General features: G+C 73.6%; 101 protein-coding genes, 5 tRNA genes and 3 pseudogenes (2 of these 109 only partly in view). 57 read left to right on the top strand and 52 right to left on the bottom strand.

Features of this window, described 5'->3' with window-relative positions:
- The 3 genes from M8C17_RS12165 to dxs form a co-directional block, all read left to right on the top strand.
- Nucleotides 1–15: the 3' portion of a class I SAM-dependent RNA methyltransferase gene (locus tag M8C17_RS12165; protein WP_252416778.1), read on the top strand. It extends 1215 nt beyond the left edge of the window; the window shows 15 of its 1230 coding nt (coding positions 1216–1230); its start codon lies beyond the left edge, outside the window; its stop codon occupies nt 13–15.
- Nucleotides 12–1220, top strand: coding sequence for an anhydro-N-acetylmuramic acid kinase (locus M8C17_RS12160; protein ID WP_252416539.1), 1209 nt, complete (start codon nt 12–14; stop codon nt 1218–1220). Before M8C17_RS12165 ends, M8C17_RS12160 begins: the two co-directional genes overlap by 4 nt.
- A gap of 130 nt (nt 1221–1350) precedes the next feature.
- Complete coding sequence (gene dxs / locus M8C17_RS12155) at nt 1351–3297, top strand: 1-deoxy-D-xylulose-5-phosphate synthase (protein ID WP_252416538.1); 1947 nt, start codon at nt 1351–1353, stop codon at nt 3295–3297.
- A gap of 67 nt (nt 3298–3364) precedes the next feature.
- Here the strand turns inward: dxs and M8C17_RS12150 are convergent, their stop codons facing one another.
- Entirely contained in the window at nt 3365–4558 is a 1194-nt protein-coding gene (locus M8C17_RS12150) for a hypothetical protein (protein WP_374558163.1), read from the bottom strand.
- Between the two features lie 156 nt (nt 4559–4714).
- Between M8C17_RS12150 and M8C17_RS12145 the strand changes: the two genes are divergently transcribed.
- The gene (locus M8C17_RS12145) at nt 4715–6697 is read left to right on the top strand and encodes a hypothetical protein (protein WP_374558161.1); all 1983 of its coding nucleotides are present in this window, start codon (nt 4715–4717) and stop codon (nt 6695–6697) included.
- On the top strand, nt 6697–8487 hold the full coding sequence (locus tag M8C17_RS12140) for a hypothetical protein (RefSeq protein WP_252416536.1): 1791 nt from the start codon (nt 6697–6699) through the stop codon (nt 8485–8487). The genes M8C17_RS12145 and M8C17_RS12140 overlap by 1 nt, the downstream gene beginning before the upstream one ends.
- Before the next feature lie 12 nt (nt 8488–8499).
- Here M8C17_RS12140 and M8C17_RS12135 read toward each other — a convergent pair whose 3' ends face one another.
- The gene (locus M8C17_RS12135; RefSeq protein ID WP_252416535.1) at nt 8500–10359 is read right to left on the bottom strand and encodes a hypothetical protein; all 1860 of its coding nucleotides are present in this window, start codon (nt 10357–10359) and stop codon (nt 8500–8502) included.
- Nucleotides 10360–10510: 151 nt separating this feature from the next.
- On the opposite strand from M8C17_RS12135, the gene M8C17_RS12130 reads away from it, so the two are divergent.
- Both M8C17_RS12130 and M8C17_RS12125 read left to right on the top strand, forming a co-directional pair.
- Nucleotides 10511–11785, top strand: a complete 1275-nt coding sequence (locus tag M8C17_RS12130; protein ID WP_252416534.1) for a PQQ-binding-like beta-propeller repeat protein — start codon at nt 10511–10513, stop codon at nt 11783–11785.
- Nucleotides 11782–13065 carry a PQQ-binding-like beta-propeller repeat protein gene (locus M8C17_RS12125; protein WP_252416533.1) on the top strand — a complete coding sequence of 428 codons (1284 nt, stop codon included), beginning with the start codon at nt 11782–11784 and terminating at the stop codon, nt 13063–13065. Before M8C17_RS12130 ends, M8C17_RS12125 begins: the two co-directional genes overlap by 4 nt.
- On the opposite strand, the gene M8C17_RS12120 is transcribed toward M8C17_RS12125, so the two are convergent.
- Complete coding sequence (locus M8C17_RS12120; RefSeq protein ID WP_252416532.1) at nt 13066–14232, bottom strand: peptidase C39 family protein; 1167 nt, start codon at nt 14230–14232, stop codon at nt 13066–13068.
- 141 nt (nt 14233–14373) lie between these two features.
- Here M8C17_RS12120 and M8C17_RS12115 point away from each other — a divergent pair, with 141 nt between their 5' ends.
- The 3 genes from M8C17_RS12115 to M8C17_RS12105 all read left to right on the top strand — a co-directional run bounded on the left by M8C17_RS12115 (nt 14374) and on the right by M8C17_RS12105 (nt 16904).
- Nucleotides 14374–15042: a response regulator transcription factor gene (locus M8C17_RS12115; RefSeq protein ID WP_112586810.1), complete on the top strand. Its 669-nt coding sequence runs from the start codon at nt 14374–14376 to the stop codon at nt 15040–15042.
- Complete coding sequence (locus M8C17_RS12110) at nt 15039–16223, top strand: cell wall metabolism sensor histidine kinase WalK (RefSeq protein WP_252416531.1); 1185 nt, start codon at nt 15039–15041, stop codon at nt 16221–16223. Before M8C17_RS12115 ends, M8C17_RS12110 begins: the two co-directional genes overlap by 4 nt.
- 246 nt (nt 16224–16469) lie before the next feature.
- Complete coding sequence (locus M8C17_RS12105; protein ID WP_252416530.1) at nt 16470–16904, top strand: VOC family protein; 435 nt, start codon at nt 16470–16472, stop codon at nt 16902–16904.
- 123 nt (nt 16905–17027) lie between these two features.
- Here M8C17_RS12105 and M8C17_RS12100 read toward each other — a convergent pair whose 3' ends face one another.
- The 4 genes from M8C17_RS12100 to M8C17_RS12085 all read right to left on the bottom strand — a co-directional run bounded on the left by M8C17_RS12100 (nt 17028) and on the right by M8C17_RS12085 (nt 22797).
- The gene (locus M8C17_RS12100; RefSeq protein ID WP_252416529.1) at nt 17028–17798 is read right to left on the bottom strand and encodes a hypothetical protein; all 771 of its coding nucleotides are present in this window, start codon (nt 17796–17798) and stop codon (nt 17028–17030) included.
- Between the two features lie 236 nt (nt 17799–18034).
- A complete protein-coding gene (locus tag M8C17_RS12095; RefSeq protein WP_252416528.1) occupies nt 18035–20104 on the bottom strand; it encodes a 3-hydroxyacyl-CoA dehydrogenase NAD-binding domain-containing protein in 2070 nt (689 codons plus the stop codon).
- Nucleotides 20101–21297 carry an acetyl-CoA C-acyltransferase gene (locus M8C17_RS12090; protein ID WP_252416527.1) on the bottom strand — a complete coding sequence of 399 codons (1197 nt, stop codon included), beginning with the start codon at nt 21295–21297 and terminating at the stop codon, nt 20101–20103. Before M8C17_RS12090 ends, M8C17_RS12095 begins: the two co-directional genes overlap by 4 nt.
- 168 nt (nt 21298–21465) lie before the next feature.
- The gene (locus M8C17_RS12085; protein WP_252416526.1) at nt 21466–22797 is read right to left on the bottom strand and encodes a ribonuclease D; all 1332 of its coding nucleotides are present in this window, start codon (nt 22795–22797) and stop codon (nt 21466–21468) included.
- Between the two features lie 207 nt (nt 22798–23004).
- Between M8C17_RS12085 and M8C17_RS12080 the strand changes: the two genes are divergently transcribed.
- Together M8C17_RS12080 and M8C17_RS12075 are read left to right on the top strand one after the other, a co-directional pair.
- Nucleotides 23005–24297: a S1C family serine protease gene (locus M8C17_RS12080; RefSeq protein WP_252416525.1), complete on the top strand. Its 1293-nt coding sequence runs from the start codon at nt 23005–23007 to the stop codon at nt 24295–24297.
- Between the two features lie 155 nt (nt 24298–24452).
- A complete protein-coding gene (locus M8C17_RS12075; RefSeq protein ID WP_252416524.1) occupies nt 24453–25331 on the top strand; it encodes a hypothetical protein in 879 nt (292 codons plus the stop codon).
- 94 nt (nt 25332–25425) lie between these two features.
- Here the strand turns inward: M8C17_RS12075 and M8C17_RS12070 are convergent, their stop codons facing one another.
- The gene (locus M8C17_RS12070) at nt 25426–25998 is read right to left on the bottom strand and encodes a DUF3000 domain-containing protein (protein WP_252416523.1); all 573 of its coding nucleotides are present in this window, start codon (nt 25996–25998) and stop codon (nt 25426–25428) included.
- Between the two features lie 217 nt (nt 25999–26215).
- On the opposite strand from M8C17_RS12070, the gene hemE reads away from it, so the two are divergent.
- From hemE to hemQ, 3 genes are read left to right on the top strand one after another with little or no spacing between them, the layout of a single operon-like run.
- Nucleotides 26216–27313: a uroporphyrinogen decarboxylase gene (gene hemE, locus M8C17_RS12065; protein WP_252416522.1), complete on the top strand. Its 1098-nt coding sequence runs from the start codon at nt 26216–26218 to the stop codon at nt 27311–27313.
- Between the two features lie 6 nt (nt 27314–27319).
- A complete protein-coding gene (hemG, locus tag M8C17_RS12060; RefSeq protein WP_252416521.1) occupies nt 27320–28729 on the top strand; it encodes a protoporphyrinogen oxidase in 1410 nt (469 codons plus the stop codon).
- Nucleotides 28726–29427, top strand: a complete 702-nt coding sequence (hemQ, locus tag M8C17_RS12055; protein WP_252416520.1) for a hydrogen peroxide-dependent heme synthase — start codon at nt 28726–28728, stop codon at nt 29425–29427. Before hemG ends, hemQ begins: the two co-directional genes overlap by 4 nt.
- A gap of 104 nt (nt 29428–29531) precedes the next feature.
- On the opposite strand, the gene M8C17_RS12050 is transcribed toward hemQ, so the two are convergent.
- From M8C17_RS12050 to M8C17_RS12030, 5 genes are all read right to left on the bottom strand, one after another.
- Complete coding sequence (locus M8C17_RS12050; protein WP_252416519.1) at nt 29532–30020, bottom strand: GNAT family N-acetyltransferase; 489 nt, start codon at nt 30018–30020, stop codon at nt 29532–29534.
- A gap of 91 nt (nt 30021–30111) precedes the next feature.
- Nucleotides 30112–31209 (bottom strand): lytic polysaccharide monooxygenase, encoded by a 1098-nt coding sequence (locus tag M8C17_RS12045; RefSeq protein WP_252416518.1) that lies wholly within the window; start codon nt 31207–31209, stop codon nt 30112–30114.
- 117 nt (nt 31210–31326) lie between these two features.
- The gene (locus tag M8C17_RS12040; RefSeq protein ID WP_252416517.1) at nt 31327–31782 is read right to left on the bottom strand and encodes a GNAT family N-acetyltransferase; all 456 of its coding nucleotides are present in this window, start codon (nt 31780–31782) and stop codon (nt 31327–31329) included.
- 67 nt (nt 31783–31849) lie between these two features.
- Nucleotides 31850–32788 carry a DMT family transporter gene (locus tag M8C17_RS12035; RefSeq protein ID WP_252416516.1) on the bottom strand — a complete coding sequence of 313 codons (939 nt, stop codon included), beginning with the start codon at nt 32786–32788 and terminating at the stop codon, nt 31850–31852.
- A gap of 179 nt (nt 32789–32967) precedes the next feature.
- Nucleotides 32968–33228 carry a Prokaryotic metallothionein gene (locus M8C17_RS12030; RefSeq protein ID WP_252416515.1) on the bottom strand — a complete coding sequence of 87 codons (261 nt, stop codon included), beginning with the start codon at nt 33226–33228 and terminating at the stop codon, nt 32968–32970.
- Nucleotides 33229–33384: 156 nt separating this feature from the next.
- Between M8C17_RS12030 and M8C17_RS12025 the strand changes: the two genes are divergently transcribed.
- The 3 genes from M8C17_RS12025 to M8C17_RS12015 all read left to right on the top strand — a co-directional run bounded on the left by M8C17_RS12025 (nt 33385) and on the right by M8C17_RS12015 (nt 35174).
- Nucleotides 33385–33660, top strand: coding sequence for an isoamylase early set domain-containing protein (locus tag M8C17_RS12025; protein WP_252416514.1), 276 nt, complete (start codon nt 33385–33387; stop codon nt 33658–33660).
- Between the two features lie 117 nt (nt 33661–33777).
- Complete coding sequence (locus M8C17_RS12020) at nt 33778–34521, top strand: lytic polysaccharide monooxygenase (RefSeq protein WP_252416513.1); 744 nt, start codon at nt 33778–33780, stop codon at nt 34519–34521.
- 62 nt (nt 34522–34583) lie between these two features.
- Nucleotides 34584–35174: a DUF305 domain-containing protein gene (locus M8C17_RS12015; protein WP_252416512.1), complete on the top strand. Its 591-nt coding sequence runs from the start codon at nt 34584–34586 to the stop codon at nt 35172–35174.
- Between the two features lie 48 nt (nt 35175–35222).
- Here the strand turns inward: M8C17_RS12015 and msrB are convergent, their stop codons facing one another.
- Nucleotides 35223–35627, bottom strand: coding sequence for a peptide-methionine (R)-S-oxide reductase MsrB (msrB, locus tag M8C17_RS12010; RefSeq protein WP_252416511.1), 405 nt, complete (start codon nt 35625–35627; stop codon nt 35223–35225).
- Nucleotides 35628–35674: 47 nt separating this feature from the next.
- Here msrB and ligD point away from each other — a divergent pair, with 47 nt between their 5' ends.
- From ligD to M8C17_RS11995, 3 genes are all read left to right on the top strand, one after another.
- Complete coding sequence (gene ligD, locus M8C17_RS12005) at nt 35675–36712, top strand: non-homologous end-joining DNA ligase (RefSeq protein WP_252416510.1); 1038 nt, start codon at nt 35675–35677, stop codon at nt 36710–36712.
- Between the two features lie 87 nt (nt 36713–36799).
- Nucleotides 36800–37366 (top strand): RNA polymerase sigma factor, encoded by a 567-nt coding sequence (locus M8C17_RS12000; protein WP_252416509.1) that lies wholly within the window; start codon nt 36800–36802, stop codon nt 37364–37366.
- A complete protein-coding gene (locus tag M8C17_RS11995; protein WP_252416508.1) occupies nt 37363–38451 on the top strand; it encodes a hypothetical protein in 1089 nt (362 codons plus the stop codon). Before M8C17_RS12000 ends, M8C17_RS11995 begins: the two co-directional genes overlap by 4 nt.
- Before the next feature lie 95 nt (nt 38452–38546).
- Here the strand turns inward: M8C17_RS11995 and M8C17_RS11990 are convergent.
- Nucleotides 38547–39796 (bottom strand): annotated as a pseudogene (locus M8C17_RS11990) (DUF222 domain-containing protein).
- A gap of 116 nt (nt 39797–39912) precedes the next feature.
- Between M8C17_RS11990 and M8C17_RS11985 the strand changes: the two are divergent.
- Genes M8C17_RS11985 through M8C17_RS11975 form a run of 3 tightly spaced genes read left to right on the top strand, consistent with a single transcriptional unit; the run spans nt 39913 to nt 40768 of the window.
- Nucleotides 39913–40392 (top strand): DUF2975 domain-containing protein, encoded by a 480-nt coding sequence (locus M8C17_RS11985; RefSeq protein WP_252416507.1) that lies wholly within the window; start codon nt 39913–39915, stop codon nt 40390–40392.
- On the top strand, nt 40392–40607 hold the full coding sequence (locus M8C17_RS11980) for a helix-turn-helix transcriptional regulator (protein WP_030336216.1): 216 nt from the start codon (nt 40392–40394) through the stop codon (nt 40605–40607). The genes M8C17_RS11985 and M8C17_RS11980 overlap by 1 nt, the downstream gene beginning before the upstream one ends.
- Nucleotides 40604–40768 (top strand): hypothetical protein, encoded by a 165-nt coding sequence (locus M8C17_RS11975; protein ID WP_252416506.1) that lies wholly within the window; start codon nt 40604–40606, stop codon nt 40766–40768. The genes M8C17_RS11980 and M8C17_RS11975 overlap by 4 nt, the downstream gene beginning before the upstream one ends.
- A 21-nt stretch (nt 40769–40789) precedes the next feature.
- Here M8C17_RS11975 and M8C17_RS11970 read toward each other — a convergent pair whose 3' ends face one another.
- Nucleotides 40790–41257 carry a MarR family winged helix-turn-helix transcriptional regulator gene (locus M8C17_RS11970; protein WP_252416505.1) on the bottom strand — a complete coding sequence of 156 codons (468 nt, stop codon included), beginning with the start codon at nt 41255–41257 and terminating at the stop codon, nt 40790–40792.
- A gap of 217 nt (nt 41258–41474) precedes the next feature.
- Here M8C17_RS11970 and M8C17_RS11965 point away from each other — a divergent pair, with 217 nt between their 5' ends.
- The 5 genes from M8C17_RS11965 to M8C17_RS11945 all read left to right on the top strand — a co-directional run bounded on the left by M8C17_RS11965 (nt 41475) and on the right by M8C17_RS11945 (nt 50133).
- Nucleotides 41475–42320 (top strand): SDR family oxidoreductase, encoded by an 846-nt coding sequence (locus M8C17_RS11965; protein WP_252416504.1) that lies wholly within the window; start codon nt 41475–41477, stop codon nt 42318–42320.
- A gap of 126 nt (nt 42321–42446) precedes the next feature.
- Nucleotides 42447–45632 (top strand): ABC transporter permease, encoded by a 3186-nt coding sequence (locus M8C17_RS11960; protein ID WP_252416503.1) that lies wholly within the window; start codon nt 42447–42449, stop codon nt 45630–45632.
- A 49-nt stretch (nt 45633–45681) separates the two neighbouring features.
- A complete protein-coding gene (locus tag M8C17_RS11955) occupies nt 45682–48384 on the top strand; it encodes an FtsX-like permease family protein (RefSeq protein ID WP_252416502.1) in 2703 nt (900 codons plus the stop codon).
- A 1-nt stretch (nt 48385) separates the two neighbouring features.
- The gene (locus M8C17_RS11950; protein ID WP_252416501.1) at nt 48386–49381 is read left to right on the top strand and encodes an ABC transporter ATP-binding protein; all 996 of its coding nucleotides are present in this window, start codon (nt 48386–48388) and stop codon (nt 49379–49381) included.
- Nucleotides 49378–50133 carry an ABC transporter ATP-binding protein gene (locus M8C17_RS11945; protein ID WP_252416500.1) on the top strand — a complete coding sequence of 252 codons (756 nt, stop codon included), beginning with the start codon at nt 49378–49380 and terminating at the stop codon, nt 50131–50133. Before M8C17_RS11950 ends, M8C17_RS11945 begins: the two co-directional genes overlap by 4 nt.
- 13 nt (nt 50134–50146) lie before the next feature.
- Here M8C17_RS11945 and M8C17_RS11940 read toward each other — a convergent pair whose 3' ends face one another.
- The gene (locus M8C17_RS11940) at nt 50147–50599 is read right to left on the bottom strand and encodes a GNAT family N-acetyltransferase (protein WP_252416499.1); all 453 of its coding nucleotides are present in this window, start codon (nt 50597–50599) and stop codon (nt 50147–50149) included.
- 74 nt (nt 50600–50673) lie between these two features.
- Between M8C17_RS11940 and M8C17_RS11935 the strand changes: the two genes are divergently transcribed.
- The gene (locus tag M8C17_RS11935) at nt 50674–51186 is read left to right on the top strand and encodes an ion channel (protein WP_252416498.1); all 513 of its coding nucleotides are present in this window, start codon (nt 50674–50676) and stop codon (nt 51184–51186) included.
- On the opposite strand, the gene M8C17_RS11930 is transcribed toward M8C17_RS11935, so the two are convergent.
- Nucleotides 51113–52684 (bottom strand): alpha/beta hydrolase, encoded by a 1572-nt coding sequence (locus M8C17_RS11930; RefSeq protein ID WP_252416776.1) that lies wholly within the window; start codon nt 52682–52684, stop codon nt 51113–51115. The genes M8C17_RS11935 and M8C17_RS11930 overlap by 74 nt on opposite strands.
- A 57-nt stretch (nt 52685–52741) precedes the next feature.
- Nucleotides 52742–53857: an ATP-dependent DNA ligase gene (locus M8C17_RS11925; protein WP_252416497.1), complete on the bottom strand. Its 1116-nt coding sequence runs from the start codon at nt 53855–53857 to the stop codon at nt 52742–52744.
- Nucleotides 53858–53992: 135 nt separating this feature from the next.
- Between M8C17_RS11925 and M8C17_RS11920 the strand changes: the two genes are divergently transcribed.
- Both M8C17_RS11920 and M8C17_RS11915 read left to right on the top strand, forming a co-directional pair.
- A complete protein-coding gene (locus tag M8C17_RS11920; protein WP_252416496.1) occupies nt 53993–54205 on the top strand; it encodes a hypothetical protein in 213 nt (70 codons plus the stop codon).
- A gap of 113 nt (nt 54206–54318) precedes the next feature.
- The gene (locus M8C17_RS11915; protein ID WP_252416495.1) at nt 54319–54741 is read left to right on the top strand and encodes an SRPBCC family protein; all 423 of its coding nucleotides are present in this window, start codon (nt 54319–54321) and stop codon (nt 54739–54741) included.
- Here the strand turns inward: M8C17_RS11915 and M8C17_RS11910 are convergent.
- Entirely contained in the window at nt 54716–55210 is a 495-nt protein-coding gene (locus tag M8C17_RS11910; protein WP_252416494.1) for a GNAT family N-acetyltransferase, read from the bottom strand. The genes M8C17_RS11915 and M8C17_RS11910 overlap by 26 nt on opposite strands.
- 90 nt (nt 55211–55300) lie before the next feature.
- On the opposite strand from M8C17_RS11910, the gene M8C17_RS11905 reads away from it, so the two are divergent.
- Nucleotides 55301–55804, top strand: a complete 504-nt coding sequence (locus tag M8C17_RS11905) for a DUF1990 family protein (protein ID WP_252416493.1) — start codon at nt 55301–55303, stop codon at nt 55802–55804.
- 37 nt (nt 55805–55841) lie between these two features.
- Here the strand turns inward: M8C17_RS11905 and M8C17_RS11900 are convergent, their stop codons facing one another.
- The 10 genes from M8C17_RS11900 to M8C17_RS11855 all read right to left on the bottom strand — a co-directional run bounded on the left by M8C17_RS11900 (nt 55842) and on the right by M8C17_RS11855 (nt 67513).
- Nucleotides 55842–56762, bottom strand: coding sequence for a DNA-3-methyladenine glycosylase (locus M8C17_RS11900; RefSeq protein ID WP_252416775.1), 921 nt, complete (start codon nt 56760–56762; stop codon nt 55842–55844).
- Between the two features lie 173 nt (nt 56763–56935).
- Nucleotides 56936–57586 carry a hypothetical protein gene (locus tag M8C17_RS11895; RefSeq protein ID WP_252416492.1) on the bottom strand — a complete coding sequence of 217 codons (651 nt, stop codon included), beginning with the start codon at nt 57584–57586 and terminating at the stop codon, nt 56936–56938.
- 205 nt (nt 57587–57791) lie between these two features.
- The gene (locus tag M8C17_RS11890; RefSeq protein WP_252416491.1) at nt 57792–58574 is read right to left on the bottom strand and encodes an anti-sigma factor; all 783 of its coding nucleotides are present in this window, start codon (nt 58572–58574) and stop codon (nt 57792–57794) included.
- Nucleotides 58571–59263 carry a sigma-70 family RNA polymerase sigma factor gene (locus tag M8C17_RS11885; protein ID WP_252416490.1) on the bottom strand — a complete coding sequence of 231 codons (693 nt, stop codon included), beginning with the start codon at nt 59261–59263 and terminating at the stop codon, nt 58571–58573. The genes M8C17_RS11890 and M8C17_RS11885 overlap by 4 nt, the downstream gene beginning before the upstream one ends.
- 126 nt (nt 59264–59389) lie before the next feature.
- A complete protein-coding gene (locus M8C17_RS11880) occupies nt 59390–60247 on the bottom strand; it encodes a spermidine synthase (protein ID WP_252416489.1) in 858 nt (285 codons plus the stop codon).
- Between the two features lie 18 nt (nt 60248–60265).
- Nucleotides 60266–61225, bottom strand: coding sequence for a hypothetical protein (locus tag M8C17_RS11875; protein WP_252416488.1), 960 nt, complete (start codon nt 61223–61225; stop codon nt 60266–60268).
- Nucleotides 61222–63696, bottom strand: a complete 2475-nt coding sequence (locus tag M8C17_RS11870; RefSeq protein ID WP_252416487.1) for an AAA family ATPase — start codon at nt 63694–63696, stop codon at nt 61222–61224. The genes M8C17_RS11875 and M8C17_RS11870 overlap by 4 nt, the downstream gene beginning before the upstream one ends.
- Nucleotides 63696–64844, bottom strand: a complete 1149-nt coding sequence (locus M8C17_RS11865; RefSeq protein WP_252416486.1) for an exonuclease SbcCD subunit D — start codon at nt 64842–64844, stop codon at nt 63696–63698. The genes M8C17_RS11870 and M8C17_RS11865 overlap by 1 nt, the downstream gene beginning before the upstream one ends.
- Before the next feature lie 15 nt (nt 64845–64859).
- Nucleotides 64860–66611 (bottom strand): ATP-binding protein, encoded by a 1752-nt coding sequence (locus M8C17_RS11860; RefSeq protein WP_252416485.1) that lies wholly within the window; start codon nt 66609–66611, stop codon nt 64860–64862.
- Between the two features lie 155 nt (nt 66612–66766).
- Nucleotides 66767–67513 (bottom strand): pyrimidine reductase family protein, encoded by a 747-nt coding sequence (locus M8C17_RS11855; protein WP_252416484.1) that lies wholly within the window; start codon nt 67511–67513, stop codon nt 66767–66769.
- 151 nt (nt 67514–67664) lie between these two features.
- On the opposite strand from M8C17_RS11855, the gene M8C17_RS11850 reads away from it, so the two are divergent.
- The 6 genes from M8C17_RS11850 to M8C17_RS11825 all read left to right on the top strand — a co-directional run bounded on the left by M8C17_RS11850 (nt 67665) and on the right by M8C17_RS11825 (nt 74254).
- Complete coding sequence (locus tag M8C17_RS11850; RefSeq protein WP_252416483.1) at nt 67665–68219, top strand: plasmid pRiA4b ORF-3 family protein; 555 nt, start codon at nt 67665–67667, stop codon at nt 68217–68219.
- Nucleotides 68220–68471: 252 nt separating this feature from the next.
- On the top strand, nt 68472–69761 hold the full coding sequence (locus tag M8C17_RS11845) for an ABC transporter substrate-binding protein (protein ID WP_252416482.1): 1290 nt from the start codon (nt 68472–68474) through the stop codon (nt 69759–69761).
- Between the two features lie 109 nt (nt 69762–69870).
- Nucleotides 69871–70842: a carbohydrate ABC transporter permease gene (locus M8C17_RS11840; RefSeq protein ID WP_252416481.1), complete on the top strand. Its 972-nt coding sequence runs from the start codon at nt 69871–69873 to the stop codon at nt 70840–70842.
- Nucleotides 70843–70852: 10 nt separating this feature from the next.
- The gene (locus tag M8C17_RS11835) at nt 70853–71695 is read left to right on the top strand and encodes a carbohydrate ABC transporter permease (protein ID WP_252416480.1); all 843 of its coding nucleotides are present in this window, start codon (nt 70853–70855) and stop codon (nt 71693–71695) included.
- Nucleotides 71692–73125 (top strand): GH1 family beta-glucosidase, encoded by a 1434-nt coding sequence (locus M8C17_RS11830; RefSeq protein ID WP_252416479.1) that lies wholly within the window; start codon nt 71692–71694, stop codon nt 73123–73125. Before M8C17_RS11835 ends, M8C17_RS11830 begins: the two co-directional genes overlap by 4 nt.
- 82 nt (nt 73126–73207) lie before the next feature.
- The gene (locus M8C17_RS11825) at nt 73208–74254 is read left to right on the top strand and encodes a LacI family DNA-binding transcriptional regulator (protein ID WP_252416478.1); all 1047 of its coding nucleotides are present in this window, start codon (nt 73208–73210) and stop codon (nt 74252–74254) included.
- A gap of 129 nt (nt 74255–74383) precedes the next feature.
- On the opposite strand, the gene M8C17_RS11820 is transcribed toward M8C17_RS11825, so the two are convergent.
- Nucleotides 74384–75604 carry an acyl-CoA dehydrogenase family protein gene (locus tag M8C17_RS11820; protein WP_252416477.1) on the bottom strand — a complete coding sequence of 407 codons (1221 nt, stop codon included), beginning with the start codon at nt 75602–75604 and terminating at the stop codon, nt 74384–74386.
- Nucleotides 75604–76683 carry a phosphotransferase family protein gene (locus M8C17_RS11815; RefSeq protein ID WP_252416476.1) on the bottom strand — a complete coding sequence of 360 codons (1080 nt, stop codon included), beginning with the start codon at nt 76681–76683 and terminating at the stop codon, nt 75604–75606. Before M8C17_RS11815 ends, M8C17_RS11820 begins: the two co-directional genes overlap by 1 nt.
- A gap of 149 nt (nt 76684–76832) precedes the next feature.
- On the opposite strand from M8C17_RS11815, the gene M8C17_RS11810 reads away from it, so the two are divergent.
- Together M8C17_RS11810 and M8C17_RS11805 are read left to right on the top strand one after the other, a co-directional pair.
- Nucleotides 76833–77537: an amino acid-binding protein gene (locus M8C17_RS11810; protein WP_252416475.1), complete on the top strand. Its 705-nt coding sequence runs from the start codon at nt 76833–76835 to the stop codon at nt 77535–77537.
- 91 nt (nt 77538–77628) lie between these two features.
- Nucleotides 77629–78687 (top strand): GNAT family N-acetyltransferase, encoded by a 1059-nt coding sequence (locus M8C17_RS11805; RefSeq protein WP_252416474.1) that lies wholly within the window; start codon nt 77629–77631, stop codon nt 78685–78687.
- Between the two features lie 60 nt (nt 78688–78747).
- Here M8C17_RS11805 and M8C17_RS11800 read toward each other — a convergent pair whose 3' ends face one another.
- Nucleotides 78748–80313 carry an aldehyde dehydrogenase family protein gene (locus tag M8C17_RS11800; protein WP_252416473.1) on the bottom strand — a complete coding sequence of 522 codons (1566 nt, stop codon included), beginning with the start codon at nt 80311–80313 and terminating at the stop codon, nt 78748–78750.
- A gap of 278 nt (nt 80314–80591) precedes the next feature.
- Nucleotides 80592–81386 (bottom strand): LPXTG cell wall anchor domain-containing protein, encoded by a 795-nt coding sequence (locus tag M8C17_RS11795; protein WP_252416472.1) that lies wholly within the window; start codon nt 81384–81386, stop codon nt 80592–80594.
- A 286-nt stretch (nt 81387–81672) separates the two neighbouring features.
- Here M8C17_RS11795 and M8C17_RS11790 point away from each other — a divergent pair, with 286 nt between their 5' ends.
- Together M8C17_RS11790 and M8C17_RS11785 are read left to right on the top strand one after the other, a co-directional pair.
- Nucleotides 81673–84561 carry a glycoside hydrolase family 9 protein gene (locus M8C17_RS11790; protein WP_252416471.1) on the top strand — a complete coding sequence of 963 codons (2889 nt, stop codon included), beginning with the start codon at nt 81673–81675 and terminating at the stop codon, nt 84559–84561.
- A gap of 110 nt (nt 84562–84671) precedes the next feature.
- On the top strand, nt 84672–85199 hold the full coding sequence (locus tag M8C17_RS11785) for a DUF488 family protein (protein ID WP_252416470.1): 528 nt from the start codon (nt 84672–84674) through the stop codon (nt 85197–85199).
- A 37-nt stretch (nt 85200–85236) separates the two neighbouring features.
- Here M8C17_RS11785 and M8C17_RS11780 read toward each other — a convergent pair whose 3' ends face one another.
- The 3 genes from M8C17_RS11780 to bioB are packed head-to-tail and all read right to left on the bottom strand — an operon-like array spanning nt 85237 to nt 86943.
- Nucleotides 85237–85743 (bottom strand): GNAT family N-acetyltransferase, encoded by a 507-nt coding sequence (locus tag M8C17_RS11780; RefSeq protein WP_252416469.1) that lies wholly within the window; start codon nt 85741–85743, stop codon nt 85237–85239.
- Between the two features lie 4 nt (nt 85744–85747).
- Nucleotides 85748–85942, bottom strand: a complete 195-nt coding sequence (locus M8C17_RS11775) for a hypothetical protein (RefSeq protein WP_252416468.1) — start codon at nt 85940–85942, stop codon at nt 85748–85750.
- A 5-nt stretch (nt 85943–85947) separates the two neighbouring features.
- Nucleotides 85948–86943 (bottom strand): biotin synthase BioB, encoded by a 996-nt coding sequence (gene bioB / locus M8C17_RS11770; RefSeq protein WP_252416467.1) that lies wholly within the window; start codon nt 86941–86943, stop codon nt 85948–85950.
- A 186-nt stretch (nt 86944–87129) separates the two neighbouring features.
- Here bioB and M8C17_RS11765 point away from each other — a divergent pair, with 186 nt between their 5' ends.
- Genes M8C17_RS11765 through M8C17_RS11750 form a run of 4 tightly spaced genes read left to right on the top strand, consistent with a single transcriptional unit; the run spans nt 87130 to nt 91327 of the window.
- Nucleotides 87130–88266 (top strand): 8-amino-7-oxononanoate synthase, encoded by a 1137-nt coding sequence (locus M8C17_RS11765; RefSeq protein WP_252416774.1) that lies wholly within the window; start codon nt 87130–87132, stop codon nt 88264–88266.
- The gene (bioD, locus tag M8C17_RS11760) at nt 88254–89000 is read left to right on the top strand and encodes a dethiobiotin synthase (protein WP_252416466.1); all 747 of its coding nucleotides are present in this window, start codon (nt 88254–88256) and stop codon (nt 88998–89000) included. The genes M8C17_RS11765 and bioD overlap by 13 nt, the downstream gene beginning before the upstream one ends.
- 54 nt (nt 89001–89054) lie before the next feature.
- The gene (locus M8C17_RS11755) at nt 89055–90653 is read left to right on the top strand and encodes a sensor histidine kinase (protein WP_252416465.1); all 1599 of its coding nucleotides are present in this window, start codon (nt 89055–89057) and stop codon (nt 90651–90653) included.
- A 56-nt stretch (nt 90654–90709) separates the two neighbouring features.
- On the top strand, nt 90710–91327 hold the full coding sequence (locus tag M8C17_RS11750) for a response regulator (RefSeq protein WP_252416773.1): 618 nt from the start codon (nt 90710–90712) through the stop codon (nt 91325–91327).
- A 29-nt stretch (nt 91328–91356) separates the two neighbouring features.
- On the opposite strand, the gene M8C17_RS11745 is transcribed toward M8C17_RS11750, so the two are convergent.
- The 4 genes from M8C17_RS11745 to M8C17_RS11730 form a co-directional block, all read right to left on the bottom strand.
- Nucleotides 91357–92175, bottom strand: coding sequence for an ABC transporter permease (locus M8C17_RS11745; protein ID WP_252416464.1), 819 nt, complete (start codon nt 92173–92175; stop codon nt 91357–91359).
- The gene (locus tag M8C17_RS11740; RefSeq protein ID WP_252416463.1) at nt 92172–93104 is read right to left on the bottom strand and encodes an ABC transporter ATP-binding protein; all 933 of its coding nucleotides are present in this window, start codon (nt 93102–93104) and stop codon (nt 92172–92174) included. The genes M8C17_RS11745 and M8C17_RS11740 overlap by 4 nt, the downstream gene beginning before the upstream one ends.
- Before the next feature lie 100 nt (nt 93105–93204).
- Entirely contained in the window at nt 93205–94368 is a 1164-nt protein-coding gene (locus M8C17_RS11735; RefSeq protein WP_374558127.1) for a cytochrome P450, read from the bottom strand.
- A 9-nt stretch (nt 94369–94377) separates the two neighbouring features.
- Nucleotides 94378–95046 (bottom strand): methyltransferase, encoded by a 669-nt coding sequence (locus M8C17_RS11730; RefSeq protein WP_252416462.1) that lies wholly within the window; start codon nt 95044–95046, stop codon nt 94378–94380.
- A gap of 180 nt (nt 95047–95226) precedes the next feature.
- Between M8C17_RS11730 and M8C17_RS11725 the strand changes: the two genes are divergently transcribed.
- On the top strand, nt 95227–96069 hold the full coding sequence (locus M8C17_RS11725) for a hypothetical protein (RefSeq protein ID WP_252416771.1): 843 nt from the start codon (nt 95227–95229) through the stop codon (nt 96067–96069).
- Nucleotides 96070–96131: 62 nt separating this feature from the next.
- Here the strand turns inward: M8C17_RS11725 and M8C17_RS11720 are convergent, their stop codons facing one another.
- The 3 genes from M8C17_RS11720 to M8C17_RS11710 all read right to left on the bottom strand — a co-directional run bounded on the left by M8C17_RS11720 (nt 96132) and on the right by M8C17_RS11710 (nt 100529).
- Complete coding sequence (locus M8C17_RS11720; RefSeq protein ID WP_252416461.1) at nt 96132–99062, bottom strand: M36 family metallopeptidase; 2931 nt, start codon at nt 99060–99062, stop codon at nt 96132–96134.
- 241 nt (nt 99063–99303) lie between these two features.
- Nucleotides 99304–99885 carry a TIGR03086 family metal-binding protein gene (locus M8C17_RS11715; protein ID WP_252416460.1) on the bottom strand — a complete coding sequence of 194 codons (582 nt, stop codon included), beginning with the start codon at nt 99883–99885 and terminating at the stop codon, nt 99304–99306.
- A 41-nt stretch (nt 99886–99926) separates the two neighbouring features.
- Complete coding sequence (locus M8C17_RS11710; protein ID WP_252416459.1) at nt 99927–100529, bottom strand: TetR/AcrR family transcriptional regulator; 603 nt, start codon at nt 100527–100529, stop codon at nt 99927–99929.
- A 401-nt stretch (nt 100530–100930) separates the two neighbouring features.
- Between M8C17_RS11710 and M8C17_RS11705 the strand changes: the two genes are divergently transcribed.
- The 3 genes from M8C17_RS11705 to M8C17_RS11695 all read left to right on the top strand — a co-directional run bounded on the left by M8C17_RS11705 (nt 100931) and on the right by M8C17_RS11695 (nt 101196).
- Nucleotides 100931–101003: transfer RNA gene (locus tag M8C17_RS11705), tRNA-Gly, on the top strand.
- A gap of 34 nt (nt 101004–101037) precedes the next feature.
- Nucleotides 101038–101108, top strand: a tRNA-Cys gene (locus M8C17_RS11700).
- 13 nt (nt 101109–101121) lie between these two features.
- Nucleotides 101122–101196: transfer RNA gene (locus M8C17_RS11695), tRNA-Val, on the top strand.
- An 87-nt stretch (nt 101197–101283) separates the two neighbouring features.
- Here the strand turns inward: M8C17_RS11695 and M8C17_RS11690 are convergent.
- Nucleotides 101284–102018: a GNAT family N-acetyltransferase gene (locus M8C17_RS11690; RefSeq protein WP_252416458.1), complete on the bottom strand. Its 735-nt coding sequence runs from the start codon at nt 102016–102018 to the stop codon at nt 101284–101286.
- A gap of 47 nt (nt 102019–102065) precedes the next feature.
- On the bottom strand, nt 102066–103046 hold the full coding sequence (locus M8C17_RS11685; protein WP_252416457.1) for a DUF5937 family protein: 981 nt from the start codon (nt 103044–103046) through the stop codon (nt 102066–102068).
- 70 nt (nt 103047–103116) lie between these two features.
- On the opposite strand from M8C17_RS11685, the gene M8C17_RS11680 reads away from it, so the two are divergent.
- A complete protein-coding gene (locus M8C17_RS11680; protein ID WP_252416456.1) occupies nt 103117–103932 on the top strand; it encodes an isocitrate lyase/phosphoenolpyruvate mutase family protein in 816 nt (271 codons plus the stop codon).
- A gap of 84 nt (nt 103933–104016) precedes the next feature.
- Here the strand turns inward: M8C17_RS11680 and M8C17_RS11675 are convergent, their stop codons facing one another.
- Entirely contained in the window at nt 104017–104286 is a 270-nt protein-coding gene (locus M8C17_RS11675; RefSeq protein WP_252416455.1) for a DUF6458 family protein, read from the bottom strand.
- A gap of 149 nt (nt 104287–104435) precedes the next feature.
- On the opposite strand from M8C17_RS11675, the gene M8C17_RS11670 reads away from it, so the two are divergent.
- From M8C17_RS11670 to M8C17_RS11655, 4 genes and pseudogenes are all read left to right on the top strand, one after another.
- A tRNA-Gly gene (locus tag M8C17_RS11670) sits at nt 104436–104508 on the top strand.
- 46 nt (nt 104509–104554) lie between these two features.
- Nucleotides 104555–104629: transfer RNA gene (locus tag M8C17_RS11665), tRNA-Val, on the top strand.
- A 129-nt stretch (nt 104630–104758) separates the two neighbouring features.
- Nucleotides 104759–105415 carry a TOPRIM nucleotidyl transferase/hydrolase domain-containing protein gene (locus tag M8C17_RS11660; RefSeq protein ID WP_252416454.1) on the top strand — a complete coding sequence of 219 codons (657 nt, stop codon included), beginning with the start codon at nt 104759–104761 and terminating at the stop codon, nt 105413–105415.
- A 79-nt stretch (nt 105416–105494) separates the two neighbouring features.
- A pseudogene (locus M8C17_RS11655) lies at nt 105495–106466 on the top strand (NAD-dependent epimerase/dehydratase family protein); the annotation flags it as partial.
- Here M8C17_RS11655 and M8C17_RS11650 read toward each other — a convergent pair.
- Nucleotides 106458–106766: pseudogene (locus M8C17_RS11650) on the bottom strand (nitroreductase); the annotation flags it as partial. The pseudogenes M8C17_RS11655 and M8C17_RS11650 sit on opposite strands and share 9 nt — an antisense overlap.
- 221 nt (nt 106767–106987) lie before the next feature.
- On the opposite strand from M8C17_RS11650, the gene M8C17_RS11645 reads away from it, so the two are divergent.
- Nucleotides 106988–107626 carry a response regulator transcription factor gene (locus M8C17_RS11645; RefSeq protein WP_252416453.1) on the top strand — a complete coding sequence of 213 codons (639 nt, stop codon included), beginning with the start codon at nt 106988–106990 and terminating at the stop codon, nt 107624–107626.
- Between the two features lie 9 nt (nt 107627–107635).
- On the opposite strand, the gene M8C17_RS11640 is transcribed toward M8C17_RS11645, so the two are convergent.
- The 4 genes from M8C17_RS11640 to M8C17_RS11625 all read right to left on the bottom strand — a co-directional run.
- A complete protein-coding gene (locus M8C17_RS11640; RefSeq protein ID WP_374558267.1) occupies nt 107636–109312 on the bottom strand; it encodes a GAF domain-containing protein in 1677 nt (558 codons plus the stop codon).
- A 95-nt stretch (nt 109313–109407) separates the two neighbouring features.
- The gene (locus M8C17_RS11635; RefSeq protein WP_374558121.1) at nt 109408–110484 is read right to left on the bottom strand and encodes a nitroreductase; all 1077 of its coding nucleotides are present in this window, start codon (nt 110482–110484) and stop codon (nt 109408–109410) included.
- Between the two features lie 57 nt (nt 110485–110541).
- On the bottom strand, nt 110542–111387 hold the full coding sequence (locus tag M8C17_RS11630; protein WP_252416452.1) for a universal stress protein: 846 nt from the start codon (nt 111385–111387) through the stop codon (nt 110542–110544).
- 10 nt (nt 111388–111397) lie between these two features.
- Nucleotides 111398–113780, bottom strand: partial view of a phosphoketolase gene (locus M8C17_RS11625; protein ID WP_252416451.1) — the 3' portion only. The gene runs 11 nt beyond the window's last position; 2383 of the gene's 2394 nt are visible here — the last part of the coding sequence; the start codon falls outside the window, past its right edge — the gene reads right to left on this strand; the stop codon is at nt 111398–111400.

Raw genomic sequence — 113780 nt, 5'->3', positions numbered from 1 at the left:
CTCCCGCCGGCATGAGCGACCCGACGCGGGGGCCCGGCCACCTCGACCCGATGACGGTCGTCGGGCTGATGTCGGGCACGTCGTACGACGGGGTCGACGTGGTGGCGGCGGAGTTCACCGCCGAGGGGGACACCCTGTGGCTGCGTCCGCTGGGGCACCGCGGCCTGGACTACGACGAGCGGCTGCGCGCCGAGATCGCCGCGCTGCTGCCACCGGCGGCCACCACCATCGAAGCGGTCTGCCGGCTCGACAACCGCCTCGGCGAGGTCTTCGCCGACGCGGCGGCGGTCGGCCTGGAACTCGCCGGTGGGCGGGCCGACGTGGTGGTCTCGCCCGGGCAGACGGTCTTCCACTGGGTCGCCGACGGGGTGGCCCGGGGCACCCTGCAACTGGGCGCGGTCGCCCGGGTTGCCGCCCGGGTCGGCGTACCGGTGCTCAGCGACCTGCGCTCGGCGGACATCGCCGCCGGCGGGCAGGGCGCGCCGCTGGTGCCGGCCTTCGACGCGTTGCTGCTGGAACAGGCCGACGGCGCCGCCGCGCCGCGCGCGGCGCTGAACCTCGGCGGCATCGCCAACCTCACCGTGGTCGCGCCCGGGGCGCCGGTGCTCGGGTACGACGTGGGCCCGGCCAACGCCCTGCTCGACGCGGCGGCCCGGCGCTTCCTGGACCTGCCGTGTGACCTCGACGGTGCCCGGGCGGCGGCCGGCCGGGTGCACCCGGGCCTGCTCGCCGAGCTGCTGGCCGAGCCCTACTACGCGGCGTCGCCGCCGAAGTCCACCGGCAAGGAGTTGTTCCACGCCGGCTACCTGGACCGGCGGCTGGCCGCGCTCGGTGAGCCGGTGCCGGTGGACGACCTGTTGGCCACGCTGACCGAGCTGACGGCGCGGGTGGTGGCCGCCGAGTGCGACCGGCACCACGTCACCGAGGTGGTCGCCGCGGGCGGCGGTGTGCGGAACCCCACCCTGCTGGGCCGGCTCGCCGCGCTGGGCGCCGGCCGGTGGCGGCTGCGCGGCACCGACGAGCTGGGTGTGCCCGCTCAGGCCAAGGAGGCGTACGCCTTCGCGTTGCTCGGCTGGCTGTCCTGGCACGGGCTGCCCGGGTCGATCCCGTCGGTGACCGGCGCCACCCGGGGCGCGCTGCTCGGCTCCTGGACGCCGGCGGGTCCGGCGTACCCCGGCAGGCCGGCCCACCCGCCGCGCCGGCTGCGGATCCGGCCCTGAGCAGGCGCTCGGCCGGGTCGCCCGGAGACGGGCCGACCGGGGTCTGAGCGGGCGCTCAGCGGGCGGGCGCGGGTGCGCCTGGTTCGGTGCCGGGCTGCGGAGTACCGGAGGGCCGATAGACTCTGCGGTCATGAGCGTTGAAGAGGACACGGCCAACCACGGCCGGCTGCTGGGGACGGTCCGCGGTCCGCAGGACGTCAAGCGGATGTCCGGCGAGGAACTGGACGTCCTCGCCGCCGAGATCCGGGACTTCCTGATCGCCAAGGTCTCCCGCACCGGCGGGCACGTCGGGCCCAACCTCGGTGTGGTCGAGCTGACGCTGGCCATGCACCGCGTCTTCGACTCCCCCCGCGACCGGCTCCTGTTCGACACGGGCCACCAGGCGTACGTGCACAAGATCGTCACCGGGCGCCAGGCCGGCTTCGACAAGCTCCGCCAGCGCGGTGGCCTCTCCGGTTACCCCAGCCAGGCCGAGAGCGAGCACGACCTCATCGAGAACTCGCACGCCTCCACCGCGCTCTCCTACGCCGACGGCCTGGCCAAGGCGTACGCCCTGCGGGGCGAGGCGCGCAGCGTCGTGGCCGTGGTCGGCGACGGCGCGCTCACCGGCGGCATGTGCTGGGAGGCGCTGAACAACATCGCCACCGCCGGCAACCCCCTCGTCATCGTGGTCAACGACAACGGCCGCTCGTACGCCCCGACCATCGGCGGGCTGGCCGACCACCTCTCGTCGCTGCGGCTCAACCCGGGCTACGAGAAGGTCCTCGACACGGTCAAGGACGCCCTCGGCTCCACGCCGCTGGTCGGCCGACCGATGTACGAGGTGCTGCACGCGGTCAAGAAGGGCATCAAGGACGCGGTCGCCCCGCAGGCCATGTTCGAGGACCTCGGCATCAAGTACGTCGGCCCGGTCGACGGGCACGACGTGGCGGCGGTCGAGTCGGCGTTGCGGGCGGCCAAGAACTTCGGCGGCCCGGTGATCGTGCACGCGGTCACCCGCAAGGGCTACGGCTACCGCCCGGCCGAGGAGGACGAGGCGGACTGCCTGCACGGCCCCGGCAGCGCCTTCGACGTGGAGACCGGAGCCCTGCTGGCCGCACCCTCGGTGAAGTGGACCCACGTCTTCGCCGACGAGCTGCTGGCCGTCGCCGACGAGCGCCCGGACGTGGTCGGCATCACCGCCGCCATGGCCGAGCCGACCGGCATCGCCAAGCTGGCCCGCAAGTACCCCGAGCGGGTGTACGACGTCGGCATCGCCGAGCAGCACGCCGCCACCTCGGCGGCCGGGCTGGCGCTGGGCGGGCTGCACCCGGTGGTCGCCGTCTACGCCACCTTCCTCAACCGTGCCTTCGACCAGGTCCTGCTGGACGTGGCGATGCACAAGCTGCCGGTGACCTTCGTGCTGGACCGGGCCGGCATCACCGGCCCGGACGGCCCCAGCCACTACGGCATCTGGGACATGTCGGTCTTCGGGGTGGTGCCCGGGCTGCGGATCGCCGCTCCCCGCGACGCCGCCACGCTGCGGGAGGAGCTGCGCGAGGCGCTGGCCGTCGACGACGGCCCGACCGTGGTGCGGTTCCCGACCGGCGCGGTCGCCGCCGACCTGCCGGCGCTGCGCCGCGTCGGCCCGGTCGACGTGCTGGCCGAGTCGGCCCGTACCGACGTGCTGCTGGTCGCCGTCGGCTCCTTCGGCCAGCTGGGCATGGAGGTGGCCGCCCGGGTCGCCGAGCAGGGTTACGGCGTCACCGTGGTCGACCCGCGGTGGGTCCGCCCGATCCCGGCGGAGCTGGTCGAGCTGGCCGCCGGCCACCGGCTCGTGGTCAGCGTCGAGGACGGCGTCCGGGTCGGTGGCGTGGGCGACGCGCTGGGCCAGGCGATGCGCGACGCCGACGTCCGGGTGCCACTCAAGGACCTGGGCGTGCCGGCCGACTGGCACCCGCACGGCACCCGCGCGCAGATCCTCGCCGACCTGGGCCTGACCGCCCAGGACGTGGCCCGCAACGTCACCGGCTGGATCTCCGGCCTGGACGCCACCCCGGACCGCCTGACCCCCACCAGAACCCCGGCCCAGAACTAGAACGCCACGCACCGCACACGGCGGGCGGCTCCCTCGGGAGCCGCCCGCCGTCGTGTCGGGGGAGAGGTCAGCGGGGGGTCACCGAGCGGTAGTGGGTCTTGTCGGTGGCGGCGAGGCTGAAGGTCTGGGTGCGGGATGGTTCGGGGACGACCACCAGGCCGGGGCGTTCGACCAGCAGCGGGGTGCCCGGCGGGACGGAGAGTGAGCTGTCCCGGGTGGCCCGCCAGCTGAGCACCACCAGCGGCTGGCCGGGCACCGGAAGCTGGTACGTCTGCAACGGGGTGGCCCGGTCGGCCGGCGAGACCACCGGCGCGCTCCCGTCCGCCGGGCGGTAGATCACCGCGGTCATCGTGCCGGCGTCGGTGTCCCAGCTGAGCTGCTGCAACTCGGCTGCCTCGCCCCCGCCGAGGGCGACCTCGCCGAGCGAGCGGACCGTGAGCTTCGCCATCGGCCAGGACGTCGGCACCGAGCGCGGCGCGTCCCGGTCGCCGATCCGGCGCGGAATGCTGCCGAACGGACCGCGCTCGCCGGCCAGCACGCAGGTGTCCAGGCCGGTGAGTGCCCGCCGGCCGGTGCCGGAGTCGTCGCGTACCAGCGGATAGCGCGGATCGGTGGTGCCCGTGCCCAGGTCGAGCAGCCGGTCGGCGGCCCGGCCCCGGGGCAGCGACTCGGTGGCCCGCAGGGTCGCGGTCACCGGAACGGCCGTGCAGGCCGGCACGGCGACCGGCGCACTGAGGCCGTCGGCGACGGTCAGCGCCCGGCCCTGCGGCCCGAGCAGCGTCTGCACCCGGGCGGAGACCAGGTAACGCCGGCCGCCGGCGGTGTGCACCGGCAGCACGTCGGAGTAGACCAGGTAGCCCGGGTCGGTGTACTCGGTGGCGCGGGTGACCGCGTACCGGTCGCCGTCGCGGGTGAGTTGCAGCAGCCAGGAGGCGCTCTCACCGGGCACGTCGGCGGCGACCAGGGCGACCGGGGCACCGTCGATCCGGCCGGAGAAGAGGATGCCGGACGAGGGTAGGTGCGCCCGGTCGTCGACCGGTGACCGCCAGTCGCGCACCGCGTCGGTCACCGCCGCCGTCGCCGTGGTGTCGGCGGCCAGGTCACCCCGGGGCGGCCACACCGCGAGCGACCCGTCCAGGCTGTCGTAGCCGACCCGCAGGTCCCGTGGCTTGCGGTCGGCGACCGGACCGCACGCGGTGCCGGCCAGCAGCGCACTGAGCAGGACGGCGAGACCTCTGCCGTACCGGCGGCCTGGCATCACCTGATCCGCACCCCGATCGCTTCGCAGTCGCTGTCGGAAAGCGCCATAGTACGAGATGTCCGACGCGACGCCTCCGGTGGCCGCCGGTCCATCCACCACAATGGACGCCACCGGGGCTTTAGTGCCTTTTCGACGCTCGGGTAGACTCCGCCGACTGTGACGCCTGCCGAGTCCCGCGCCCTGTCCGCGCCGCACCGGGAGGCGGCGGCCGGCCCCGACGAGACAGTGAGCCAGCACACTCCGGCCGGCGCGCCGGCCAGGGCTTCCGTCGCCACTGTCGAGCCCGCGCTCGCCGGCCCGGCCACGCCCACCGCCGTACCGACCGCTGCGCCGACCATCACGCCGGACGAGACCGGGGCGGACGACGGAGCGGAGGCACCGGCCGGAACGCGGCGGCGGTTGTGGACCCGGCGGCGGCAGGACCTCGCCGTGGGTGCGCTGTTCCTGCTCGCCGCGGTCTGGGTGACCAGCCGGATCTGGCTGGACCCGGCCGGTCGGGCGGCGTCGCTCTACACCGGCGACCCGGCCCAGGTGCAGTTCTTCCTGGCCCACTCGGTACGCGTGGTGCTGCACGGCGAGTACCCGTTCTACACCGAACAGTTCAACTACCCCGACGGCGTCAACCTGATGGCCAACACGGCCGTTCTGGCGCTGGGCATCCCGATGGTGCCGGTGACCCTGCTCTTCGGGCCGGCGGTGTCCTTCGTGGTGCTGGTGACGCTCGGCCTCGCCGGCACGGCGATGGCCTGGTACGTCATGCTCTCCCGGCACCTGGTGCGCACCCCGCTCGCGGCGGCCGCCGGCGCGTGGTTCTGCGGGTTCTCCCCGGCGATGCTCTCGCACGCCAGCTGGCACCCGAACATCATCAGCCAGTTCCTGCTGCCGTTCATCGTCTGGCGGGTGCTGGTCCTGACCCGGTCCCGGCGGCCGGTGCGCGACGGGGCGCTGCTGGCGCTGCTGGTCACCGCACAGGCGTTCATCAACGAGGAGATCCTGCTCTTCACGGCGATGGCCTGCGGGGTCTTCCTGCTCGCGGTGCTCGCCCAGGAGCCGGCCCGCTGGTGGGCGGCGTGGCGACCGCTGGCCGCCGGCCTGGCGACCTGTTCGCTGCTGGCCGGGGCGCTGCTGGCGTACCCGCTGTACGTGCAGTTCGCCGGGCCGATGGCGTACCACGGGCTCAGCGACGCCGTGCAGGACTACGGCAACGACATCGCCGCCTTCTTCGCCCCCGGCTCGCCCACCCTCGGCGGCAACCAGCGGGCCAACATCAACCTGGCGCCGAACTACTCGGAGGAGAACGCCTTCTTCGGCTGGAGCCTGTCGCTGCTCGCCGTCGGCGTCGTGGTGTGGCTGCGGCGGAATCTGGTCGTCCGGGCACTCGCGGCGACGGGCGTGTTCTTCGCCGTTCTGTCTCTCGGCGAGCGGGTCTCCTGGTGGGACCGGGAGTTGGTCGCCGGGCCGTGGCAGTGGCTGGTCCACCTGCCGTTGCTGGACGCGGTGGTGCCGACCCGGTTCGGTCTCATCACGAGCGCGGTGATCGGTCTGCTGCTCGCGCTGGCCGTCGAGCGGGCCTGGGCGCTGCGCCCGGCCGACCGGCGTACCGTGCGGAAGCTGGTCGTCGCCGGTCTGGCGTTCGCACTGCTGCCGATCGCGCCGATGCCGCTGCGGATGGTCTCCCGGCCGCCGGTGCCGAAGTTCATCACCGCCGACCGCTGGCGGGCGTACGTCGCCCCGGACCAGACGCTGGTGCCGATCCCGGTGCCGAGCATGGGAAACACGCACGGCATGCGCTGGGCGGCGGCAACGAATCTCGACTTCAAGATCCCCGGCGGTTACTTCCTCGCCCCCCGCAACGGCAACACGGGTGACCCGGGCCGGTTCGGCGGCCGACCCAGCGGAGTGGGTCAGATGCTGGAGGAGGTGGCGACCACCGGCCGTACGCCCGAGTTGGACGACCGGCAGCGCCGCCGCTTCATGGACGAGTTGCGGCACTGGCGTGCGGCGATCCTGGTGCTGCCGGTCCGGCAGCAGAACGCCGAGCCGCTGCGGCGTACCGTCGAGGAGCTGGTTGGTCCGGGCCGCCAGGAGCTGGACGTCTGGGTGTGGGACGTCCGGACACTGACGGACCGCTCGGTCTGATGACCACCGGGACGGCGTCCCCGGAGACGACGGTCCCGGCGACACCACACCGGCCCCGGCCGGCGTGGCTGCCGGACGCGCTGGTGGTGACCGGCTACCTGGCTCTGGCCGTGCTGCTGACCAGCGGGCAGTGGAGCAACCCCCGGCGGCTCTTCCACCAGGCCGGCGACCAGGTCCTCTTCGAGTGGATGCTGGCCCACGCGGCCAACGCCGTGGTCCAGGGGGAGAACCCGCTCTACAGCACCGCCCTGAACGCGCCGGACGGGGTCAACCTGATGGCGAACACCTCGGTGCTCGGCCTGGGTGTCCCGCTGGCCCCGGTCACCCTGCTCGTCGGCTCGCAGGCGGCGTTCTGCGTGGCGGTCGTCTGCTGCCTCGCCGGCACCGCCACGGCCTGGTACGCGCTGCTGCGCCGCCGCCTGGTCACCGCCCGGTCGGCGGCGGCGGTCGGCGGCCTGATCTGCGGCTTCGCCCCCGGCATGATCGCCCAGGCGGGCGCCCACCTGCACATGGCCGCCCAGTTCCTGGTGCCGGCGATCCTCGCCCTGGTGTTCCGCCCCGGGCCGGGCTCCGGCGCAGTGTGGCGGCCCGGCGTCGGCCTCGGGCTGCTGCTCGCCTGGCAGGTCTTCATCGGCGAGGAGGTGCTGGTCTTCCTGGCACTCGCCGCCGGGGTGTTCGCGCTGGGCTACGCGCTCGCCGACCGGGTGGCCGCCCGGAGGCTCGCACCGGCCCTGCTGGGCCGGCTCGCCGTGGCTGCCGTGGTGGCGGCGGTGCCGCTGGCGTACCCGCTGTGGTTCCAGTTCCACGGCCCGCAGCACTACTCCGGGATGGCCTTCGCGGCGCACGGCTTCCAGTTGGACGCGGCGTCGTTCACCGCGTCGGCCCGGCAGACCGTGCTCGGCGACGACTGGCTGCCGGGGCTGCTCTCGCCGAACCCGACGGAGGAGAACTCGTTCTTCGGCCCCGGGCTGCTGGTGCTCGCCGTGGTGATCGTGATCTGGCTGTGGCGGCGACCGCTGGTCCGCGCGCTGGCCGGGTGCGGCCTCCTCTTCGCCCTGCTCTCGCTCGGCACCGAGCTGCGGGTGGACGGCACGGCCACCGGTGTCCCAGGGCCGTACCGGCTGGTCGCCGGACTGCCGCTGCTCGACCTCGCGGTGCCGGCCCGGTTCGCGCTGGTCTGCGTGCCGGTGCTGGGCGTGCTGGTGGCGCTCTCCCTGGACCGGGTCCGGGCGGCGCGCCGGCCGTCGGTCGCGCCGGGACTGCCGGTGCGGCTGCTCTGGAGCGGCGCGGTGGCCGCCGCGTTGCTGCCCCTGGTGCCCACGCCGATCCGGGCGGTGCCCGTCGCGCCGGTGCCGGGATTCGTCGCCGACGGCGGGTGGCGTCCGCAGGTGCCGCCCGGTCGGACCATCGTGGCGGTACCCCCGGTCACCGGCGCCGGGTTCAGCCCGGTGATGCTCTGGTCCGCCCGGACCGGGCTGGCGTTCCGCGCGCCGGGCGGGTACTTCATCGGCCCGAGCGGCCCGGACGACCCGACGGCCCGCTGGGGGGCGCCGGACCGGCCCACCGCGGTGCTGCTGCGCCGGGTGGCCGAGACCGGTGCGGTGCCGGTGCTCACCGACGCCGACCGGAGTCAGGCCGTGGAGGATCTGCGGCACTGGCGGGCCGCGCTGGTGGTGCTCGGCCGGCTGCCGCACGGCGACCCGGTCCGCCGGACCGTCGACGATCTGCTCGGCCCGGGTCGACCGGTCGACGGCGGATGGGTGTGGGACGTCCGGGACCGGGTCGGCTGACCAGCGGCTCGACTACCCCACCAGCGCGCGGACGTCCCAGACCCAGACGTCGTCGACGCGTTGCGGCGGGCCGATCAGGGCGGTGACCAGGTCGCGCAGCACCGCCTCACGCGGGTGCGCCCCGAGCACCACCACCGACGCCCGCCAGAACCGCAGGTCCTCGACGGCCTGACGGCGGTTCTCGTCGGTGAGCGCCGGCACCGCGCCGGTGTCCATCGTGGAGTAGATGAGGCTGCTCGTCGGCCGGTTCGGCGCGCCGAAGACGCCCTCGCCCACCTCGTTGGGGCCGATGAAGTAGCCGCCGGGGATGGGGAACTCCTGCCCGGTCAGCGCGCTCCAGCGCAGCGTCGGCAGACCGTGCACGTTGCTGGGGATCGGCACCGGCACCAGGGTCCGGCCCGCCGGCACGTACGGCCGCCAGCCGCCGGCGGTGATGAAGTGCGGCGGCGGGTCCATCGGCTGGGCCGGCAGCGGCCGGGGGAAGAGCGGCAGCACGGCGAGGGTGACCGCCGCGTACCCGACCGGGCGCAGCCACCGTCGGCGCGACGCGACCGGCGCGGGTGCGGCCGGCGTGCCGGACGCCTCGGGCTCGCCCGCGCGCGGTGCCGGCACCCGCGGTCGGTCGGCCGGCGGGCGTCCCTGGCGGGACGCCGCGTCCCAGGTCAACGCGAGCAGTACGCCCACCGCGGCGGCGACCACCAGGGTCAACCGGGTCGGCATCATCATCTCGACCAGCGGCAGGTCGTCCGGCACGTACGACCACGGGCCGCGCACAGTGGTCTCGACGCCGTTGAAGCGCACCACCGGCCCGATGGCGGCCACGGTGAAGACCGCGATCAGCACCGCGACGATCCGGGCGGCCAGCGACCGGCGGACGAGCAGCACCAGGGCCACCACCGAGAGCAGCACCAGCGGCCAACCGAACCAGGTGTTCTGCTCGGTCAGCCCGATCGTCTTCTCCACGGCCGGGTCGCCGGCCCAGGTGTCCCGGGCGAAGGTCACGAAGGCGACCAGATCCTCACCCCAGTTGTGGAAGACGCCGCCCTGCAGACCGCGGTACGACTGCGGGCCGTTGAACTGGAACCAGATCGGGTACGCCGCGAGCACCAGCGCCAGCCCGCCGCCCACGCCGAGCGCGGCGAGGAACGGGCCGGCCGCGGCCCGCGCCGCCGCCGGACGCTGCACGACGTACGCCAGCACGACGACCAGGCAGGCCAGCGCGGTGAGCAGCAGCATCTCCTCGTTGATGAAGATCTGGTACGCCACCAGCACGCCGAGCACCAGGCCGTTGCGCCGCCACCGCCCCGGCTCACCCAGTCGCAGCACCCGCACCACGATCAGCGGTAGCAGGAAGTTGGACACGAAGTTGGGCTGGCCGTTGGCGTGGTGGATGATGCCCGGCGCGAAACCGAGGAAGGCGCCGCCGACGAAGGCCGCCGCCCGGGAGCGCACCAGGTGCCGGGAGAGCATCCAGTACGCGGTGCCGGCGGTGGCCGCCAACGCCCCGCCCAGGTAGAGCGCGTACATCACCTGTGGGCCGAGCAGCATGGTCAGCGGGGCCAGCGGCAGGGTCACCCCGAGCAGCGAGGTGTTGGCCATCATGTTCACCCCGTCGGGGGCGTTCTGGCGGGCCGTGAAGAGCGGGTTCTCCAGGTGGCGCACGGAGTACGCGCCGTGCGCGAACAGCCACTCGAACCAGCTGTGGTCGGTGGGCAGATGGGAGGAGACCCGGCCGGTCACGTCACCCCAGTAGTTGAGGCAGACGAACACGCCCAGCAGCACATAGGCTCCGAGGGCCAACAGATCGGCGCGGGCGGGTCGGCGTCGAGGCCGCCGTGTCGGCTCGACCTCGGCCGGGTCGGCGTCGGTCACGGGATTCAGCGAAGGGTCTACCACCGGCACGGCCACGACGCGCCATCGTACAGGCGACCATGCGTCGCATTTGCCGGGCCGGTGCACCCGCGGTCGGTTTGCCGGACGCGACCCGCCGGCGAGCCCGTACGCGGTGACGGAAGGACGGTCGGTGTCGATCATCGAGTTGGGCGAGGTCCGGGACGAGCCGACCCCGGCGCCGCCGGTCCGCCGACCCCGCGCCGCCGGTCGTCCGCTGCGCAGCGGGGCGGTGCTGCTGCTGGCCCTGGTCGCGCTGGCCGGCGCGGCACCGGCGACGGGGCGGACGGTGAGCCCGGTGCCGGCCGCGCGGGCGGCGGCGGCGTACCTCAGCGCGGACGGCGTCTTCGTGGTCGACCCGCCGACATCCGGCGGGGACCGGTTTCTGACCGCGTACGCCCAGCCGACGCCGGGCGGGGATGTGCGACGCCGGTGGCAGGCGCCGCTGGCCCGCAGCGGTGACTACCTCAACGTCCGGGTCGAGCGAGGGCTGGTGCTGGCCCTGGGGGCCAGCGCCGAGAACGGCGTGTTCCAGACCACCGCCTTCGACGCCGGGACGGGCCAGCGCCGCTGGCAGCATCCGGGGCGTTCCCAACCGACGGCCGACGGCGGCCTGCTGCTGGTCGACGACACGACGGACGGGCCGGGCGTGCTGAGCCGGGTCGAGCCGGACACCGGGCGCCGGCTGTGGTCGGTGCCGATTCCGCCGCCCGGGAACCCCGCCTACCACCTGGACAACGGGCAGGTCGACCAGATCGTGCTCGTGCAGCCGACCGGCGAGGTGCAGGTGCACGACGCCGCCACCGGTCGTGAGCTGCGCAGCATCGACACGCTGACCGGTGACCGGTCGGCGTTCCAGCGGGTGCAGGTCGTCGACGACCTGCTGCTGCTCGTCCCACCCGGCAGCACCCGGCTGGTCGGCCACCGCCTGGCCGGGCTCGATCCGCTGTGGACGGTCGACGTGCCGCTGGTGTCGTACGTGGTCGGGTGCGCGGGCCTGCTCTGCGCCCTGCAGCAGACCGGCGGCCTTCAGGTTCTCGATCCGGCCACCGGCGCGGTGCGCTGGTCGGACCCGGGCCGGGACACGCTGGCCGACATCCGGCACGGCCGGCTGCTGGTGGCCGGGCCCGACCAGCGGTACGCGGCGCGGGACGCGGCGACCGGGCAGGCGCGGGCCGAGCTGGGCCAGTGGAACCTGGTGCCGACGCTCCGACGCGACGACCCGCTGGTCGGGGTGCGTCCCGTGGACGACGGGCGGCTGGTCGTCGCCGAACTGGACCTGGTGGCCGGTCGATCGCGGATCATCGACGTGCTCCCGGACGTCGTCGGCAACTGCCAGGCGTCCCTGCCGATGCTGCTCTGCCAGCGCCTCGACGGTTCGACCGCGCTGTGGCGGTTGCGGCCGTGACCGGCCCGGTCATCGACCTCGGCGAGCTGCGGCACACCCCGGATCCCGACCCGCTGCCCCGCCCACCCCGAGCCAACGGCCGGATGCCCCGGTGCGCTCTGGTCCTGCTGCTGGTGCTGGCCACCCTCGCCTCCGCCGGGCTGCCGCCCCGGCGGGACGTGGTGACGCTGCCGGCGCAGCTCGCCGCCGAGACGCTGCTCGACGGCGACCTGTTCGTGGTCCTCGACCCGAGCCCCGCTCGGCCGACCCAGCGGCGGCTGACCGTCTTCCGGCTGCCCGGTGGCGGGCCGGTCTGGCAGACCCGGGTACCGGTGGAGGGCCGGTCCTGGGGGATCACGTCGGCGGCCGGGACGCTGCTGGTCACGGTCTACGAGAGCACCATGCCCGGTCAGGGCACCGTGTCCGTGGCGTTCGACCGGGAGACCGGGGCGTACCGGTGGCAGCAGCCGGGCAGCCCCGCCGAGCTGGCCGACGGCAACCTGTTGCTGGAGTCGTCCAGCGGCGGAAACGACCCGATCGCCCTGCGCGCGGTCGATCCGTGCTGTGGCACCGTGCGCTGGCAGTCTTCCGTCACCGCCGACGTGCACCTGCGGCACACCGGACGCGGGGCGGACCGCGTGGTGCTCTTCCGGGTGAACGGCCCGGTCGAGGTACGCGACGCGATCACCGGCACGGTGTTGGCCCGTGCCGACGTACGCCCACCCGGCGGTTGGCCCGGGGCCGTGCAGGTGGTGAACGACCTGCTGCTGACCACCGCAGGCACCCCGGCCACGATCACCGCGTACGGGCTGGACCGGCTGGACCGGCGGTGGAGCGTCCCTGCCGACCAGGCCGAGTTCGCGTCGGACTGCGGCCCCCTCCTGTGTCTGCACGTCCGTGGCGTCGGGCTGCGGGCGGTCGACCCCGCCACCGGGCAGGAGAGGTGGCGCGGCGACGGCTGGGCGTCGGTCTTTCCCTACGGGGGGCGGCTGATGGCCAGCGCGGCGACCAGCTCCGGCCCAGCCCTCGAACAGCTCGTCGTACTCGATCCGTTGACCGGTCGGGAGCTGGCCGAGCTGGGCCGGTGGGAGCTGGCCCAGTCCGGCTTCGGCAGCCCGCTGGTCGGCGTGCGCCGAAACCCGGAGGGTGGGCTGCTCGTCGCGCGGTTGGACGCCCGCTCCGGGGAGGCGCGCATGCTGGACGTGCTGCCGGACGTCGCCGGGAACTGCCAGGCGAGCGTGGGCCTGCTGCTCTGCCAGCGTGTGGACGGCTCGTACCGGCTGTTCCGGATGCCCGACTGATCACCAGTTGGGCTGAGCGGGCGGCGGGGGCAGCGGCACCGACGCGGGCCGCAGCACGTACGCCACGCCGCCGCTACCGCGTTGCCAGGCCGCCTCGAACCGCTGCCGGGGCACGGCCCGACGCACCGAGTCGTCGTCCGGCGCGTACGGGTCGTTGAGCACCGGGTCGCCGTCGGCGGTGAAGCCGACCAGCACCATCAGGTGTCCCCTGGTGTCGTAGGGCAGACCCGGCACCTCGCCGGCCCGGAAGGCTGCGGACACGATCAGCGGGATGCCGGCGGCGATGAACGCCTCCGCCTCGGCCAGCGACCGCAGCCGGGTGACGAACGCGTCCACCCCGTGCAGGCCGGCGTAGGCGGTGTTGAACGGCCAGTTGCCGGCCCCGGCGTACGCGTGGTCGTAGCAGTGCCGGGCGGCGTGCACCACCACCGGTCGCGGGCCGGGTGGCTCCACCCAGGCGTAGCGCTCCGGCGTCGGCCCGGCACCCCAGTAGGCGAGCACCATCGAGGTGCAGGTGGGGCTGCACCAGGAGTCGCCGCCGCCACCCCACTGCGGGTACTGGCCGGCGTGCAGCCGCTGGGAGTAGCGGGGCACGTCCAGCACCCTCCCTCGGGCGGCGGCCGGGTCCGCGCCGTACCCCGGCTCGTCGGCCAAGCCGGTCGGGGTGGGGCCGGTGGCGACCGCCCCGATGCTGCGCAGCACCGGGCCGGTCGGGCTGTCGGCCGGCCGGCACAAAGTCACCCGCGCCTGCCAACCGGTAACCGTCGCTCCGCCCACGATCAGGGTGTCGGTGTCGACCCGGGCGTCGCCGTCACGCTGCCCGGGCACCGAGGTGCGTTGCACCGCGCGGTCGTCGGCCGCCCAGCGGGCCAGCAGGTACCAGCCGGTGCTGGGCCCGTCGTCGTGCCAGCCGCGCAGCTCGACCTCGATCCAGCAGCCGTCGGGGGCGTCGGCGGTCCAGGACGGCACCACCTCGGCGACTGCGAAGCCGACCCGTACCGGCGGTGACGTCCACGTGCCCCGCGACACCGGCTGGTCGGCGTCGCGCAGGCCCAACCCCCGCTCGGCGGCGTGCAGGCCGTCGGCGGTGCCGGCAGTCGTGTCGGCCGGCAGGTGGAAGCCCCGGTAGGCGATGTCCCGCCGGGTGGGTGGTGCCGCGATCGTCATGCCAGGTCCGTTCGTCGCTTGCGTCCGGCGAAGCATCGCGTACGCCGAAAAGGTCCGCAACGTCGCCCGGCGCGGGCGGCGAGGGACGATGGTTTGCCGGCCGGCACTAGGTTGTCGGTGGTCAGCAGCGAGGAGGCCGGGATGCGGGTACTGGTGGTGGAGGACGAGCGCAACCTCGCCGACGCGATCGCGCGCGGGTTGCGCAAGCGGGGGATGGCCGTCGACGTGGCCTACGACGGCGACGCCGGCCACGAGGCGGCGTTCGTCACCCGGTACGACGTGGTCGTGCTGGACCGCGACCTGCCCGGCGTGCACGGTGACCAGATCTGCGCCGACCTGGCCGCCTCCGGTGCGCTGACCCGGGTGCTGATGCTGACGGCCAGCGGCACGGTGGCCGACCGGGTGGAGGGGTTGCAGCTCGGCGCGGACGACTACCTGCCCAAGCCGTTCGCCTTCGACGAGCTGGTCGCCCGGGTGCAGGCGCTGGGCCGGCGGGCCACCCCGGCCGCGCCCCCCGTGCTCGAACTGGCCGACCTGGTGCTCGACCCGGCACGACGGGTCGCCACCCGCGCCGGCGTGCCGGTCGACCTCACCAACAAGGAGTTCGGGGTGCTCTGCGAGCTGCTCAAGGCGCGCGGCGCGGTGGTCTCCAGCGAGGAGCTGCTGGAACGGGTCTGGGACGCCAACACCGACCCGTTCACCACGATCGTCCGGGTCACGGTGATGACGCTGCGCAAGAAGCTCGGCGACCCACCGCTGATCGAGACGGTGGTCGGCGCCGGCTACCGCACCGCCGAGGTGGGGGCATGACGGGGCGGGCGCGGTTGCGGCCCACCCTGCGGTTGCGGCTGACCCTGCTCAACGGCGTGCTGCTGGTCGGCGCGGGAGCGATCCTGGTGCTGCTGGCCTGGCTGCTCGTCCGCGACGCGCTGCGGCCCACCGACGAGCTGCTGCCCGGCACCACGGTGGTGCTGGCCGACGGCCGCACGCTGGACGCCGGCCAGTGGCAGCGTCAACTCCTCGACGCCGCCTCCGGTGAGCTGCTGGCCAAGGGGCTGGTCGCGCTGCTGGCGATCAGCGTGGTCGGGGTGGCCGGCGCGTACGCGGTGGCCGGCCGTGCACTGCGTCCACTGCACCAGGTCACGGCGACCGCGCAGCGGCTCGGCGAGGCGACCCTGGATCAGCGGATCGGCTACTCGGGCGCCGACGACGAGGTGGCCGAGCTGGCCAAGACCTTCGACGCCATGCTGGACCGGATCGCGTCCGCGTTCGAGGCGCAGAAACGCTTCGTGGCCAACGCCTCGCACGAGCTGCGTACCCCGCTGGCCGTGATGCGGACCGAGATCGACGTCACGCTCAGCGACGACGACGCGGACGCCGGTGAGTACCGCCGGATGGCGACCGTGGTCCGGGACGCCTCGGAGCGGGCCAACGGTCTGGTGGACGCGCTGCTGGTGCTGGCCCGCAGCGAGGCGCAGGCCGGGCGCCGGTTGGGGCGGCGCACCGAGTGTGACCTCGCGGCGGGCACCGCCAACGCGCTGTCGGCGATGCGCCGGGAGGTCGAGCGGATCGGTCTGCGGGTGCAGACGTCGCTGGAGTCCGCGCCGGTGGTCGGCGACCCGGGCCTGCTCGACCGGCTGGCCGGCAACCTCATCGAGAACGCGGTCCGCTACAACCACCTGCACGGCCGGCTCTGGGTGCGTACCGGCACCGACGGCGAGCGCTCCTGGCTGGTGGTGGGCAACACCGGTTTCGAGGTGGACCAGGCCGACGTGCCGGGGCTGTTCGAGCCGTTCCGGCGCGGCGGCCGGGAACGGACCGGGGCCCGCGGTTCCGGCCTGGGGTTGTCCATCGTCCGCGCGGTCTGCGACGCGCACGGTGGCACGGTACGGGTGATCGCGCAGCCCGGCGGTGGCCTGGAGGTGACCGTCACGCTCCCGTCGGCGGATGCCCCGCCCGTCGCCGGCCCGGTGTCGGCCGTCGGCGGCTGACCCGGCCTCGACGGGGTTGCGGGCGGTCCGCACCCGATGGAAAGATCACCGGGTCAGCTCGATCGAAGGGGGGTGCGTCGATGTCCACCAGCACTGGCTCCGCGCCCCGGGTCCCTCTCGGCTGACTCCCTGAGGCGGAGCATCCCATCCAGCACGGAGGGGACAGCCGCGTATCCACGGAACGAGCGCCGCGTGGCACGCAGGCGCCGGGAAGCGTGTCCCCACCACCACTGTGGAGGAACAACCGTGAGTTCGACGATTCACAACATCAGCATCGACTGTCACGACACGTACGCACTGGCCGGTTTCTGGTCGCAGGTCTTCGACTGCCCCCGGCAGCCCGACGACTTCCCCGGCGACCCCGAGGCGATGCTCCTGCCGCCGGGTGGCCCCGAGGTGCTCTTCCTCGCCGTGCCGGAGGACAAGGCGGTGAAGAACCGGCTGCACCTGGACATCCAACCCACCGACCGGACCCGGGGCGAGGAGGTCGAGCGGCTGCTCGGCATCGGCGCGGTGCACGTCGCCGATCATGTCGGCCCGACCGGCGGGGGTTGGGTGGTGCTCGCCGACCCGGAGGGCAACGAGTTCTGCGTGCTCGGTAGCCCAGCCGAGCGGGCGGCGGCAGCGGCGGCGCGGGCCGCGTCGGCGAACGTCGCGGGGGCGGGTGACGTGCCGGCCTAGGTGGCCGGCGGTACGGCCGCTTGACGGCCAGGATCCGCGCACCTTCAGGGACGTTGTCGCCTCAGACTTTGACAGAGGCAGCAGTTTCCCCGAAGGTGCGCGGATCTTGCGCTTCCGTTCGGCTCAGGAGCGCTGCTCGACCTGGCCCCGGATGGTGGCGAACTCGACCTCTGCCTCCGCGCCGGTCTTGAAGAAGACCACCACGAGACCCACGCTGCCCCGGTCGGCCCAGACGCAGACGCCCAGCGGCACCCCGTCGGTCTTGCCGTCGCCGCAGCGCGCGTCACCACCGAGCGGCCCGGGCTCGACCGGCGCCATGGTGGTCACGCCGAGTTCGGCGGAGAGCCCGGTGACGGCGGTGTCCAGCTCCTTCTTCGGGTCCGCCATCAGGCCGGACGTGCCGGCGATCATGACGAGGTCCTGCTTCGCCGGGTCGCCGTAGAAGGCGCCGACGGCGCTGGTCTCGTTCTGCACCGTCGCCTTCATCTCGGCGACCATGTCGTCGGAGAGCTTCTGCAGCTCCGGGTCCTCGATCTTCGGCCGGCCGGCGAGGGTGGCCGGCGCGACCACCCGGGTCGTGGTGGCGTCGACGACATCGCCGACCTCGTCCTTGACGGCGAACCAGGTGATCGCCGCACCGCCGAGGCAGAGCACCAGCACCACGGACAGCACGATCAGCACGATCTTGCCGACCTTCGACTTCTTCGCCGGCGGCGGGCCACCGGCCAGGCTCGGGCCGCCGTACGGCTGACCCGGCTGTGCGGGCGGGAAGCCCTGCTGCTGGGGGAAGCCCTGCTGCTGCGGCGGCGGCCAGCCACCGGGCTGCTGCGGCTGCTGCGGCGGGGGAGGGGAATCGTGCGGCGGGCCGTAGGGGTTGGCCGGCGGCTGGGACATCAGTCAGCTCCAAGATGGGATTGCAAAGCGGGTGATCTTAACCCGGCGGCAGGTCGGCCCGCTGCCCGTCCACACGTGCCCTGCGCTGGCTCTTTGCGATCCCACGCGGGGTCGCGCGCATCCTCGCGCGGGCCGTGCGCGCGTGCCCGTGCGATCCGCTGCCGGAGAAACGACCGCGGTGGCCGGCCCGTCCACGAAGGACGGTCCGACCACCGCGACGATGGTGCTGCGATCGGTCAGGCGGGCAGGCTCGCCGCCCCGCGCGGCAGGAACCGGCGGCCGGTGACCCGCTCGGACGTGCCGGTCCGGTCCAGGTACGGGGTGACCCCACCCAGGTGGAACGGCCAACCGGCGCCCAGGATCATGCACAGGTCGATGTCCTGTGCCTCGGCGACCACGCCCTCGTCCAGCATCAGCCGGATCTCCTGCGCGAGCGCGTCGAGCGCGTTCTGCCGGACCTGCTCCTCGGTGAGCGGCTGGTCGCCGACCACGAGCAGCTTCGCGACCTCGTCGTTGATCTGGTCGTCGACCACGATCGGCTGGCCCGAGTCGGCGATCCGCTTGAGGTTCTCGCTGACTCCGAACCGGTCCGGGTACGCCGCGTGCAGCGTGCCGCCCACGTGGTACGCCACGGCCGGCCCGACCAGCTGGAGCAGGGCGAGCGGGCGCATCGGCAGGCCCAGCGGGTCCAACGCGCTGTTCGCCACGTCCAGCGGGGTGCCCGCGTCGACGGCCGCGAAGACGGTGCCCAGGAAGCGGGTGAGCAGCCGGTTCACCACGAACGCCGGGGCGTCCTTGACCAGCACGGAGGACTTCTTCAACTGCTTGCCCACCGCGAACGCGGTGGCGAGGGTGACATCGTCGGTCCGTTCGCCGCGGACGATCTCCAGCAGCGGCAGCACGGCCACCGGGTTGAAGAAGTGGAAGCCGACGACCCGCTCCGGGTGCTCCAGATCCGCGGCCATCTCGGTGATCGAGAGCGAGCTGGTGTTGGTGGCGAGCACCGCCTCCGGGGAGACGATCTTCTCCAGCTCGGCCCACACCTGCTTCTTGACGCCCAGGTCCTCGAAGACCGCCTCGATGACGAAGTCGGCGTCCGCGAAGGCGCTCTTGTCGACCGTGCCGCTGACCAGGCCGTACAGCTTGGCGGCGGTGTTCTTGTCCATCCGGCCCCTGGTGACGGCCTTCTCGATCTGGGTGTGCACGTAGCCGACGCCCTTGTCCACGCGGGACTGGTCGAGGTCGGTCATCACGACCGGCACCTGGAGTCGACGGGCGAACAGCAGCGCCAGCTGGCTGGCCATCAGGCCGGCGCCGACGATGCCGACCTTGGTGATCGTGCGGGCCAGGCCCTTGTCCGGTGCGCCGGCCGGGCGCTTGGCCCGCCGCTGCACCAGGTCGAACGCGTACAGGCCGCTGCGCAGCTCCTCGGAGAAGACCAGGTCCGCGAGGGCCTCGTCCTCGGCGGCGGTGCCGGCCGCGAAGTCGGCGTCCTTCGCCGTCTCCAGCAGGTCCAGCGCCTTGTACGCGGCCGGGACCGCGCCGTGCAGCCGCTGGTTCAGCGTCTCCCGGGCGAAGTACAGCACGCCCGCCCACATGTCCTTGTCGACCTCGGGCCGGGTCACGGTGACCTGGCCCCGCACCACGCCGGCGGCCCACTCCAGGGACCGCTCCAGGAAGTCGGCCGGCTCCAGCAGGACGTCGGCGATGCCCAGCTCGGCGGCCTGCTTCGGCTTGAGCATCTTGTTCTGCATCAGCGGGTTCTGGATGATCACCTGGGTGGCGGCGGGGATGCCGATCAGGTTCGGCAGCAGCTGCGTGCCGCCCCAGCCGGGGACCAGACCGAGGGAGACCTCGGGCAGGGCGAGCGCCGCCGCGCCACCGGAGAGCGTCCGGTAGTGGCAGTGCAGTGCCAGCTCCAGGCCACCGCCCATCGCCGCGCCGTTCACGAACGCGAACGTGGGCACGGTGCTGTCCTTCAACCGGGCGAAGACACGGTGGCCGAGCCGGCCGATCTCCAGCGCCTGCGCGCGGTCGGCGAGCTGCGGCAGGCCGACGATGTCCGCGCCCACGCAGAAGATGTACGGCTTGCCGGTGACCGCGATGAACGCCGGGTCGGCGGCCAGGGCGGCGGTGATCGCCTCGTCCAGGCTGGTCAGGCCGGCCGGCCCGAAGGTGTTCGGCTTGGTGTGGTCGAAGCCGTTGTCCAGCGTGATCAGGGCGGCGGGCCGGTCCAGCCCCGGTACGTTCACCTGACGCAGCAGCGCCCTGGTGACGACCTCGTTCGGTGCGGCGAGCGCGCTCACTTGTTGCCCTCCGTCCAGTGCGGGTTCTCCCAGATCACGGTGCCGCCCATGCCGATGCCGATGCACATCGCGGTGAGGCCGTAGCGGACCTCGGGGTGCTCGGCGAACTGGCGGGCCAGCTGGGTCATCAGCCGCACGCCGGAGGAGGCCAGCGGGTGACCGATGGCGATGGCGCCGCCCCACGGGTTGACCCGCGGGTCGTCGTCGGCGATGCCGAAGTGGTCGAGGAAGGCGAGCACCTGCACGGCGAACGCCTCGTTCAGCTCGAAGAGGCCGATGTCGTCGATGCTGAGCCCGCCGATGCGCAGCGCCTTCTCCGTCGACGGGATCGGGCCGACGCCCATCACCTCCGGCTCCACACCCACGAAACCGAACGACACCAGCCGCATGGCGACCGGCAGGCCCAGCTCGCGAGCGACGTCCTCGGAGGCGAGCAGGCTCGCGGTGGCACCGTCGTTGAGGCCCGCCGCGTTGCCCGCGGTGACCTTGCCGTGCGGGCGGAACGGGGTCTTCAGGGTGCCGAGCTTCTCCAGCGAGGTGTCCCGGGGGGCCTCGTCGACGGTGGCCAGACCCCAGCCACCCTCCGCGTCACGGATGGACATCGACACCAGGTCGTCCTGGAGCTTGCCGTTGGCGTACGCCTTGGCGGTCTTCTGCTGCGAGGCGAGCGCGAACGCGTCGGTGCGGGCCTTGGTGATGTGCGGGACCAGGTCGTGCAGGTTCTCCGCGGTGGCGCCCATGACCAGCGCGGACGGGTCGACCAGCTTCTCCGCGACGATGCGCGGGTTGGGGTCGACGCCCTCTCCCATGGGGTGGCGGCCCATGTGCTCGACGCCGCCGGCGATGGCAATGTCGTACGCGCCCATGGCGATGCCGCTGGCCACGGTTGTCACCGCGGTCATCGCGCCGGCACACATCCGGTCGATGGCGAACCCGGGAACGGTCTTGGGCAGACCCGCCAGCAGGGCGGCGGTGCGCCCGATGGTGAGGCCCTGGTCGCCGATCTGGGTGGTGGCCGCGATGGCGACCTCCTCGACCCGCTCCGGCGGGAGCTGCGGGTTGCGGCGCAGCAGTTCACGGATGCAGCGGATCACCAGGTCGTCGGCGCGGGTGTTGGCGTACATGCCACCCGCCTTGCCGAACGGGGTACGGACGCCGTCGACGAAGACGACATCCCGAACTTCACGGGGCACTTGAGCCTCCTATTCGACCATCATTCGGCGTTCGCGCCGGCAGGCGGCACTCCGGACCGGATGAGGGTCGCCGACACGGGCACGTTCCCCCGAATGCTACTCGCCAGTAACCAAACCCGTACCCACCCCTCGTTGTGGCCCACCCCACACCTCACCCGGTGGAGGAGATCAGGAAAGGGACGGCGGTTCCGGGCTCAGGGCCGGAGTCAGGTGGGGGGTGAGGAGAGCGATCTGCCATTCGCGGGCGTTGAAGCCGCGCAGGGTCTCCGCCACCGTGGCCTCGGTCAGCTCCTCCGGTGGCGTCCACGCCAGCCGACGGACCGAATCCGGGGTGATCAGGTTCTCCGGAGGCAGGTTGTGCTCGGCGGCGATCCTGATCACGACCTCCCGGCAACGGGCCAGCCGACCGGCGGCCACCGGGTCCCGCTCGGCCCACCGGTGCGGCGGGGGCGGACCCTCCACCGCCGGGGTGACCGGCAACGCGTCGTCCGGCAGTTGCCGGGCGTCGTCCAGCGCGGCGAGCCAGGTGCGAGCCAGCCGGCGTACCGACCGACCGCCGAAACCGGGCAGCGTCAGCAGCGTCTTCTCGTCCTTCGGGTCCAGCTCGGCGGCGGCGATGATCGCCGAGTCCGGCAGCACCCGACCGGGCGCCGCGTCCCGCCGGGCGGCGATCTGGTCCCGGGCGTACCACATCGAACGGACCCGGGCCTGCGCCCGCGCCCCGCGCACCCGGTGGATGCCCGAGGTGCGTCGCCAGGGCTCCGCGCGGACCCGGGGCGGGCGTGCGCCGGTGCGGACCAGCGCGGCGAACTCCTCCGCGGCCCACTCCGACTTGCCCTGTCGGGCCAGCTCGGCGTCGAGCGCGTCGCGAAGGTCGGTGAGCAGCTCCACGTCGAGGGCCGCGTAGGTCAGCCACGACTCCGGCAGAGGACGGCTCGACCAGTCGGCCGCCGAGTGGTGCTTCTCCAGGGTGTAACCGAGTAGCTGCTCGGTCAGTGCGGCCAGGCCGACCCGCTCGAACCCGGCCAGCCGAGCGGCCAGTTCCGTGTCGAACAGTCGGCGCGGACGCAGCCCCACCTCGGCCAGGCAGGGCAGATCCTGACTGGCCGCGTGGAGCACCCACTCGGCCTCGCCGATCACCGCGTCCAGCGCGCTGAGGTCGGGCAGCGGCAGCGGGTCGATCAGCGCCGTGCCCGCACCGGCCCGGCGCAGCTGCACCAGGTACGCGCGTTGGCTGTACCGGTATCCGGAGGCGCGCTCGGCATCCAGGGCGACCGGGCCGGTGCCGGCGGCGAAACGGGCCACGACCTCGGCGAGCTCGGCCGGGGCGGCCACCGGATCGGGGGTGCCGTCACGCGGTGCGATCAGCGGAACGGGCCCACCGTCGGTCGGGTCAGTCCCCTGGCTCGCCGGCTGCGGCTGGGCCGACGGCGGGTGCTGGGGTGCGTTTCCCGGGAGTTCTTCGGTGGGCCGACGGCGCAGGGGTGGTTCGTCGGTCACCTGCCAACCCTAGTGCGCGCGGTGATCCGGTGGGTGCAGCCGGTCCGGTGCGTGTCGGTCAGGTGTCCGCAAGGTGTCCTTTCGGATGCCGGACATCGGGGGAGACAAAGCCCGTTCGCGCAGGTACGGTCCATCGAGCCGCCGGCCCGGATCGCGTGAACACGGGCCGATGGCGGCACGGGGAGACCACGGAAAGGCAACGCGATCATGACGGCTGGCTTCGGTTCGGGGGACGGGCGAGCGGCGGGCGCCGAGCCTGACGGTGCGGGCGGGAGTCCGCCCGGGGCCGAACGGCCGGGACCGTTGCCACCGCGCATCGAGCCGCACCCCGGTGCCGGTTCGGTCTTTCCCGCCACCCCGCCCGGCGGCACCGATCCGTCCCCGACCGTTCCGACTCCCCGCACCGGCTGGTCCGCACCACCCAACACCGGGCAGTGGGGCGCCCCACCGGCTCCCCACGGCACTGTGCCGGCAGGCTCGTACGGCGGACCCGGCCCGGGTGCCGCCCCGACCTACGGCGCCGGCGCACCACCGGCGTCCACCGGCACCGGTGGATACGCACCGGCCGCCGGGTCGGGTTTCCCGCCCGCCGCCGGGCCGAGCTTCCCGGGAGGCGGGTACCCACCCGCCAGTGCCCCGCCGTTCCCGACCACGGGTCACCCGGGCGGTCCCGCGCAGCCAGGCTGGCCGGGTGCCGCCCCGCTGCCGGCCGCCCCGCCCCGCCGTCGTCGCTGGCCGGTCGTGCTCGCCACGCTGGCCGTCGTGGTGCTGGCCGCGGTGGCCGGGTTGCAGGCGTACCAGCTCGACCGGCTCGGCGACCGGCTCGCCGACACCGATCGGCGCCTGGCGCAGGCCCAGGACGGCGACGGCATCCGCCTCGACGGCCTGGAGCAGCGGACGGAGGCGCTGGAGAAGCAGGCCGGTGCCGCGTTCAACCCGGAGGCGGTGGCCAGCGCGGTGCTGCCCAGCGTGTTCCGGGTCCGCGCCGGCGAGTTCACCGGCACCGCGTTCGCGGTCGGCAAGCCCGCCGCCGGTGGCGGAACGAACCTGTTCACGAACTTCCACGTCGTGGAGGCCGTCTGGGACGGTGGCGGACGCCAGGTCTTCCTGGAGCGCACCGACCAGCGCTTCCCAGCCACCATCGTCAAGGTCGACAAGACCAACGATGTGGCGCAGTTGCGCACCACCGGCAAGTTCACCGGCCTGATCACCGCGTCCGCCGTGGTGAAGTCCGGCCAGCAGATCGTCGTCGTCGGCGCTCCGCTCGGCCTGGAGGACAGCGTCACCACCGGTGTGGTGAGCGCGCTGCGCGACGCTCAGGGCAACTCCGGCCCGGCCATCCAGTTCGACGCCCCGATCAACCCGGGCAACTCCGGCGGACCGGTGGTCAACGGCAGCAAGCAGGTGGTCGGCATCGCCACCGCCAAGGCTCGCGACGCCGAGGGCATCGGGCTGGCCGTACCGATCAAGGTCGCCTGCGACGGTTTCAAGATCTGCTGAACCGGTGGCACGGCGACGTCGCCGTGCCACTCCCACCACCCGCGGCCCTCGCCGGCCGTCTCCCATCGGCCCAGGTCCCCGGACCGGGGCGAATTCCGCCGCACCCGGTCCGTCGCGCCCACCGGCACGGGACCAGCTCACCTGGAGGAACAACCATGTCCCAGCCACCCACCGGGCCGGAGGGTCTCCCGCCGGCCACCCCGGAGCAGTTCCCGTCCGCCGCCGACCAGACCGTGGCGCACCCGACGGTGCCGTACCCGACAGCGCAGTACCCGGCCGCCGACCGGACCGCGCAGTACCCGGCCGGTCCGCCCGCGCCGGCACCGCAGCAGTACGCGCCGGCCCAGCCCACGCCGCAGCAGTACGCCCCCGGCCAGGCAGCGCCGCAGTACGGCGCCGCCCAGCCCGTGCCGCCCCAGTACGGCACGCCGCAGGCCCCGGCCGGCTACCCGGCGAGCGCCCCGCCGTACGCCGGACAGGTCTCCGCCCCGCCGGTCTCCGGCCCCGGCTACGGCCAGCCGATGTCCGCTCCGCCGGTCTCCGGTCCGGCGTACGGCCAGCCGATGTCCGCCCCGCCGGGGATGGCGCCGCCGTTCGGCCCGCCCCCGGCACCGGGCAGTGGCCGTGGCCGCGCGGTGCTGGTGCTGGCCCTGGTGGCCGCGCTGCTCTTCGTCGTGAGCGGGGTGATGACCGGCCTGTACGTGACCAAGAACGGCGAGCTGAACCGTACGGAGAAGCGGCTCACCGGTCAGGTCAGCGAGCGTGACGGCACGATCGCGGCCAACACCACGGAGATCGCGAAGCTCAAGACCGACCTGCAGACCATGCAGGACAAGCTCGACAACACCGAGCAGGACCTGACCGGGACGCGCAACGACCGTGACGAGCAGGCCCGGCAGAAGAAGGTCATCGCCAGCTGCCTGGACAAGTTGACCACCGCGCTCGGCGCGGCGGCGGCCGGCAACAAGGGTGCCTACGACTCGGCGATGAAGGGCCTGGACAAGGTCTGCGACGAGGCGGACAACTACCTCTGACAGCGGCCGTGATCATGGGGTTGTGGCGCCGGGCTCTCCGCGCACCGCAACCCCATGATCGACTCGACGGTCGCGTGGGTCGCGGGTCCGCGGCTCAGGCCGCGCCGGCGGGCCGGCGATCCGACAGGGCGGTCACCCCGGGTGGCGGTAGCCCCGCCGTGGAGGCGAGCAGCGCGCACCAGCCGAGCAGGTGCGGGGCCAGGTCGTCGTCGACCGGGGTCCAGGAGGCGCGGATCTCGATGTCACCGGCGGTCGGCGGGCCGGCCAGGTCACCGAACCGGGTCGACATGGTCTGGGTGACCGTCCCCCCGATCGCCCGGTGGCCGGCGTCGTGGGCGTCCAGCGCGTCGGTCAGCCAGGTCCAGCCCACGCCGGGCAGCAGCGGGTCGGCCGCCAGGTCGACCTCCAGCTCGGCGGTCACGTAGGTGACCAGCCGCAGAGTGCCCTGCCACGCCTCGTGTCCGACCGGGTCGTGCAGCAGGATCAGCCGACCCGTGGCCACCTCGTCGCCGTCGCGCAGCACGGTCGCGGAGAGCGCGAACGCGTACGGGGCCAGCCGCTGGGGAGCGCCGACCTCCTCCAGCGTGATCTCCGGTCGGGGCGCCGCCGCGCGCAGCCCGGCGACCGCGCGGGCGAAGGTCTCCGGGAGCGCGATCGGGGGGGCCATGCCGGCAGCCTATGCCGCCGCCCGCCCACCCGCTTCGACGGCGCGCCGACGCCCGGTTTCCGTACCAGGGCTCGGCTGTGCGGTACGCGCCGTCGCGGACGGGCAGCTCGTGGCACCGGCCGTCGACGGCGGCCGGTGCTCCACCGGCGGCGTTAGGAAGGTCCCTTCCTTTCACCCCCGGCGGGGAGAGGGCGGAGGTCGTGGCACGATTGCGGCGATGACCACGGACACCACGGGCACTGCCGCCCGAGACGGAGAACAGCGCCCCGGCGGACCGGCCGACTCGCCCTTCATCCGGGCCTGCCGGCGCCGGCCCGGCCCGCACACCCCGGTCTGGTTCATGCGCCAGGCCGGCCGCTCGCTACCGGAGTACCGGGAGATCCGGGCGAGCGTGCCGATGCTGGAGTCCTGCCGCCGCCCGGAGCTGGTCACCGAGATCACGCTCCAGCCGGTACGCCGGCACGGGGTAGACGCCGCCATCCTTTTCAGCGACATCGTGGTGCCGGTGGCCGCGGCCGGGGTCGACCTGGACATCGTGCCGGGCACCGGCCCGGTGGTCGCCGAGCCGATCCGCACCGCCGCCGACGTGGAGCGGATCCGCCCGATCACCCGCGACGACGTCTCGTACGTGGACGAGGCCGTCCGGCAGTTGGTGGTCGAGCTGGGCGACACCCCGCTGATCGGCTTCGCCGGAGCACCGTTCACCCTGGCCAGCTACCTGGTCGAGGGGGGTCCGTCGCGGACCCACGCGAAGACCAAGGCGCTGATGTACGGCGATCCGGAGCTGTGGCACGCGCTCTCCGGCCGGCTGGCCGAGGTGACGCTGGCCTTCCTCCGGGTGCAGATCGAGGCCGGGGTCTCCGCCGTGCAGCTCTTCGACTCGTGGGCGGGCGCCCTCTCCGAGGCCGACTACCGGCGCTACGTGCTGCCGCACTCGACGGCCGTGCTCAGCGGGCTGGCCGACGCCGGGGTGCCGCGGATCCACTTCGGGGTGGGCACCGCCGAGCTGCTCGGCGCGATGGGCGAGGCCGGCGCCGACGTCGTCGGCGTCGACTGGCGGACCCCGCTGGACGTGGCCACCGGCCGGATCGGCCCGGACAAGGCGGTGCAGGGCAACCTGGACCCGTGCGTGCTGCTCGCGCCGTGGCCGGTGGTGGAGGCCGAGGTGCGCCGGATCCTGGACCAGGGCAGGGCCGCACCCGGGCACGTGTTCAACCTCGGCCACGGGGTGCTGCCGGAGACCGACCCGGACGTGCTGACGCGGGTGGTGGCCTTGGTGCACGAGCTTTCCAGCCGCCGGGCCGACCAGGGCTGACACGCGATGCGGCAGCCCTGGCGGGTGGCGGTGGTCGGCGGCGGGATCGCCGGGTTGGCCGCCGCGGCCCGGTTGCGCGAGGGCGCACCGGCCGGCACCGAGATCACGGTGTACGAACAGTCCGGCGCGCTGGGCGGCAAGCTGCGTACCGGGGAGCTGGCCGGCCAGCCGGTGGAGTTCGGCGCCGAGTCGTTCCTGATGCGCGACCCGACCGGTGCGGAGTCGGCGGCGGTGGCGCTGATCCGCCGGCTCGGAATGGCCGAGCAGATCGTGCACCCCACGGTCGGGCAGGCCGCGCTGGTCGTCGACGGGGGGCTGCGGCCCGTTCCGGGCGGCACGCTGGTGGGCGTACCCGGGGATCTGGAGCGGGTGACCACGGTCGCCCGCCCGGCGGCGGGCGCCGACACCGACGGCGGCCGGCCGCTGGTCGCGCCCGACGCGGACGTGTCGGTGGGCGCGCTGGTCCGGTCCCGCTTCGGCGACGAGGTGGTCGACCGCCTGGTCGATCCGATGCTGGGCGGCGTGTACGCGGGCCGCGCCGACGATCTCTCGCTGGTCACCACCATGCCGGCGCTGGCCCGCGCGGCCCGGGTGGAGCACACCCTGGTCGGCGCGGTCCGGGCGGCGCAGGCCGCCGCGCCGCGTGCCCCCGGCGCCCCGGTCTTCGGCACCCTGGCCGGCGGGCTGAGCAGCCTCGTCGAGGCGGCGGCGACGGCCAGCGGCGCGACGGTACGGCGCGACGCCGCCGTTCGCGAACTGACCCCGACCGACACGGGCTGGCGGCTCACGGTCGGCCCGACCCGGGACCCGGAGCTGGTCGAGGTGGACGCGGTGGTGCTGGCGGTGCCGGCCCGGCCGGCGGCCCGCCTGCTCGCCGGCCCGGCTCCGGCGGTCGCCGCGGGCGTCGGCGAGCTGGACTACGCGAGCGTCGCGCTGGTCACCCTGGCCTTGCCGCAGCCTCGGCTGCCCGAGCTGTCCGGCTTCCTGGTGCCGAGCACCGAGGGTCTGCTGATCAAGGCGGCGACCTTCTTCACCACGAAGTGGGGGCACCTGCGCCGGCCGGACGGGCTCGCGCTGGTGCGCGCCTCGGTGGGCCGGTACGGCGAGGAGGCGCAGCTCCAGCGCCCCGACGCGGACCTGGCGGCCACCGTGCACCGGGAACTCTCGGCGGTGCTCGGCACCCCGCTGCCCACTCCGGTCGACGGGCACGTGCAGCGGTGGGGCGGGGCGCTGCCCCAGTACACCCCGGGGCACGCCGACCGGGTCGCCGCCGCGCGGACGGCGTTGCGGGCCGCGTACCCCACCCTGGTCCTCGCCGGCGCCGGCTACGACGGCGTCGGTATTCCGGTCTGCGTCCGCTCCGGCGAGACGGCGGCCGACGAGATCATCACAGCACTGGGAGGATCGGCGAGATGACCGAGCAGACCAACGCGGCCCGGTTGCGGGAGCTGAACGACAGCATCCGCTACACCATGTGGTCGGTGTTCCGGGCCAGCGCACCGCTGCCGTCGCTGCGGGACAACGTCACCGGTGAGGTCGAGTCCCTCTTCGAGGAGCTGGCCGGCAAGGACGTGGTGATCCGGGGCGTGTACGACGTCTCCGGGCTGCGCGCCGACGCGGACGTGATGATCTGGTGGCACTCCGCCTCCAGCGACGCGCTCCAGGACGCGTACCTGCGGTTCCGCCGCACCACCCTCGGCCGGGCGATGACCCCGGTCTGGTCGCAGATGGCGCTGCACCGGCCGGCGGAGTTCAACAAGAGCCACATCCCGGCATTCCTGGCCGGTGAGGAGGCCCGCCCCTACATCTGCGTCTACCCGTTCGTCCGCTCCTACGAGTGGTACCTGCTGCCCGACGCGGAGCGGCGCGAGATGCTGGCCGAGCACGGGAAGATGGCGCGCGGCTACCCGGACGTGCGGGCCAACACGGTGGCCTCGTTCGCGCTGGGCGACTACGAGTGGATGCTCGCCTTCGAGGCCGACGAGCTGCACCGCATCGTCGACCTGATGCGTGACCTGCGCGCCTCCGGCGCCCGCCGGCACGTCCGCGAGGAGGTGCCCTTCTACACGGGCCGCCGCCGCTCGGTGGCCGAGATCGTCAACTGCCTGGTCTGACCCGGGTCACCGGTTCCTGCGCGATCTTGCACTTCCTGCCCCGACAAAAGGGGCGAAAGCCGTGATGGTGCGGCAGGAAGTGCAAGATCGCGGAACGGGGTGGGTCAGAGCTGGCGGGTCATCACCTGTGCGTGTCCGGCCCCGCTGGGCAGCAGGTCGCCGAGTTCGTTGGTCGGAATGAAGCCGCTACGTCGGTAGAGCGTGGTCGCCGCCGTGTTGTGGGGAGCGACGTTCAGGCGAACCTGGTGCGCTCCCGACTCCTTCGCCCACTGGGCCACCGCGTCCACCAGGCGGTGCCCGACACCGTGGCCGCGCGCCTCGGGGCGCACCCACATCGAGATCAGCTCCATGACGAGCGGGTCTGGTGTGGGTACGCCGCTGGCCATCCCGACCGGCCGTCCGTCCAGGACGGTCACGAGGTTGTGGGAGCCGGGGATGCTCAGCCGGTTGCGCCAGCGCTCCTCACGGTCGCCGTCACCCTGCCAGTCGGCCAGCCGGGCGCCGAACGCGTCCGGCGCCTCGGTGAGGGCGGCCAACCGCAGCTCGCGCCAGGTCGGCCATTCGTCAGGGGTGAGCACCCGTGTCTCGATCATGCGGGGATCGTGCCGGGGGCCGACGTCCCGCACCACCGGATTTCCCGCCGGCCGGCGCCGCACCCTGGCCCGGGTGCGGCGCCGGACAGGGTCAACTGGTCGTGCAGGAGAGCGATGGGACGGGGTTGCTGCCGTTCCACGAGCCGAGGAAACCGAACGTGGTGCTCGCTCCGGCCGCCAGGGCGCCGTTGTGAGCGACGTTGCGTGCGGTGACCAGTGTGCCGTTGGTGCTGACGGTGGCGTTCCACGCGGAGCTGACCTGCTGGCCGTTGCCGTAGTTCCAGCTCACCGACCAGCCTCGGGTGGGCGAGCCGCCGGCGGTCACCCGGACCTCGGCCTGGAAGCCGCCGGCCCACTGGCCGGTGACCGCGTACGTCGCCGTGCAGGCCCCGGCCGGTGGCGGGGTGGTCGGAGGCGGCGTGGTGGGCGGGGGAGTCGTGGGCGGCGGGGTGGTCGGCGGGGGCGTCGTCGGCGGCGGCGTGCCGGACCCACCGGAGAAGTCGACGTCACTGCACAGGTAGTACGACTGGTCCAGGTGGCTGGCCTGCCAGATGGTGTAGACGATGTGCCGGCCGGTGCGGCCCGACGCGTTGACCGGGATCTCGATGGAGACGCCACCGGTCTCCTGCTTCCACTGCGACGCCGGGGTGTTGCCGATCTGGCCGGACAACACCAGATCGTCCCAGCCGAGCTGCTCGGTCAGCGGGTTGAAGCCCTGCCGGGTCACGTACACCCGGATGTAGTCGGCGCCGTGGCTGGCCTGGTCGAAGAAGCGGACCCGGAAGTTGCTCGACACCGGGCTGGTCTTCCAGGCCCCGACAGTGTCCAGGGCGTTGTAGCGGCCGCTCTGCGTACGCCCGCCGCTGCACAGTTGGCCGTCGGGGATGGCGCCCTGATGGTTGCCGGCCACGCCCTCGCGGAACAGGCCGTTCCAGTTCCACATGGCGTTGGGGTCGGCCTGCCAGGCCTGCCAGCACATCGGGTCCTCGGTCGCCATCCGGGGATTCTGGAAGTCGCTGCCCCAGCGTTGCCAGCAGCCGTAGTTGCGCGAGGCCGGGTCGACGACCGAGCCGTGCGCCGAGGCGGGGCGGACGAGTGCGCTGGTCAGCGCGGTGGTCAGCAGGAGCGCGGCGGTCGCCGCGATGGCGAGCGACCAGAGCACGCGTGGTGATCTTACGAGAGTGGACATGGTGCCCCCGGGGGGTGAGGTCGGACGACGACACCCGGACTGCCGGGAGATGCCCGCTCCCGTGCCTACTCGCAGGCTCCCACGACGGCGCTACCCGGCACGATGCCAGGCGGATCGTCAGGCGTCAATGGGTTCCCGCCGCATGGGGGTGTGCGGGATGCCGTCCTCGACGTACTCGGGGCCGCTGACCGAGAAGCCGTGCCGGGTGTAGAGGCCGACCAGGTGCGACTGGGCCTCCAGCACGCACGGCCGGTTGCCCACCACCTCCAGCGCGGCGGTCATCAGCCGGCCGGCGTGTCCACCGCCGCGCGCCGCCGGGGCGACCACCACCCGGCCGATCCGGGCGGTGCCGTCCGGGTCGGCCAGGATCCGCAGGTACGCCAGCGGCGCGCCGCCGTCGGACAGCCAGAGGTGGCGGGTGCCCGGTTCCACGTCCCGCCCGTCGAGTTCCGGGTACGGGCAGTTCTGCTCCACCACGAACACGTCGATGCGCAGCTTGAGCAGGTCGTGGAAGGTGCGGGCGTTCAGGTCGGCGAACGAGGCGGTACGGACCTCGGTGGTCTGCTGGGGCACGCACCGATGGTAGGCCGTGCGACCGGGCGGGTCTCCGTGCGTCCCGCCCGGCCGGTCACGGTCACGGTCAGTCGGGCCGGGAGGGGGCGAGGTAGGTGGCGGCCACGGCGGTGAGCAGCAGCGCGCCACCGACGATCACCGGCAGTGGCAGCGGCTCGTGCAGAAGCGCCACGGCCAGCGCCGCCGCGGTCAGCGGTTCGAGCAGGGTCACCACGGCGGCGACGCTGCCCGAGGTGGTGCGCAGCCCGGCGTAGAACAGCGCGTACGCCAGTGCCGTGGTGACCACGCCGAGGTGCAGCAGCAGCGCCACGGTGTCGACGCGCACCGGTACGGCGACTCCGGCGACCAGCGCGAACGGTGCCAGCGTCAGCGCACCGACCACGGTGGAGATGGTGGTCAGCGTCATCGGTGTGACGCGCTGCGAGACCTGCCGGCTGATCAGGGTGGTCACCGCGTAGCCGAGGCCCGACCCGGCTGCCGCGAGCAGCCCGAGCAGCGGCGCGGGCGCCGTACCGGTGGGCTCGGCCGTGGCCCCGGTGATCAGGGCGAGGCCGGCGACGGCGGCGACCAGTGTGGCGAGCCGCAGCGGGCCGGGGAGCCGGCGGGCGCGCACCGACTCCCAGGTGGCGGCGAGCACCGGGGCCAGGCCCAGGCTGACCACGGTGGCCACGCCGACCCCGGCCAGTGCCACGGCGGCGAAGTAGAGCGCCTGGTACAGGCCGAGGCCGATCCCGGTGAGCAGCAGGGGAAGCGGCGCCGAGCGCAGGGCGGCCCGGATGGCGCCGAGCCGGCTGGCGGTGCACGCCAGCAGGACGAGGGCGGCGATCGCGAGGCGGTGGAAGCCGATGCTCACCGGGCTGAGCCCGGTGCTCTCGCGCAGCAGTTGCACCGCCACGCCGGTGGTGCCCCACAGCACTCCGGTGACGGTGATCTGGATCAGGCCGGTACGGGCCTGGGCGACGGCCGGCGCGGCAGCGGCCGGCGGCACGGTACGGGAGGTGGACACGGATGCGCTCCGAAGGGTGAGCCGTTGACGGGGACGACGTCGACGGAGCGCGTACGGCGAGGTGGCCGAGCCGGTCAGTCACCGGTCGGCGGGAGGCGCGGCGCTCCGTTCAGGAGCGCGGCGGGGGCAGGACGCCCAGGAACGGCCGCATGGGGACGACCGTACCGCAGAGGGCCGGGTCAGACGGGGCGTGCCCCGACGGCGTCCCGGATCTCGGCGCCCTCGGCGCCCTCGACGGAGCGGGCGCAGTGCCCGCAGCAGAAGAACCGGCCGTTGACCTCGACGCCGTGCCCGACGATCTTGATCTGGCAGTGTTCGCAGATCGGTGCCATCCGGTGGATCGCGCACTCGAACGAGTCGAAGGTGTGCACGTCGCCGCTGACCGTACGCACCTCGAACGCCATCCAGTAGTCGTTGCCGCAGACCTCGCAGGTTGCCACGGAAAACCCCCCGTATCAGGACATGTGCTATCAGGTTCCCGCACTGCGGGGCGGTGGCGGGCGAAATGGCGCGAGCCGGCCGGGCGGTACGGCGTGTCGGCTCCCGCGTGTCGTCCGTTAGGCCGGATGAACGGCCGCAACCCCCGGAGGATCGCCATGATCAAGCGCAACAGACTCTTCGGCAACCAGACCCGGGTCACCTTCTGTCTGCCCCGGGACGCCCCGCCCGGCCCGGTGAGCGTGGTGGGCTGCTTCAACGGTTGGGAGCCCGGCCGGCACGAGCTGGTCACCCGCCGCGACGGCACCCGGACGGTGACCGTGAGGCTCGGGCCGGGCGAGTACCGCTTCCGCTACCTCGCCAGCGGCGGGGTCTGGCTGGACGACGAATCGGCCGACCAGGTCGACGAGCGGGGGAGCCTGCTCCGGCTCTGATCCGGCTCTGACAGAAAACTCGTCACCATCGATGGATTTATTGATGGGGGTCTTTACTGTTAACAAAGTTTAAATTACCTTGGGGGCACCACCGGACCTGAAGAAGGAGCTGCCCCCATGCGTCGAAGAATCACCGTCCCGCTGGTGGCGGCGGGCGCCGTCGCCGCCACCCTCACCGTCGCCGCGCCCGCCCAGGCGCACGGCTACGTGTCCGCCCCACCGAGCCGGCAGGCGCTCTGCGCGCAGGGCCGGGTGCCCGACTGCGGGCAGATCAAGTACGAGCCGCAGAGCGTCGAGGGACCCAAGGGCCTGCGGAGCTGCAACGCCGGGATCGCCCAGTTCGCCGTCCTCAACGACGACAGCCGGGGCTGGCCGGCCACGTCGGTCGGCAGCTCGCTGACCTTCACGTGGGTGAACACCGCCCGGCACGCGACCAGCAACTGGGAGTACTGGATCGGCAACACCCGGGTCGCCTCGGTCAACGGCAACGGCCAGCAGCCGGGCGCCACCGTCTCGCACAACGTCAACCTCGGCGGCTTCTCGGGCCGGCAGAAGATCCTCGCGGTCTGGAACATCTCCGACACCGCGAACGCCTTCTACTCCTGCATCGACGTCCAGATCGGCGGCGGCGGCGGGCCTGCGCCCACGCCAACCCCGACCCCCACCCCCACGCCGCGGCCCACCCCCACGGCCACGCCGACCACTCCGCCCGCGCCGGGTGGCACCTGGACGGCCGGCCGGGCGTACCAGGTCGGTGACCAGGCCACCTACGGCGGCGCGACGTACCGCTGCCGGCAGGCCCACACCGCGATCCCCGGGTGGGAGCCGCCGAACGTGCCGGCGCTCTGGAGTCAGGTCTGACCGCGCGGGTGCGGCCCCGGTCGCACCCGTGCCGCCATCCCTCGCTGATCGGAGCACCCGGCATGACACGCCGAACCCTGCTGGCGCCCCTGCTCGCCGCGCTACTGCTCAACGCCGCCTGTGCCGGCCCGCCGGCGGCAGGCCCGTCGGCCGCGCCGCAACCGGCGGTCGGATCCCCGGCCGGGTCGGCGGCGGCCGGGGACGCGATGAGCGGCATCGACGTGGTGTTCCTGAGCACCATGGTCGGCCACAGCGAGCGCACTCTGCAGATCGTGCGGCTGGCTCGGGACAGGGTGCGCGACGACACGTTGCGCACCCTGTCCGCCGCCATCGAGGCGACCGAGGCCGACGAGTTGTCCGCCATGCGTGGCTGGCTGCCCACGGCGGGTCCGGGAGCCAGCGCGGCCGTGCACCACCACGCCGGGCACGGCGACGACGCCGCGCTCGACCGACTGCGGGCCGCGTCCGACGCCGACGTCGACCGGGTGCTGCGCGAGGTGCTCGCCGACCATCAGCGGGCGGCGGCCGACCTGGCCCGGGCGCAGGTTGAGGTCGGTGGCAGCGAGCGGGTACGCGACCTGGCCCGGCGGATCGAGCAGTCCCGGACCGCCGAGGTCGGGCTGCTGACCGGCCAGCCGCCCGCGCGGCGGTGATCGGGGTACGCCGTCGGCGCGCCCGCCACCGGGCGGTGGCCGCTCAGCTCAGCGGGGTTCCAGCCGGATCGACACCGAGTTGACGCAGTGCCGGGTGTCCTTCGGGGTGAAGCCCTCGCCGTGGAAGACGTGCCCGAGGTGGCTGTTGCAGCGGGCACAGCGGATCTCCGTACGGGCCATGCCGAGGCTGCGGTCCTCGATCTCCTTGACCCGGCCGGGGATGGCGTCGTCGAAGCTGGGCCACCCGCAGTGCGAGTCGAACTTCGTGTCGCTGGAGAAGAGTTCCAGCCCGCAGGCGCGGCAGTGGTAGACGCCGGACGTCTTGGTGTCCACGTACTCACCGGTCCACGGGCGTTCGGTGCCGGCCTCCCGCAGCACGTGGAATTCCTCGGGGGTCAACCGGACCCGCCACTCGTCCTCGGTCTGGGGCAGCTCGTTGTCGTCAAGACTCACGCCCCAACGGTACGTCCAACGTCGGGGGCGTGGCATAAGGTCGCGGGATGGGTGGCACCAAGGCAGCGGTCGCCGAGGTCGAGGTGGCCGGGCACACCGTACGACTGAGCAGTCCCGACCGGGTGATCTTCCCCGAGAGGGGCTTCACCAAGGCGGACGTCTTCCACTACTACCTCGCGGTCGGCGACGGCATCATGCGCGCCCTGCGGGACCGGCCCACCACGCTGCAACGCTTCCCCGAGGGCGTCGAGGGCGAGATGTTCTTCCAGAAGCGGGTGCCCACCCGAGGGGTGCCGCCCTGGGTCTCCACGGCCGAGATCACCTTTCCGAGCGGCCGGAGCGCGGCCGAGCTGTGCCCCGCCGACCTGGCACACGTGGCCTGGGCGGCGCAGATGGGCACCATCGTGTTCCACCCGTGGCCGGTGCGCGCCGCCGACGTGGACCGCCCCGACGAGCTGCGCATCGACCTGGACCCGCAGCCCGGCACCGACTTCGCCGACGCGGCGCGGGCCGCCGGGAACGTCCGCGCGGTCCTCGACGAGCTGGGAGCCACCGGCTGGCCGAAGACCTCCGGCGGCCGTGGCGTGCACGTCTACCTGCGGATCCAGCCGCGCTGGACGTTCACCGAGGTGCGCCGGGCCACCATCGCGCTGGCCCGGGAGGTCGAGCGCCGCCACCCCGACCTCGTCACCACCGCATGGTGGAAGGAGGAGCGCGGCAGCCGGGTCTTCGTCGACTACAACCAGATGGCCCGAGATCGCACGATCGCCTGCGCGTACTCCCTTCGGGCCAACGCGCGGGCCACCGTCTCCACCCCGGTCACCTGGGACGAGCTGCCCGACGTCGACCCGGACGACTTCGACCTGCGTACCGTCCCGGCCCGGCTCGCCGAGCGGGGCGACGCGCACGCCGGCATCGACGAGACCCCGTGGGACATCACCCCACTGCTGGAGTGGGCCGAGCGGGACGCCGCCGCCGGCCAGGGCGACCTGCCGTACCCGCCGGACCACCCCAAGATGCCCGGCGAGCCCAAGCGGGTCCAGCCCAGCCGCGCCAAGCGCACACCCGGCGAGGACACCGCCTGACGCTCGCGATCCGCCCCGGCCCGGCGACCGTCTCGATTTCTGGATCGGCCCCGTCACGACGGGCGCCGATCCGGACATGGAGTAGACGTGAGCTCCGGGACCGAGCACGAGGACCGCTTCCGACGCATCTACGCGGACAACTTCGAGCCGCTGCTGGCGTACGCGATGCGGCGCGTCGACCAGCCCGAGGACGCGGCCGACGTGGTCGCCGAGACGTTCCTCGTCGCCTGGCGGCGCACCCGTGAGATGCCGCCCGAGCCCGAGGTGCGTCTGTGGCTGCACGGCGTGGCCCGGCGGGTGCTGGCCAACCACCACCGCGGCGGGGCGCGCCGGGGACGGCTGGGTGAACGGTTGAAGCAACGGCTGCGGATCGCCGTCGCCGTCGACCCGGGCAGCGACGTACCCGAACGGCTCACGGTGCGCGCCGCGCTGGCCCGGCTCGGCGAGCTGGACCGGGAGGTGCTGATGCTGACCTTCTGGGAGGGCCTGGAGCCGCGCGAGGTCGCCACCGTCCTTCGGGTCAGCCCCGCCGTGGTCCGTACGCGGCTGTCCCGTGCCCGGGCCCGGCTGCGAAACCTCGTCGGTGACGACCTCGGCCCACCCGGACATGTACTCGACGTCATGGCAGCACGAGCCCCGGAGGAGGGCAGATGACCGACGAGCACCTCGACCGACTGGTCCGAGACGCCGACCCGTACCGAAGCGATGTCGTCGCGCACCTCGACGGGGCCGAGGAGAACCTCCTGGAGGAGATCATGTCCGCGCCGATCCTGGAACCCGTCGCCGAACCGCCGGGCAAGCGCCTCCGGGCGCGCCGAACGATGATGAGTGGCCTCGCCAGTGCGGGGGTCGCGGCCGCCGTACTCGCCGTCGTCTTCGCCGTCTCGATCACGAAGGCCGATCAGTCCGGAGGGGACGAGGCGTCTCCGGCGACCGGTGCCACCTCCACGGCGACCCAGCCGATCTCCTACTCGGCCATGGTCCTCAAGGCCGCCGAGGAGAGCCCGCGCCTGCTGATCGACCAGGCGGGCTGGAAGGCGACCACCGTCTACGGGTTCGCCGAGAAGGAGGGCACCATCGCGTTCACCAACGGTGGACGGCAACTGGAGATGAACTGGTACCCGGCCGGTCAGTACGACGGCTACCACAAGGACCGACTCCACGTCAGCAAGCCGGAGCCGGTGCAGGTCGACGGCTGGCCGGCCGAGCTGTTCCGGTACAGCGCGAGCGACTTCGCGGTCATGCTCCGGCCCCGCGACGGTTCCTTCGTCGAACTGCGGACCGGCGGCACCTGGACGCGTGGCGAGTTCGACGGGGTCCTCGCCGACGTCGTCCGCGTCGACGCGCGTACCTGGCTGGCGGCGCTTCCGGCGGAGATCGTCACGCCCGGCCGGGTGGACGAACAGGCGGCCAAGGTGCTCGCCGACGTACCGCTGCCGCCGGGCTTCGACAGGGCCGCGCTGGGCACCCTCGGCACCAACGACGCCTACCAGTTCGGCGCGAGGGTGACGAGCCGGGTGGGCTGCGGGTGGATCGCCGAATGGCTGCGCGCGAAGCAGGCCGGCGACAACGCCGCGCTCAAGCGGGCCAGCGACGCGCTGCGCAGCAGCCACACCTGGAAGGTGCTGCACGACATGAACGACGAGGGCGACTGGCCGGAGGTGTTCTGGGAGACCGCCGATGAGGTGGCCGCCGGTAAGGCGCCCGCTGGTTACCGAGGAGCCCTCGGCTGCGAGTAGCCGTTCGAAGCGGCTTTTGGGGTGGGGCGCTGGGGACCAATGGATCCTCGGCGTCCTGCCGCATCGAGGATCCCCGGTGGCTGGGCGGTCGCGTCTCACGTTCGCCGGTGGTAGTGGTTGCGGCGGGGTAGCCGGTCGGGGTCGAGCCAGGCGGGCGGGACGAACTCCGGGTGGCCGTCGTCGCCGAGTTGGACGGCCCAGTCGGTCTGGTGGACGTGTCGGTGGTGGTGCCCGCAGAGCAGGACGGCGTTGTCGAGGCTGGTAGGACCGCCGTCCGCCCAGTGGCGGATGTGGTGGGCGGCGCACCAGCGCGGTGGTCGGTCACAACCGGGGAAGGCGCAACCACGGTCGCGCAGCACAAGGGCACGACGGAGCGGACCGGTGATGAGGCGGCGTTGCCGGCCCACGTCGAGAACCTGACCGGCGCCGCCGAGCACGGCGGGCAGGATGGCGGCGTCGCAGGCGAGCCGGCGCACCGTGTCGGGGGTGAGCCGCAAGCCGATGTCGAGAGAGCCATCATCCAGATGCCGTGTCAGCTGGTCGTAGCTCGTGGTGACGACGATCTGGGCGGGATCGCCCCCGTGCTCCGGCAGCTCACCGGTGCGCAGAGCGAGCCGGCACACATCGGCGAGGGCGTCGTGGCGGCGCTGCCCGGGCGTGCGGCTGTCGCCAGGCCCCGAGGGCGCGGTGAGCGGATCGAGGACGGCGCGCAGCAGTGCGGCGGCTTCCGCGTCGAGGGTGCCGGCGAGCCGCAGCCGACCTCCGGGCTGCTCAGAGAGGGTCACGTGTCGGTCCCGGGCTGTGCGGCAGGCCTCGGCCTCCAGTGCCACCCGGGCGGCCTCCTCGGCGGCGTCGGGGGCGACGTGATCGAGGATCCGGGTGGCCATTCTGCGCAGCAGGGAGGGGTCGAACTGCTCGGCCCACTCGACCAGCACACCGACGGCCTTGTCGGCGACCTCCACACCGGCCGACGCCGAACGGTGGCGACCGCGTCGGCGATGACCCGCACCTGCTCCACACTGACCGCGCCGCTGGCCAGGGCGTCACGCACGCCGGGCGGAGCCGCGTCGATCGACGCGGCGAGGTCGACCAGCCGGCGGGCGGCGGAGACGGTGAGCCGCAGCCGGTCGCGCAGCCACACCGCCGTCGAGGACGCGCCCTGCGCCATTGCTGTGCCGCGACCGTCCAACTCCTGCACCGTGGCCAACTGCACCGACGCCAACCGCTGCTGAAGCCGGTGCATGGCGTCGATCGTCGCGATGAGGTCGTGCTCCGAGATGGCCCAGATGGCGGCACCGGCGCATGCCGCCACTGCGCTCTCCGCCCGCGCCAACTCATCGATCACGAACGCAGAATAGAACACGTGTACGACAGATCCGCGCGAGAATTGATCCCGCGGGATCCTCGTCGACCCAACCGCTGCCTATTGACTTTCGATAGGTAGCGAGCGAAACTCGATGCATGGTGACAGAGCATCGAGCGGTCCCCGCTCTCAAGGTCTTCCTCGTGTTGCTGTTCGGGATCCTGGTCCTGTTTCAGACCTTCTCGCTGCCCGGGCAGTTCGCCCACATGGCCGAGGAGTCTCCGGACTTTGCCTATCTGCGGTGGCCGGCGACCGTCGTGACGGTGTTCTGGCTGCTGTGTGTCCAGGTGGTGATCGTGGCCACCTGGAAGCTGCTCGGCCTGGTCAAGGCCGACCGCATCTTCACCGAGGTGTCGCTGAAGTGGGTGGATGCGATCGTCTGGGCCATCGGCGCGGCCTGGGTGGTGCTCGTGGGCGTCTTCCTCTACGTCGGTTTCAACGCGGGTGACCCGGGGCTGCCGCTCCTGCTGTTCCTGATGTTGACGGGTGTCACCGTGCTGGGGCTCCTGATGGTGGTGATGCGGGCACTGCTGCGGCAGGCCACCACGCTGCGCACCGACATGGAAGCGGTGATCTGATGCCCATCGTCGTCCGCATCGACGTCGAGTTGGCCAAACGCAAGATGAGCGTCGGTGAGTTCGCCGAGCGCGTCGGGCTCACGCCGGCGAACGTGGCCGTGCTCAAGAACGGCCGTGCCAAAGCTGTCCGCTTCAGCACGTTGGAAGCGATGTGCCGGGTGCTCGACTGCCAGCCCGGCGATCTGCTCGAGTGGGTCGAGGAGGAAACCCCGTGAAGTACCTCATCGTGATCGCCGCCGTCCTCGCCGTCGCGCTCGGTGTCGCCGGCATCGTGTACGGAGAGGGCGACGACTCGCCGGGCCTCCAGCTCCTGGGCGTGCTGTTCGTCGTCGGTGCCATCGTGTTCGGCGTGCGGGCCCTCCGACGCGGCAGGTAGCGGTGCACCGGCGTCGCGGTCTCAGCCCTCGGTGTCGTGGCCGGTCGCGGGCAGGCTGGCCACGCCACGGCTCAGCGCGGTCTTGAACTCCCGGTAGAGGTCCGCGCCGAGCATGTCTGAAAGGTTCTGCTCGATCAGGTCGACCAGGCCGTCGGAGACCTCCATGAACTCGAGGCCCCGCTCCGTCGGGATGATCAGCTTCGCGCGGCGGTCGGCCGGGTCCGGTGCGCGCCGGACGTAGCCCAGGCGCTCCAGCTCGTCGAGGATCGCGCCCATCGTCTGCTTGTTCCTCCCGGCGAGCCGGGCCAGTTCCCCGGGGCGGGTGCCCTCGGTGTCCAGATACGCCAGTACCGCACCGTGGCGGGGTCTGACGTCGGCGAAACCGTGCTCGGCCGCCCGGGTGAAGATCTCCCGCTGGACCCGTGCGGAGAGCTGGACGGCCAGGATCCCGAGGTCCGGGTCCTGCTCCTTGCGTGTGCTGCGTCTCATGATTAGTCCAATCATTGGACAGTCCATTAGTTGGACTATATCGTCGTCGGCGACACCACCGCTCCGGACCTGCACGACAGTAGGCCCGACCGGTGCGCCGACGGACGAGCCACCCGTCGGTTCACCGGTCTACCCCGGAGCGGCACCGGTGCCCCACCGCAGACCTGTGGCGGATCAGCCGCGGCCGGATCACGGCCCGCGTAACGGGAGGAAAGCCATGACCATCCTGATAACCGGAGCGACCGGAACGGTGTCCGGAGAGGTGCTGCGGGAACTCGCCGGCAAGCAGCCGGTGCGGGCCCTCGTTCGGGACAGGTCGCGCGTACCTGACGTCGACGGCGTCGACTACGTCGTCGGTGACCTGGACCGTCCCTCCACTCTGGCGCCAGCCTTCGACGGAGTGACCACGCTGTGGCTGCTGACCGCGATGGGCCCGCTCGCGCCGAGCCAGAGCATGAACGCGTTGTGGGCGGCACGCCACGCCGGCGTTCGGCACGTCGTCCGGCTCTCCGCGATCGGCGCCGCGCACGACGCTCCCACCCGCAACGGCCGGCTGCACGCGCTCTCCGACGCCGAACTGCAGCACTCGGGCATCGCCTGGACGATCCTGCGACCGAGCAATTTCATGCAGAACATGCTCGGGACTCTGGCCGGGGACCAGCTCTACGGGATCTTCGGCGAGGGCCGGGTCGGTGTCGTCGACGTACGAGACATCGCCGCGGTCGCGGCCGAGATCCTCGCCGCACCCCAACGGCACGAGGGCATGATCTACACCCCGACCGGTCCGGAGAGCATCTCGCTGCACCAGGCGGCGGAGGAACTCACCCGTACGCTCGGACGCCCCGTGCGGTACGTACCGCAGAGTCCCGAGCAGACCCTCGACGGCCTGCTCCAGGCAGGGCTCGACGAATGGACCGCGGAGGTTCTCACCGAATACCGCATCGCCTACGGCTCCGGGTGGGGCGACTTCAGCAACGACCACGTCGCCAGCGTCACCGGCCGGTCGCCGCGGAGCATCGCCGAGTTCGTCCGCGACCACCAGCGGCAGTTCGCCACCGCCTGATCAGGGTCGCGACGGGGGCCAAGCCGGCTCTCCCCGTAATAACGATCATGTAACGGGCGCGAACCTTTCCCGGTGGGTGACCTGTTTTGAAGGTCGTCGGCCCGCCCGGGCCAGGGGAGGCGTCGGATGAAGTTGGTGTGGAGGCGGGCCCGCGAGGCGCGGGGCCTGCTGGTGGCCGCGGTGCTCGCCGCCCTGGTCGCCGTCGCGTTGGTCACCGGCCTGTCCGACTACAACCGCCGCGCGGTGGACGCCGGGCAGCGGGCGCTGGTGGCGGCCTCGCCGGCCGAGGAACGCGGCCTGCTGGTCAGCGGCTCCGGCGGGCGCGACGCCGCCGAGTTCGCCACCCGGGACAGGGCGGTCCGGGCGGAGTTCGCCGACGGGCTCGCCGGGGTCCCGGTGACCGTCGCCGCTGCCCGGTACGGCACCGGCCGGGAGTTGACCGGCGACCTCGGGTCGGTGCCGCGCACCAGCGATGAGCCGATCTTCGCGAACCTGGCGACCCTCGATGACCTTGCCGCGCACGCCGAGCTGACCAGCGGGGCGTGGCCCCGCCCCGGCGCGAGCCCGATCCAGGTGAGCCTGCCGGAACGGGTCGCTGCCCTGCTGGGCCTGACCGCCGGCGACCGGGTCCCGCTGCGCGACCGGTCCGTCGAGAAGGCAAGCCAGGTGGTGCTCGCCGGCACCTGGCGCCCCCGCGACCCCGACGAGGCGTACTGGCTGCTGGCCCCCGGGGTGGGCACGGGCAGCGTGGGCTCGGCCACCTCGTACGGGCCGTTCGTGCTGGACCCGGCCGACTTCACGGCCACGTTCCCGGGCGCGGTGTCGGCGTCGTGGCTGGCCGAGCCGGACCTCGCGGGCGTCGACGCCTCGGGTCTGCCCGCCGTGCGGGCGGCCATGACGGCGGCCGTCTCGGCGGTGCCGGAGGCCGCCGAACTGGGCACGTCGGGGCAGACGGCAACCAAGATCGACCGGCTGCTGGACCGGATCGCCCGCGCCGACCTGGTGGGCCGCTCCGCGCTGGCCACCCCGCTGCTGCTCATCCTGGTGCTCGGCGGGTACGCGCTGGTGCTGGTCGCCGCCCTGCTGCACGAGGACCGCCGCCCGCAGACCGCGCTGCTCCGCGCCCGAGGCGCCGCCCGCCGCCAGTTGGCCGGCCTCGCCGCCCGCGAGGCGACCCTGGTCGTCGCGCCGGCCGCCCTGCTCGGACCGGTGATCGCCCTGGAGGCGCTGCGGTTCGTTCGGCCGGGTGGATCGGGGGAGCTCTCCACCGCCGGCGGCAACACCACGCTGGTCTGGGCGGCTGCCGCCGCCACCGCGGCCGGCTGCCTGGTGGCCATGGTGGCCCCGACGCTGCGCAGCTCCGGCACGTACGTCGCCGACATGGCCGCCCGCTCCCGGCCGAACCGGGCCGCGAGCGTCCAGCGGGCCAGCGTCGACCTGGTACTCGTGGCGCTGGCCGTGCTCGCCTGGGTGCAGCTGCGCCGGTACGCCTCCCCGCTCGCCGGCTCGGACGGCCGGCTCGGGATCGACCCGCTGCTGATCGCCGCCCCGACGCTCGGCGTGCTGGCCGGCGCCGTGCTGGCGCTGCGGGTGCTCCCGCCGCTCACCCGGTTCGCCGAGCGGTTCGTCGACCGGCGCCCCTGGACGGCCACGATGTTCGGCATGTGGCAGGCCGGCCGGCGTCCGCACGCGGGGCTGGTGCTGCTGCTCGCCCTCGCCGTCGGCGGGAGCACCCTGGCCTGGTCCCTGATCAGCACGGGGGAGCGATCCCAGGTCGAGCAGGCCGGCCACACGGTGGGTGCCGACCTGCGGGTGACCGAGCGCGCCGGCTCCGCCCCGCCGACCCGGGCCGGTCAGATCGCCGCGCTACCCGGGGTGGACCGGGCGTTGCCGGCGTGGCGCGACGAGGTGCGGGTGGGACGCGAGGACCTGCCGATCACGGTGATCGGCCTGGACGCCGCCAGCGCGGCCGGCGTCGTCCGGCTCGCCGAGCGGCTGAGCGACGAACCGGCGTCGGAGCAGTATCGGCGGATGGTGGGGGCCCGGGGCGCCCCCGGCGGACTCGAGATACCCGCCGACAGTCGCGCGATCACCGGCACGGTCCGCACCCCGGTGTCCGGTGCCGTCCGGCCGCACCGGGTCCGGGTGGCGCTGCTGGTCACCAGCGCCGACGGGCTCGCCTTCCGGCTGCCGGCGGTCGACGCACCCAGCGACGGCCGGACCATGCCGTTCACCGTGACGCTGCCGGACGTGGGTGGGGCGCGGCTGCGGCTGGCCGGGTTCGAGGCCGACGGTGGACCGGCCGCTGGCACCTCGTACCGGCTCGAGGTCGATCGGCTGGCCCTGGTCGGCGCGGACGGTACAGCCCGTCCGACAGAGCTGACCGGCGACTGGGTTATGAGGCGGGGCGGCCAGCCATCCCAGCGGGCGGAGTCGAGCGCCGACGGGGTCGCCGCCCAACTGCCGGTGGAGTTGATTCCGGGCGGTCAGTTCGCCTTCCAGCCGCAGACCCGGTTCGCCATCGTGCCCGGCGGGCAGATCGCGGCGGTCCCGGTGCTGATGACGCCAGGGGTACGCGATGCGCTGAGCCTGAACATCGGCGACACCGCCACGCTGGCGCTCTCGGGAGCGTCGGTGCCGGTCTCGCTGGTCGGAGAGTTGACGTCCGTGCCGACCACCGCCGGCGAGGGCGTGCTGCTGGACCTGCCCGCCGCGGTCGACGCGCTGGTCCGGGGCGGCGGCACGATCCGATCGGTGCCGGAGTGGTGGGTCGGCACCGACGACGCGGCGAGCGCCGCCCGGGCGGCCAGCGAGCTGACCGGCGTCACCGTGCTCGACCGCGAAGCGGTGATCGAGTCGGCCGCCGAGGACCCGTACTGGCGCGGGGCGCGTACCGGGATGCTCGCCGCCGCGCTCGGTGCGGTGCTGCTCGCCCTGGTCGGCCTCATGGTCGACGTGTGGGCCACCGCCCGGCACCGGCTGGGTGAGTTCGCGGTGCTGCACACCCTCGGCGCCACGCCCCGGCTGCTGGCCCGGGCGCTGCTCGCCGAACAGACCTTCCTGGCCGGCATCGGCGTGGGGGTGGGGCTGCTGCTCGGCGCCGCGGTGGGGGCCACCATGGCCCCGCTGGTCATCCTCACCCCGGCCGCCGGCCGGCCGGTGCCCACGGCGACGTTCGAGTTGCCCTGGTTGCCGATCGGCGTGACCGCGGTCGGCCTGCTGCTGGCGGCGCTCGCCTTCAGCGCGTTCATCGCCACCGGCATCCGGCAGCGGGTGGCGGCGGTGCAGATGCGGATCGGGGGAGAACGATGAGCGGGCGCGACGTGCGACCCGGTGACCGGGCACGACGGGGGAGTACCCGATGAGCATCGGTGCGGCCGTCCGGCGGGTCCGGGCGTACGGCGGGCAGTTCCTGCTCCTGGCGGTGCTGACACTGGTGGTCACGCTGCTGGTCAGCGGTGTGCCCCGGCTGGTCAACCGGCTCGCCGAGCAGGGCCTGCGGGCACAGCTGAACAGCGAGCCGGCTGCCCGCCGGGACCTCTCGTACACCTCCGGAATCGTGACCACGTCCACGACATCGGTCATGGGCGGCGCCCGAGGGCAGTTCGAGGCCGTGGCCGAGCAGATGCCGCCGCAGGTGCGCTCGGCGGTGGCCGAGCGGTGGTACAGCGTCGACGCCACGCCGGCCCGGGTGATCGGCCCCGACCTGAAGGCGCGCAACCTGCTGGTCGACCTGGGCCTGCGCGCCATGCCCGGCGTCAGGGAGGCCGGGACCCTCGTCGAGGGGACGTGGCCGAGCGAGACGTACGTCCCCGACCGGCCGACCGAGGTGGCGCTCGACGCCGACGTGGCCCGCAAGCTCAACCTGCGGACCGGCAGCCAACTGCAGATCGGCAAGGTCACCCAGACCGGTTTCACCGACGCGTCCCCGCTGGTGGTGGTCGGGCTGTTCCGCCCCGCCGACCGTGCGGACGGCATCTGGGACGGGCTGCCACCGCTGCTGCGGATCACCGAACCGCTCGGCGACGGGGAACCGTTCATCGCCGTGGGTGTGGTCGCCGGGGTGACCATCGACAAGCGGGCCGCGGCGGGTTGGCCGGTGCGTTCCGACTGGCGTTACCGGCTGGGCGTCGACCGCATCGACGCGCGCCAACTGGACGAGCTGATCGACGGCCTCCAGCAGTTGCAGCGCGGCACCAGTCCCGCCCTCACGCTGACCCAGGGCGTCGACGTTCCACTGCGCGCGTTCGCCGCCCAGGTGAACGCCGCCCGTACCCTGCTGGCGGTGATCTCGGCCGGCGTGCTGGCCACCCTGGCCGGGCTCATCGTGCTCGCGGCCATCCTCGCCGCCCGGCGGCGCCGCGCGGAGTTCGCGCTGCTGCGCGCCCGCGGCGGCGCGGCCACCGCCGGCGCCCGGCGCAGCCTCGCCGAATCGCTGCTGGTGGTACCGATAGCCGCCGTCCTGGGCTGGTGGCTGGGAACCCTGGTCCCCGGCGCCCCCGACCCGACCGTGCCGTACGCCGTCGCGGCGACCGTGCTGGTCACCCTGGCGCTGCCGCTGGCCACGCTGGCCGTACCGGCCGGCGGGGCCGCCCGCAGTGACCTGGTCCGGGTACGCCCGTCGGCCCGCCGGCTCACCGTCGAGGTCTTCCTGCTGCTGCTGGCCGGGCTCGCCACGGTGCTGCTGCGCCGGCGCGGCCTCACCCTCGGCGAGGTGGACCCGCTGCTGGTCTCGGTGCCCGTGCTGTTCGCGGTCGGCGCTGCGGTGCTCGCGCTGCGGGCGTACCCCTGGCCGTTGCTGCTGGTCAGCCGGCTGGCCGCGCGCACCCGGGGCAGCGTGACCTTCCTCGGCACCGCGCGGGCCGGGCGGTCCGCCGTCGCCGCCCCGCTGGTCGTGGTGGTGCTGGCGATCGGCACGGCGGCGTTCTGCGCGGTGGTCGCCGCCGGTGTCGACGCGAGCCGGGACCGGGCCGCCGAGCAGGCGGTTCCGGCCGACGCGCTGATCCGGGGCGAACGGTTCGCCCCGGACACCGTCGACGAGTTGGGTCGCCTGCCCGGGGTCCGGGCCGCCACGCGGGTGCTGAACGAGCCGGCCGATCGGCTGGCCGCCGACGAGGTCGGCACCGACGCGCGGGTCGGTCAGGCGGCCGTGCTGCTGGTCGACGCCCCGGGCCTGGTCACGGTTGCGCGGGAGTCCGGTGCGGACCTTCCGGTGCCGTCCGCGCTGCGGACCGCCAGGGCCGAACCGGGGCCGCTGCCCGCGGTCGTCTCCCCGGCGGTCGCCGCCGACCTGGCCCGGGTCGGGCGGGACGGCTCCGCCTTCGTCTCGGTGCAGGGCCAGCGGTACGAGTTCCGGGTGGCCGACACCGCGGAGAGTTTCCCCCTGCTGCCGGCGAACACCAGCCGGTTCGTCATCCTGCCCTGGCAGGCGCTGCCCGCGCGGAACACCACGCCCGTACCGACCAGCCTGCTGCTCGCCGGCGACCGGTTGGACGCCGAGGTGCTGCGCCAGGCCGGTGACCAGGGGCAGTCGCGCTACCAGAGCACCGGTGCGGTGACCGGCCGGGAACGACCGCTCGGGGTGACGGTCGTTACCCGGGCGGACGTCCGACGGGAGCTGGGTGACGGCGGCGCGAACGGGGTGCTGGCCTTCGGGTTCGTGGCCGGCGCCGTCGGCGGCACCGTGCTCGGGTTGCTGGCCATCGCGTTCACCGTGCTGGCCGGCGCGCGGGCCCGAGGTCAGGTGCTGTCCCGGCTGCGCACCCTCGGCCTGTCCCGCCGGCAGTGGCGGGGCCTGCTGCTGGTCGAGCTGACCCCGCTGGTCGGGGTGTCGGTGCTGACCGGGGCGCTGGTCGGGGCGGTGCTGCCGCTGCTGCTCAACCCGGTGCTCGGCCTGTCCGCGTTCACCAGCGGCATGCCGGTCCGGGTGGCCTTCGAGCCCGGCCTGGTCGCCGCCGTGCTCGCGCTCGGGGCGGTCGCCCTCGGCTTCGCGGTCGCCGTCGAGGCCCTGAACAACCGCCGGCTGCGCCTCGGTGAGGTGCTCCGGCTCGGAGAGGAGAGCTGAGATGACCGCTACCGCCCAGACTCCACTGGTGCCTGACCTGGCCGCGCTGCAACAGCGGGCCGCGCAACGCGCCGCCGAGCGGGCCGGCGGGCAGGACCGCCTGCGCGGACACATCGTCTGCGACGGCCTGGTGCGCATCTTCAAGACCGAGGGGGTGGAGGTGGTCGCCCTGCAGGGGCTCGACCTGGTCATCGACCGGGGTGAGCTGGTGGCGATCGTGGGTGCCTCCGGCTCGGGCAAGTCGACGCTGCTCAACATCCTGTCCGGCCTGGACACCCCGACCGCCGGCATCGCCCGGGTGGCCGACTACGACCTGCTCTCGCTGTCCGCCAAGCGGCGGTTGAGCTACCGGCGGGAGCTGGTCGGGTTCGTCTGGCAGCAGACCGGCCGCAACCTGTTGCCGTACCTGACGGCGCTGGAGAACGTCGAGCTGCCGATGCAGTTGGCCGGCAAGCGCTCGCGGCGGGCGCGCCGGGAGCGGGCCCGGGAGCTGCTCGACATGGTCGGCGTGGGTTACTGCGCGGACCGGCGACCGGGCCAGCTCAGCGGTGGCGAGCAGCAGCGGTGTGCGGTGGCCGTGGCGGTCGCCAACGACCCGGAGGTGCTCTTCGCCGACGAGCCGACCGGTGAGCTGGACGAGGCGACCGGCGCGGAGGTCTTCGGGGCGCTGCGCACCATCAACGCGGAGCTGGGCGTGACCATCGTGGTGGTGACCCACGACCACGCCGTGGCCACGCAGGTCCGCCGGACCGTCGCGATCCGCGACGGACGGACCGCCTCGGAGGTACGCCGGACCGCGCGCGTCGGCGCGGACGGCAACACCGAACTGGTCAGTGAGGAGTACGCGGTGCTCGACCGGACCGGCCGGATGCAACTGCCGGCGGCGTTCGTCGACGCGCTCTCGCTGCGGGACCGGGTCCGGCTCGATCTGGAGCCGGATCATGTGCAGGTACGGCCCGGTGACCGGGCCTCGGACGGGCAGGAGGAGCGGGCGTGAGCCGTCGGGACATGGTGGTGACCGGCGCGGCCGGCGCGGCCGGGGCGGGCGGGCCGGCCCGGGCCGGTGCCGTCCCCGGCGAGGTGGTCCGGGTCAGCGGTGTGAGCCGGACCTTCGGCCGGGGAGAGCACGCCGTGCACGCGGTACGGGACGTCTCCTTCAGCGCCGACCGCGGCGAGCTGGTCGCGGTCCGGGGCCGCTCCGGCGCCGGCAAGACCACACTGTTGAACATCGTCGGAGGGCTGGACCGGCCGAACAGCGGTCAGGTGGTGGTCGCCGGGCAGGAGGTCACCGCGGCCGGCGAGGCGGAGCTGCTGCGGCTGCGCCGGGGCACCGTGGGGTTCGTGTTCCAGACGTTCGGGCTGGTGCCGATCCTCTCCGCCGCCGAGAACGTGGGCGTGCCGTTGCGGCTGGCCCAGGTGCCGGCGGCGGAGCGGGAACAGCGGGTCGCGGTGCTGCTGGAGCTGGTCGGCCTGGGCGGGCACGCGGCGCAGCGCCCGTACGAGCTCTCCGGCGGGCAGCAGCAGCGGGTCGCGGTGGCCCGCGCGCTGGCCAACGAGCCGGACCTGCTCATCGCCGACGAGCCCACCGGCCAGCTCGACTCGGAGACCGGCCGGTCCATCATGGACCTGCTGCGCGCGGTGGTGCACGCCCGCGGCATGACGGCGCTGGTGGCCACGCACGACCCCGCCCTGATCGACCTCGCCGACCGGGTGCTCACTCTGCGCGACGGCCGCCTGGTCGACGAGTGAGCCCGGCAGGCGGTCAGAGCGGGAGCTTCATGCCCTCGTGGCTGGCGACGAAGCCGAGGCCCAGGTAGAAGCGGTGTGCGTCCTGGCGGGTCTTGTCCGTGGTGAGCTGCACCAGCGCGCAGCCACGCCGCCGAGCCTGGTCGATGGCCCAGACCATCAGCGCCCGGCCCAGTCCGTGGCCGCGCCGGTCGGAGCGGACCCGGACCGACTCGATCAGGGACCGCTCGGCGCCGTGCCGGCCGAGGCCGGGGATGTAGGTGATCTGAAGGCAGCCGACCACCTCGCCGCCCTCTTCGGCCACGATCAGCTGGTTGCGCGGGTCCGCGCTGATGTCCGCGAACGCCCGCTCGTACGCCTCGTCGACCGTGGTGAAGTCCCGGGCCTTGCCGAGGACGTCGTCGGCGAGCAGGGCGATGACGGCGGGCAGGTCCGCCCGGACCGCCTCGCGGTAGATCACATCGGTCATGCCGGTGAGCCTGGCACAGCGAAACCGGCGAATGGGCCGGTGCCACTTGCCGGGACCGGGCAGCATGGGGCGGCATGGAGCTCCTGCTGCTGCCGTTCCGGTGGATCTACCGGGCGTTGGTGTGGTTCGCGAACTCGCCGCGCACGCTGATCACCTCGTACCTGCTGATGATCGTGGTGGCGGGGGTCATCTACGGCGAGGTCGAGAACCGCAGCCCCGCCGACGCCGTCTGGTGGGCGGTGGTGACCGCGTCCACCGTCGGCTACGGCGACATCTCGCCGACCAGCTGGGCCGGCCGTACCCTCGCCGCGCTGCTCATCTCGACCATGGTGCTGCTGGTCATCCCCCTGATCACCGCGCACTTCGCGAGCAGGCTCATCGTCGACGACGACGCCTTCGAGCACGAGGAGCAGGAGCAGCTCAAGGCCGACGTGCGCCGGATGCGGGCGCTGCTGGAGGAGTTGGCAGCCCGGCAGGGCATCGACCTGCCGCCGCTGCCGCCGACCCGGCCCGTCACCGGGCCGGGCAGCGAAGCCCCTCCCTGGGAACGGTCAGCTCGAGCAGGTAGGCGTCGACCGCGGCGGTGATGCAGGAGGTCTGCGGGTAGGCGGTGTGCCCCTCGCCCTCCCAGGTGAGCACCCGGCCGACGCCCAGCATCGAGGCGAGCCGCGGGGTCTGCTCGTAGGGCGTCGCCGGGTCGCCGGTGGTGCCGACCACCACGATCGGCGGTGCGCCGTTCGCCTGCCCGGTCGGGTACGGGTCCCGTGTGCCCGGCCACTCGACGCAGCTCAGCATGCCGACCGCCAGCGCCGGCCCGAACAGCGGGTACTTCGTGCGCCACTGCGACTGCAACTGGCGGATCTGCGCCCGGCTCGGCTTCTCCGTCTCGTCCGCGCAGTTGATGGCGAGGTTGGCGTCGAACAGGTTCGAGTAGTGCCCGTCGCTCTCCCGGCCCGCGTACGCGTCGGCGAGCCGGAACACGTCCTTCGGGTCGCCCTCGGCGAGCCGGTCGATCGCGCCGGCCAGCTCCTGCCAGCCGGACTCCGTGTAGAGCGACGAGATGATCGCGTAGAAGACCCAGCCGGCGGTCGCCTCCCGCCCGTCGTCGCCGCGCACCGGGGAGACCCTGGCCTTGTCGATGGCCGTGGTGACCGCGGCGCGCGCGTCCGGTGCGATCGGGCAGCGGTCGGCGGTCGCCGCGCACCAGCGGGTGAAGTTGTCGAAGGCCCGCTCGAAGCCGCGGGCCTGGCTCTCCGAGCCGGCCACCAGCCCCTGCTTCGGGTCGACCGCGCCGTCGAGCACCAGCGCCCGCACCCGCTGCGGGTAGAGCTGGGCGTAGGTGGCGCCGAGCAGGGTGCCGTACGAGTAGCCCAGGTAGGTGAGCTTGTCGTCGCCGACGGCGGCGCGAACCGCGTCCATGTCGCGGGCGGCCTGCTCGGTGGCGTAGAGGGGCAACTGGTCGCCGTACCGGTCGCCGCAGCCCCGCCCGATCCGCTGGCTCAACCCCACGAAGCCGTCGAACCCCGCCTGGCTGGTCGGGTCCGGGTCGTAGCCGAAGCTGGCGTCCAGATCGGCGTCGGAGATGCACTTGACCGGGCTGGACCGGGCCACGCCGCGCGGGTCGAAGCCGACGATGTCGAAGCGCTCGGTGATCGCGGGCGGCAGCCCGCCGAACTGGGGGCCGAAGGAGAGGTAGACGGCGGTGTCGACGCCCGAGCCGCCCGGGCCGCCCGGGTTGATCACCAGCGAGCCGATCCGGTCCCGCTGCTTGGTGGACCGGGCCCGCAGCAGGGCGATCTCGAAGGTCTGCCCCGCGCCCGGGCCGGCGGTCGCCCCGCCGCCGGTGCCCCAGTCGCGCGGCACCGCGACCCGGGCGCACTCGTAGCGCATGTCCGGCGCGCCCCGCCCGACCAGCTCGTCGGCCACCTCCGGGCACGCCCGCCAGGTCGGCGAGCTGCCGGTCGGCGCCGCCTCACCCTCCACCTCGGTGCGTGGGGCGAACGCGGGCAGGGTGCAGCCGGCGGTGAGCAGCACGGCCACGGTGAAGGCGACCAGAGTGCGACGGACCCGGCGACTGGTCGCCATCCGAGGCTGGTCGGCGGTGCGGGTCACGTGTCCTCCGGGGTCGAGTCGACGGCCAGGCTACGCCGGGCCGGTGGAGGTCTGGTCCACGGTGGCCGCCGGGTCGCCGCGCAGCACCTGGTCCACGTCGAAGCGGATCGGACGGTCGAGCTGGTCGTAGCGGCAGGACTTCGGATCGCGGTCGGGCCGCCACCGTTTGAACTGGGCGGTGTGCCGGAACCGCTCGCCCTCCATCGCGTCGTAGCCCACCTCGACCACCAGCTCCGGGCGCAGAGGCTCCCACTCCAGGTTCTTCGTGCCGGTCCACCGGCTCACCCCGCCCGGGATGCGCTGGCCGCGCTCATGGTCGCCGTGCACCCACGGGTGCTCGCCGCCGGTGTCCCGGTAGGGCTCCAGCTCGTCGAGCAGCTCGGCCCGCCGGGCCATGCTGAACGAGGCGCTCACCCCCACGTGGTGCAGCACACCCGCGTCGTCGTAGAGACCGAGCAGCAGCGAGCCGACCACCGGGCCGGACTTGTGCCAGCGGAAGCCGGCCACCACCGCGTCGGCGGTGCGGGCGTGCTTGACCTTGAACATCAGCCGCTTGCCCGGCTCGTACGGCAGGTCGGCCGGCTTGACGATCAACCCGTCCAGCCCGGCGCCCTCGAACACGTCGAACCAGCGGGCCGCCGTCTCCGGGTCGGTGGTGACCTGGGTGACGTGCACCGGCGGGCGGACCCCGGACAGCGCCTCCACCAGCCGCTCCCGGCGGCGCGGGTAGGGCTGCTCCACCAGGGCCTCGTCGCCGATGGCGAGCAGGTCGAAGGCGACGAAGTCGGCCGGGGTGGTCTCGGCCAGCAGCTTCACCCGGGACGCGGCCGGATGGATGCGCTGGGCCAGCAGCTCGAAATCCAGCCGGGGCTGGCCGCCCGGGCCGTCCCGCCGGATCACGATCAGCTCCCCGTCGACCGCGCACCGCTCGGGCAGCTGCCGTTTGGCCTGCTCGACCACCTCAGGGAAGTAACGGGTCATCGACTTGCCGCCCCGGCTGGCCAGCTCCACCTCGTCGCCGTCGCGGAACACGATGCACCGGAACCCGTCCCACTTGGGCTCGTAGGTCACCCCGGGGGTGGTGGGCAGTTTGGGGATGCTCTTGGCCAGCATCGGCTCGACCGGAGGGTTGATCGGCAGGTCCACGGCGACCAGTCAATCAGACGGTGCCGACAGTCGTGAGGCAGATCACCGTGGGTCCCGGGGCGGCGTGTCCGCCCGCGCGCCGCTCGTCCCGACCGGGCGAATCAGATAACCACAGGTCAGAGCTAGTTTCGCGAGGTGTCCGAGTGGGTCTGTGACTGCTGCGGGCGGTGGCGGGTGAGTGTCGAGCTGATCCGGGGCCGCTACCGGTACCGGTTGATCCGCCGCTACCCGGAGCGGTTCGGCGGCGGCAAGAACGTGCTCGGCGAGGTCGGGTCCGTGCCGGAGCTGGCGGAGCTGCTGCGTCGGCGTACCCCACTCACCCTGGCCGACCTGCACGAAGCCGCCTGATCCCCGGCGGCGGCCCTGCTGCGGCCAGGCCGGTGGTTGCCGGTGTCACGATCCGTCGGGCAGCCTCGTCCCGATGGCGCGGCGCCGGGCGGTGCCGCCGGGGAGGGGACACGATGCGGTTCGAGGCCGGTACGGAGATCGCCGCCGACGCCCAGCGGGTGTGGGCTGTGCTGACCGACGTGCAGCGGTGGCCGGACTGGACGGCGTCGGTGAGCCGGGCCGAGCGGGGAGAGCCGGGGCCGCTCACCGTCGGCGCGACCGTCCGGCTGACCCAGCCGAAGCTGCGTCCGGCGCTCTGGCGGGTCACCGAGCTGACCGAGGGGCGCGACTTCACCTGGGTTTCCGAGGCCCCGGGCGTACGGACGCGGGCCGAGCACCGGTTGCTCCCGCTGCCCGACGGGCGTACCCGGGTCGGGTTGGCGATGACGCAGTCCGGGCCGCTGGCCGGGCTGGTCGGCTGGCTGTACCGCGACCTGTTCCGCCGCTACCTGCGGCTGGAGGCCGACGGGCTCAGGCGTCGGTGCGAGCAGGGCTGACCGCTGGCTTCTCCAGGACCGCCAGTTGGATGCCGTTCGCGTCCGGCCGGTGCGACACGATCCGGTAGCCGTGCCGCTGGTACAGCCGTAGGTTGCGGGCGCTGTCCGCGCCGGTGAAGAGGGTGAACCGGGCCACCCGGCCCGCGCAGGCCGCCTCGATCGCGGTGAGCAGCCGCCCGCCGACGCCCCGCCCCTGCAGATCCGGGGCGACCGACAGCCGGCCCACGTGGGCGGTGTCCCCGTCCAGGTGGGCGCGTACGGAGCCGACCAGCCGGTGCCCCAGCCGCGCGACGAGCACGATGGTCGGGCCGGTGAGCGCCGCCCGAACCTCCTGCAGCGTCTCGGTCAACGGCGGCAGGAACGGGTCGGTGTAGTGCTGCGCCTCGGTCAGGTAGGCGGCGCGCTGCACGGTGAAGATCTCGCCGGCGTCCGCGACGCCGGCCGGGACGATGCTCGCCTCGACGCTCATCCCGGCAGCACACCACAGCCGCTGCCGTCCTCGCCCGGCGGCCCGGCCGTGCCGGCCGTACCCTGGCCGTGTCCAGTGGAGGGGGAGCGGGTGGCCGAGCTGACGTATCCGGAGGTCGGACGGACCCGCCATGGACCGCTGCCCGACGGGTACCACCACCTGCGCCACCGGTACCCGCTGCCGGCCGGCTGCTTCGAGACGGCGGCCGAGGCGGTGCTGAGCTGGCGGCTGCACCGCGCCGCCGGCGTCCGGATGCGCACCGACGCGCCACGGGCCACCGAGGGCGTGCTGGTGAGCGCCGGGCTGGGCCTCGGGCCGGCCCGCATCTGGGGGCCCTGCCGGGTGATCTGGAGCGAGGAGTCGCCGGGGCTCGCCGGCTTCGGCTACGGGACCCTGCCCGGGCACGCGGAGCGGGGCGAGGAGGCGTTCGTCGTCGGCCGGGACGGCGCCGGCGCGGTCTGGTTCGAGGTGCGCGCGTTCAGCCGCCCCGACCGCTGGTTCACCCGTGCCGCCGGTCCGGCCGCCCGGGGCGTGCAGCACGCGTACGCCTGGTGGCTCGGCCGGACCCTGCGGCGGCTCTGCGCCGGGCGCTGACCGTGGCGTCCCCGGCGGTCCGAACCGTTCCCGGCGCTCAGAACCGGGCGAACGAGCGGATCGGGGCGCGGGGACCGTACTTCGGTGCCTGGATGCCGGCGGCCGCCAACAACAGGCAGACCCGGCCGCGGTGGCCCCGGAACGGCTCCAGCAGGGCCAGCATTCGGGCGTCGTCGCCCCTCGGTTCGCCAGCGAGTGCCCAGGCCACCGTGTTCGGTATGTGGTAGTCGCCGACGCTGACCGCGTCCGGGTCGCCGTAGGCGGTCCGGACCACCTCGGCGGCGGTCCACGGGCCGATGCCCGCGACGGCGGTCAGCCGGCGGGTGGCCTCGGCGGCGTCGGCGCAACGCTCCAGCCGGTCGGCGAGCGCGGCGACGCGGCGCAGCGTGTCGGCCCGGCGTTGTTCGACCCCGAACGGGTGGAACACCCAGTACGGGGTGGCGGCGACCGCGGCGGCGTCGGGCGGCAGCAGCAGTGGTTGCAGCGGGCCGGGCGCCTGCTCCCGGAAGTGCCGCACGGTCGCCGCGTACGCCCGGTAGGCCTCCTTGCCGGTGACCTTCTGCTCGAAGACCGCGCGCAGCAGATGGGGGAACACCTGCCCGGTGGCCGGCATGCGCAGCCCGCGGTGCTCCCGGGCGAGCCGGGCGACCAGCGGGTGCGCCGCGGCCAGCTCGGCGAAACCGGTCAGGTCGTCGCGGAGCCCGGCGATCCCGTCGGCACGGGCCACCACGTGCTCGGCACCCGGCCCGTAGCCCTCGGCGAGCAACTCGCCGCCGGACGGTCGCAGGGCCAGCGTGGCCGGCCCGTCCGGAGTGCGGGTGGCCCACCAGAAGGTGCCGGCGGCGATGCGCGCGCACGGGTCGTACGGGCTGAAGGTGAGGGCACGGACCGACGCGGCCAGCCGGTAGCCGACCGGCGGGTGCAGCACCCGGGTCGCGGCGGGCTCGGTCTCGGTCACCCCGTCACTCTGCCAGGTGTCCCTGTGTTCGCCGAGCCCGCCGTACCCGTCGTCGGCGCGCAGGCCGGAGCGGGACGCCGGCACCACCGGTATGCCGACGTCCCGCGTACGACGATGGCCGGCCGCGCCCTCCCCGGCTACGACCGACCATCGAGTCCTCGTGGTGAGCGTGCTCAGTACGAGTAGCCGGAGCCGCCGGCGTCGTTCGACCCACTGTCGGCCGGCGGGGCGACCGCCTTCGGCGTCGACGTGGGCAGGCAGCTCAGGTTCTTCTTGCCGTCCGGCTGGACGACGAACCAGGTGCCGCCGACGGCCTGGCCCTTCCACTGGCCGGGCTTCTTGTCACCGATGTACCGGTACACCGGCCAGCCGCCGACGGTGATCTGCCGGGTGCCGTCCTGCCGGGTCACGCTGCCGACCTTGTCGTCGGAGACGCCGGTGAGCTGCGGGTTGCCGTCGGTCAGCGCCGGCGGCCACACCTGCGCGCACTTGTCGACGCAGTTCGACGCGGGCGGGTCGGCGGTGTCCTTGTCAAAGCGGTACAGGATCCAGCCGTCCTGGTCGGTGACCACGCTGCCCATCCGGGCGACCTTCTTGCCGATCAACTGCTCGGTCAGGTCCACGTCGGCGGGCGGCGGCGCGTCGGCGACCGGAGCCTCCGCGGACGCCGAGGCCTCGGGTTCAGCCGCCGCGGTGGGCTCGGCCGCGGCGACGGCGACCGGCTCGGCCGCGCTCGAGTTCGCCCCGTCGTAACCCGCGGGAGCGCAGGCCGTTAGTGCGACCATCGCGCTCGCGACGATGACGGTCCGCTTCATCTGTGCCACGTGCCCTCCTCATTCTTGGCAGTTCACCCATAGGTACGGCGGGCAGGCTGTCAAGGTTGAAGTAGTAACAGTGGTCAATTTCACTCGAATTGATTGAACCAATCCGGCAGCCCATCCGTATGGCACTGCACGGGACCCCTCCCGGGCAGAAACAGATCGGCGCCGGCCATTGTGGAAATGGCCGGCGCCGATGCGGTGAGCAGCCTTACATGGGCACCGTGACCAGCGGGCTGGCCACCCCGTTGCCGTCCACCGACTGCACCTGGAGCTGCTTGATGTCGGCGACCGGGGCCGACGTCGAAGCGCTCAGCTCGAGACCCTGCGGCCGGTTGTTGGTGCCGTAACCGCCCGGCGGCACCGACCAGGTCGAGATCACCTCGGTGGAGGCGTTCTTGCGCACCACCACCAACCGACAGGTCCGCGGGCCGGGCAGCTTCCGGAGGTTGAAGTTGATCCGGGTGCCGTAATCCCTGGTGACCAGGAACATCGTCGTCTGCACCCCCGTGGTCGGGTCGGTGGCGTCGACCTGGTCGCCCTCCTCCTCGTTGCCGCCGACACCCGGGCCGGTCGGCGCGCCCGACGGCCCACCCGTCGGCGGATCGATCACCGGAGCGCTCGACGTCGGCTCGGCGAGCACCCCCCGAGGCTCGTTGTCGGTGACGCTGACGAAGCCGAAACCGGTCAGGCCGCCGAACACCACCACCGCCGCCGCCGTGGCGAGCAGCTGGCGAAACCGGGTGCGCCGCCGGTCGGCCCGCACCGCGACCAGCGTCCGGTCCAGCAACGCGGGATCGGTGGCGGTCTGCTCCAACGCCATCATCGTCTCGCCGTCGATGCCGGAGAGGAGGCCGACCACCGGCACCATCGTCTCCAGCTCGGCCGCACACGCCCAGCAGGTCGCGAGATGCTCCTCGAACCGCTCGGTGTCCTGCTCGTCGAGCACGCCGAGCGCGTACGCGGCGACGTCCATATGGTCTGGCCGGCTCATTCTGTCACCCCCCGCTCCTGCAGAGCCGTGCGAAGTGCGCGCAGCGCGTAGTAGACCCGCGACTTGGCGGTGCCCAGTGGAAGCCCCAACTCCTCGGCGGCCTCCGGCACCGTCCGCCCCCGGAAGTACGTCGAGATCAGGATCTCGCGGTGCGACTGACTCAGGGTACGCAGCGCGTCCGCCACCGTCATGGTGCGCAGCACCCGGTCGGTGCTGTCCGCCTCGGCGAACGCGGTCAGGTCCCGGTCGTACGTCTCCGGCGGCCGGGCCTCCTGGCTGCGGTGCTCGTCGATGGCGATGCGGCGGGCCACCGTGACGAGCCACGGCCGCAACGACCCCTGCCCCTGCACGCCGAGGCGGTGCGCGTTGCGCCAGGCCCGCAGCAGCGTCTCCTGGACGATGTCCTCCGCGCGCTGCCGGTCCCCCCCGGTGAGCCGCATGACGAACATCAGCAACGGGCCGGCGTGCTCCGCGTAGAGCAGCCGGATCAACTGGTCGGAATGGCTCGCCTCGGTTGACGTCGCCTGATGGCGCCCGGGCGCCGGTCGCGGCGTCACCGGATCATTCTGGCGAGACGTCGCTCTCGCGTCGACCCCCCGGGCAGACGTCGTCGGCCGCGACGATGACCGCGAGGACAACCAGTCCGCGCGAACCGCATCGCCGTGCCAACCGGCCGCCACCGCATGCATGCAGACCTCCGGGGTGTCCGTCACCAACGCCGGCCCACGAGGCGGGCCGCCCGGTGGTACGCACCGGCACCCCGAGCGGATCAACAAACCGCGAAAAAAGTTCCGCGGCACCGTCGGACGGCCCGGTCAGCGGCGGACGGAGAACAGGCCCGGCGGCGGCGGATCGGAGCCCGTGGCGTCGGCGTCCCGCACCACCGGCGCGCCCCCGGCGAAACGATCCAGCTCGTCGCCGGCCACCACCCGACCGGGAAACCAGTCGCCCGCCGCCCGCCGCGTCAGCTCGGGCACCGGAGGCGGGATCCGCCCCGCGACCAGCACCAGATTGCCGTACCGCCGGCCCCGCAGCACCGCCGCGTCCCCCACCAGGCAGGCCTCCGGCAGCACCGAACGGACCGTCGCCACCTGCCCGCGCGCGTGCCGCAGCGGCGGGCCGTCGGCCAGGTTCGCGAGATACCAGCCCGCCGGACGGAGAACCCGGGCCACCTCGGCGGCGTACTCCACCGACGTGAGATGAGCCGGGGTGCGCGCTCCGGCGAAGACGTCGGCGACCACCACGTCGTAGCTGGCGTCGCGGGTGGCGGCCAGCACGGCCCGGGCGTCCTCGACCCGGACCCGCAGCCGGGCATCGGCCGGCCAGGGCAGCGCCCGACGGACCAGCTCCACCAACGCGCCGTCCACCTCGGACACCCGCTGCGTGGAGCCCGGCCGGGTGGCCGACACGTACCGGGGCAGGGTCAGCGCGCCACCGCCGAGATGCAGCACCCGCAGCGGCTCGCCGGCCGGCGCGATCAGGTCCAGCGCGGCGGCCAGCCGCCGGACGTACTCGAACTCCAGGTGGGTCGGGTCGGTCAGGTCGACGTGTGACTGCGGCGCACCGTCCAGCAGCAGCGTCCACGAGCCGGCCCGGTCCGGGTCCGGCAGCAGCTCGGCCTGCCCGGTGTCCACCTGCTCGACCACCCGGTCACCCGCCCGTTTGCGTCCCATCGCCACCAGTCTCCGCGTTCAGCGGGCCACGCGGGCCGCGGCGGTCAGCGCGCGGTGCAGCAACCGGGAGTCGCCGAGCAGCGCCCGCAGGCGGCGCTCCAGGCCGGCGATCGGGATCAGGTTCTGCGGGGCACGAGGATCCTTGTACGGGGTGGACGCGAACCGCGGCAGCGTGACCAGCGACAGGTCGGCCAACTCGATCGCCGCCTCGACGGGCAGGTCGGCGGAGCACTCCACCCGCACGATGCCCGCCCACGGCGCGCCGGCCGCCACCGGCAGCCGCAGATACCACGACCAGCCGCCCCACGCCGTGCCGAGCCGGAACACCGGCGAGCGCTCACCGGACGCCAGGCCGGTCACCACCGCGGTCAACCGCGCGTCCAGGTACTGGCTGTGCTGGGTCTTGATGTAGCCGAGCGTGCGCGGCAACTGCCGCCGGCTGCGCAACGGCCCGTCCACCACCAGCAGGTCACCGTCGACCCGGGCCGCGTCGGAGACCGCCACCTCCAACGCGGTCAGCGGGCCCTGCACGGCCGCCGGCAGCTTCGCCAGCTCACCCGTGCCGCCCACCCGGTGCACCGGGTAGCGGATGGCCCCCGCCACCACGTCCTGCGCCGACGGGCTCGCGGTGAACAGGCCCCGACCGACCCGGGTGCCGGCCAACTGCGCGGCACCCCGGCCCAGGTCGCAGCGCACCACCCCGGCCGCGTACGACGCGGCCAGCCCGGGGAACGACACGCCGTCGGCCTCGGCCGTCCAGATGCTCGCGTCGATCCGGCGTACCCCGTCGACCAGCAGCACCACGTCCGGTGCCCGCACCCCCGGCCGCACCCCGACCGCCCGCCAGTCCACCGCGGGCAGCTCCACGTCCGCGTCGACCTGCGCGCTGCTCGGCGCGGCCGGCCCGGCGGCGGACGCCTCGAACGACGCCCCGTACGACGGATCCCACGAGTCGACGAAGAACGCGGCGTCGCTCACCGGCCGGTCCGTTCCACGCGCGCCGAGCGGGCGTCCTTGCGCACCTCGAACCGGACCGGGATCCGCTCGGCCAACGCCGGCACGTGCGTCACGACGCCGACCATCCGGTCACCCCGGGCGGCCAGGTTTTCCAGGGTGGCCGCCACCGTGTCCAGGGTGGCCGCGTCCAGCGTGCCGAAGCCCTCGTCCAGGACGATCGACTCCAGGCTCGCCGCCGTGGTCGACATCCCGGCCAGCTGCTCGGAGAGCGCCAGCGCCAACGCCAGCGACGCCTGGAACGTCTCGCCGCCGGAGAGGGTGCGCACGCCCCGGCGCAGCCCGGCGTCGTGCTGGTCGATGACGAAGAACTCGCCCTTGTCGTGCACCAGCTCGTACTGCCCGGAGGACAGCTCCCGCAGGATCCCCGACGCGCCGTCCACCAGCAGGTCCAACGCCTCGGCCAGCAGCCACCGCTCGAAGTTGTTGGCCCGCAGGTGCCCGGCGAGCGCGCGGGCCACCTGCGCCTCCCGCTCGTGGACGGCACGCTGCTCGCGCAGCGTCCCGGCCTGCTCGCGGCGCTCCCGCAGGCGGCGCCGGTCCGCCTCGGCCCGCTCCACCGCCACCGTCGCCGCATGCACCGGGTCGTCCCCGACCGGCACGTCGGCGGCGGCGAAAATGCCGGCGATGCGCTGCTGCACGGCACCGGCAGCGGCCTCGGCCTCGGCGACGACGGAGGCCCGGGCGGCCCGGTCGGCCCGGCGGCGTTCCGCCTCGGCGCCCGCCCAGCCGGTCAGCGCCGTCCACGCGGCGGCCACGTCGTCCCGGTCCGTCGCGGGCGGGCCGAACCGTGCCAGCCCGTCGCGGGCGGTGTCGAAGCCCCGCCAGGCGGCGCGCAGTCGCTCCTCGGCCGCGTCCACCCCGGCGCGGGCCTGGCGGGCGTTGTCCCGGCCAGCCCGGACGGCGGTCGCCGCCTCCTCCAGAGCGCGCCGCAACCGGGCGTGCTCGGCCAGCTCCCGGCGCAGCACGGCCGGCTCCGCCGCGCCGGCGAGCTGCCCGTCGAGGTCGGCGAGCCGGGCGTCCACCTGCTCCTGCCGGGCACGGGCCTGCACCAGCAACCGTTCGAGGTCCCGTGCCGCCGCGTCCCGCTGCTGCACGGTCGCCTGGGCGGCCTTGGTGGCGGCCCGTGCCGCCTTGCCGGCCGCCGTGGCCGCCGCCACCGCCGAGTCGGCCGGCACCGCCGGCACCTCGGCCACCGGCTGCTCGCAGACCGGGCAGGGCGCGCCCGGGTGCAGGTGCACCCGCAGGCTGACCGCCAGGTCGGTGGCCTTCGCCTCCTCGTGCGCCCGGAAGGCCGCCTCCAGCTCGGCCTCGGCCCGTTCGGCGTCGGCGCGGGCGGCGGCCAGCGCGGCAACCGCCGCGCTGTGCTCGTCGTTCGCCGCGCCCACCGTCGCGCGGACCGTCTCGGCCTCGCCGGTCAGCCGGTCCCGATCGTCGTACGCTCGCAGCAGCAGTCGCAGCGCGCTCTCGTCCCCGGCGCCGGCCAGCTCGCCGCGCAGCTTCTCCTCCCGCTCCTCGGCCAGTGAGACGCCGGCGGAGGCGGCCTCGGCCTCGGCCCGCGCCGCGGCCACCGCACGGGCCACCTCGGCCACCCCACGCGGCGCACGCACCCCGGTCAGCACCGTCAGCTCGTCGTCGAGGGCGGTCAACGCCTCCGCCGCCTGCCGCGCCGTGACCCGGGCCGTCGCCAGCTCCGGCACGGCCGCGGTCACCGCGGCGGCCAGCTCGGCCATCCGGTCGACCCGGGCGTCGGCCTCGGCCAGCGCCTCGTCGTCCACGCCGGTGAGCCCGGCCAGCAGCTGGTCCACCGCGTCCAGTCGGGCCTCCGCCTGCGCGGCCCGCGCCGTCGCCCGCTTCTGCACGTCCTCGTAGACGCCCAGGCCCAGCAGGTTGACCAGGATCTGCTGCCGGGTCGCCGGCTTGGCGTGCAGGAAGTCGGCGAACTGCCCCTGTGGCAGCACCACACAGCTGGTGAACTGCTCGTACGGCAGCCCGACCGCCTCCAGCACCGCCTGTTCCATCTCGGCGGGGGTGCCGGCCACCACCTCGCCGAGGTCGTCGGGGCTCAACCCGGTGTCCAGCTTGGTCACGTCGAACCCGGCCGGCATCAGTTGCAACCCGGCGTTCGCGGTCTTGACGTTGCCCCGGCCGTCGCGGCGGACCACCCGGGTCGCCACGTACCGCGCGCCGCCGGACTCGAAGACCAGCCGCACCCGGGCCTCGGTCGCCGACGGCGCCAGAGCGTTGGCCAGACCCCGGGGGCCACCCCAGCGGGGCACCATGCCGTAGAGGGCGAAGCAGATGGCGTCCAGCACAGTGGACTTACCCGAGCCGGTCGGGCCGATCAGCGCGAAGAAGTCCGCGTCGGTGAAGTCGACGGTGGTCTCGTCCCGGAAGACCGTGAAACCGGCCATGTCCAACCGCATGGGACGCATCAGTGATCGACCTCCTCGAAGAGCTCGTCGAAGAGTTCCCGGACGCCCTCGTCGGCGTGCCCCCGGCTGTCGAGGTAGTCGGCGAACAACTCCCGCGGCGAACGCCCGGAGCGTTGCGCGATGCGGGCGCCGCTGCCCGGCGCGGCGAGCAGCTCCGGGTCGATCCGGATCTCCAGCGCCCGGGGGAGCAGCTCCTGGACCTCCTCGCGCAGGCCGGCGCGGGGTTGCTCCCGCACGTACACGCGCAGCCAGGCGTCCGGTGCCTCGATCTCGGCGAGCTGGGCCAGGGTGCCCCGCACGGTGCGCAACGCACTCGCCGCGGTCACGGGCACCTCGCGGACCTTGGCGGCGGTGCTGGCGGTCACCTCGACCACCGTCACCGAGGGGACGTTCTCCTGCTCGCCGAAGTCGACCGCGAGCGGGCTGCCGCTGTAGCGCACCGGGCAGGGGCCGATGACCCGCTGGGCCCGGTGCAGGTGACCAAGCGCCACGTAGTGCGCGGTGGCCGGGAAGACGGTGGCCGGAACGGCGTAGCCGAGCACGGTGTGCGCGTCCCGCTCGCCGCCGCCGGTGGAGGCGCCGGTCACGGTCACGTGCGCGGTGACCAGGTGCACCCGGTCCGGCTCGGTGAAGCCCTCGGTCAGTCGGCCCAGCACCCGGCCCAGGTGATCGGCATACGTCTGGTTGGCCTCCGCGGCCGTCAGCTCGTACATCTCCAGGGCGCGCACCGCGTACCGCTGGGACAGGAACGGCAGCGCGGCCAGCTGCCACCGCTCGCCGCCGGCGGTGGTGCCGTCGATCACGTGCTCGTCCGGATTTTCCCGTACGCCGCCGCGCAGCGTGATGCCGGCGGCCTCCGCCCACGGCCGCAGCGCGTCCAGTGCCGGGCCGTTGTCGTGGTTGCCGCCGATCGCCACCACGTCCGCGCCGGTACGGCGCAGCGCGGTCAACGCCCTGGTGACCAGCCGGGTCGCCTCCGAGGTGGGGGCGGCGGTGTCGTAGAGGTCACCGGCGACGATCACCAGATCCGGCTGCTCGGCGCGGGCGATGTCGATCACGCCGGCCAGCACGGCCTTGTGTTCCTCGGCCCGGGACTGCCCCTTGAGCACCTTGCCGACGTGCCAGTCCGAGGTGTGCAGGATCTTCATGGCTGTGCCGGCCCCCTAGAACGGGATGTCGTCGTCGGTGCCGCCGCCGGAGCCCACCACGGCGAACGGGTCGGCGGACTGGGTGATCGAGCGCAGTGTCTCCGATGGAGCGGGGCCCGCCTCGGACACCCGGGTGGCCCAGGCCGGGAACGGGAACTCCAGGCAGAGCGGCACCGGGATGTCCGGCTGGTTGACGAACATGGTGCCCGGCTTGGCCAGCAGCGCCCGTTGGCGCTGCGCCGGCGGCAGGAAACCGTACTCCGGCCGGGACGCCTCGGCCGGGTCGAGCCGGCCGACCACCCGGATCGCCGAGTTGGTGACGATCCGCCGCTCCACCTCGCTCGCCGTCTGCTGGGCACCGATCAGGATCACCCCGAGTGAACGACCCCGCTCGGCGATGTCCAGCAGCACCTCCTTGATCGGTGAGGAGCCCTCCCGGGGGGCGTACTTGTTGAGCTCGTCGAGGACGACGAAGAGCAGCGGCTTGGCGGTGCCGGACTTCTCCTTGCGCTCGAACTCGCTCTTGAGCGTCACGCCGACCACGAACCGCTGGGCGCGGTCCGGAAGGTTGTGCAGGTCGACCACGGTGACCTGGGCGGACTCGCTCGTGTTGATCGAGTGCGGGCGGCGGGTGGCGAGGTCGCCGCGGATCAGCCGGGCGAGGTCCTTCTTGCTGCCGATCAACCGGCGGGCGAACGCGTTGACGGTGCCCAGGCCGACCGCGCTGCCCGCCCAGTCGGAGCGGGTCTCGTCGTCGTTGAGCTGGTCGACGATGTGGTCGACCAGGTCGCCGTAGGAGCCGAGCCGGACCCCGTCGATGCTGACCCCGCCGTCGGCGGGCTGGGCGTACCGGGCCAGGTGCGCGGTGACCGAGTGGACGACCATCGTGTACTGCTGGCGCTCGTCGTCGGCGTCGGCGAAGACGTACGGCAGCAGCCGGTCGGCGCAGAACTCGCTCAACGTCCAGTAGAAGGAGTCCACGCCGGTGAGGCGGCTGCTCACGTCGGGGGTGCCGGCGGAGTCGCCGACCCGGGGCGGCGCGTACACCCGGACGTCGGGAAAGGCGCCGGCGCTCAGCCCGAGCTTCGCGTAGGCCGCCCGGGTGGGCTCGTCGAGCCGGGTGTTGGGGTGGTCGAGGAAGAGCAGGTCCTCGCCCTTGACGTTGAAGATCAGCGCCTTGGCGTTGACAGCGTCGCCGCCCAGCACCCCGGAGCGGAAGACCGAGTAGAGCAGGAAGGTGGCGAAGCTCGTCTTGGTGGCCACCCCGGAGATGCCGGAGATGGAGACGTGCGCGCCCCGGCTGCCGTCGAGGAAGTCGGCGTTGAGGTAGACCGGCACCCCGTCACGACCCATGCCCATCGGGATGCGCCGCTCCATGCGGTCGAAGTGCAGCGCCCGGGCCCGCGCGTCACCCTCGGCCCGGTGCACCACCGCGCCGGGCGTCGGCGGCACGTAGAACTCGGGGTCGACCCGGGTCGTGGTCACCTCGGCCGCCTCCTGCACCTGCGCCGGCAGTGTGCCGTCGGCGATGGCGAAGACGTCGGAGTCGAACTGGGCACCCTCGTGTCGGGCCCGGACCTGGGTGACCACCCCGGCGATCGTCACCGGCTCCCGGTCGGGCAGCTCACGCCGGGTGACCACCACGTCGTCGAGCTGGAGGTAACTGCCGGGCGCCACGGCCGTCCAGAACTGCAACGGGGTGGCGTCGGCGGTGCCCAGCACCCGGCCGACCGGCTCGCCCGGGCCGTCGAGGCCGGCGTCGGTCATCGGGCGACTCGGGTCGGGCGGGCATCACGGTCGAGGCGCATGACCTGCATCCTGCCCGAGGAGTACGACAGGTCGCCACGCGACGCGGCGGACGACACCATGCCGCCGCCGGCCTCACGACGCTGGGTGTGGAACCGGCGACGCTCGGTCGCCGGTTACGGACGGGCGTGGCGGAGCATGAGGACGCCGTCGTCGGCGGCGAGCACATGCCGCAGCGGCAGCTGCCGGGGTGGCGTGGGGTCGCCGGCGGTGATCCGGCCCGGTCCGGGGCCGGCGAGCAGCGGCGAGACCGTGAGGCACAGCTCGTCGACCAGGTCGGCGGCGGTGAGCGCGCCGAACAGGTGCGGGCCGCCCTCGCAGAGCAGTTGGGTCAGCCCGCGCCGGCGCAGCTCGTCGAGGCCGGCGGCCAGGTCGACCCGGTCGGTGCCACAGCGCAGCACGTCGGCGACGTCGGTCAGCCCCGGCGGCGCCTCGGCAGTGGCGTGGGTGAGCACCACCGGCCGGACCGGCGCGTCGGCGAGAGCGGCCTGCGCCGGGTCCAGATCGAGCGAGCCGGAGACGACCACCAGCGTGGGGTACTCGGCCAGCCCGTTCGCGCGGCGCCAGGCGCGGCGACGTTCGTCGAGCCGGACCGCCCGGTAGCCCTCGTGGCGCAGCGTGCCGGCGGCCACCACCAGCGCGTCGCAGAGCATCCGCAGCAGGCCGAAGACCCGCTTGTCCGGCTCGCCGGACAGCCCGGCGGAATAGCCGTCCACGGTGACCGCCCCGTCGAGGCTGGCCACGAAGTTGACCCGCAGGCGGGGACGGTCGGCGCGGCCGTAGAGCGCGGTCAGCGCGTCGTCGTCCAGCGGCAGCTCAGACGGCTCGGGCCAGAGCCGCCGGATCGGAATTCCGACGGTCATTCGCCGGCCGGACCAGTGACCGGAGGGGTCGGTCGGGCGGTACGGTGCTGGCAGTCGCACCAGTTCCGGCCCGGGCAGTCGTCGTGTCGGCGGGCCCGGCACGCTCGGCAGATCATGCTGGCAGCCTAAGCCGTGGGAGGACAGGGACAGCATGCCGCGTCAGATCTTCCAGCTGAAGATGTCCCTCGCCGGGGTGCGCCCGCCGGTGTGGCGCCGGGTGCTCGTCCCAGCCGGCTACACGTTGGACCGACTGCACCGGGTGGTGCAGCACGCGATGGGCTGGCGGGACTGCCACCTGCACTCGTTCGAGATCGACGCCGTGCAGTACGGGGAGCCCGACCCGGACGGGGAACTGGCGTTGCACGACGAGCTGGACGTCCGGTTGGACGCCGTGCTCGGCAAGGGCAGCCGGTTCTCCTACACCTACGACTTCGGCGACTGGTGGGAGCACGACCTGGTCGTCGAGGACGCGTTGAGCGCCGACCCCGACGAGCGCTACCCGGTCTGCCTGGACGGCGAACGGGCCTGCCCGCCGGAGGGCATCGGTGGGCCCCTGGGCTACCGGGCGCTGCTGGCCGCGCTGGCCGAGCCGGCGGACCTCGCCGACCCGCAGCAGGCGCTGCTGCGCGACTGGGCGGGTTCCACGTTCGACCCGGCCCACTTCGACGTCGGCCGCACCGGCACCCTCCTACGCCGCTTCTGCTGACCGCCCGCCCACCCCACCACCACCGCCACACCCCCGCCGGCCCCGCCGCCGCTGGCGGTAATCAACAGGTGGGCGAGCGTGGTAACGATCTGGGAACGCTCCCATCGTCCTATTGACACCCCCGTTACCCGCCGGCAATCTCATGGGAGCGCTCCCGAGGGTGGTGTGGGTCACCCACGTTCCCCGGACCGGCGCGGCAGGCACCCCCCACCACACACACCCAGCCTCACCACCGGAAAGAGGGGTCAGCGAATGAGTGTCACCACGCGGCGTACCCGCCTGGCGGCCGCTGCCCTGGCCGCGATCACCGCAATCGGCGGTCTCGCGGCCTGCGGCAACGACGACGACAAGCCGGCGGCCGGCGAGAAGCCGGCCAAGCTGGTCGTCGACACCTTCGGCGAGATGGGCTACGACGAGCTCGTCAAGCAGTACGAGAAGGACACCGGCATCAAGGTCGAGCTGCGCAAGACCGCGCAGCTCGCCGAGTACCGGCCGAAGCTGGTCCGCTACCTGGCCACCGGCAAGGGCGCGGCGGACGTCACCGCCCTGGAAGAGGGCATCCTCAACGAGTTCAAGCCCAACGCGCGCAACTGGGCCGACCTCGCGCCGCTGGTCTCCGACCACTCCAAGGACTATCTGCCCTGGAAGTGGGAGCTGGGCAAGGCGCCGGACGGTCGGCTGATCGGCCTCCCGACCGACGTCGGCAGCCTCGCCGTCTGCTACCGCAAGGACCTGTTCCAGGCTGCCGGCCTGCCCACCGAGCGCGACCAGGTGTCGGCGCTCTGGCCGGACTGGAAGGGCTTCCACGACGCCGGTCTGAAGTACAAGCAGGGCAGCGGCGGCAAGGCGTTCATCGACTCGATCACCGCCGTCTCCAACGGCGTGATGTTCCAGGGCAACGGTGACCTGTTCTACGACAAGGAAGACAACATCATCGCGGACACCAGCCCCGCGGTGAAGAACGCCTGGGACACCGCCACCTCGATGGCGGACATCTCCGCCAAGGCGCAGACCTGGTCGCCGGAGTGGTCCGGTGGCTTCAAGCAGGGCACCTTCGCGGCCACCTTCTGCCCGTCCTGGATGCTCGGCATCGTGTCGGACAACTCCGGTCCGGCCAACAAGGGCAAGTGGGATGTCGCGTCCGTGCCGGGCGGCGGCGGTAACTGGGGCGGCTCGTGGCTCGCGGTTCCGGCGCAGAGCAAGTACCCGCAGGAGGCGGCGAAGCTCGCCGAGTACCTGACCAACGCGAAGAGCCAGGTCGAGGCCTTCAAGCTCAAGGGCCCGCTGCCCACGAACCTGGAGGCGCTGAAGAACGACGCGTTCGTCAGCTACACCAACGAGTACTTCAGCAACGCGCCGACCGGCAAGATCTTCGGGGAGAGCGTCGCCAAGATCCAGCCGACCCACCTGGGCCCGAAGCACCAGGCGATCAAGGAGAACGCACTCGAGCCGGCGCTGCGGGCGTTCGAGAGCGGGCAGGCCGACAAGGCGAAGGCCTGGGAGCAGTTCACGAAGGACGCCAAGACTCAGGGTGCCTTCTGAGTGATTCCCCGCCGGTGGCGTTCGGGGCTTCCCGGACGCCACCGGCCGGTCCCCTCCGCGTAGCGCCCTGCGCGAGGGCCCCCGGGCCTCGCCGGAAAAGGAAATTCGCATGAGCCTGTCGGCCACGACGGCACCGCCGTCGCCAGCAGCACCGCCTTCTCCCGACGTCCCTTCCCGACTCCGCCGGGGAAGGCTCCTCAACCGTCTCGATGTCAAGTACTCGCCGTACCTCTACATCGCCCCGTTCTTCGTGATCTTCGGCGCGTTCGGGCTGTATCCGATGGTGCGTACCGCCTGGATGTCGCTGCACGACTGGGACATGATCGGCGACCACTCGTTCATCGGCTTCGACAACTACACCAGGCTGTTTTCCGACGAGTACTTCTGGAACGCGCTGGTCAACACGTTCGGCATCTTCGCCCTGTCGACCATCCCGCAACTGTTGCTCGCCCTCTTCCTGGCGAACCTGCTCAACCGGACCTTCCTGCGCGGCAAGACCTTCTTCCGGATGGCCATCTTCATGCCGAACGTGGTCTCGGTGGCCGCGGTCGCCATCGTCTTCGGGATGCTCTTCCAGCGGGAGTTCGGCCTGTTCAACTGGCTGCTCAGCTTCGTCGGTGTCGACGCGGTCGACTGGGACGGGCAGCGGTGGAGCTCCTGGATGGCCATCTCCTCCATGGTCAACTGGCGGTGGACCGGGTACAACACCCTGATCCTGCTCGCCGGCATGCAGGCGATCCCGAAGGACCTCTACGAGGCCGCGGCGATCGACGGTGCCAGCCAGTGGCGGCAGTTCTGGCAGATCACCCTGCCCATGCTCAAGCCCACCTTCATCTTCGTGGTCATCCTGTCCACGATCGGCGGGATGCAGCTCTTCACCGAGCCCCTGCTCTTCGCCAACGGCAACATCCTCGGCGGCAACCAGCGGCAGTTCCAGACGCTGGCCATGTACATGTACGAGATGGGCATCCAGAACCTGAACACCGCCGGCTACGGAGCCGCGGTCGCCTGGGCGATCTTCATGATCATTGTTGTGGTGTCGCTGTTCAACTTCCTACTCGTCCGCCGCTCGGCGAAGTGAGGAGAGATCGATGATCTCGGCTTCCCAGCGCCTGTGGCGCACCAGCCCACTGACCTACGTGGCACTCGTCCTGGCGGCGCTGCTGTCGATCTACCCGTTCTACTACATGATGGTGATCGGCACTCGCAGCCTCGACAACATCAACGACGTGCCGCCGCCGCTGACGCCCGGTGGCGCGTTCGGTGACAACTTCGGGCGGGTGCTCGACAACGACGCCGCCAACTTCCTCACCGGCATGATGAACTCGATCATCGTCTCCTCGGTGGTAACCCTGTCGGTGGTGCTCACCGGTTCGCTGGCCGGGTTCGCCTTCGCCAAGCTGAAGTTCCGGGGCAGCAACGCCCTCCTGCTGGCGATCATCATCACCATGATGATCCCGACCCAGATGGGGCTCATCCCGCTCTGGGGCATGATGCAGGACCTGGGGTGGTACGACACCCTCTACGCGGTCACGGTGCCGTTCCTGGTCAGCGCCTTCGGTGTGTTCATGATGCGGCAGTACGCCAGCCAGGCGATCTCCGACGAGCTGATCGAGGCCGGCCGCGTCGACGGCGCGAGCACGTTCCGGATCTACTGGAGCATCGTGCTGCCCGCGCTGCGCCCGGCCGCCGGAGTCCTCGGTCTGCTGACCTTCATGGAGACCTGGAACTCGTTCCTCTGGCCGTACGCCATCCTCTCCCCGGAGAACCCGACCCTCCAGGTCTCGCTCTCCTTCCTCTCGTACGCCTACTACACCGACTACTCGCAGGTGTTCGCCGCCACGGCGATCGGCACCATCCCCCTCGTGCTCGTCTTTCTCGTGTTCGGCCGCCAGATCATCGGCGGGATCATGGAAGGTGCCGTCAAGTCGTGAGCAACCCCGCCAGCCCGCCCGCCGTCGGCGTCCTCGACGAGCGCCCCGGGCTGACCTTCCCACCCGGCTTCCTGTGGGGGGCCGCGACCGCCGCGTACCAGATCGAGGGGGCAGCGGCCGAGGACGGCCGTACCCCGTCGATCTGGGACACCTTCAGCCACACCGACGGCCGGGTGGTCGCCGGGCACACCGGCGACGTGGCCTGCGACCACTACCACCGGCTCGGCGACGACGTCGCCCTGATGGCGGAGCTGGGCCTGAAGTCGTACCGTTTCTCGGTCTCCTGGCCCCGGGTGCAGCCCGGCGGCACCGGCGCGGCCAACCCGCGCGGCCTGGACTTCTACCGCCGGCTCGTGGACGAGCTGCTGGGGCACGGCATCGAGCCGTGGCTCACCCTCTACCACTGGGACCTGCCGCAGCCGCTGGAGGACGCGGGCGGCTGGCCGGCCCGGGAGACCGCGGCCCGCTTCGCCGACTACACGGCGCTGGTCGCCGACGCGCTCGGCGACCGGGTGCGCTACTGGACCACGCTGAACGAGCCCTGGTGCTCGGCGTTCCTCGGCTACGGCTCCGGCGTGCACGCCCCCGGCCGGTCCGACGGGGCGGACGCGGTCCGTGCCGGGCACCACCTGATGCTCGGGCACGGCCTGGCCGTGCAGGCGCTGCGGGCCGCGCGGCCCGACGCCGAGGTGGGCGTGACCGTCAACCTGTACCCGGTCGACCCGGCCAGCGACGCTCCCGGTGACGTGGACGCCGCCCGGCGGATCGACGCGCTTGCGAACCGGTTCTTCCTCGACCCGCTGCTGCGCGGGTCGTACCCGGCCGACCTGGTGGCCGACCTGAGTGCCGTGACCGACTTCGGCCACGTGCGCGACGGCGACCTGGCGACCATCTCCACGCCGCTGGACCTGGTCGGGATCAACTACTACAGCCGGCACGTCGTCGGCGGCCCGGTCGAGGGGGCCGAGCCGGAGCCGTACTGGCGGGCGCCGTCGTGCTGGCCGGGCAGCGAGGACGTCCGGTTCGTCACCCGGGGCGTCCCGGTCACCGACATGAACTGGGAGATCGACGCCCCGGGCCTGGTCGAGACGCTGCGCCGGGTGCACGACGAGTACACGGACCTGCCGCTCTACGTCACCGAGAACGGTTCCGCGTTCGTCGACACGGTCGTCGACGGGCAGGTCGACGACGTCGACCGGCTCGCCTACTTCGACGCCCACCTGCGCGCCGCGCACGAGGCGATCAACGCCGGGGTGCCCCTGCGGGGATACTTCGCCTGGTCGCTGATGGATAATTTCGAATGGGCCTGGGGTTACACCAAGCGATTCGGCATGATCCATGTCGACTACGACAGCCAGGTCCGCATACCCAAGTCCAGCGCCAGGTGGTACGCCTCGGTGATCCGACGCAACGGTCTGGCCGCACAATAGGCTCGGGCCAGCCATCAGGGCGGTCCTGGTGTCCACCTCCAGAAGGTGGCACCGGGCCCGCCCGCCGTCGGAGGAGCAGACGATGACAACGCAGCGCACCCGGTCGCTCGGGCGCCCGACCCTCGATGCGGTCGCGGCCCGCGCCGGCGTGGGCCGGGGCACGGTCTCCCGCGTGGTCAACGGCTCGCCCCAGGTCAGCCCGGAGGCCCGGGCCGCGGTCCAACAGGCCATCGCCGAGCTGGGGTACGTGCCGAACCGGGCGGCCCGCGCCCTCGTCACCCAGCGGACCGATTCCGTCGCGCTGGTCGTGTCCGAATCCGGTGAACGGGTCTTCACCGAGCCGTTCTTCGCCGGCATCGTGCGGGGCATCAGCTCCGGGCTGCTGGAGACACCGATGCAGCTCTGGCTGGCCATGGCCCAGTCGCCCGTGGAGCGGGAGCGCGTCGAGCACCACCTGACCAACCAGCACGTCGACGGCGTACTCCTGCTGTCGTTGCACGACTCCGACCCGCTGCCGACCCTGCTGGAGGAGCGCGGCCTGCCCGCCGTGCTCGGCGGCCGGCCCGCCCGGATGCTGCAACCCGGCGCCCAGCCGGCCTGGTTCGTCGACGTGGACAACGTTGGCGGCGCCCGGCAGGCCGTGGAGTACCTGGCCGGCCGGGGGCGGCGTCGGATCGCCACCATCGCCGGGCCGCAGGACATGGGTGCCGGTCTGGCCCGGTTGGCCGGCTACACCGAGGCCGTCAAGGCCACCGGAGCCGGCGTCAACCCCGACCTGATCGCGTACGGCGACTTCAGCGAGGGCAGCGGCGCGGTCGGTATGCGCCGGCTGCTGGACGCCTGTCCGGACCTGGACGCGGTCTTCGTCGCGTCCGACCTGATGGCGTTCGGCGCGCTGCGTACCCTGCGGGAGGCCGGTCGGCGGGTCCCCGAGGACGTCGCCGTGATCGGCTTCGACGACGCGCCGATCGCCCGGCAGGCGGACCCGCCGCTGACCACGGTCTTCCAGCCGGTGGAGGAGATGGGCCGGCAGATGGCCCGGCTGCTGGTCGCCCGGATCCGCGGCGACGACCTCCCCGCCCCCCACATCCTCCTGGACACCCAACTGATCCACCGCGCCTCCGCCTGACCCCACCGGGCCCCCTCCGTCCAGAGGGGGCCCCGCCGTCGATCATGAAGTTTTCGTCTCGACACGCCGATGCGGACGGCAACAACTTCATGATCAACAGGGAGTGGGGGGCCTGCGGGGCGCTGTGGGTTAGGCGGGGGTGGGGGTCCAGCGGCGGAGTTCGCGTTTGGCGAGGGAGGATCGGTGGACCTCGTCGGGGCCGTCGGCCAGGCGCAGGGTGCGGGTCTGCGCCCACAGGGCGGCCAGCGGGGTGTCCTGGCTGACGCCGGCGCCGCCGTACCCCTGGATGGCCTTGTCGATCACCCACTCCGCCATCGCCGGCGTGCCGATCTTGATGGCCTGGATCTCGGTGTGCGCGCCCTTGTTGCCGACGGTGTCCATCAGCCAGGCCGTCTTGAGCACCAGAAGCCGGGCCTGCTCGATGCGCACCCGTGACTCGGCGATCCACTCGCGGACCACGCCCTGCTCGGCCAGCGGCCGACCGAACGCCACCCGCTCGCTGACGCGGCGGCAGAGCAGCTCCAGCGCACGCTCGGCCATCCCGATGAGCCGCATGCAGTGGTGGATGCGGCCCGGGCCCAGCCGGGCCTGGGCGATGGCGAAGCCGGCGCCCTCGGCGCCGATCAGGTTCTCCGCCGGCACCCGGACGTCGGTGAAGTCGATCTCGGCATGCCCGCCGTGGGTGCCGTCGGTGTAGCCGAAGACGGTCATGCCCCGGCGGACGGTCACCCCCGGCGTGTCCCGCGGGACCAGCACCATGCTCTGCTGGCGGTGCCGGTCCGCGTCCGGGTCGGTCTTGCCCATCACGATGAAGATCTCGCAGCGCGGGTCCATCGCACCGGACGACCACCACTTGCGGCCGTTGATCACGTACTCGTCGCCGTCGCGGGTGATCCGGGTGGCGATGTTGGTGGCGTCGGACGAGGCGACGTCCGGTTCGGTCATGCAGAACGCCGACCGGATCTCGCCCTCCAGCAGCGGCATGAGCCAGCGCTCGCGCTGCGCGTCCGAGCCGAACTCGGCCAGCAGCTCCATGTTGCCGGTGTCCGGCGCCGCGCAGTTGACCGCCTCGGGTGCCAGGTGCGGGCTGCGGCCGGTCAGCTCGGCGAGCGGGGCGTACTGGAGGTTGGTCAGGCCGGCGCCGTAGCGCGGGTCGGGCAGGAACAGGTTCCACAGGCCGCGCTTGCGGGCCTCCGCCTTCAGCTCCGCCAGCACCGGGGTACGCGACCACGGGTCACCGGCGGCTGCCTGCTCGGCGTGCACCGCCTCGGCCGGGTAGACGTGTTCGGTCAGGAACCGGGTCAGCTCGTCGCGCAGCTCCTCGGTCCGGGTGTCGTACGAGAAGTCCATCACCGCTCCCTGGCGGCGGTCAGCCCGTGCGCGACCAGCGGTGCCACCATCTCGCCGATCCGGTCGAAGCCCTCGCCGAGCGTCTGCCCGAGCGTGTGGCGGTAGTGGATGCCCTCGCAGATCACCGCGAGCTTGAAACAGCCGAGTGCCACGTGCCAGTGCAGCGGCCCGACGTCGACGTCGCTGCGTCCGGCGTACCGGTCGATCAGCTCGGCGCCGGTGGGGAAGCCGGCGCGCGGCCCGAGCCCGTCGGCGACCGGGTTGCCCTCGGCCGTCTCGCTGTCGCCGAGCACGTCCCAGTACGTCAGGAGCAGCCCCAGGTCGGCGAGGGGGTCGCCGAGGGTGGCCATCTCCCAGTCGAGGACGGCGTGCACGGCCACCGGGTCGGCCGAGGCGAGGAGATTGTCCAGCCGGTAGTCGCCGTGCACGATCCGGCCGGCGTTCGCGCCCTCCGGGGCGGTCGCCGCCAGCAGGTCGCGCAGCTCGTCGATGCCGGGCAGGTCTCGGCTGCGCGAGCGGTCGAGCTGCCCGCCCCAGCGGCGGACCTGCCGGGCCAGGTAGCCCTCCGGGCGGCCGAAGTCGCTCAGCCCCACCGTGGACGGCTCGACGCTGTGCAGTGCCGCGAGGGTGTCCATCATCGCCATCGCGAGGCCCCGGCGTCGTTCGTCGCCCAGGGGGTCGGTCTGTGCGCGGGTGCGGAACACCTCGCCGGGCATCCGCTCCATGAGGTAGAACGGCGCCCCGAGCACGTCCGGGTCGGTGCAGAGCAGCAGCGCGCCGGGCACCGGCACCTCGGTCGACGCCAGCGCCGAGATGACCCGGAACTCGCGGGCCATGTCGTGCGCGGTCGCCAGCACGTGCCCCAGCGGCGGGCGGCGCAGCACCACCTCGCGGTCGCCGAGGTGCAGCGAGTAGGTGAGGTTGGACTTGCCGCCGGCGATCAGCCGGGCCCGCAGCGGCCCACCAGCGAGGTCGGGCCGGTGCGTGGTGAGGTAACCGGCGAGCCGGTCCAGGTCCAGGCCCGCGGGGGAGGCCGGGTTGGCCCCCGGCCGGAGCGCGTCGACGGCCGGATCGGTCATCCGAATAGTTGATGGCAGGTCGGCCATGTTGTCAAGGTCAGATTTTGCCCTCGGGACATGCCTCTGCAACAGGGACGAAATGGTCAACGACCAGGCTGGTGCCCAGCCTGCCGGCCGCCCAAGCCGGCCCGCCGAGCGGAGGGACAGACATGTTGCTGCGAGTTCGGGTCACCCTGCCGGACCGTCCGGGCACGCTCGGCCAGGTCGCCCGCACGCTGGGCGTCTCCGGCGCGGACATCGTCCAGGTGGTGGTCCTGGAGCGGCTCGGCGGGCGCGCGGTGGACGACTTCACGGTGGTCTGGCCGGGCGCGGCCCGGGTGGAGCGGCTGCTGGCCGGTCTCGCGGCGATTCCGGGCGTCCGGGTGGACGGGGTGTGGCGGGCGATCGGCGCGCCCACCACCACCGGTCAGGACGCGGAGCTGCTGGCCCAGGTCGCGGCGAACCCGGCCGACGGGCTGGCCACCCTGGTCGACGCGGTACCGGGGCTGCTGGCGGCCGACTGGGCCGTTGCCGCCGTGGTGCCACTGGACTGGGCCTCGCGGGCCGGCGGCACCGGCGGGGCGACCGTCGGGTACGCGAGCTGGCGGGCTCCCGTACCGCTGCGACTGCCGGAGGTGACCCCGCTGCGCGGCCGGTCGATGACCACGCCCGACGGCACCCACCACGCGATCGCGCCCTTCGGCCGGGCCGGCCTGGTGCTGGTGGTGGCCCGCGAGCACAGTGACACCCTCTCCGCCGCCGCGTTCCACAGCACGGAGGTGGACCGGCTCACCCAGCTCGTCCGGGCCAGCGCGGTGATCCTCGGTGACCGGCTGGACCTGGTCGGCGCGCCTCCGGTGGTCGCCGGTCCCTGAACGGCCCGAGGAGTTCCCGGGCCGTCACCGGTGAGCAACCGGGCGGCAACAGCCGGGGGCGAGGCTCGTACCCGGGGGAAGGGAGCCAACCATGACGTTGTGGCGGATCCGAGCCACCGTGGACGACCGGCCGGGTTACCTGTCGGTCCTCACGGCGAGCCTCGCGTTGCGCGGGGTCAACATCCTCACCGTGCAGGTGCAACCAACCGAGCAGGGCGCGGTGGACGACTTCCTGGTCGACGCGCCGGACGCGCTCGACGAGGCCGGTCTGGTCGCCGCCGTCGAGCGGGGCCGGGGCAGGGACTGCTGGGTGGCGCGCAGCGAGGCGCGCGGCCTGGTCGACCAGCCCACCCGGGTGCTGGGGCTGGCGAACCGGCTGGTGCGTGACCCGGACGCGACGGGCGAGGCACTGCGGACGCTGCTCGGCGCCGATTCGGTCACCTGGCGGCCGGCGTTGACCAGCGTCGACCGGGGGATCGTCGGCGCCACCATGCTGCTGGCCGACCCGGCGGGTGGCTCGTTCGCGCTGCGGCGGGCCGCACCCGCCTTCACACCGGCGGAGTACGCCCGGGCGCAGGCCCTGGTCGAGCTGGCCGCCACCGCGGCGCGCCGGGCCACGGAACAGGTCACGCTGGTGCTGCCCGACGGCGCCGAGCTGACCGTCCGGCCGGCCTGCGCGGACGACCTGTCCGGCGTGCTGGAGCTGCACGAGGGGTGCTCCCCGCGCAGCCGGCAGCGGCGCTACCTGGGCGGGGCGTCGCTGCCGTCGCCGGACCGGTTGCGCCGGTTGCTGGAGCCGAGGCGAGGGCTGACCCTGATCGCCACGACCACGGCGTACGACGGCGCGGCGGAGTCCGTGGTCGCGATGGCGAACCTGCTCGGCGAGGGCGACGAGGCTGAGGTGGCGCTGCTGGTGCGTGACGACTGGCAGCGGCGGGGGCTCGGCTCGGCACTGCTGCGCCGGCTGGCCGGGCACGCCGAGCGGGTCGGGTTCGCGGCGCTGCTGCTGCACGTCCAGGCCGAGAACGCCCCGATGCTGCGTACCCTGCGCCGGCTGCACCGGCCGAGCGTCGCCGAACGCGACGGCGCGCTTCTCACCCTCACCGTCGCGGTGGCGAGGAAGGGCACCTTCCTGACGCCCGGTGCGTAGCAGCGGCCCCTGCTGGCACCGGCCCCCTGGCGTGTCGCCAGGGGGCCGGTGTCAGGTCGGTCAGGTGGCGGGGTAGCTGCTGTAGTCCGGGAAGTTGCCGTAGAGCCGGCTGTCGCCGCCGACGGTCACCGCCTGCACCAGCAGGTCACCGCCGACGAACGCGCCCTTCCAGGACGCGCCCCGGCCGCCGAACGCCTCGTCCCGGTCGCCCCGGGAGCGAGGCTTGTTGATGCCCACCTTGAACGCCTGGAGATCCACGGCGAGCTTGCCGGCCTCGTCGGTGTCGTCGCAGGCCAGCGAGGCGACCAGCGCGCCGTTGGAGGCGTTCATGGCGGCCAGCAACTCGTCGGTGGTGTCGACCACGACGATCGTGTCGACCGGCCCGAACGGCTCGGCGTGCATCAGGCGGGACCGGCCGGGCGGGGCGAGCAGCACCGACGGCGCCACGTACGCCGAGGTGTCCTGCCCCGGCAGGAACGGTGCGCCGGTCAGCTTGCCCCGGTGCAGCGGCACCGCGCCGCCGCGGACCGCCTCGTCGACCTTGCGGCGCAGCTCGTCGGCCTTGGTGGCGCTGATCAGCGGCCCGAAGTCCAGCTCGGGCAGTGGGTCGCCGGCCTGCCAGGTCTCGTCCACGGCGAGCGGGTGTCCGAACCGGACGGAGCGGACCACCGGCAGGTACATGTCGAGGAACTCGTCGACCAGGTCGCGTTGCACCACGAACCGGGGGTACGCGGTGCACCGCTGCTTGCCGTACTCGAAGCCCTTCTTGAGGTGCGCGGCGAGCAGGTCCCACTGGGAGAAGTTCCAGATGCCCCAGGCGTTGAGGCCCTCCTGCTCGATGAAGTGCCGCTTGTCGCTGTCGAGCAGCGCGGCGGCCACCTTGCCCCCGTTGGAGCGCCCGCCGACGAACGCCACCGCCCCGATCTCCGGTGCCCGGACCAGCACTTCGGACAGTTCCTCGCCGCCGCCGGAAACCAGGGTGGCGGGCAGGCCGGCCCGGCGCATCAGCGCGTGCGCGACGGTGAGACAGACGGCGCCGCCCTGCGACGGGGTCTTGGCGATGACGGCGTTGCCGGCGAGCAGTTGGACCAGTTCGGCGTGTACGAGGACGCTCATCGGGTAGTTCCACGACGCGATGTTGCTGACTGGGCCGGCCAGCGGCTCGCGGCCGTCGGCGAGCATCCGGTCGATCTCGCCCGCGTACCAGCGGACGCCGTCCAGTGCGCGGTCCACGTCGGCGCAGGCCAGCCGCCACGGCTTGCCGATCTCCCAGACCAGCAGCAGCGCGAGCAGGTCGCGGTGGGCGGTGAGCGCGTCGAGTGCGTCGGTGACCCGGGCCTTGCGCTCGGCGAGCGGGGTCTGTGCCCAGGCCCGGTGCGCGTCGGCGGCGTGCGTGACGGCGGCGCGGGCGGTGTCGGCGTCGAGGCGGGCCAGGTTGATCACGACGGTGTTGTCCACCGGGGTGCGGACCGGGGCGGGGCGGCCGACGGCGCGCCAGTCGCCTTCGACCAGGTTGTGCAGGGTGGTGACGCCGTCGACCTCGGCGCCGAACGCCTCCGGGGTGGCGGCCACCGCGCGGGCGAGGACGTCGGACCATGCGGTGCCCTCGGCGAGTCGTAGTGCCATCGCGTTCTCCTCAGGGTTGTCCGGGGAGCGGCGGCGTCGATGGCACCACTGGTGATCGGTACTGTCTCGCGCCGGGTAGCGGGTCAGCAACAGTACGTTTGTCTGGCTGGCGACGTCCTGCCCGTGCGACCCGCCGAACCGCCCGGAGGGATTCGGCGCGAGCTGCGGGAACACCAGTTGTTAAATCAACGAACGTCGATGATGTGACGTACCTCCGGGCGACGTACGGCGACCGGCCGCCGGAGTGCTCCGACGGCCGGTCGCGGTGTGCTCTGGGATCAGCTGGTGAAGGTGATCCGGTCCCGGCGGCGACGCAGCATCAGCAGCAGGGCGCCACCGACGATGAGGGCGACGCCGCTCAGCGCGAAGCCGGTCACGGCCACACCGGTCAGCGGCAGGCCGCCTCCGGTGTCACCGCCGGCCCCCGCGCCCTCCGACGGCGAGACCGAGCCCGACGGCGCGGTCGACTCCGACGGCGAGTCGGAGGTCGACGGGGAGGTGGACCCCGACGGCGAGACGGAGGTCGACGGAGAGGTGGAGCCCGACGGCGAGACGGAGGTCGACGGCGTCGGCGATCCGGTGGTCGACGGGCTCGGGCTCGGCGACTGGCTGGTGCCGGTGCCCGCGCAGGTGTGGGTCAGGTTGAAGAGGTTCTGCGGAACCTGTCCGTGGATGGTGGACTCGCCGGTCTCCAGCTTCCAGCCGGACGGCGTGGCGAACCAGACCTTCTTGGCGCCGTTGTCCGTGGTGAAGTGACCGTCGGCGAGGGTCTTGTAGGTGTCGGCGGTGCCGTTGTTGTCGGTGTCCCAGCCGATCCGCACCGCGTCGACGCTGTCGACGCCGTTGCCGGGCCAGATGAACACCCAGATGTCCTGGCCGGTCTGCTGGCCGGGGGCGCACGTGCCGAAGCCCTCGTTGAAGTTGTTGTTCGTCGCCACGATGTGCTCGCCGTCCTGGCGCAGGGCGGGATGGGTGACGTTGGTCGACGCGAACGCCGGGGTGGCGATGGCGAGACCGGCCGTGGCGGCGGCCGTGCAGACGGCCGCGCGCGCCAGGCGCCGACGCAGTGGCATGAGGATTCCTCCGAGATTGGCCGAGGGGACGGCACATGATCCCATACGAGGGATCTTCGTACGACATCGGTCAATCGGCCTGAGCTGCGACGACGTGCCGGGCAGGATGCGGAATCGGGGCGACCTTTCCGGGCCGCGACCGCGTGTCGCTGTAACGCGTGCGGTCGTTTCGACGCTGCCGGCACCCACCGACCTTCCCATTCTCCGCCGTCCACATTACATTGTCGCTTATCCATGGGAGCGCTTCCATGTCCTGTGGTCACTCCGCCACCGACAGGAGTTCGCCATGCGCCAACCCACCCAGCCGTTCCCCGGCCGGTCACCGGTGACCGACCAGCCCTGGCCCCGGCGGCTGGTGGCCGCCGGCGTCGCCCTGCTCACCGGCCTGGCCCTCGCCGTCACCGCACCCGCGGCCGGGCCGGCGTCGGCCGCGCCGGCCTTCACCTACGCCGAGGCGTTGCAGAAGTCGCTGCTCTTCTACGAGGCGCAGCAGTCCGGCCGGCTGCCCGACTGGAACCGGGTCTCCTGGCGCGGCGACAGCGCGCTCACCGACGGCGCCGACGCCGGCCTGGACCTCACCGGCGGCTGGTACGACGCCGGCGACCACGTCAGGTTCGGCTTCCCCATGGCGTTCAGCGCCACCATGCTCGCCTGGGGCGCGGTCGAGTACCGCAGCGGCTACACCGCCTCCGGGCAGTTGCCCCACCTGCTGAACAACCTGCGTTTCGTCAACGACTACTTCATCAAGGCGCACCCGTCGGCAAACGTCCTCTACGGACAGGTCGGCAAGGGCGACGACGACCACAAGTGGTGGGGCCCGGCCGAGGTGCTGCCGATGGCGCGGCCCGCGTACAAGATCGATGCGAGCTGTGGCGGCGCGGACCTGGCGGGGGAGACGGCGGCCGCCATGGCCGCCTCCTCGATGGTGTTCCGGCCCACCGACGCCGCCTACGCCGACCGGCTGCTCGGGCACGCCCGCCAGCTCTACACGTTCGCCGACACGGTGCGGAAGTCCTACCACGAGTGCATCACCGACGCGACGAGCTTCTACCGCTCGTGGAGCGGCTGGCAGGACGAGCTGGTGTGGGGCGCGATCTGGCTGCACCGGGCCACCGGCGAGGCCAGCTATCTCGCCAAGGCGGAGAGCGAGTACGACAAGCTCGGCACCGAGAACCAGTCCACCACCCGCTCCTACAAGTGGACGATCGCCTGGGACAACAAGCAGTTCGGCGCGTACGTGCTGCTGGCCAACCTGACCGGCAAGCAGAAGTACGTCGACGACGCCAACCGGTGGCTGGACTACTGGACCGTCGGCGTGAACGGCCAACGGGTGCCCTACTCACCGGGCGGCATGGCGGTGCTCGACTCCTGGGGAGCCCTGCGCTACGCCGCCAACACCTCCTTCGCCGCGCTGGTCTACAGCGACAAGACCACCGACGCGACCCGCAAGGCCCGCTACCACGACTTCGCCGTCCGGCAGATCAACTACGCGCTCGGCGACAACCCCCGCAACTCCAGCTACGTCATCGGGTTCGGCGCCAACGCACCGCGCAACCCGCACCACCGCACCGCGCACGGCTCCTGGTGGGACAGCCAGACCGTGCCGGTGGAGACCCGGCACACCCTGTACGGCGCGCTGGTCGGCGGCCCGTCCTCGGCCAACGACGCGTACAGCGACAGCCGGTCGGACTACGTGATGAACGAGGTGGCCACCGACTACAACGCCGGCTTCACGTCCGCGCTGGTCCGGCTGACCTCCGAGTACGGCGGCACTCCGCTGGCGAACTTCCCGGTCGCCGAGACGCCGGACATCGACGAGCTGACCGTGGAGACCACGGTGATGCAGGCCGAGCCGCGGGCCACCGGGCTCAAGGCGATCATCTACAACAAGTCGGCGTTCCCGGCCCGTACGCTGACCGACGGCCGGTTCCGGTACTACTTCCGCCCCGAGGGCACCGGGCCGGTGCAGGTCACCGCCGGCTACACCCAGGGCTGCCCGTCCCCGACCACCGCCAAGCAGTTCAGCGGGGACATCTGGTACGTCGAGGTGGACTGCGCCGGGCACACCATCGCCCCGGCCGGGCAGTCGCAGCACCGGATGGAGGTCCAGTTCAAGATCGGGGTGCCGGAGGGCGGGACCTGGGACCCGACCAACGACCCGTCGTACCAGGCCACCGCCGGGCCCAACCGGAAGGTGCCGCTCTACTCCGGCGGCACCCGGGTCTGGGGCGACGAGCCGGGACCGGCCGTGCCGGACACCACCGCGCCGACCGCGCCCGGCACCCCGGTCGCGTCCAACCTGACCCCACGGTCGGTCACCCTGACCTGGGCGGCGTCCACCGACACCGGCGGCAGCGGCCTGGCCGGGTACGAGGTGCGCGAATTCCTGGTCGGCAACGACGTGGTCGTCATCCGGCCGGTCACCGGCACCTCGCTGGCCATCTCGACGCTGCTGCCGGAGCGGACGTACCAGTTCACGGTCGTGGCCCGCGACGGCGCCGGCAACACGTCGACCGCCTCGCCGACGCTCAGCGTGACCACGCCGCCGGCCGGCACCGCCGACACCACCGCGCCCACCGCGCCCGGCACTCCGGTCGCCTCGGCGGTCACCGCCACCGGGCTCACCCTGAGCTGGGCGGCGTCCACCGACAACGTCGGCGTCACCGGGTACCGCGTCTACCGCGAGGCCGGTGCGACCGACGCGCTGGTCGGCTCGCCGACCGGCACCACGCTGGCGGTGTCCGGGCTGACCGCCTCCACGGCGTACCAGTTCTTCGTGGTGGCCGTGGACGCGGCCGGCAACACCTCCGCGGCGTCCGCGCCGGTCGCCGTCACCACCGCGCCCCCGCCCGTCGGCGGCGCCTGCTCGGTGGGGTACGTCACCAGCGACTGGAGCACCGGCTTCACCGCCACGGTGACGATCACCAACACCGGCACCAGCGCGATCAACGGCTGGTCCCTGCGGTTCAGCTTCCCCGCCGGGCAGACCGTCAGCCAGGGCTGGTCGGCGACGGTCAGCCAGAGCGGCGCGGCGGTGACCGCCACGAACCTCTCCTACAACGGCACCCTGGCCCCGGGGGCGTCGACGAGCTTCGGCTTCAACGGCACCCACTCCGGCAGCAACCCGAAACCCGCCGCCTTCACCCTCAACGGCTCCGCCTGCACCCTCGCCTGACCCGATCCACCCAGAGATCGTGGACAGTTGCCGTTGCCGGGGAACGGCAACCGTCCACGATCTCGCCGGGTGCCGGGATAAGACGGCGGCATTCGGGGCAAGCCGGTGTCGTGGGGGAGTTGCTGACCGTCGGGCACGGCACAGCCGACCGGGTGCGGCTGGGAGAGTTGCTGACCGAGGCCGGGGTGGCCCTGGTGGTGGACGTGCGGCGGTACCCGGCCAGCCGCACCAACCCGGACGTCCGGCGGGAGGAGCTTGAGCGGTGGCTGCCCGAGTACGGGCTCGACTACCGCTGGGAGCGGCGGCTGGGCGGACGCCGACACGTCCCCGCCGGGACACCGGAGCCGGACACCTGGTGGACGGTCGCGGCGTTCCGGGCGTACGCCGCGCACACCCGCACGTCGGAGTTCGACGCGGCGCTGACCGGGGTGCTGGCCGACGCGGCCCGGCGAACCACCGCGGTGATGTGCAGCGAGGTGCTCTGGTGGCGGTGCCACCGCCGGCTGATCGCCGACGTCGCGGTTCTCGGTCGCGGGACGCCGGTGGCGCACCTCATGTCGGATGGTCGGCTCAGCCCGCACCAGGCCGCCGAGGGCGCCCGCCCGCTCCCGAACGGGCACGTGTGCTGGGACGGTTGAGGCGTCGCGGGTTGGCGGGTCTTCGTCGCCGGTCGGCTCACTCCACGAGGTCGTCGGCGAGCAGATCCATCAGCAGGCCGTCGTGCCAGCGACCGTCCTCGCCGCGCTCGTAGCGGCGTAGCACCCCCACCGGCCGGAAGCCGGCCTTGGCGTACGCCCGGATGGCGGCGCTGTTGGCCGCCGCCGGGTCGATCGTGAACCGGTGGTGGCCGTACTCGTCGATCAGGTGCCGGGCCAGGGTGCGGATGGCGTCCACGCCGAGCCCGGCGCCGCGTACCGCCGGGTCGAGGAAGATGTCGAGGCTGGCGTGCCGGTAGTCCGGGTCCGGTTCGGCGTACCACTGGATCGCGCCGATCACCCGGCCGTCGTGCTCGATGGCGTACAGGGTCAGATCGTCGTCGTCCAGGTCGGCGCGGACGGCGTCGGTCAGGTCGCCGCCGCCCCGCCACCAGCGGCGTACCTCCGGGTCGGCCCGGATCGCGGCGAGGGCCGGCACGTCCGCGACCGTCGCCGGTCGCAGAGTCACCGCCCGCCCTCGCAGCATCCGCTCAGCCCCGGATCTCGCCGTGCTCGACGCAGACCGCCGACCAGCCGACCGGCAGCACCTGCACCTTCATGCGACGGCGGCAGCGGTGGCAGTACCGGGGCGGTTCCAACTGCCGCGCCGACGAGCAGCCCGGGTGGGCGGCGCCGTCCGTCACCGGTTCGCCGCACCGGTCGCACCACAGCTCCGTCGTCGTCATGGCGGTCACAGCGTGGCGGAGAGGGCCTTGACCGGCATCTTCAGCTCGTCCAGCAGGTCCAGGTCGGCGGTCGCCGGTCGACCCAGCGTGGTCAGGTAGTTGCCGACGATCACGGCGTTGATGCCACCGAGCAGACCGTCGCGGGTGCCCAGGTCACCGAGGGTGATCTCCCGGCCGCCCGCGTACCGCAGGATCGTGCGCGGCATGGCCAGCCGGAACGCGGCGATGGCCCGCAGCGCGTCCTTGCCCTCCACGACCGGGCGGTCGCCGAGCGGCGTGCCGGGGCGCGGGTTGAGGAAGTTCAGCGGCACCTCGTGCGGGTTCAGCTCGGCGAGCTGCGCCGCGAACTCCGCCCGCTGCTCCACGGTCTCGCCCAGGCCCAGGATGCCGCCGCAGCACACCTCCATGCCGGAGTCGCGGACCATCCGCAGCGTCTCCCAGCGCTCCTCCCAGGAGTGCGTGGTGACCACGTTGGGGAAGTACGACCGGCAGGTCTCCAGGTTGTGGTTGTAGCGGTGCACGCCCATGTCGACCAGGTCGTCGACCTGCTCCTGGGAGAGCATGCCCAGCGACGCGGCGACCTGGATGTCGACCTCGGCCCTGATGGCCGCGACGCCCTCACGCATCTGCTTCATGAGCCGGTCGTCCGGGCCACGGACCGCGGCCACGATGCAGAACTCGGTCGCCCCGGTCTTCGCGGTCTGCTTCGCGGCCTCGACCAGCGACGGGATGTCCAGCCAGACCGAGCGCACCGGTGAGGTGAAAAGGCCGGACTGGGAGCAGAAGTGGCAGTCCTCCGGGCAGCCGCCCGTCTTCAGCGAGACGATCCCCTCGACCTCGACCTCCGGGCCGCACCAGCGCATCCGCACGTCGTGAGCGAGCTGGAGGGCGGCGGGCAGGTGCTCGTCGGGCAGGTTCAGCACGGCGAGGACGCCGGCCTCGTCGAGGCCGACACCGTCACCCAGGACCTGGGTCCGGGCCTGGTCGAGGATCTCTGGCATGGCTCGTACCCTACAAGGCCCCCCGGTCAGCGGGAACGGCCTGCTGGCCGGTCGATCCCGCCCGCTGCCCGGGCGGGGCCGCGTCGGGTCGGCGGCGGGTGGATCCGCCGGGCCGGTGGTGGTGGGTGGTAATTTCGCCCGGCGGGTGTCGGGGTGACCGGCGCGGACGGCGGCGAAGGGGTGACGGTGGCGGACTGGCTGGCGGCGCTCGACCGCCGTGCGGAGCTGCGGGCGAAGGCCGGGCTGACCCGGCGGCTGCACCCGCGCCCCGCCGGGGACGGGATGACCGACCTGGCCGGCAACGACTACCTGGGCCTGGCCACCCACCCGGAGGTCGTCGGCGCGGCCGCGGCGGCGCTGTCGGCGTACGGGCTGGGGGCGACCGGGTCGCGGCTGGTACGCGGCTCCACCGACGCGCACCAGGCGCTGGAGGTCGAGCTGGCGCGGTGGCTGGGCACTGACGGATCCCTCGTCTTCTCCTCCGGCTACCTGGCCAATCTCGGCGCGCTGCGGGCCCTCGTCCAACCCCGGACGCTGCTCGTCTCCGACGCGCACAACCACGCGTCCCTGATCGACGGCTGCCGCATCTCCGGCGCCGAGACCGTGGTGACCCCGCACGCGGACGTGACGGCGGTGGCCGCCGCCCTGGCCGTCGCACCGGGCCGCCCGGCGGTCGTGGTCACCGAGTCGGTCTTCTCCGTCGACGGCGACCTCGCCCCGCTGGCCGAGCTGCACGCGGTGGCCCGCCGCTACGGCGCACTCCTGCTGGTCGACGACGCGCACGCGCTCGGCGTGACCGGTCCCGCCGGTGCCGGCGCGGTCGCCGCCGCCGGGCTGGCCGGCGCACCGGACGTCGTGGTCACCGCCACGCTCTCCAAGGCGCTCGGAGGAGCGGGCGGGGTGGTGGCCGGCCCGGCCGAGTTCGTCCGGCACCTGGTCGAGACCGGGCGCACGTTCATCTTCGACACCGCGCTGCCCCCGGCGGTCGCCGCCGGCGTACACGCCGCGTTGCGGCTGGCCCGCGACGGCGAGGGCCTGCGCGCCGAGCTGGCCGACCGGGTGGCGCTGGCGGTCGCGCGGCTGCGCGCCGCCGGGTTGACCGTCTCCGCACCGGACGCGGCGGTGATCTCGGTGACCGCCCCCGGGCCGGAGGCGGCGACGGCGTGGGCCGCCGACTGCCGGGACCGCGGCGTCGCGGTGGGCTGCTTCCGGCCGCCGTCCACCCCGGACAGCCGCTCCCGGCTGCGACTCACCGTCAGCGCCGGCGTGCCCCGGGCGGATTTCGAGCGGGCGCTGGACGTCGTCGTGGAGTGCGCCCCGTGAGTGCGGTGCCCGGGGCGTGGCGCGGGCCGGTGCTCGTCACCGGCACCGACACCGAGGTCGGCAAGACGGTGGTGACCGCCGCGATCGCCGCCGCCGCGCAGGCCGCCGGCCTGCGGGTGGCCGTGGTCAAACCCGGCCAGACGGGTACGGCCAGCGGCGAACCCGGCGACGTGGACGCGATCAACCGGTTGGCCGCGCCGCTCACCGGCCGCACCCTGGCGAGTTATCCCGACCCGCTCGCCCCGCTGGCCGCCGCCCGGGTCGCCGACCTGCCGCCGTTGGAGCTGTACACCGCCGTGGACGCCGTCCGCGACGAGACCGACAAGCATGATCTGGTGCTGGTCGAGGGCGCCGGTGGGCTGCTGGTCCCGATGGGGCTGCGCCCGTCCGGTGAGCCGTGGACGTTGGCCGACCTGGCGGTGTCGCTCGGTGCGCCGGCGGTGGTGGTCGCCCGCGCCGGGCTGGGCACGCTCAACCACACGGCGTTGACCCTGGAGGCGCTGGACCGGCGGGCGGTGCCGGCCGGTGTGGTGATCGGCGCCTGGCCGTCGACGCCGGAACTGGTGCACTGGACCAACCTCACCGATCTGGTGCCGAACCTGCTCGGTGTGGTGCCGGACGGTGCGGGCGCCATGGACCCGGGCGTGTTCCGGCGCTCGGCCCCCGGCTGGCTCACCCCGGCGCTGCACGGTGTGCTGGACGACTGGCGGGCCTGGGCCGAGGAGATCGGCTGACCACCTGACTTTCGTCAGTGCCCGCCCAGGTCGGGCGTGGGTAGCCTGGCGGCCGTGAGGATCCCGAGGTGGCCGGCGGGCGCAGCGTGGGGCGTGCGGCCGGCGCTGCTGGCGGACGCGCTGCTCTGGGCGGTGCTGGCCGCGCCGATGGGGTTCGCGAGGCTGACCCCGCCGTACTCGCCGCGCACTCTGGCGTTGCTGCTCGGCGGGCTGGCAGTGCTGGCCGTGGCGGTGGCGCTGGGCCGGCGTCGTCCGCTGGTGGGCCTGTCGCTGGTGGTGCTGGCGTCGCTGGTCGACGGCAACTTCGTGTTCGCCATCCCGGTGTTCAGCTATCTCACCGGGCGGCGCAGCGCCGGGGCGACTCCGGCGGCCGTGCTGTTCGGTGTGATCGCGGTCGGTGGCACGGTGCTGAACCTGGGGCTGCTCGGCACCGAAGCGGCCACCTGGTTCCTGCTCGCCTCGGTGCTGCTGTTCGCCGGGGTGTTCCCGTGGTTGGTCGGCCGGTACCGCCGGCAGCAGCGGGAACTGGCCGACGCCGATCGCCGGCACGCCGACGCGCTGGCACGGGAGCAACGCGGCGCCGGCGACCGGATCCGGCTGCGGGAGCGGGCCCGGATCGCCGAGGAGATGCACGACTCCCTCGGCCACGACCTCAGTCTCATCGCGTTGCGCGCCGCGGCGCTGGAGCTCGCCGACGACCTCGACCCGCGGCATCGGGCGGCGGTGGGGGAGCTGCGAGCCAGCGTCGCCGCCGCCACGGAACGGCTGCACGGCATCATCGGTGTGCTCCGCGAGGAGGGCGGGAGCGCCGGGCTCCGACCGGCCGGGGAGACCGTCACCGATGTGGTCGACGGTGCCCGGGAGGCCGGCATGACGGTCCTGTTGGACGCCCCGCCCACCGTGGTCGAGCTGCCCGGGATGACCGGGCTCGCCGCCCACCGGGTGGTCCGGGAGGCGCTCACCAACGCGGCCCGGTACGCCCCGGGCGCCCCGGTCACCGTCACCCTCGCCCCCGAGGCGAACGAGATCGAGGTACGGGTGCTCAACGGGCCACCACCGGCCGGTCCGTTGCCCACGCCGCCGTCCTCGGGCAGCGGCCTGCTGGCCCTCGCCGAGCGGGTCCGCCTGGCCGGCGGCGTCCTGGACACCGGCCCGCGCCCGGACGGCGGCTTCGAGGTACGGGCCCGGTTGCCGATGCCCGCCGATGGCGTCCCCGCCGACCCGACCGTCGGCGTTCCCGCCGGGCTGAGGTCCGCCGAGCCCGGTGCGGTGACCGGTGCCGGGTCGGCCGGCGGCGGGATGGAGTGGCCGGCGGACGCCGAGCGGCGGCTGCAGGCGGCCCGTCGTCGGGTACGGCGCAGTCTGCTGACCGCGCTCGCCGCCCCGGCCGGGCTCGCGCTGGCCTTGTCGCTGGTCTACTACCCGTTCGCCACGGCCGGCACGGTGCTGGACGAGGCGACGTACGACCGGATGCGGCCCGGCACCGCGCGCGCCGACCTGGCGGGGTTGCCCCGCCGGCAGGTCACACCGCCGTCCGGCGGCGAGGAGCCCGGCTGCGAGTTCTACACCGACGGCAACTTCCCCCTCGCCCAGCCGACCTGGCGGCTGTGCTTCACCGACGGCCGGCTGGTCGACAAGGAGCGGATCGCGTAGTGAACACGGACACCGCAGTCTCGCCGGTCCGGGTGGTCCTCGCCGACGACGAGGCGATGATCCGGGCGGGCGTTCGGGCCATCCTCGCCGCCGACCCGGGCATCGAGGTGGTCGCCGAGGCCGGCGACGGGCGGGCGGCGGTGGAGCTGGTCCGGGCGCACCGACCCCGGGTGGCGTTGCTGGACATCCGGATGCCGCGCCTGGACGGGCTGGCCGCCGCCGCCGAGATCCACCGGGTGGCGCCGGCGACGGCGACGGTCATGCTGACCACCTTCGGTGAGGACGACCACGTGGCCCGGGCGCTCGGCCACGGTGCCAGCGGGTTCCTGCTCAAGGCCGGCGACCCGCGCGAGCTGATCGCCGGGGTGCACGCGGTCGCCGACGGTGGGGCGTACCTGTCGCCGCGGGTGGCCCGCCGGGTGATCGAGCTGGGCGCCGGGCGGTTGGCCCGCCGGCCCGTCGCGCGGGACCGGACGGCGGCGCTGACCGAGCGGGAACGGGAGGTGCTGGCGCTGGTCGGGGCGGGGCTGTCCAACGCCGAGATCGCCCGCCGGCTGCACCTGGTCGAGGGCACCGTGAAGAGCTACCTGACCAGCATCTTCACCCGGTTGGACGTACGCAACCGGGTGCAGGCGGCGATCATCGCCTACGAGGCGGGGCTGGTCGACGGGTGAGCGGGGGCCGGTCGGCCCCCGCCCACCGGTCAGGCGTCGCGGCGGCGCAGCACGGCCCGGCCCAGCAGCAGCGCCGCGCCGGCCCAGCCGGCGAGCAGCAGCAGCCCGACCGCGCCGGGATACGGCTCGACGTCGCCGGCCAGGAAGTGCCCACCGGCAACGCCGGGGAACACGTCGGCGATCCGGTTCAGCACGGCGATGTCCGGCTCCTGGAGCGACAGCGGCACGATCATCAGGGTGGCGAAGAGCACCGTGAGGGTGAGCACCGCGCTGCGTAGCGCCGCGCCGAGGCCCAGCGCCAGCACGCTGACCAGCGCCAGGTAGGTCGCCACCGCCAGAATGTCGCCGATGGTGCTGGCCATGGGCGCACTGCCCCACCGGCCGAGCACCGGCCGCGCGACCAGGGCGCCGACGCCGCCGAGCAGCAGGCCGAGGACGAAGGTGACCGCGCCGGCCACCACGGCCTTGGCCAGCAGCACCCGACCACGTGCCGGGGTGCACTGCAGCGTCGTCCGGATGGTGCCGCTGGTGAACTCGGCGGTGATCGCCAGCAGGCCCAGCGCCAGCACGGCGTACTGGGTCAGCTCGACGGCGCTGACCACCACGCTGCCGGCGGTGACGATGCCCGGGTCGTCGGCCGGGTCGTCGTTGGTGTTGGCGTTGGCCGCGTAGATGGCCAGCTGGCCGGCGCTCGCGGCCATCAGCAGCAGCGCCGCCATCGCGGTCCACCGGGTGGTCCGCACCGAGAACAGCTTGGTCCACTCGGCGGCCACCGCGCCGCGGAAGGCGCCCGGGGCGGGACGGGTGTCCGGGCTGGTGCCGGTGTCCGGGATGGTGCTGGTGCTCATCGTGCCCCGCTTCCGGTCGGGCCGCCGGCGTACTCGACGCTGTCGGCGGTCAGCTCCATGAACGCCTGCTCCAGCGATGCGCCGTGCGGGCTCAGCTCGTGCAACCGGACCCCCAGCTCGTACGCCAGGTCACCGACCCGGTCCACGGTGCTCCCGGTGACGGTCAGCTCGTCGGCGCCGGCCGGCTCGACGGTCGCGCCGGCCGCGGTGAGGCGCGCGGCCAGGGTGGCCAGCCCGTCCGCGTGCGGACTGCGGACCCGGACGGCGACCGCGCTGCCGGCGATCACGTCGTCGATCGGGGCGTCGGCGAGCAGCCGTCCGCGCCCGATGACCACGAGCTGGTCGGCGGTGAGCTGCATCTCGCTCATCAGGTGGCTGGAGACGAAGACGGTCCGTCCCTGGTCGGCGAGGGAGCGCATCAGCTGCCGGACCCAGCGCACCCCGTCCGGGTCGAGGCCGTTGACCGGCTCGTCGAACATCAGCACCGGCGGGTCGCCGAGCAGCGCGCCGGCGATGCCGAGCCGCTGCCCCATCCCGAGGGAGAGGGTGCGGCCCGGCTTGGCCGCGGCGCGCCCGTCGAGGCCGACGGTGTCGAGCACCTCGTCCACCCGGCGACCGGGAATGCCGTTGCTGCGGGCCATGGCCAGCAGGTGCGCACGGCCGGACCGGGCCGGGTGGATGGCCCGGGCGTCGAGCAGCGCGCCCACCTCGTGCAGCGGCCGCCGCAGCTCCCGGTACGCCCGGCCGCCGACCAGCGCCTGCCCGGCGGTGGGCCGGTCCAGGCCGAGGATCATCCGCATGGTGGTGGACTTGCCGGCGCCGTTCGGGCCGAGGAAGCCGGTGACCCGCCCGGGCGCGACGTCGACGGTCAGGGAGTCGACCGCGACGGTCGCCCCGAACCGTTTCGTCAACCCACGTAATGTGATCATGCGCTGACGCTAGGCGCGCGAGGGGGAGCGGCACCGCGCCCGAACGGCGACCACCGCACCTGACTTTCGTCAGTCCCACAGCCCGCCAGCGGGCCGCCGGTCAGCCGCGGCGGACGACGAAGGCGTCGGGCATCCGGAAGGTGAGGTTGTCCGGGCACCACGGTGCGCGGACCACGGTCACCCCGTCCAGCAGCGGTGCGGCCTCGGTCACCACCACGGCCGCCTCCATCCGGGCCAGCACGTCACCGACGCAGCGGTGCGCGCCGGCACCGAACGCCACATGCCGGCGCGATCCGCGCTGGCCGGGCCGGAACTCGTCGGGCGCCTCGACGACCGCCGGATCCCGACCGGCGCGGGCCAGCCAGAGCACGAGGCTCGTACCCGCCGGCACGGCGGTCCCGCCCAGCATGTTGTCCGCAGCGGCGACCCGGCGCCAGGTGACGATCGGCGGTTCCAGCCGCAGCCCCTCCTCGACCACGTCGGCCACCGCGACCTCACCGGTGCGGAGCCCGGTCAGCACCGAGGGCTCGCCGGCCAGCCGGTGCAGCAGCAGGGTGAGGAACTGCGAGGTGGTCTCCTGCCCGGCGACCAGCAGGAAGAAGAGCGCGCCGACCACCACGTCCGGGGCGTGCCCGGCCTTGCGCAGCTCGGCGGCCAGCCCGCCGCCGGTGGCCGCGAAGTCGCGCAGCACGCCGTGGAAGCGGCCCACCTCGGCAGCGAGCGCCACCTGCCGGTCGGGGTCCAGCGGTGCCCAGAACAGCTCAAGGGCGGCCCGGGCGAACTGCTTGACCGCGCCGACCGGCGCGTCCGGCAGCTCGACCAGCCGGGCCAGCACCAGCAGTGGCAGGTCGGCGGCGAGCTCCGCGTAGAGGTCGACCGCCGCACCGGCGTCGAGGCTGGCGGCCAGCCGGGCGACCCGTTCCCGGACCAGCGCGGTGAGCCAGGGACGCTGCGCGGCGACCCGGGCGGGGTGCAGCGCGTCGGCGACGATCGACCGGATCGCCGGATGGCTGGCGCCGGAGTTGTTCGCCAGGGTCGGCGGTAGCCGGAACCGGTGCCCGGCGAGCACCCGCAGCGCCGTCACCGGCATCGGGGTCACCGCGTCCAGCGCGTTGTCCGGCCGGTAGGCGACCGGGTCCGCGAGGACCTGGCGGACCAGCGCGTGCCGGGTCACGACCAGATGGGGTACGCCGACGTGGTCGGTCACCGTGGCCACGTCCGGCCAGGGTGCCCCGACCTCGGACGCCCAGCTCCGGAACAGCACGCCGACACGCTAGCCGGCGGCTCCCGGCAGCCCGGCCCGCAACTGCCAGACGGTGGTGCGCTTCACCCGCACGCTCTCCAGGGCTTCCGTCACCGGCACGTCGTAGTGGGCCAGCTCGTCGAAGCGTTCCCGGGGCAGGAACGCGCGGCCGGGGTCGCCGACCAACGCCAGGGCGCCCGCCCGGGTGGCGCGGAGCAGGAACCGCAGCACCCGCCGAGCCATCGCCTCGCTGTAGAACACGTCTCCCGCGAGCACCACCTCGGCGTCCCCGGCGTCGCCGTCGAGGATGTCGCCGAACTCGGCGTCGACGCGTACCCCGTTGGCCTCGGCGTTCAGCGCGACCGCCGCCACCGCCAGCTCGTCGACCTCGACGGCCCGGACGGTGGCCGCGCCGGCGCGGGCGGCGGCGATGGCCACCAGGCCGGAGCCGGAGGCGAGGTCCAGCACCCGGCGGCCGGCGACCAGCTCCGGGTGGTCGGTCACGTGACGGGCGAGGGCCTGACCACCGGCCCAGGCGAAGGCCCAGAACGGCGGCGGCCGGTCGCTGCTGAACTCACCCTCGGTCAGCTCCCAGAGCCCGATCGGCTCGTCCGCCTGGTGCAGCCGCACCTCGGGGACGAAGGCCACCGGGGCGAGCCGGGCGTGCAGCCGGACGAAAGTGGCGGAGAGTTCGGACACGGTGGCGATTGTCCCAGCGACCCGGTGCGCGGCGTGTCGCGGGGGACCCGTGACCGGTTCACCACGGTCGGTGAAAACCCGCCCCGTCCTTGCCGCCCGGTGCGAACACACCCGTCTGTTCGCCTCGACGCACCGCTCCTAGCGTTGCGGGGTGGAGGCAACCGAACGGAGACGGCGGTGATGACGGTGTGGCGGTACGCGCTGCGGCTCGGGGTGGTGCTGGCCTGTCTGAGTGGGGTGGAGCTGGTGCTGGCCGCTCCGGCGCAGGCGGCGTTCGCCACCGAGCTGAGTGGCCTGCCGGCCCGGTTCACCGCCGGCGACCAGGTCCGCACGGTCTCCGCCGTGGTGTCGCAGACCGACCGGCGCGGCGGGTGCGTGAAGGTGCGCTGGTCGATGGTGCTCAGCGTGCAGGGCATCCGGCTCGACCAGGTGAAGATGGATCGGGTGGAGGAGACCGGCGACTTTCCGCTGGAGATCCGGACCGAGGGTGACGTGGCCCGGCTGACCGACCGGCAGCTCGACCCGGGCACGCTCTGCCCGGACCGCACGGTCACCGCCCGCTACCGGGTGGCCTTCGCCGAGGACGTCACCCGGGGACGGGTCACCCTCGCCGCGGAGGCGTACGACGCCAACCTGCGCCTGCTGGCCCGCCAGACGGCCACCCGTTCGGTGGTGGGGGCGGGCGGCACACCGAGCAGCTCGGCGGAGCCGACCGGCACACCGGCGGAGCCCAGCGACCCGGCGACCGCGCCAGGCGAGCAGGAGAGCACGGAGCCGATCGGTGACCAGGAGGTCGCTGCCGCGCCGCCGGCGCCCGGCCGCCCGGTGTCGCAGTCCGGCGGCTTCGGCGTGACGCAGGCGGCGTTCCTGCTCGGCGGGCTGCTGCTCTCGCTCGGGTTGGGGCTGCTGCTGCGGCTGCGCCACCTCACCCGCGTCGCGACCGCCGAGGCCGACGAGCCACCGGTGGACCGGCTCTGGGAGCGACCGCCCCCCGCGGGCCGCTGGCGACCGGCCCGCCGCTGATCGCGGGGGCCGCTGAGATCGGGAGGTGTCGGGGCCGGCGGAGTCCGCCGGCCCCGACGGTGTCACTTCGAGAACGCCTGGAACTCGGCGATCCTGACCTGGTCCCGGGCCGGGCTGGCGGTCGCGCAGTCCGTCGTCGTGGCCGGGTCGTCGTCCTGCTCACCGGCGTAGTTCGGGCCGCCGGTGCACTGGCTGGCCAGCACCTCCAGTCGCAGGTGGGTGGCGAGCGTGGTGGGCACCGCGAACGTCCGGAGGTTGATGTCCCGGCTGTACGCCCGGTACGCCCCACCGGGGAACGCGTCGCCGGCACTGGTGTAGATCCGTTGCCAGCGGGCCGGGTCGGCGCAGTCGGTGGTCTTCGCGTTGCAGGCCGACACCGCGAACGAGCGCAGCGCGCTGAGCGCGTTCTGACTGCCGGTGTCGGCGTCCCCGACGATGGCGGGACGCAGCATGGCGCTGACGTTCACCCGCTTGACCACCTGGGGTGCGTCGCCGGGCAGCGCCACGGTGAGCTGTCGGCCGGCCACCCCGTCCAGGGAGGCCCAGTTCGTCGCCTCGGTGTCGTCGGCGACGCGGTCCAGGTTGACCCCGTCGCCGCTGATCGTGGCGCCGGACGCGGTGGACGCGAGGTTGCGGCTCATCCGCAGGTCCACGTACCCGTCCTGACCGGCCTTGGCGACGACGCTGAGCCGCTGGTGCCCGAAGCCGGGCGCCACCGCGAGCAGGTCGTACGTGCCGGCCACCATCTCCACGGTGTCCGGGATCGGCGTGGCCGGGTCGGTGTCCGCGATCGGCGTCGCCCGTGCCTCGTACGCCCCGACGTACACCCGGATCGGCGCGTCGGCGCTGTCCCCACGCGGGCGCAGGGTGAGCGTCGCGTTGCCGCCGCGCGGTGAGGCGAAGCTCGGCGTCGGGTCGGTGTCGGCGGCGCCGTTGGTGGCGGCGTCCCGGCCCATCCCGGAGCGGGCGAACTCGGCCCAGATCAGGTCCTGGTTGGCGCCGCCGAAGCGAAGCAGGTCGGCGGTGAGCATGTTGTCCCGCATGTCGAGCATGCTGACCTGGCTGGCGGCCTGGAGCAGGAACGAGTCGAAGACGAGCTGCGACCAGCGCCGGTTACCCGGGCACTGGTCGGCTGCGACCTTGCCCTGCGCGCACTCCAGTTGCCGCTGGGGGGTGCCGAGGCCGTACCGCTTCACCATGGCGGACCGGACCCGGAAGTTGGTGGCCCCCCAGATCTCGCCGTCCGCGTGCACGGCCGGACCGCCGGTGTTGTAGCCGATGTCGGAGTAGTTCAGCGGGCTGCGGCTGAGGTCGTAGTTACGGATGCCGCTGACCAGGTTGCCGGTGACGTAGCCGCCCGTGACGAAGGGCGTCTCGCCGGGGGCCCGCAGCCCGTGCTGGAAGAGGTACTCGGCGGCGAGCAGGTCGCTCCACGACTCGCCCATCGACCCGCCCTGGTGGCCGCCGATGCCGCTGTCCGGGCCGGCGATCATCCGGTTGCTGATCGCGTGGGTGTACTCGTGGCCAATCACCGTCATGTCGTAGTCGCCGTCCACGCACGGCGGGTACGGCCCGCCGGCCTGCGGCTGCCACAGGTACATGTTGGTCGTCGGCGGCAGCCCGTCGCGCGGGGTGCCCTGGTTGGCGTTGTTCCGGTTGCCGGTCAGCGCGCCCTGCTGTGCGCGGCCCTGCTCGGCGTCGCCGCCCAGGCCGCCGGGCTTCAGGTTGACCGCCTGGAGGTTCCACACCGACTCGGTGAAGCCCAGCTGGTACGCCCAGTCGTGCATCCGGTTGTGCATGGCGAAGAGGTTGCTGATCGCCGCGTCCGCGTCGTTGCGCTGCGCGGACGTGAACACCTCCGGGTTGCACTTCGCCTGGTGCCACTGGTCGGTGAACGGGTACTCGTAGCGGCGCTCCGGGTTGGGGGTGGCCGGGACGACCGGGGTGCCGGCGCCCCAGGAGAGCACCGTGTTGGCCGAGTTGCCGCGCGAGGTGAAGGTGGGCGTGCCGGTGGCCGCGTCGACGTCCCACGGCTGGCCGGTCGCCGGGTCGCGGAAGGCGGCCTGGCAGCCGGGCGCGGGGTCGCCGCACCAGCGCACCCGGGGGTCCTGCCCGGGGGCGAGGTCGCGCGGCGGCGTGGCCGGGAAGACCGCCCAGCTCGGGTTGTCCGAGTCGTAGTCGACGAGGTCCTCGCGGACCAGCACCTGCCCGGTGATCCCGTCCACGTAGGTGGTGAACGCGGCCGGGTGGTCGGTGTCCGCGCCGATCAGGGTCACCTCGTAGGCGGCCCGGGGGCCGTCGGACGGGGTGGGCACGGCCACCGCGCGCACGGTGTGGCTCGCCACCGCGGTGGCGTCCAGTTTGGCGTCGGCGAGCGCTGCGGCGTACGCCTGGTCGGCGGTGCGGGTGGCCGGCGCGGGCGCGCCGGTGTCGCGGGCGAGCGAGGAACTGACCGACAGCACCGCGCCGCCGGTGACCGCGATGGTGACCAGGCCGTCCGGCCCGGCCGGCAGGTCGCCGAAGCGCTGCCGCAGGGTGACCACGGCGCCGCTGCCGATGGGGCGGACCAGCACCCGCTCCAGCTTGGCCACCGTGTCGGTGTCCATTCCGAACAGATCGCGGTTGGCGGCCAGGTAGGCGCGGGCCGTGGCCTCCGGGTCGGTGGGCAGCCCGGTGGCGAGCGGGGTACGGCCGGGGCCGAGCGCCTGCGGTGTGCCGAGCCGGTTCCACCGGACGTCGGGGTCGGCGGCGCGGGCCAGCCCGCGCTGGCGGGCGTCGGGTGCCGCCGTACCGGTGCGGTTGTCGACGTCGGCGTGCTGGTGCCCCTCGGCGAACGGGCCGGACCGGCGCTCGGCGGATGGCGCGCCGCTGGCGGGGGCCGCGGTGCTCGCGCCGGTGGGGAGCAGCGCGGCGACTGTCGCGGTTGTCGCCAGGACGGCGATGAGCCGGCGTCGACGCCGGCTCATCGGGGGTGACCACTCCGGTTGTGGCACGGGACCTCCTCGTGGGAGCGGGATGGCCGGCGGCCGCCGACCGACGCAGCGCGGTGACGCATGCGCATCTGTGGATATCAGCCGCTGGGGGTGGCGGCAAGGCCCCAGGCCCGAGACGCGCCGACAGATCGGATTTGGTCGACGCTGCCCGCTGCGGCCACGGATGACTGGCCGCTCGCCCGGGGCGGGTCGACCGGAACGCTGAAATGTCCTCTACGGGGGCGCCGACGGCGCCGGGTGTTCAGCTGCCGGGCACCCAGTCGGGGTCGCGGCCGAAGGCCGACAGCAGGTGGTCCTGCTCGTCGGCGTCGGCGGGCAGCGGTACTTCGGGTCGGACCAGGTCGCCGCGCCGGTAGTCGTCGACCCGGCCGGCGAACCACCGGGCGCAGACGCGCACCGCATCCGGGTCCATCCGCGGCTCGGCCCCGATCGCCACCGCCAGGTCCCAGCCGTGCACCAGGTGCTCGGCGAGGAGTTGGCTCAGGTACTCCTCGGCCGGAGTGTCACCGGCGGAGAGGTGCACGGTGCGGTCGACGGCACCGGGATGGACGGCGGCGATCTCGGCCTGCGCGGCGGCCTCCCGTGCCGCCACGGCCGGGTCGGCGCCGAGCAGGTCGCCGTCGAACCGGCTGCCGACCTCGTCGATGGTCCGGCCGGCGAGCAGTGGCACGCTCCACCGGTCCTCGCCCACCACGTGGTTGACCAGCGTGCGGACGTCCCAGCCGGGGCAGGGCGTCGGGTCGGACCACTGGCCCGGCCCGACCTGGTCCACCCGGTCGATGAACTCGGCCAGGCTCCGGCGGTACGCCTCCAGCAGGTCCATGGGGACGATTGTTCCGGCCGGCGAGGCCGGTCGCCCCCGGTTCAGTCCAGGTCGCTCGGGTCCAGGCCGAGTTCCCGGGCGGTGACCAGCCGGACCCACTCGCCGAACTGCCGGCGGGAGATCACCCGGTCGTGCACGGCGAGCTGTACGGCCAGGCCGTCCATCACCGCGCTGATCCGCCAGGCGGCCCCTTCCGGGTCGGCGCACTGGAAGGTGCCGTCGGCGACCCCGGCCGAGATCACCGCGGCCAGGTCCTGCCGCCAGCGCAGGTCGAGCCGGCGGGACACCTTCTCCAGTTCGGGGGTGCGCAGTGACTCCGACCAGCCGTCGATCCACATCGACCACGAGGTGGCGCGCCCGGCCGGGGTGTAGAGCTTGAGGATCCGGCGGAGTTTGGTCAGCGGCGGGGCGGAGGAGCGGGTCACCACGTCCAGGCGGGCCAGATCCTGCTCGACCGCGTACGCGAACGCCTGCGCGAGCAGCCGCTCCTTGGTCGCGAAGTGGTAGAAGACCAGCGCCTGACTCACGCCGGCGGCCTGCGCCACGTCAGCCGTCCGGGTGTTTGCCAGACCGCGCTCCACAATCACGTCACAGGCGGTGCGCAGCAGGGCATCCAGGCGGATCTCGGCCGCACGTCTCGTCACGACCGTTACCGTAACCCATCCGACTGAACACGAACAGTTACCGCCACCGTCCGATCCGCGATGCGACAGTCGGAAGCCGGACACTTCCTGAGGGTGCCTTTCGTCGTTCTTCTGGGGACGTTCGTCGAGGTCCGGCGGCCCTCGCCGGCACGCCGCGATGCTGGCCGAGCGGTACCCGACGGGCGGGAGGCGGGCACGCGCCGGAGGTGCCGGAGTGTGACGGCTCCCGGACCACCAGACCAGCCCCCTAGGAAGCCGGTCGGTGGTGGCTCCGGTCCCGCCGGCGCTGATGCCGCCGTCCGCCAACCCGGGCCGGACGCGCCGAGGGTGGCCCCGAGTTGGCAGTCGTTCACCGGCTCGGCTAAAGTTCTCATCCGTCACCCGGGAACGCCCGGGGGCGTGCGGACGTAGCGCAGCTGGTAGCGCATCACCTTGCCAAGGTGAGGGTCGCGGGTTCGAATCCCGTCGTCCGCTCGGAGCTGCCGCCACGCATGACGGGGGCAACCTCGGTGGGGTGGCCGAGAGGCGAGGCAACGGCCTGCAAAGCCGTGTACGCGGGTTCAAATCCCGTCCCCACCTCGGCAACAAGCACGGGCGATTGGCGCAGTGGGAGCGCGCTTCCTTGACACGGAAGAGGTCACTGGTTCAAACCCAGTATCGCCCACCAGCTGGATGAGCAGTCAAAGGCTCGCTACCGAAACGGTAGCGAGCCTTTCTGTACGGACGGGCGGGCGGTCCGTAGCCGGGGGCCGACTCAGAAGGCCAGCAGCCGGAAGGTGCCCGCCGTGCGGAAGCCGAGGCGGCGGTAGACCGGCTCCCCGATGGGGGTCGAGGTGAGGGCGGCCGTGTGGACGCCCCGCCCGGCGGCGAGGTCGAGCGCGGCCCTGGTCATCGCCGCGCCGATGCCGCGGCGGCGTTCCTCAGGCTGGGTGCCGACGAAGTACAGCGTCAGAAGACCGTCGGTGAGCCAGGCGACCGCCGTTCCGACGATCCGGCCGTCGTCGAGGCGGCCGGCCAGCCTGATGACGGTGCCGTCGCCGGCGAACGCCTTCTCCCGGTCGATCGCCGCCGCCACGCCCTCCGCCGGGATTCCGGACACCCGGGCGTAGGCCGGGACGAAGGTGTCCAGGTCGGTGGTCTCGGCGATGTGCAGGCCGGCGGGCGTCGGAGCGTCCGCCGTGTCGGCGATCGCCACGGTCATGATCGGCAGACGGGCGACCTCCACGGCGCCGAGGGACACCAAGCCGTCGGCCGCGTCGGCGTCGCTGTCCGGGCCGACCCACCACACCCGGGGTACGCCGTCGAGACGGCGCCGGGCCTCGGTGAGGGCGTCCTGCGGCGTACGCCCGGTCACGCGCAGCACGCCGTTGAGCGGCGGGTGCGGCACGTCACTGCGATAGGTGACCAGGTCGGGACCCCCAGCCTCGCCGATGTTCCAGCCGAGCAGGTACGCCCGGTGTGCGGCCAGCACGGCGTCGAGGGACTCCATGCGGCGGATCTTAACGCGGCGGTGCCTGGCGGACGGCGGCCCGGAACCTAGGCGGCAGCGGAGAGCAGCGCCTCGGCGAGGTCGGTGCGGGTGCTGAGCAGCGTCCGACCCCGGCGGTGCGTCACCACCAGGCCCACCGCCCGCAGCGCGGTGAGGTGTTGGGAGACCCCGCCGGCCGACATCCCGGTGCGTCGGGCCAGCTCCGTGGTGCTCGTTGGCGCGGCCAGTTCGGTGAGCAGGCGGGCCCGCCCGCGGCCGACCACCGCTGCCAGCGCGTCCGGGACGCCGTCCGGGCGCTCCCACAGCGTGCCGAGCCCTCGGGCCGGATAGGCGAGCTGCGGAGCATCCGCGGTGGAGACGCTCAGCACCGACGGCCAGACGAAGGCCGACGGGACCAGCACCAGGCCCGGCCCGTCCGGGATGTCCGGGGCGAGGCAGTGTCGCTGTGCGACGAGCAGGGTGTCGTTCTCCCACCGGACCTGCTGGTGCAGGTCGTTGAGGAGCTCGGCCGCCCCGTCCTCGGCCAGCCGGCGGGCGCGGGCGGCGACGTCGGCGTCGAGCAGCAACCGCAGTCGCGGCCAGTGCGGGGCCAGGGCGATCCGCCAGTACGCCTCGATCTCCCCGGTGAGCCGGCGCAACCCGGCGGGCGGGTCGGCGTACAGGGCGGCGAGTGCGGGGGTGCGGTCGCCCGGGTACAGGTCCAGGTGCGCGCGGACGGTGGCGACCGGGGTGGCGCGCAGGGCGGCCAGTTCGGCGGCCAGGTCCGGGGTGAGCCCGACCGGCGGCGGGGTGAGGAAGTCGGCCAGGTAGCCGGGTGGGGCGGGCACCAGCTGCCAGAGCAGCCCGCCGTCCGGGCCGGCCAGGCCGGCCTCGACCAGCGGCGGACGGACCCGCCGGACCCACGGCAGGTGGACCGCGTGGTCCCCCGGGTCGCGCAGCACCCGGACGCTCGCGACGACCTCCCACAGGCAGGACACCGCGAACCGGATGCGGGCGACGGCACCCGCCGACAGGCCGATGGCGACCATTTCACCCCCGGTGGATTCAGCTGGGACTGAAACATTACTGCCCGGGCCCGGGCCGGCCGAGACTTGCCCGGTGACCGATCACCAGAGCCGCGCAGAGCTCTTCCGTTCCCTGCACATCCCCGGTTCGCCGCTCGTCCTCGTCAACGCCTGGGACGCGGCGAGCGCCCGGGTCGTGGCCGCCGCCGGAGCCAGCGCCGTGGCCACCACCAGCGCCGGCGTCGCCTGGAGCCTGGGTTCGCCCGACGGCGACGCGCTCGACCGCGACGACGCCGTCGAGCTGATCCGGCGGGTCGCCGCCGCGGTGCCGCTGCCGGTCAGCGCCGACATCGAGTCCGGCTACGGAAGGACCCCGGCGGAGGTGGGTGACACCGTCCGCGCGGTGCTGGCCGCCGGCGCCGTCGGGGTCAACGTCGAGGACGCGCGGTACGACGGCGGGGAGCCACTGCGCCCGGTGGACGAGCAGTGCGCGCGACTCGCGGCGGTCCGATCCGCTGGCGACGCCGCCGGGGTGCCCCTGTACCTCAACGCTCGGATCGACACGTTCCTGCGCGGCGGTGGGGACGTCGGCGAGACGGTGGCCCGGGCGTCGGCCTACCTGGCCGCCGGGGCGGACGGGGTGTTCGTGCCCGGCGTGGTCGACCCGGCCGTCATCCGGCATTTGGCCGAGGCGATTCCGGCGCCGCTGAACGTGCTCGCGGGGCCGGGGGCGCCAACGGTGGGGGAGCTGGCCACGCTGGGGGTGGCCCGGGTGAGTCTCGGCTCGGCGGTTGCGGAGGGCGCGTACGCGGTGGCCCGCCGGGCGGCGGACGAGGCGTTCGGCGCGGGCACGTACGGAGCGCTGGCCGATGCCCTCGACTACGGCACGCTCAACGCGTTGATGCGCTGAGCGGCGGGGTTGCCACGGGCCGGCCACCCCGATCGGGGCGGCCGGCCGTGGCGCGTGCTCCTCCGGCGACGGCCGGCGGTCGTGTCACAGCGGCGGGGCGCTGTCCCGACGTTCCTCGACCCGGCGGTACTCCACCGGCTCCTCGACCCGCCGGTACTCCACCGGCTGCTCGGTGGTGGTGACCACCTCGCGGCGGCGACCCCAGACCAGCGTGGTCATGATCAGGCCGAGGACACCGGCCGCCATCAGGATCCAGCCGACCACGTCGAGGTTGATGCCGCCGACGCTCGCGTCCAGGGCGAAGGTGAGGATCGCGCCGAGCGCGATGAGGAAGATGCTGGTGCCGATACCCACGACAGCCTCCTTAGGGGATGTGGTGCGCTGTCGAGGGTCTTCAGTACCCCGTCGCCAACCAGCGCAATCGCCACGGCCCGAGGGTGCCGGGTGCGGCGATCTTGGCGTCGGGTAGGGTTTCACCCGTCGCCGGCGCTTGCCGGGGACGTGCGGACGTAGCGCAGCTGGTAGCGCATCACCTTGCCAAGGTGAGGGTCGCGGGTTCGAATCCCGTCGTCCGCTCGCGATCCGCCCCACGAGCCTGGTTCCCGGGCCGGGCGGTCACCACGGGCGATTGGCGCAGTGGGAGCGCGCTTCCCTGACACGGAAGAGGTCACTGGTTCAAACCCAGTATCGCCCACCAGTTCGATGAGCACCTCAGGCGGCTCGTCACCGGACATCCGGTGACGGGTCGTTCCTCGTACCGGGTCAGGTTCCCGCCGGCCGACAAACCGGTGGCGGTGGGCATCGACGCGTTGCGAGACTCTGACCTGTGCGAGAGCCGGACCGTTTCCGAGCCGCCGTCGGTGCCTGGGCGGCTGGCGGCACGGATGCCCCGGAGGCGGCAACGGTCGCCCGTGCGTTGGCCCGTGACGGTCGCCTGGCCACCGTCGTGCTCGTCGAGGGCGTCAGCGACCTGTACGCGGTGGAGGCGCTGGCCGCGCGGTGCGACCGTGACCTGATCGACGAGGGCGTGTGCGTCGTGTCGATGGGGGGCGCGATGAGCGTCGGTCGGTTCCTGCGGCTCTTCGGCGCGCAGGGGCTCGCCCTGGGTGTGCGGGGGCTCTGCGACGAGGCCGAGGAGAGCTACTTCCGGCGCGGGCTCGAGCAGGCGGGCCTGGGCAGTGGCCTGACCCGCTCGGCGATGGAGGCGCTCGGCTTCCACGTGTGCGTCGCCGACCTGGAGGACGAGCTGATCCGCGCCCTCGGCAGCACGGGCGTCGAACAGGTCCTCGCGGCGGAGAGGGACCTGACGAGATTCCGGGTCTTCCAGAACCAGCCGGCGCAACGGGGGCGGCCGGTCGAGCGGCAACTGCGGCGCTTCATGGGCACGATGAGCGGCCGCAAGGCCCGGTACGCCCGCGCGCTCGTGCGCGCCCTCGACCCGGCGTCCGTCCCGCGACCGCTGGACCACCTGCTCGCCGGGTAGGCGGAGTTCTGCTGTGGGGAGATCCGCTGACGGTGAACGTGGGTGCCGCCCGCCGTTGTGACCCGGCAGGGTGGACCGCATGAGACTGCTGGTGCTGGGCGGGACGGGTTTCGTGGGCGGGGCGACGGTGGCCGAAGCGGTACGCCGGGGCTGGTCGGTGACGGTGTTCAACCGGGGGGTGCACGGCGCGGTCCCGCCGGGCGTGCACCGGTTGCGGGGTGACCGGACCGCGCCGGACGGCCTGGCGGCGCTGGCGGGCGGCGAGTGGGACCTGGTGGTCGACACCTGGGACAGCGCGCCACGGGCGGTACGGGACGCGGCCCGCGCGCTGGCCGGTGCGGTCCCGCACTACGCCTACATCTCCAGTGGCTCGGTCTACGCCGTGCCGGTCGCGGCGCGGGTGGGCGAGGACGCGCCCACCGTGGAGGCGTCCGCCGACGCCGACGGGGGAGACTACGCGCAGTGCAAGGCCGGCGGGGAGCTGGCCGCCACGGAGGTGTACGGGGAGCGGGCGCTGCTGGTGCGGGCCGGGCTGATCCTCGGGCCGGGGGAGGACATCGGCCGGCTGCCCTGGTGGCTGCAGCGCGTGGCCCGGGGCGGGGACGTGCTCGCGCCCGGCCCCGCGGACCTGCCCGTGCAGTACATCGACGTCCGCGACCTGGCCGCGTGGACGCTGGACCGGGCGGCCGAAGGGGTCGGCGGTGCCTTCAACGTCATCAGCCACCCGGGGCACACCACGATGGGCGAACTGCTCGACACGGTCGTCGCGGTGACCGGCTCCGACGCCCGGCTGCGCTGGATCGACCCGGCGTCGATCCTCGCCGCCGGCGTGATCCCCTGGAACGACCTGCCCATCTGGATCCCGGAGGGTCACGAGTTCCGATGGTTGCAGGAGCGCGGCGTGCAGAAGGCGTACGCGGCGGGGCTGACCTGCCGCCCGGTGGCCGAGACCGTCGCCGACACCTGGCGCTGGCTGCGTGCGGTGGGGTCGGTGCCGCCGCGCGCCGGTCGGCCGGCCCGCGCGCCGGTGGGCCTCGACCCCGCGCGGGAGGTCCGGCACCAGCCGGGCCAGCAGGTCCGGCTCGGCCGGGTCCGGGCGCAGCCGCACCCGGGCCGGTATGCCGGCCACGGCCAGCGCGATCCGCAGGTTGAACAGCGCCGCGCCGCAGGCCATCCGCACACCCCACCCGCTCGGGTCGGTCGCCGGCAGCCGGCGGGCCGGGTCGGCCAGCACCTCGATCCCGCCGTCGCGCAGCCGCAACCGCCACGGCTGGGTGTTGTGCAGGGATGGCGCCCGCACCGCGTCCACGGCGGCGGCCCGCAGGTGGGCCGCGGTGTAGCCGATGTCCATGGCAGCTGTTCCTCTCCGGTGGGGCCGGCGCCGCTGCTGCCGCGACGGCCGGCGTACCCCCACCGTCCGCCCGCCGGGTCGGCGGCGGACAGGGCCGGACGTCCCGAGCCGTCGGGTCCGACCGCCCTCCGCCCGGTCCGCCCACCGCCGGCGGGGCCGGACCGCGTTGTCGGGACCTTCGGCCCGTGCATCCGCCCCGGGGTCACGGGTAGAAAGGGGAGATGATCCGGGTGTTCCTCCTCGACGACCATGAGGTCGTCCGCCGTGGCCTGGCCGACCTGTTGCAGAGCAGCGGTGACATCGAGGTGGTCGGCGAGTCCGGCTCCGCGCAGGAGGCGGCACGCCTCATTCCGGCGTTGCGGCCGGACGTCGCGATCCTCGACGCGCGCCTGCCCGACGGCAACGGCATCGACGTGTGCCGCGACGTACGCGCCGTCGACTCGTCCATCAAGGGCCTGATCCTCACCTCGTACGAGGACGACGAGGCGCTGTTCGCGGCGATCATGGCGGGTGCCGCCGGTTACGTGCTCAAGCAGATCCGCGGCACCGACCTCGTCGACGCGGTGCGCCGGGTGGCGGCCGGGCAGTCGCTGCTCGACCCGGCGATCACCACCCGGGTGCTGGAACGCATCCGCAACGGCGTCGAGCAGCCCCGCGAGTTGAAGTCGCTCACCGAGCAGGAGCGGCGGATCCTGGAGTACGTCGCGGAGGGGATGACCAACCGGGAGATCGCCGGGAAGATGTTCCTGGCCGAGAAGACGGTGAAGAACTACGTCTCCAGCGTGCTGGCCAAGCTGGGCCTGGAGCGCCGCACACAGGCGGCGGTGCTGGCCACCCGGCTGCTCGGCAGGACGCCCTGACTCGGCCGGTCAGTCGCGCAGCGGCACCGACCAGCTCACCTCGGTGCCGTGCGGCTCGACCGGGCGGATCGTGAAGACACCCCCGTGGCGTTCGGCGCGTTCACGGAGGTTGACCAGCCCGCCCCGGGCGGCGCCCGGGGCGCAGCCCACCCCGTCGTCGGCGACCGTGACGGTGACGTGGCCGGCCTCGACGCGTACGGCGACGTCGACGTGGTCGGCCCGCGCGTGGCGGACCGTGTTGGACAGCGCCTCGCGCAGCACGGCGGTGAGGTCCGGGCGCACCGCGTCCGGGACGGCGCTGTCCACCGGCCCGGTCAGCTCCAGGCGGGGCTTGTGGCCCAGTGACTCGGCAGCCACCTCGATCGCCTCGCGGATCTCGGTCCGCAGCGCCGCGGTCATCGGCGTGCGCAGCTCGAAGATGGTCCGGCGGATGTCCCGGATGGTGGCGTCCAGATCGTCGACGGCCGCGTTGATCCGCTTGGCCACCTCCGGGCGGGTCATCATCGGCGCGGCGCTCTGCAGTTGCAGGCCGGTGGCGAAGAGCCGCTGGATCACCACGTCGTGCAGGTCGCGGGCGATCCGCTCGCGGTCCTCCAGGACCACGAGCAGCTCCCGCTCCTCCTGGCCGCGGGCCCGCTCCATGGCCAGCGCGGCCTGGCCGGCGAAGCTGCCCAGCAGGGCCACGTCGTCGTCGCTGGCGCCCCCGCCGCGCTCCGGGCGGTGTGCCACGACCAGCACGCCGTGCAGGGTCTCGGCGGTGGTCAGTGGTGAGATCACCGCCGGGCCGGTGTGCAGCAGCGCCGGCCACGGGGCGGCGTGCGCGAGGTCGTCCACCTGGTCGTGCCGGCCCTGCGCGACCGCCGCGCCGAAGCTGGTGTCGGCGGCCGGCACGACCGTGCCGACCAGCGCCCGCGACTGCTCGTCGGTGCCGTCGACCACCTCGACGGTGAACTGCGCGGTGTCGGGGTCGTAGAGCAGCACCAGCGCCAGTTCCGCCTCGGCGACCTCCCGGGCGCGGCGGGCGACCAGCGCCAGCGCGTCCGTGCGGCGTACCTCGCCGAGCAGCACCGAGGTGATCTCGGCGGTCGCGGCGAGCCAGCGTTCCCGCCGGTGCGCCAGGGCGTACAGGCGGGCGTTCTCGATGGCCACGCCGGCCGCGGCGGCGAGCGCGACCACGATCTCCTCGTCGTCCTCGGTGAACTGCGCCCCGCCCTGCTTCTCGGCCAGGTAGAGATTGCCGAAGACCTGGTCACGGATGCGCACCGGCACACCCAGGAAGCTGTGCATCGGCGGGTGGTTGGCCGGGAAGCCGTAGGAGCGGGGGTGCTGGGTGATGTCCGGCATCCGCAGCGGCCGGGGATCGTCGATGAGCAGGCCGAGCACACCCCGCCCGTGCGGCAGGTCACCGATCTGCGCGTGCAGCTCGGGGGAGATGCCGTGGACGATGAAGTCGTGCAGCAGCCGGTCCGGGCCGACCACGCCCAGGGCGCCGTACCGGGCGCCGACCAGCTCGCACGCGGCCTGCACGATCCGTTGCAGGGTGCTGCGCAGATCCAGGTTGGTGCCGATGCCAACCACCGCGTCGAGCAGGGCACGCAGCCGCTCCCGGCTGGTGACGACCTCCCCGACCCGGTCCAGCATCTCCTGGAGCAGCTCGTCGAGGTGGACGCGGGACAGCGGGCTCAGCCCGAGTGACGGGGTCACCGGCGTTTCCTGGCGAGGTTGTGGGGCGCTGCTGGTCACCGCGCGATGGTATCGCCGGCCGTCGCTGGCCGGACCGGTCAGCTCCGCTCGCCGCGTACCGCGGTGGTGTCGACCACCTGCTCGGTGGTCAGCCGTGGGGTGTGCGGCGGGCCCGCGTGCTCCGGGTCCGCGATACCCAGGCGCAGCACGAGGTACGGGAAGCCGAGCCCGGCGAGCAGCTGCCGCAGGGTCTGCCGGGTGCCCTCCACCTCGACGGCCGAGCTGAGCGGGACCACCGAGACACCGAGCCGGGTGGCGGTCAGCCAGGCGGCGGAGAGCGCCTCGCCGGCGCGCAGCCAGCTGTCCCGCTCGTCCTCGTCGCCGTAGAGCAGCGCGTACACGGCGGCACGGTCGTGGCCGGGCCCGACCGGCAGGCCGCCCGGTTGGCCGAAGTCACGGGCCGGCACGGTGGTCTGCGGACGCTGCTGGGGCAGCACCTCCGGCGGCAGCCCGGTGCCCGTGCCGGCGCGGCTGGTCCAGTACGCCAGCTCGGCGCGCAGCCGCGGGTCCTCGGCCTCGACCGTGTCGGCGTGACCGGCCGCGGCGGCCAGCTCCAGCACCTGCTCGCCGTCGAGGATCTGCAGCCGGGCGCCCTCGGCGGCGACCGCCCGGGTGATCTCGCCGATCGCGGCGGTGGGCACCGGCTCGTCGCTGACCGGCCGCCGGTCGGTGTGTCGGACCTGCATGCACTGCACCATCCGCATGGCGTCCGGCTCGGGCGCCACGCGGCCCGAGGTGGTCAGCCGGGCCAGCAGTTCGCGGTCGCTCGGGTCGGGCAGCCGCTCCACCACGGCACGCCACCCCTCGGCGGCCAGAGCCAGCCGGGCGTGGTGCAGGGCGGTGCCGCAGCTGATCGCGAGCAGCCGGCCCTCCGGGTCGGTGGCCGCGAGCTGCCGGTCGGCGACGGTGCGCAGCTCCAGGGCGTCCGGCAGCACCCGCCAGCGCCACGGCTGGGTGTTGTGCACCGAGGGGGCGTGCCCTGCGGTCGCGGCGGCCTCCGCCAGCGCGGTGGTCAGCTGGCTCTCCTGACTCATGGTCACGACCTCTCCGTCTCTGCCCACCCGTGCCTCCGGGCGGCGGCGCTCCGCGTTGGTGCCGCCTCCATCCTGTGGCATCCATGGCGGTGCCGCACGGGTCGTAGGTCCCGGGCGACCGGGCCGTCACGCCCGGGGTCAGCGTTCCCGGACCACGGCGACCGGACAGTGCGCGTGCTGGATGACCTGCTGGCTGACCGAGCCGAGCAGCATCCCCGCGAGCCCGCCCCGACCCCGGCTGCCGACCACCACCAGTGCCGCCTGCTGGCTGGCGTCGACGAGTGTCGCCGCCGGGCTGCCCGCCACCAGATCGACGGTCACCGCCAGCTCCGGGAACGTCCGCCGCCACGGCTCCAGCGCCTGCTCCACCGCCGCCCGCTCGTCCGGCACACCGGCCGCCCCGCCGGGACCCTGGGTCCACGCGTGCAGCACGCGCAGCGGCACCCGCCGCTGGGCCGCTCGTTCCGCCGCGAAGCCGAGCGCCACCAGCGACGGCTCCGACCCGTCCACCCCGACCGCCACCGGCCCGCCCGGTGCGCTGCCCGCCCCGTCCCGGACCACCACGACCGGGCAGTGCGCGTGCGCGGCGACCGCCACGGCCGTCGACCCGGCCAAGAGCCCACCGAACCCGCCGTGGCCGCGGCTGCCGAGCACCAGCAGCCCGGCCTCGGCCGAGCGTTCCTGCAGGATCAGGGCCGGGGGCCCGTCGTACACCTCGCCGGTGACGGTGAGCCCGGGGTGCGCGGCGCCGGCCTGCGCCGCCGCGTCCCGGACCAGCTCCTCCACCTGCCGCCGGGCGGTGTCGTCGGGCCAGATGCCGGGCGCCACACCCGGGCCGACCCAGCTGGCCACGGTCAGCCATTCGAAGACGTACGCCAGCCGCACCGGCTGGCCGCTGCGCTCGGCCTCGTCCAGCGCCCAGTCCAGGGCCACGGACGCGTCGGTGGAGCCGTCGTAGCCGACCAGGATCTCCGCGTCACGCACGTCGTCCTCCTCAGGGGTTGGTCGGGTCGGTTTCCCGGACCCAGCGCCACTCGGCGACCTGGGGGTCGTCCTCGCCGTGGCGGCGGGTGTAGTCACGGGCCGACTGCCGGGCGTCGATCATCTGCTGGCGCAGGTACGCGGCGCGGGCGGCCAGCCCGGGCACCCGGTCGATGACGTCGATGACCAGGTGGAAGCGGTCCAGGTCGTTGAGCATCACCATGTCGAACGGGGTGGTGGTGGTGCCCTCCTCCTTGTAGCCGCGCACGTGCAGGTTGTCGTGGTTGGTGCGCCGGTAGGTGAGCCGGTGGATCAGCCACGGATAGCCGTGGTAGGCGAAGATGATCGGCCGGTCCGCGGTGAAGATGGTGTCGAACTCGTTGTCGGGCAGGCCGTGCGGATGTTCGGTGGGCGGTTGGAGCCGCATCAGGTCCACCACGTTGACCAGCCGCACCCGCAGGTCCGGCAGGTGCCGGCGCAGCAGGTCGGCGGCGGCCAGCGCCTCCAGCGTGGGCACGTCCCCGCAGCAGGCGAGCACCACGTCCGGCTCGCTGCCGTCGTCGCTGCTGGCCCACTTCCAGATGCCCAGGCCGCGCCGGGTGTGCTGGATGGCCTCGGTCATCGTCATCCAGTTCGGCGCCGGTTGCTTGCCGGCCACCACCACGTTGATGTAGTGCCGGCTGCGCAGGCAGTGGTCCATGGTCGCGAGCAGGGTGTTGGCGTCCGGAGGCAGGTAGACCCGGACCACCTCGGCCTTCTTGTTCACGACGTGGTCGATGAAGCCCGGGTCCTGGTGGGAGAAGCCGTTGTGGTCCTGCCGCCAGACGTGGCTGGACAGCAGGTAGTTCAGGGAGGCGAGGGGCTGGCGCCAGGGGATGGCGCGGGTCACCTTCAGCCACTTGGCGTGCTGGTTGAGCATCGAGTCGACGATGTGGATGAACGCCTCGTAGCTGGTGAACACGCCGTGCCGACCGGTCAGCAGGTAGCCCTCCAGCCAACCCTGGCACAGGTGCTCGGAGAGCACCTCCATCACCCGGCCGTCCGGGGAGAGGTGGTCGTCGCCGGGCATCGTGCCGCCCACCCAGGCCCGGTCGGTCACCTCGAAGGCGGCGCCCAGCCGGTTGGAGGCGACCTCGTCCGGGCCGAACAGCCGGAACGTCTGCGGGTTGGCGGCGATGACGTCCCGGATCCACGCGCCGAGCACCCCGGTCGCGCCGGCCATCGGCTCGCCCGGCCGGGGGACGTCGACGCCGTACTCGCGGAAGTCCGGCAGGGTCAGGTCGCGCAGCACCAGCCCGCCGTTGGTGACCGGGTTGGCGCTCATCCGCCGGTCACCGTGCGGCGGCAGGGTGCACAGGTCGTCCACCGGGGCGCCGGTGGCGTCGAACAGCTCCTCCGGGCGGTAGCTGCGCAGCCAGTGCTCCAGCTCGGCCAGGTGCGCGGGATTGGACCGCACCTTCGACAGCGGCACCTGGTGGGCGCGGTAGGTGCCCTCCACCTGTGTGCCGTCGACCTCGCGCGGGCCGGTCCAGCCCTTCGGCGTCCGTAGGACGATCATCGGCCAGCGGGGGCGTTCGACGACGCCGCCGGAGCGGGCCGCGAGCTGGATCGCGCTGATCTCGTCCAGTGCCCGGTCCAGCGTCGCGGCGAGCGCGCGGTGCACCTGGGCGGGGTCGTCGCCGGCCACCACGTACGGCTGGTAGCCCGAGCCGCGCAGGATGTCGAGCAGGTCCGACTCGGGGATCCGGGCCAGCACGGTCGGGCTGGCGATCTTGTAGCCGTTGAGGTGCAGGATGGGCAGCACCGCGCCGTCACGGGCCGGGTTGAGGAAGACGGTGGAGAGCCAACTGCCGGCGAGCGGCCCGGTCTCCGCCTCGCCGTCGCCGATCACACAGGCCACCACCAGGTCCGGGTGGTCGAAGGCCGCGCCGTAGGCGTGGCTCAGCGCGTACCCCAGCTCGCCGCCCTCGTGGATCGAGCCCGGCACCTCCGCCGCCACGTGGCTGGGGATGCCGCCGGGGAAGGAGAACTGCCGGAACAGCCGGGCCATCCCGGCCTCGTCGCGCGACACGTCGTGGTAGCGCTCCGACCAGGTGCCCTCCAGCCAGGTGTTGGCCACGATGGCCGGGCCACCGTGCCCGGGTCCGGTGACCAGCATGGCGTTCAGGTCGCGCGCCACGATCACCCGGTTGAGGTGGGCGTAGATCAGGTTGAGCCCGGGGCTGGTGCCCCAGTGGCCGAGCAGCCGGGGCTTGATGTCGTCGGTGGTCAGCGGCTCACGCAGCAGCGGGTTGCCCAGCAGGTAGATCTGCCCGACGGTCAGGTAGTTCGCGGCTCGCCAGTAGGCGTCCAGCCGGCGCAGCTCGTCGTCGGTCAGCGAACGGTTCGCGTCGAGA

Source organism: Micromonospora sp. RHAY321 (assembly GCF_023896955.1).
Taxonomy (GTDB): domain Bacteria; phylum Actinomycetota; class Actinomycetes; order Mycobacteriales; family Micromonosporaceae; genus Micromonospora.
This window is presented reverse-complemented; position numbering and strand designations above follow the sequence as displayed.

Coding starts and splice junctions, on each gene's coding strand:
- M8C17_RS12160 (WP_252416539.1), top strand. CDS start 12: ATGAGCGACCCGACGCGGGGGCCCGGCCACCTCGACCCGATGACGGTC.
- dxs (WP_252416538.1), top strand. CDS start 1,351: ATGAGCGTTGAAGAGGACACGGCCAACCACGGCCGGCTGCTGGGGACG.
- M8C17_RS12140 (WP_252416536.1), top strand. CDS start 6,697: ATGACCACCGGGACGGCGTCCCCGGAGACGACGGTCCCGGCGACACCA.
- M8C17_RS12120 (WP_252416532.1), bottom strand. CDS start 14,232: ATGACGATCGCGGCACCACCCACCCGGCGGGACATCGCCTACCGGGGC.
- M8C17_RS12115 (WP_112586810.1), top strand. CDS start 14,374: ATGCGGGTACTGGTGGTGGAGGACGAGCGCAACCTCGCCGACGCGATC.
- M8C17_RS12110 (WP_252416531.1), top strand. CDS start 15,039: ATGACGGGGCGGGCGCGGTTGCGGCCCACCCTGCGGTTGCGGCTGACC.
- M8C17_RS12100 (WP_252416529.1), bottom strand. CDS start 17,798: ATGTCCCAGCCGCCGGCCAACCCCTACGGCCCGCCGCACGATTCCCCT.
- M8C17_RS12080 (WP_252416525.1), top strand. CDS start 23,005: ATGACGGCTGGCTTCGGTTCGGGGGACGGGCGAGCGGCGGGCGCCGAG.
- M8C17_RS12075 (WP_252416524.1), top strand. CDS start 24,453: ATGTCCCAGCCACCCACCGGGCCGGAGGGTCTCCCGCCGGCCACCCCG.
- M8C17_RS12070 (WP_252416523.1), bottom strand. CDS start 25,998: ATGGCCCCCCCGATCGCGCTCCCGGAGACCTTCGCCCGCGCGGTCGCC.
- hemE (WP_252416522.1), top strand. CDS start 26,216: ATGACCACGGACACCACGGGCACTGCCGCCCGAGACGGAGAACAGCGC.
- hemG (WP_252416521.1), top strand. CDS start 27,320: ATGCGGCAGCCCTGGCGGGTGGCGGTGGTCGGCGGCGGGATCGCCGGG.
- hemQ (WP_252416520.1), top strand. CDS start 28,726: ATGACCGAGCAGACCAACGCGGCCCGGTTGCGGGAGCTGAACGACAGC.
- M8C17_RS12050 (WP_252416519.1), bottom strand. CDS start 30,020: ATGATCGAGACACGGGTGCTCACCCCTGACGAATGGCCGACCTGGCGC.
- M8C17_RS12045 (WP_252416518.1), bottom strand. CDS start 31,209: ATGTCCACTCTCGTAAGATCACCACGCGTGCTCTGGTCGCTCGCCATC.
- M8C17_RS12025 (WP_252416514.1), top strand. CDS start 33,385: ATGATCAAGCGCAACAGACTCTTCGGCAACCAGACCCGGGTCACCTTC.
- M8C17_RS12020 (WP_252416513.1), top strand. CDS start 33,778: ATGCGTCGAAGAATCACCGTCCCGCTGGTGGCGGCGGGCGCCGTCGCC.
- M8C17_RS12015 (WP_252416512.1), top strand. CDS start 34,584: ATGACACGCCGAACCCTGCTGGCGCCCCTGCTCGCCGCGCTACTGCTC.
- ligD (WP_252416510.1), top strand. CDS start 35,675: ATGGGTGGCACCAAGGCAGCGGTCGCCGAGGTCGAGGTGGCCGGGCAC.
- M8C17_RS11995 (WP_252416508.1), top strand. CDS start 37,363: ATGACCGACGAGCACCTCGACCGACTGGTCCGAGACGCCGACCCGTAC.
- M8C17_RS11985 (WP_252416507.1), top strand. CDS start 39,913: ATGGTGACAGAGCATCGAGCGGTCCCCGCTCTCAAGGTCTTCCTCGTG.
- M8C17_RS11980 (WP_030336216.1), top strand. CDS start 40,392: ATGCCCATCGTCGTCCGCATCGACGTCGAGTTGGCCAAACGCAAGATG.
- M8C17_RS11970 (WP_252416505.1), bottom strand. CDS start 41,257: ATGAGACGCAGCACACGCAAGGAGCAGGACCCGGACCTCGGGATCCTG.
- M8C17_RS11965 (WP_252416504.1), top strand. CDS start 41,475: ATGACCATCCTGATAACCGGAGCGACCGGAACGGTGTCCGGAGAGGTG.
- M8C17_RS11960 (WP_252416503.1), top strand. CDS start 42,447: ATGAAGTTGGTGTGGAGGCGGGCCCGCGAGGCGCGGGGCCTGCTGGTG.
- M8C17_RS11955 (WP_252416502.1), top strand. CDS start 45,682: ATGAGCATCGGTGCGGCCGTCCGGCGGGTCCGGGCGTACGGCGGGCAG.
- M8C17_RS11950 (WP_252416501.1), top strand. CDS start 48,386: ATGACCGCTACCGCCCAGACTCCACTGGTGCCTGACCTGGCCGCGCTG.
- M8C17_RS11940 (WP_252416499.1), bottom strand. CDS start 50,599: ATGACCGATGTGATCTACCGCGAGGCGGTCCGGGCGGACCTGCCCGCC.
- M8C17_RS11935 (WP_252416498.1), top strand. CDS start 50,674: ATGGAGCTCCTGCTGCTGCCGTTCCGGTGGATCTACCGGGCGTTGGTG.
- M8C17_RS11930 (WP_252416776.1), bottom strand. CDS start 52,684: ATGGCGACCAGTCGCCGGGTCCGTCGCACTCTGGTCGCCTTCACCGTG.
- M8C17_RS11915 (WP_252416495.1), top strand. CDS start 54,319: ATGCGGTTCGAGGCCGGTACGGAGATCGCCGCCGACGCCCAGCGGGTG.
- M8C17_RS11910 (WP_252416494.1), bottom strand. CDS start 55,210: ATGAGCGTCGAGGCGAGCATCGTCCCGGCCGGCGTCGCGGACGCCGGC.
- M8C17_RS11890 (WP_252416491.1), bottom strand. CDS start 58,574: ATGAGCCGGCCAGACCATATGGACGTCGCCGCGTACGCGCTCGGCGTG.
- M8C17_RS11885 (WP_252416490.1), bottom strand. CDS start 59,263: ATGCATGCGGTGGCGGCCGGTTGGCACGGCGATGCGGTTCGCGCGGAC.
- M8C17_RS11880 (WP_252416489.1), bottom strand. CDS start 60,247: ATGGGACGCAAACGGGCGGGTGACCGGGTGGTCGAGCAGGTGGACACC.
- M8C17_RS11870 (WP_252416487.1), bottom strand. CDS start 63,696: ATGCGTCCCATGCGGTTGGACATGGCCGGTTTCACGGTCTTCCGGGAC.
- M8C17_RS11865 (WP_252416486.1), bottom strand. CDS start 64,844: ATGAAGATCCTGCACACCTCGGACTGGCACGTCGGCAAGGTGCTCAAG.
- M8C17_RS11860 (WP_252416485.1), bottom strand. CDS start 66,611: ATGACCGACGCCGGCCTCGACGGCCCGGGCGAGCCGGTCGGCCGGGTG.
- M8C17_RS11855 (WP_252416484.1), bottom strand. CDS start 67,513: ATGACCGTCGGAATTCCGATCCGGCGGCTCTGGCCCGAGCCGTCTGAG.
- M8C17_RS11850 (WP_252416483.1), top strand. CDS start 67,665: ATGCCGCGTCAGATCTTCCAGCTGAAGATGTCCCTCGCCGGGGTGCGC.
- M8C17_RS11845 (WP_252416482.1), top strand. CDS start 68,472: ATGAGTGTCACCACGCGGCGTACCCGCCTGGCGGCCGCTGCCCTGGCC.
- M8C17_RS11840 (WP_252416481.1), top strand. CDS start 69,871: ATGAGCCTGTCGGCCACGACGGCACCGCCGTCGCCAGCAGCACCGCCT.
- M8C17_RS11835 (WP_252416480.1), top strand. CDS start 70,853: ATGATCTCGGCTTCCCAGCGCCTGTGGCGCACCAGCCCACTGACCTAC.
- M8C17_RS11825 (WP_252416478.1), top strand. CDS start 73,208: ATGACAACGCAGCGCACCCGGTCGCTCGGGCGCCCGACCCTCGATGCG.
- M8C17_RS11820 (WP_252416477.1), bottom strand. CDS start 75,604: ATGGACTTCTCGTACGACACCCGGACCGAGGAGCTGCGCGACGAGCTG.
- M8C17_RS11815 (WP_252416476.1), bottom strand. CDS start 76,683: ATGACCGATCCGGCCGTCGACGCGCTCCGGCCGGGGGCCAACCCGGCC.
- M8C17_RS11810 (WP_252416475.1), top strand. CDS start 76,833: ATGTTGCTGCGAGTTCGGGTCACCCTGCCGGACCGTCCGGGCACGCTC.
- M8C17_RS11805 (WP_252416474.1), top strand. CDS start 77,629: ATGACGTTGTGGCGGATCCGAGCCACCGTGGACGACCGGCCGGGTTAC.
- M8C17_RS11800 (WP_252416473.1), bottom strand. CDS start 80,313: ATGGCACTACGACTCGCCGAGGGCACCGCATGGTCCGACGTCCTCGCC.
- M8C17_RS11795 (WP_252416472.1), bottom strand. CDS start 81,386: ATGCCACTGCGTCGGCGCCTGGCGCGCGCGGCCGTCTGCACGGCCGCC.
- M8C17_RS11790 (WP_252416471.1), top strand. CDS start 81,673: ATGCGCCAACCCACCCAGCCGTTCCCCGGCCGGTCACCGGTGACCGAC.
- M8C17_RS11780 (WP_252416469.1), bottom strand. CDS start 85,743: ATGCTGCGAGGGCGGGCGGTGACTCTGCGACCGGCGACGGTCGCGGAC.
- M8C17_RS11775 (WP_252416468.1), bottom strand. CDS start 85,942: ATGACGACGACGGAGCTGTGGTGCGACCGGTGCGGCGAACCGGTGACG.
- bioB (WP_252416467.1), bottom strand. CDS start 86,943: ATGCCAGAGATCCTCGACCAGGCCCGGACCCAGGTCCTGGGTGACGGT.
- M8C17_RS11750 (WP_252416773.1), top strand. CDS start 90,710: ATGATCCGGGCGGGCGTTCGGGCCATCCTCGCCGCCGACCCGGGCATC.
- M8C17_RS11745 (WP_252416464.1), bottom strand. CDS start 92,175: ATGAGCACCAGCACCATCCCGGACACCGGCACCAGCCCGGACACCCGT.
- M8C17_RS11740 (WP_252416463.1), bottom strand. CDS start 93,104: ATGATCACATTACGTGGGTTGACGAAACGGTTCGGGGCGACCGTCGCG.
- M8C17_RS11725 (WP_252416771.1), top strand. CDS start 95,227: ATGACGGTGTGGCGGTACGCGCTGCGGCTCGGGGTGGTGCTGGCCTGT.
- M8C17_RS11715 (WP_252416460.1), bottom strand. CDS start 99,885: ATGGACCTGCTGGAGGCGTACCGCCGGAGCCTGGCCGAGTTCATCGAC.
- M8C17_RS11690 (WP_252416458.1), bottom strand. CDS start 102,018: ATGGAGTCCCTCGACGCCGTGCTGGCCGCACACCGGGCGTACCTGCTC.
- M8C17_RS11685 (WP_252416457.1), bottom strand. CDS start 103,046: ATGGTCGCCATCGGCCTGTCGGCGGGTGCCGTCGCCCGCATCCGGTTC.
- M8C17_RS11645 (WP_252416453.1), top strand. CDS start 106,988: ATGATCCGGGTGTTCCTCCTCGACGACCATGAGGTCGTCCGCCGTGGC.
- M8C17_RS11635 (WP_374558121.1), bottom strand. CDS start 110,484: ATGCCACAGGATGGAGGCGGCACCAACGCGGAGCGCCGCCGCCCGGAG.